Annotated in this window: 114 protein-coding genes, 2 other RNA genes and 1 riboswitch (1 of these 117 cut by a window edge); of the genes, 36 read left to right on the top strand and 80 right to left on the bottom strand. The window is 37.3% G+C overall.

The genetic code is table 11. The features are described 5' to 3' along the window. Positions 1-93: 93 nt before the first annotated feature. The 3 genes from KO505_RS13020 to KO505_RS13030 form a co-directional block, all read right to left on the bottom strand. On the bottom strand, positions 94-1,254 hold the full coding sequence (locus KO505_RS13020; protein ID WP_216055876.1) for a succinylglutamate desuccinylase/aspartoacylase family protein: 1,161 nt from the start codon (positions 1,252-1,254) through the stop codon (positions 94-96). 22 nt (positions 1,255-1,276) lie between these two features. Then, on the bottom strand, positions 1,277-2,650 hold the full coding sequence (lysC, locus tag KO505_RS13025; RefSeq protein WP_216055877.1) for a lysine-sensitive aspartokinase 3: 1,374 nt from the start codon (positions 2,648-2,650) through the stop codon (positions 1,277-1,279). Between the two features lie 106 nt (positions 2,651-2,756). Further along, positions 2,757-2,966: riboswitch (Lysine riboswitch) on the bottom strand. A gap of 214 nt (positions 2,967-3,180) precedes the next feature. Next, entirely contained in the window at positions 3,181-3,432 is a 252-nt protein-coding gene (locus tag KO505_RS13030) for a DUF2194 domain-containing protein (protein WP_216055878.1), read from the bottom strand. 251 nt (positions 3,433-3,683) lie between these two features. Here KO505_RS13030 and KO505_RS13035 point away from each other — a divergent pair, with 251 nt between their 5' ends. Both KO505_RS13035 and KO505_RS13040 read left to right on the top strand, forming a co-directional pair. Next, entirely contained in the window at positions 3,684-5,213 is a 1,530-nt protein-coding gene (locus KO505_RS13035; RefSeq protein WP_216055879.1) for a bifunctional UDP-sugar hydrolase/5'-nucleotidase, read from the top strand. A gap of 8 nt (positions 5,214-5,221) precedes the next feature. After that, positions 5,222-6,874 (top strand): GGDEF domain-containing protein, encoded by a 1,653-nt coding sequence (locus tag KO505_RS13040; protein ID WP_216055880.1) that lies wholly within the window; start codon positions 5,222-5,224, stop codon positions 6,872-6,874. A gap of 59 nt (positions 6,875-6,933) precedes the next feature. Here KO505_RS13040 and KO505_RS13045 read toward each other — a convergent pair whose 3' ends face one another. The 10 genes from KO505_RS13045 to KO505_RS13090 all read right to left on the bottom strand — a co-directional run bounded on the left by KO505_RS13045 (position 6,934) and on the right by KO505_RS13090 (position 15,747). Then, entirely contained in the window at positions 6,934-8,160 is a 1,227-nt protein-coding gene (locus tag KO505_RS13045; RefSeq protein ID WP_216055881.1) for a cyclopropane-fatty-acyl-phospholipid synthase family protein, read from the bottom strand. A 20-nt stretch (positions 8,161-8,180) separates the two neighbouring features. Beyond that, a complete protein-coding gene (locus KO505_RS13050; protein ID WP_216055882.1) occupies positions 8,181-8,966 on the bottom strand; it encodes a DUF1365 domain-containing protein in 786 nt (261 codons plus the stop codon). A gap of 10 nt (positions 8,967-8,976) precedes the next feature. Beyond that, positions 8,977-10,239 (bottom strand): NAD(P)/FAD-dependent oxidoreductase, encoded by a 1,263-nt coding sequence (locus KO505_RS13055; RefSeq protein WP_216055883.1) that lies wholly within the window; start codon positions 10,237-10,239, stop codon positions 8,977-8,979. After that, entirely contained in the window at positions 10,236-10,979 is a 744-nt protein-coding gene (locus tag KO505_RS13060) for an SDR family NAD(P)-dependent oxidoreductase (protein ID WP_216055884.1), read from the bottom strand. The genes KO505_RS13055 and KO505_RS13060 overlap by 4 nt, the downstream gene beginning before the upstream one ends. Next, positions 10,972-11,451, bottom strand: a complete 480-nt coding sequence (locus tag KO505_RS13065) for a nuclear transport factor 2 family protein (RefSeq protein WP_216055885.1) — start codon at positions 11,449-11,451, stop codon at positions 10,972-10,974. Before KO505_RS13065 ends, KO505_RS13060 begins: the two co-directional genes overlap by 8 nt. Positions 11,452-11,491: 40 nt before the next feature. Beyond that, entirely contained in the window at positions 11,492-12,928 is a 1,437-nt protein-coding gene (locus tag KO505_RS13070) for an FAD-binding domain-containing protein (RefSeq protein WP_216055886.1), read from the bottom strand. An 88-nt stretch (positions 12,929-13,016) separates the two neighbouring features. After that, positions 13,017-13,979 (bottom strand): DUF523 and DUF1722 domain-containing protein, encoded by a 963-nt coding sequence (locus KO505_RS13075; RefSeq protein ID WP_216055887.1) that lies wholly within the window; start codon positions 13,977-13,979, stop codon positions 13,017-13,019. 8 nt (positions 13,980-13,987) lie between these two features. After that, positions 13,988-14,647 (bottom strand): ChrR family anti-sigma-E factor, encoded by a 660-nt coding sequence (locus KO505_RS13080; protein WP_216055888.1) that lies wholly within the window; start codon positions 14,645-14,647, stop codon positions 13,988-13,990. After that, positions 14,644-15,267 carry a sigma-70 family RNA polymerase sigma factor gene (locus KO505_RS13085; RefSeq protein WP_252731785.1) on the bottom strand — a complete coding sequence of 208 codons (624 nt, stop codon included), beginning with the start codon at positions 15,265-15,267 and terminating at the stop codon, positions 14,644-14,646. The genes KO505_RS13080 and KO505_RS13085 overlap by 4 nt, the downstream gene beginning before the upstream one ends. Positions 15,268-15,474: 207 nt before the next feature. Then, entirely contained in the window at positions 15,475-15,747 is a 273-nt protein-coding gene (locus KO505_RS13090) for an HU family DNA-binding protein (RefSeq protein WP_216055889.1), read from the bottom strand. Between the two features lie 355 nt (positions 15,748-16,102). Here KO505_RS13090 and ssrA point away from each other — a divergent pair. From ssrA to KO505_RS13105, 3 genes are all read left to right on the top strand, one after another. After that, positions 16,103-16,471: a transfer-messenger RNA gene (gene ssrA, locus KO505_RS13095) on the top strand. A 607-nt stretch (positions 16,472-17,078) separates the two neighbouring features. Beyond that, a complete protein-coding gene (locus tag KO505_RS13100; protein WP_216055890.1) occupies positions 17,079-17,348 on the top strand; it encodes a hypothetical protein in 270 nt (89 codons plus the stop codon). A gap of 10 nt (positions 17,349-17,358) precedes the next feature. After that, the gene (locus KO505_RS13105; protein WP_216055891.1) at positions 17,359-17,739 is read left to right on the top strand and encodes a hypothetical protein; all 381 of its coding nucleotides are present in this window, start codon (positions 17,359-17,361) and stop codon (positions 17,737-17,739) included. A 426-nt stretch (positions 17,740-18,165) separates the two neighbouring features. Here the strand turns inward: KO505_RS13105 and KO505_RS17585 are convergent, their stop codons facing one another. Beyond that, the gene (locus KO505_RS17585) at positions 18,166-18,321 is read right to left on the bottom strand and encodes a DUF4113 domain-containing protein (RefSeq protein ID WP_216055892.1); all 156 of its coding nucleotides are present in this window, start codon (positions 18,319-18,321) and stop codon (positions 18,166-18,168) included. A gap of 264 nt (positions 18,322-18,585) precedes the next feature. Between KO505_RS17585 and KO505_RS13115 the strand changes: the two genes are divergently transcribed. Continuing rightward, positions 18,586-19,044 (top strand): hypothetical protein, encoded by a 459-nt coding sequence (locus tag KO505_RS13115; protein ID WP_216055893.1) that lies wholly within the window; start codon positions 18,586-18,588, stop codon positions 19,042-19,044. A gap of 123 nt (positions 19,045-19,167) precedes the next feature. On the opposite strand, the gene KO505_RS13120 is transcribed toward KO505_RS13115, so the two are convergent. The 4 genes from KO505_RS13120 to KO505_RS13135 all read right to left on the bottom strand — a co-directional run bounded on the left by KO505_RS13120 (position 19,168) and on the right by KO505_RS13135 (position 25,777). Next, a complete protein-coding gene (locus tag KO505_RS13120) occupies positions 19,168-22,380 on the bottom strand; it encodes a chondroitinase-B domain-containing protein (protein ID WP_216055894.1) in 3,213 nt (1,070 codons plus the stop codon). 372 nt (positions 22,381-22,752) lie between these two features. Beyond that, positions 22,753-23,832: an NADP-dependent oxidoreductase gene (locus tag KO505_RS13125; protein ID WP_216055895.1), complete on the bottom strand. Its 1,080-nt coding sequence runs from the start codon at positions 23,830-23,832 to the stop codon at positions 22,753-22,755. A gap of 13 nt (positions 23,833-23,845) precedes the next feature. Then, a complete protein-coding gene (locus tag KO505_RS13130; protein WP_216055896.1) occupies positions 23,846-25,003 on the bottom strand; it encodes an iron-containing alcohol dehydrogenase in 1,158 nt (385 codons plus the stop codon). Between the two features lie 87 nt (positions 25,004-25,090). Then, the gene (locus KO505_RS13135) at positions 25,091-25,777 is read right to left on the bottom strand and encodes a type 1 glutamine amidotransferase domain-containing protein (protein ID WP_216056009.1); all 687 of its coding nucleotides are present in this window, start codon (positions 25,775-25,777) and stop codon (positions 25,091-25,093) included. Between the two features lie 174 nt (positions 25,778-25,951). On the opposite strand from KO505_RS13135, the gene KO505_RS13140 reads away from it, so the two are divergent. Together KO505_RS13140 and KO505_RS13145 are read left to right on the top strand one after the other, a co-directional pair. After that, positions 25,952-26,857: a LysR family transcriptional regulator gene (locus KO505_RS13140; protein ID WP_216055897.1), complete on the top strand. Its 906-nt coding sequence runs from the start codon at positions 25,952-25,954 to the stop codon at positions 26,855-26,857. Between the two features lie 141 nt (positions 26,858-26,998). Continuing rightward, positions 26,999-27,946, top strand: a complete 948-nt coding sequence (locus tag KO505_RS13145) for a tRNA-dihydrouridine synthase (RefSeq protein WP_216055898.1) — start codon at positions 26,999-27,001, stop codon at positions 27,944-27,946. Between the two features lie 14 nt (positions 27,947-27,960). On the opposite strand, the gene KO505_RS13150 is transcribed toward KO505_RS13145, so the two are convergent. From KO505_RS13150 to KO505_RS13160, 3 genes are all read right to left on the bottom strand, one after another. Further along, positions 27,961-29,007, bottom strand: coding sequence for a rhodanese-like domain-containing protein (locus tag KO505_RS13150; RefSeq protein ID WP_216055899.1), 1,047 nt, complete (start codon positions 29,005-29,007; stop codon positions 27,961-27,963). Between the two features lie 128 nt (positions 29,008-29,135). Further along, positions 29,136-32,243 carry an efflux RND transporter permease subunit gene (locus tag KO505_RS13155; RefSeq protein ID WP_216056010.1) on the bottom strand — a complete coding sequence of 1,036 codons (3,108 nt, stop codon included), beginning with the start codon at positions 32,241-32,243 and terminating at the stop codon, positions 29,136-29,138. 13 nt (positions 32,244-32,256) lie between these two features. After that, positions 32,257-33,375: an efflux RND transporter periplasmic adaptor subunit gene (locus KO505_RS13160; protein WP_216055900.1), complete on the bottom strand. Its 1,119-nt coding sequence runs from the start codon at positions 33,373-33,375 to the stop codon at positions 32,257-32,259. Positions 33,376-33,501: 126 nt separating this feature from the next. On the opposite strand from KO505_RS13160, the gene KO505_RS13165 reads away from it, so the two are divergent. Further along, entirely contained in the window at positions 33,502-34,383 is an 882-nt protein-coding gene (locus tag KO505_RS13165) for a LysR family transcriptional regulator (RefSeq protein WP_216055901.1), read from the top strand. Between the two features lie 70 nt (positions 34,384-34,453). Here KO505_RS13165 and prpF read toward each other — a convergent pair whose 3' ends face one another. From prpF to KO505_RS13200, 7 genes are all read right to left on the bottom strand, one after another. Continuing rightward, positions 34,454-35,647: a 2-methylaconitate cis-trans isomerase PrpF gene (prpF, locus tag KO505_RS13170; RefSeq protein ID WP_216055902.1), complete on the bottom strand. Its 1,194-nt coding sequence runs from the start codon at positions 35,645-35,647 to the stop codon at positions 34,454-34,456. 105 nt (positions 35,648-35,752) lie between these two features. Next, complete coding sequence (acnD, locus tag KO505_RS13175) at positions 35,753-38,374, bottom strand: Fe/S-dependent 2-methylisocitrate dehydratase AcnD (protein WP_216055903.1); 2,622 nt, start codon at positions 38,372-38,374, stop codon at positions 35,753-35,755. 101 nt (positions 38,375-38,475) lie between these two features. After that, on the bottom strand, positions 38,476-39,600 hold the full coding sequence (gene prpC / locus KO505_RS13180; RefSeq protein ID WP_216055904.1) for a 2-methylcitrate synthase: 1,125 nt from the start codon (positions 39,598-39,600) through the stop codon (positions 38,476-38,478). 114 nt (positions 39,601-39,714) lie between these two features. After that, a complete protein-coding gene (prpB, locus tag KO505_RS13185) occupies positions 39,715-40,593 on the bottom strand; it encodes a methylisocitrate lyase (protein WP_216055905.1) in 879 nt (292 codons plus the stop codon). Positions 40,594-40,623: 30 nt separating this feature from the next. Continuing rightward, a complete protein-coding gene (locus KO505_RS13190; protein WP_216055906.1) occupies positions 40,624-41,283 on the bottom strand; it encodes a GntR family transcriptional regulator in 660 nt (219 codons plus the stop codon). Between the two features lie 526 nt (positions 41,284-41,809). Next, positions 41,810-44,062, bottom strand: coding sequence for a TonB-dependent receptor (locus tag KO505_RS13195; protein WP_216055907.1), 2,253 nt, complete (start codon positions 44,060-44,062; stop codon positions 41,810-41,812). A gap of 233 nt (positions 44,063-44,295) precedes the next feature. Beyond that, positions 44,296-45,042: a hypothetical protein gene (locus KO505_RS13200; RefSeq protein ID WP_216055908.1), complete on the bottom strand. Its 747-nt coding sequence runs from the start codon at positions 45,040-45,042 to the stop codon at positions 44,296-44,298. A 178-nt stretch (positions 45,043-45,220) separates the two neighbouring features. Here KO505_RS13200 and trxB point away from each other — a divergent pair, with 178 nt between their 5' ends. The 4 genes from trxB to infA all read left to right on the top strand — a co-directional run bounded on the left by trxB (position 45,221) and on the right by infA (position 48,070). Beyond that, a complete protein-coding gene (gene trxB, locus KO505_RS13205; RefSeq protein WP_216055909.1) occupies positions 45,221-46,171 on the top strand; it encodes a thioredoxin-disulfide reductase in 951 nt (316 codons plus the stop codon). Between the two features lie 47 nt (positions 46,172-46,218). Further along, positions 46,219-46,968 carry a leucyl/phenylalanyl-tRNA--protein transferase gene (aat, locus tag KO505_RS13210; protein ID WP_216055910.1) on the top strand — a complete coding sequence of 250 codons (750 nt, stop codon included), beginning with the start codon at positions 46,219-46,221 and terminating at the stop codon, positions 46,966-46,968. Continuing rightward, the gene (locus KO505_RS13215; RefSeq protein ID WP_216055911.1) at positions 46,955-47,653 is read left to right on the top strand and encodes an arginyltransferase; all 699 of its coding nucleotides are present in this window, start codon (positions 46,955-46,957) and stop codon (positions 47,651-47,653) included. The genes aat and KO505_RS13215 overlap by 14 nt, the downstream gene beginning before the upstream one ends. A 198-nt stretch (positions 47,654-47,851) precedes the next feature. Then, complete coding sequence (infA, locus tag KO505_RS13220; protein ID WP_105053115.1) at positions 47,852-48,070, top strand: translation initiation factor IF-1; 219 nt, start codon at positions 47,852-47,854, stop codon at positions 48,068-48,070. Positions 48,071-48,195: 125 nt separating this feature from the next. Here infA and clpA read toward each other — a convergent pair whose 3' ends face one another. Next, positions 48,196-50,451, bottom strand: a complete 2,256-nt coding sequence (gene clpA / locus KO505_RS13225; RefSeq protein WP_216055912.1) for an ATP-dependent Clp protease ATP-binding subunit ClpA — start codon at positions 50,449-50,451, stop codon at positions 48,196-48,198. A gap of 51 nt (positions 50,452-50,502) precedes the next feature. After that, the gene (gene clpS, locus KO505_RS13230) at positions 50,503-50,823 is read right to left on the bottom strand and encodes an ATP-dependent Clp protease adapter ClpS (RefSeq protein WP_216055913.1); all 321 of its coding nucleotides are present in this window, start codon (positions 50,821-50,823) and stop codon (positions 50,503-50,505) included. A 193-nt stretch (positions 50,824-51,016) separates the two neighbouring features. On the opposite strand from clpS, the gene cspD reads away from it, so the two are divergent. Then, positions 51,017-51,226 (top strand): cold shock domain-containing protein CspD, encoded by a 210-nt coding sequence (gene cspD, locus KO505_RS13235; protein WP_216055914.1) that lies wholly within the window; start codon positions 51,017-51,019, stop codon positions 51,224-51,226. Positions 51,227-51,285: 59 nt separating this feature from the next. On the opposite strand, the gene KO505_RS13240 is transcribed toward cspD, so the two are convergent. Further along, a complete protein-coding gene (locus KO505_RS13240; RefSeq protein ID WP_216055915.1) occupies positions 51,286-51,588 on the bottom strand; it encodes a PilZ domain-containing protein in 303 nt (100 codons plus the stop codon). Positions 51,589-51,604: 16 nt separating this feature from the next. Continuing rightward, positions 51,605-51,979, bottom strand: coding sequence for a response regulator (locus KO505_RS13245; RefSeq protein ID WP_315945838.1), 375 nt, complete (start codon positions 51,977-51,979; stop codon positions 51,605-51,607). Positions 51,980-52,208: 229 nt separating this feature from the next. Between KO505_RS13245 and KO505_RS13250 the strand changes: the two genes are divergently transcribed. After that, positions 52,209-52,979: a TIGR04219 family outer membrane beta-barrel protein gene (locus tag KO505_RS13250; protein WP_216055916.1), complete on the top strand. Its 771-nt coding sequence runs from the start codon at positions 52,209-52,211 to the stop codon at positions 52,977-52,979. Between the two features lie 109 nt (positions 52,980-53,088). Here the strand turns inward: KO505_RS13250 and pepP are convergent, their stop codons facing one another. Then, positions 53,089-54,417, bottom strand: a complete 1,329-nt coding sequence (gene pepP / locus KO505_RS13255; RefSeq protein ID WP_216055917.1) for a Xaa-Pro aminopeptidase — start codon at positions 54,415-54,417, stop codon at positions 53,089-53,091. Positions 54,418-54,434: 17 nt separating this feature from the next. Beyond that, the gene (locus KO505_RS13260) at positions 54,435-54,989 is read right to left on the bottom strand and encodes a UPF0149 family protein (RefSeq protein ID WP_216055918.1); all 555 of its coding nucleotides are present in this window, start codon (positions 54,987-54,989) and stop codon (positions 54,435-54,437) included. A 323-nt stretch (positions 54,990-55,312) separates the two neighbouring features. Here KO505_RS13260 and ssrS point away from each other — a divergent pair. Beyond that, a non-coding RNA gene (gene ssrS / locus KO505_RS13265) (6S RNA) lies at positions 55,313-55,507 on the top strand. Between the two features lie 141 nt (positions 55,508-55,648). Here the strand turns inward: ssrS and KO505_RS13270 are convergent. The 9 genes from KO505_RS13270 to lrp form a co-directional block, all read right to left on the bottom strand. Beyond that, complete coding sequence (locus KO505_RS13270; RefSeq protein ID WP_216055919.1) at positions 55,649-57,529, bottom strand: methyl-accepting chemotaxis protein; 1,881 nt, start codon at positions 57,527-57,529, stop codon at positions 55,649-55,651. 105 nt (positions 57,530-57,634) lie between these two features. Continuing rightward, positions 57,635-57,928: a DUF3301 domain-containing protein gene (locus KO505_RS13275; protein ID WP_216055920.1), complete on the bottom strand. Its 294-nt coding sequence runs from the start codon at positions 57,926-57,928 to the stop codon at positions 57,635-57,637. Beyond that, complete coding sequence (locus KO505_RS13280; RefSeq protein WP_216055921.1) at positions 57,921-58,181, bottom strand: hypothetical protein; 261 nt, start codon at positions 58,179-58,181, stop codon at positions 57,921-57,923. Before KO505_RS13280 ends, KO505_RS13275 begins: the two co-directional genes overlap by 8 nt. 13 nt (positions 58,182-58,194) lie before the next feature. After that, a complete protein-coding gene (gene serS, locus KO505_RS13285; RefSeq protein WP_216055922.1) occupies positions 58,195-59,508 on the bottom strand; it encodes a serine--tRNA ligase in 1,314 nt (437 codons plus the stop codon). A 56-nt stretch (positions 59,509-59,564) separates the two neighbouring features. Continuing rightward, positions 59,565-59,945 carry a fluoride efflux transporter CrcB gene (crcB, locus tag KO505_RS13290; RefSeq protein WP_216055923.1) on the bottom strand — a complete coding sequence of 127 codons (381 nt, stop codon included), beginning with the start codon at positions 59,943-59,945 and terminating at the stop codon, positions 59,565-59,567. 26 nt (positions 59,946-59,971) lie between these two features. After that, entirely contained in the window at positions 59,972-61,231 is a 1,260-nt protein-coding gene (locus KO505_RS13295; RefSeq protein ID WP_216056012.1) for a replication-associated recombination protein A, read from the bottom strand. A gap of 74 nt (positions 61,232-61,305) precedes the next feature. Continuing rightward, positions 61,306-61,938 carry an outer membrane lipoprotein chaperone LolA gene (lolA, locus tag KO505_RS13300; RefSeq protein ID WP_216055924.1) on the bottom strand — a complete coding sequence of 211 codons (633 nt, stop codon included), beginning with the start codon at positions 61,936-61,938 and terminating at the stop codon, positions 61,306-61,308. Positions 61,939-61,941: 3 nt separating this feature from the next. After that, a complete protein-coding gene (locus KO505_RS13305; RefSeq protein ID WP_216056013.1) occupies positions 61,942-64,581 on the bottom strand; it encodes a DNA translocase FtsK in 2,640 nt (879 codons plus the stop codon). 167 nt (positions 64,582-64,748) lie between these two features. Beyond that, complete coding sequence (lrp, locus tag KO505_RS13310; protein ID WP_216055925.1) at positions 64,749-65,219, bottom strand: leucine-responsive transcriptional regulator Lrp; 471 nt, start codon at positions 65,217-65,219, stop codon at positions 64,749-64,751. A 158-nt stretch (positions 65,220-65,377) separates the two neighbouring features. On the opposite strand from lrp, the gene ald reads away from it, so the two are divergent. Beyond that, on the top strand, positions 65,378-66,508 hold the full coding sequence (gene ald, locus KO505_RS13315; RefSeq protein WP_216055926.1) for an alanine dehydrogenase: 1,131 nt from the start codon (positions 65,378-65,380) through the stop codon (positions 66,506-66,508). A gap of 109 nt (positions 66,509-66,617) precedes the next feature. On the opposite strand, the gene KO505_RS13320 is transcribed toward ald, so the two are convergent. The 9 genes from KO505_RS13320 to KO505_RS13360 all read right to left on the bottom strand — a co-directional run bounded on the left by KO505_RS13320 (position 66,618) and on the right by KO505_RS13360 (position 73,698). Next, positions 66,618-66,851 carry a DUF6500 family protein gene (locus KO505_RS13320; RefSeq protein ID WP_371820000.1) on the bottom strand — a complete coding sequence of 78 codons (234 nt, stop codon included), beginning with the start codon at positions 66,849-66,851 and terminating at the stop codon, positions 66,618-66,620. A gap of 107 nt (positions 66,852-66,958) precedes the next feature. Then, positions 66,959-67,291: a DUF6172 family protein gene (locus KO505_RS13325; protein WP_216055927.1), complete on the bottom strand. Its 333-nt coding sequence runs from the start codon at positions 67,289-67,291 to the stop codon at positions 66,959-66,961. Between the two features lie 172 nt (positions 67,292-67,463). Continuing rightward, entirely contained in the window at positions 67,464-68,303 is an 840-nt protein-coding gene (locus KO505_RS13330; protein ID WP_216056015.1) for an isopenicillin N synthase family oxygenase, read from the bottom strand. 118 nt (positions 68,304-68,421) lie between these two features. Beyond that, positions 68,422-68,871, bottom strand: coding sequence for a GNAT family N-acetyltransferase (locus KO505_RS13335; RefSeq protein WP_371820001.1), 450 nt, complete (start codon positions 68,869-68,871; stop codon positions 68,422-68,424). 33 nt (positions 68,872-68,904) lie between these two features. After that, positions 68,905-69,792 carry a DMT family transporter gene (locus tag KO505_RS13340; protein ID WP_216055928.1) on the bottom strand — a complete coding sequence of 296 codons (888 nt, stop codon included), beginning with the start codon at positions 69,790-69,792 and terminating at the stop codon, positions 68,905-68,907. 224 nt (positions 69,793-70,016) lie between these two features. Further along, on the bottom strand, positions 70,017-70,886 hold the full coding sequence (gene yghU / locus KO505_RS13345; protein ID WP_216055929.1) for a glutathione-dependent disulfide-bond oxidoreductase: 870 nt from the start codon (positions 70,884-70,886) through the stop codon (positions 70,017-70,019). A gap of 268 nt (positions 70,887-71,154) precedes the next feature. After that, positions 71,155-71,337, bottom strand: a complete 183-nt coding sequence (locus tag KO505_RS13350) for a hypothetical protein (RefSeq protein WP_216055930.1) — start codon at positions 71,335-71,337, stop codon at positions 71,155-71,157. A 278-nt stretch (positions 71,338-71,615) separates the two neighbouring features. Continuing rightward, positions 71,616-72,215, bottom strand: coding sequence for a PepSY domain-containing protein (locus KO505_RS13355; protein ID WP_216055931.1), 600 nt, complete (start codon positions 72,213-72,215; stop codon positions 71,616-71,618). Positions 72,216-72,261: 46 nt separating this feature from the next. Then, the gene (locus KO505_RS13360) at positions 72,262-73,698 is read right to left on the bottom strand and encodes a serine hydrolase (protein WP_216055932.1); all 1,437 of its coding nucleotides are present in this window, start codon (positions 73,696-73,698) and stop codon (positions 72,262-72,264) included. 259 nt (positions 73,699-73,957) lie between these two features. On the opposite strand from KO505_RS13360, the gene KO505_RS13365 reads away from it, so the two are divergent. Beyond that, the gene (locus KO505_RS13365; RefSeq protein ID WP_216055933.1) at positions 73,958-74,425 is read left to right on the top strand and encodes a hypothetical protein; all 468 of its coding nucleotides are present in this window, start codon (positions 73,958-73,960) and stop codon (positions 74,423-74,425) included. On the opposite strand, the gene KO505_RS13370 is transcribed toward KO505_RS13365, so the two are convergent. From KO505_RS13370 to KO505_RS13390, 5 genes are all read right to left on the bottom strand, one after another. Further along, a complete protein-coding gene (locus tag KO505_RS13370) occupies positions 74,418-74,813 on the bottom strand; it encodes a hypothetical protein (RefSeq protein ID WP_216055934.1) in 396 nt (131 codons plus the stop codon). The two genes, KO505_RS13365 and KO505_RS13370, sit on opposite strands and share 8 nt — an antisense overlap. A 101-nt stretch (positions 74,814-74,914) precedes the next feature. Beyond that, positions 74,915-75,076 (bottom strand): hypothetical protein, encoded by a 162-nt coding sequence (locus KO505_RS13375; RefSeq protein ID WP_216055935.1) that lies wholly within the window; start codon positions 75,074-75,076, stop codon positions 74,915-74,917. A gap of 92 nt (positions 75,077-75,168) precedes the next feature. Beyond that, on the bottom strand, positions 75,169-75,510 hold the full coding sequence (locus KO505_RS13380; RefSeq protein ID WP_216055936.1) for a YceK/YidQ family lipoprotein: 342 nt from the start codon (positions 75,508-75,510) through the stop codon (positions 75,169-75,171). A 37-nt stretch (positions 75,511-75,547) separates the two neighbouring features. Next, positions 75,548-75,877 carry a hypothetical protein gene (locus tag KO505_RS13385; RefSeq protein WP_216055937.1) on the bottom strand — a complete coding sequence of 110 codons (330 nt, stop codon included), beginning with the start codon at positions 75,875-75,877 and terminating at the stop codon, positions 75,548-75,550. A gap of 44 nt (positions 75,878-75,921) precedes the next feature. Continuing rightward, positions 75,922-76,062, bottom strand: a complete 141-nt coding sequence (locus KO505_RS13390) for a hypothetical protein (protein WP_216055938.1) — start codon at positions 76,060-76,062, stop codon at positions 75,922-75,924. 222 nt (positions 76,063-76,284) lie between these two features. Between KO505_RS13390 and nirK the strand changes: the two genes are divergently transcribed. From nirK to KO505_RS13405, 3 genes are read left to right on the top strand one after another with little or no spacing between them, the layout of a single operon-like run. After that, positions 76,285-77,685 (top strand): copper-containing nitrite reductase, encoded by a 1,401-nt coding sequence (gene nirK, locus KO505_RS13395; RefSeq protein ID WP_216055939.1) that lies wholly within the window; start codon positions 76,285-76,287, stop codon positions 77,683-77,685. Between the two features lie 13 nt (positions 77,686-77,698). Beyond that, positions 77,699-78,520, top strand: coding sequence for a formylglycine-generating enzyme family protein (locus KO505_RS13400; RefSeq protein WP_252731787.1), 822 nt, complete (start codon positions 77,699-77,701; stop codon positions 78,518-78,520). Further along, positions 78,507-79,079 carry an SCO family protein gene (locus tag KO505_RS13405; protein WP_216055940.1) on the top strand — a complete coding sequence of 191 codons (573 nt, stop codon included), beginning with the start codon at positions 78,507-78,509 and terminating at the stop codon, positions 79,077-79,079. Before KO505_RS13400 ends, KO505_RS13405 begins: the two co-directional genes overlap by 14 nt. Positions 79,080-79,174: 95 nt before the next feature. On the opposite strand, the gene KO505_RS13410 is transcribed toward KO505_RS13405, so the two are convergent. Both KO505_RS13410 and KO505_RS13415 read right to left on the bottom strand, forming a co-directional pair. Continuing rightward, the gene (locus tag KO505_RS13410; protein WP_216055941.1) at positions 79,175-79,570 is read right to left on the bottom strand and encodes a universal stress protein; all 396 of its coding nucleotides are present in this window, start codon (positions 79,568-79,570) and stop codon (positions 79,175-79,177) included. Between the two features lie 186 nt (positions 79,571-79,756). Further along, positions 79,757-80,383, bottom strand: coding sequence for a sulfotransferase family protein (locus tag KO505_RS13415; protein WP_252731788.1), 627 nt, complete (start codon positions 80,381-80,383; stop codon positions 79,757-79,759). A gap of 195 nt (positions 80,384-80,578) precedes the next feature. Here KO505_RS13415 and KO505_RS13420 point away from each other — a divergent pair, with 195 nt between their 5' ends. Continuing rightward, complete coding sequence (locus tag KO505_RS13420; RefSeq protein ID WP_216055942.1) at positions 80,579-80,794, top strand: hypothetical protein; 216 nt, start codon at positions 80,579-80,581, stop codon at positions 80,792-80,794. Between the two features lie 54 nt (positions 80,795-80,848). Here the strand turns inward: KO505_RS13420 and KO505_RS13425 are convergent, their stop codons facing one another. The 6 genes from KO505_RS13425 to KO505_RS13450 form a co-directional block, all read right to left on the bottom strand. Next, a complete protein-coding gene (locus KO505_RS13425; RefSeq protein ID WP_216055943.1) occupies positions 80,849-82,399 on the bottom strand; it encodes a carbon-nitrogen hydrolase family protein in 1,551 nt (516 codons plus the stop codon). 66 nt (positions 82,400-82,465) lie between these two features. Beyond that, positions 82,466-82,864, bottom strand: a complete 399-nt coding sequence (locus KO505_RS13430; RefSeq protein ID WP_216055944.1) for a hypothetical protein — start codon at positions 82,862-82,864, stop codon at positions 82,466-82,468. A gap of 262 nt (positions 82,865-83,126) precedes the next feature. Next, positions 83,127-83,615, bottom strand: a complete 489-nt coding sequence (locus KO505_RS13435) for a helix-turn-helix domain-containing protein (protein ID WP_216055945.1) — start codon at positions 83,613-83,615, stop codon at positions 83,127-83,129. Positions 83,616-83,938: 323 nt separating this feature from the next. Then, a complete protein-coding gene (locus KO505_RS13440) occupies positions 83,939-84,970 on the bottom strand; it encodes a transposase (RefSeq protein ID WP_216055946.1) in 1,032 nt (343 codons plus the stop codon). Positions 84,971-85,185: 215 nt separating this feature from the next. Beyond that, positions 85,186-85,464 (bottom strand): hypothetical protein, encoded by a 279-nt coding sequence (locus KO505_RS13445; RefSeq protein WP_216055947.1) that lies wholly within the window; start codon positions 85,462-85,464, stop codon positions 85,186-85,188. A 67-nt stretch (positions 85,465-85,531) separates the two neighbouring features. Beyond that, positions 85,532-86,716: an acetyl-CoA C-acyltransferase gene (locus KO505_RS13450; RefSeq protein ID WP_216055948.1), complete on the bottom strand. Its 1,185-nt coding sequence runs from the start codon at positions 86,714-86,716 to the stop codon at positions 85,532-85,534. A 487-nt stretch (positions 86,717-87,203) separates the two neighbouring features. Here KO505_RS13450 and KO505_RS13455 point away from each other — a divergent pair, with 487 nt between their 5' ends. The 7 genes from KO505_RS13455 to KO505_RS13485 all read left to right on the top strand — a co-directional run bounded on the left by KO505_RS13455 (position 87,204) and on the right by KO505_RS13485 (position 94,956). Continuing rightward, positions 87,204-87,590, top strand: a complete 387-nt coding sequence (locus KO505_RS13455) for a MerR family DNA-binding transcriptional regulator (RefSeq protein WP_252731806.1) — start codon at positions 87,204-87,206, stop codon at positions 87,588-87,590. Positions 87,591-87,675: 85 nt separating this feature from the next. Further along, on the top strand, positions 87,676-88,845 hold the full coding sequence (locus KO505_RS13460) for an isovaleryl-CoA dehydrogenase (protein WP_216055949.1): 1,170 nt from the start codon (positions 87,676-87,678) through the stop codon (positions 88,843-88,845). Positions 88,846-88,936: 91 nt separating this feature from the next. Then, positions 88,937-90,544: a carboxyl transferase domain-containing protein gene (locus KO505_RS13465; RefSeq protein WP_216055950.1), complete on the top strand. Its 1,608-nt coding sequence runs from the start codon at positions 88,937-88,939 to the stop codon at positions 90,542-90,544. A gap of 9 nt (positions 90,545-90,553) precedes the next feature. Further along, on the top strand, positions 90,554-91,399 hold the full coding sequence (locus KO505_RS13470; protein ID WP_216055951.1) for an enoyl-CoA hydratase/isomerase family protein: 846 nt from the start codon (positions 90,554-90,556) through the stop codon (positions 91,397-91,399). Position 91,400: 1 nt separating this feature from the next. Further along, a complete protein-coding gene (locus KO505_RS13475; protein ID WP_216055952.1) occupies positions 91,401-93,449 on the top strand; it encodes an acetyl/propionyl/methylcrotonyl-CoA carboxylase subunit alpha in 2,049 nt (682 codons plus the stop codon). Positions 93,450-93,524: 75 nt separating this feature from the next. Beyond that, entirely contained in the window at positions 93,525-94,421 is an 897-nt protein-coding gene (locus tag KO505_RS13480) for a hydroxymethylglutaryl-CoA lyase (RefSeq protein WP_216056020.1), read from the top strand. Between the two features lie 31 nt (positions 94,422-94,452). Further along, the gene (locus KO505_RS13485; RefSeq protein WP_216055953.1) at positions 94,453-94,956 is read left to right on the top strand and encodes a GNAT family N-acetyltransferase; all 504 of its coding nucleotides are present in this window, start codon (positions 94,453-94,455) and stop codon (positions 94,954-94,956) included. 84 nt (positions 94,957-95,040) lie between these two features. On the opposite strand, the gene KO505_RS13490 is transcribed toward KO505_RS13485, so the two are convergent. The 10 genes from KO505_RS13490 to hemA form a co-directional block, all read right to left on the bottom strand. After that, positions 95,041-96,159 (bottom strand): beta-ketoacyl-ACP synthase III, encoded by a 1,119-nt coding sequence (locus tag KO505_RS13490; RefSeq protein WP_216055954.1) that lies wholly within the window; start codon positions 96,157-96,159, stop codon positions 95,041-95,043. A 116-nt stretch (positions 96,160-96,275) separates the two neighbouring features. Beyond that, positions 96,276-97,391 carry an RDD family protein gene (locus tag KO505_RS13495; protein ID WP_216055955.1) on the bottom strand — a complete coding sequence of 372 codons (1,116 nt, stop codon included), beginning with the start codon at positions 97,389-97,391 and terminating at the stop codon, positions 96,276-96,278. Between the two features lie 33 nt (positions 97,392-97,424). Continuing rightward, positions 97,425-98,282 carry a 3-deoxy-8-phosphooctulonate synthase gene (gene kdsA, locus KO505_RS13500; protein WP_216055956.1) on the bottom strand — a complete coding sequence of 286 codons (858 nt, stop codon included), beginning with the start codon at positions 98,280-98,282 and terminating at the stop codon, positions 97,425-97,427. A gap of 44 nt (positions 98,283-98,326) precedes the next feature. Continuing rightward, on the bottom strand, positions 98,327-99,568 hold the full coding sequence (locus tag KO505_RS13505; RefSeq protein WP_216055957.1) for a DUF819 domain-containing protein: 1,242 nt from the start codon (positions 99,566-99,568) through the stop codon (positions 98,327-98,329). A 44-nt stretch (positions 99,569-99,612) separates the two neighbouring features. Continuing rightward, a complete protein-coding gene (locus KO505_RS13510; RefSeq protein ID WP_216055958.1) occupies positions 99,613-100,416 on the bottom strand; it encodes a tetratricopeptide repeat protein in 804 nt (267 codons plus the stop codon). 90 nt (positions 100,417-100,506) lie between these two features. Continuing rightward, complete coding sequence (locus KO505_RS13515; RefSeq protein ID WP_216055959.1) at positions 100,507-100,863, bottom strand: SirB2 family protein; 357 nt, start codon at positions 100,861-100,863, stop codon at positions 100,507-100,509. 96 nt (positions 100,864-100,959) lie between these two features. After that, positions 100,960-102,513: a DUF3369 domain-containing protein gene (locus KO505_RS13520; RefSeq protein ID WP_216055960.1), complete on the bottom strand. Its 1,554-nt coding sequence runs from the start codon at positions 102,511-102,513 to the stop codon at positions 100,960-100,962. A gap of 86 nt (positions 102,514-102,599) precedes the next feature. After that, a complete protein-coding gene (prmC, locus tag KO505_RS13525; protein ID WP_216055961.1) occupies positions 102,600-103,451 on the bottom strand; it encodes a peptide chain release factor N(5)-glutamine methyltransferase in 852 nt (283 codons plus the stop codon). Between the two features lie 106 nt (positions 103,452-103,557). Next, complete coding sequence (gene prfA, locus KO505_RS13530; protein WP_216055962.1) at positions 103,558-104,643, bottom strand: peptide chain release factor 1; 1,086 nt, start codon at positions 104,641-104,643, stop codon at positions 103,558-103,560. Further along, complete coding sequence (hemA, locus tag KO505_RS13535; RefSeq protein WP_216055963.1) at positions 104,640-105,890, bottom strand: glutamyl-tRNA reductase; 1,251 nt, start codon at positions 105,888-105,890, stop codon at positions 104,640-104,642. Before hemA ends, prfA begins: the two co-directional genes overlap by 4 nt. A gap of 168 nt (positions 105,891-106,058) precedes the next feature. Here hemA and lolB point away from each other — a divergent pair, with 168 nt between their 5' ends. The 3 genes from lolB to KO505_RS13550 are packed head-to-tail and all read left to right on the top strand — an operon-like array spanning position 106,059 to position 108,545. Beyond that, positions 106,059-106,658, top strand: a complete 600-nt coding sequence (gene lolB, locus KO505_RS13540; RefSeq protein WP_216055964.1) for a lipoprotein insertase outer membrane protein LolB — start codon at positions 106,059-106,061, stop codon at positions 106,656-106,658. Continuing rightward, entirely contained in the window at positions 106,659-107,528 is an 870-nt protein-coding gene (ispE, locus tag KO505_RS13545; protein WP_371820002.1) for a 4-(cytidine 5'-diphospho)-2-C-methyl-D-erythritol kinase, read from the top strand. Positions 107,529-107,588: 60 nt separating this feature from the next. Next, a complete protein-coding gene (locus KO505_RS13550; RefSeq protein WP_216055965.1) occupies positions 107,589-108,545 on the top strand; it encodes a ribose-phosphate pyrophosphokinase in 957 nt (318 codons plus the stop codon). 172 nt (positions 108,546-108,717) lie between these two features. Here the strand turns inward: KO505_RS13550 and cysB are convergent, their stop codons facing one another. Continuing rightward, positions 108,718-109,692 carry an HTH-type transcriptional regulator CysB gene (gene cysB / locus KO505_RS13555; RefSeq protein WP_216055967.1) on the bottom strand — a complete coding sequence of 325 codons (975 nt, stop codon included), beginning with the start codon at positions 109,690-109,692 and terminating at the stop codon, positions 108,718-108,720. Between the two features lie 171 nt (positions 109,693-109,863). Here cysB and KO505_RS13560 point away from each other — a divergent pair, with 171 nt between their 5' ends. The 3 genes from KO505_RS13560 to KO505_RS13570 all read left to right on the top strand — a co-directional run bounded on the left by KO505_RS13560 (position 109,864) and on the right by KO505_RS13570 (position 111,919). Further along, positions 109,864-110,550, top strand: coding sequence for a sensor histidine kinase KdpD (locus tag KO505_RS13560; RefSeq protein ID WP_216055968.1), 687 nt, complete (start codon positions 109,864-109,866; stop codon positions 110,548-110,550). Between the two features lie 101 nt (positions 110,551-110,651). Then, positions 110,652-111,401 (top strand): hypothetical protein, encoded by a 750-nt coding sequence (locus KO505_RS13565; RefSeq protein ID WP_216055969.1) that lies wholly within the window; start codon positions 110,652-110,654, stop codon positions 111,399-111,401. A 71-nt stretch (positions 111,402-111,472) separates the two neighbouring features. Continuing rightward, the gene (locus KO505_RS13570; RefSeq protein WP_216055970.1) at positions 111,473-111,919 is read left to right on the top strand and encodes a GNAT family N-acetyltransferase; all 447 of its coding nucleotides are present in this window, start codon (positions 111,473-111,475) and stop codon (positions 111,917-111,919) included. 192 nt (positions 111,920-112,111) lie between these two features. Here the strand turns inward: KO505_RS13570 and KO505_RS13575 are convergent, their stop codons facing one another. The 4 genes from KO505_RS13575 to KO505_RS13590 form a co-directional block, all read right to left on the bottom strand. Next, a complete protein-coding gene (locus KO505_RS13575) occupies positions 112,112-112,495 on the bottom strand; it encodes a rhodanese-like domain-containing protein (protein ID WP_252731789.1) in 384 nt (127 codons plus the stop codon). A 56-nt stretch (positions 112,496-112,551) separates the two neighbouring features. Next, positions 112,552-113,304 (bottom strand): sulfite exporter TauE/SafE family protein, encoded by a 753-nt coding sequence (locus tag KO505_RS13580; RefSeq protein WP_216055971.1) that lies wholly within the window; start codon positions 113,302-113,304, stop codon positions 112,552-112,554. A gap of 98 nt (positions 113,305-113,402) precedes the next feature. Then, complete coding sequence (locus tag KO505_RS13585; protein WP_216055972.1) at positions 113,403-113,663, bottom strand: DUF5062 family protein; 261 nt, start codon at positions 113,661-113,663, stop codon at positions 113,403-113,405. A 104-nt stretch (positions 113,664-113,767) separates the two neighbouring features. Beyond that, positions 113,768-114,520, bottom strand: coding sequence for a class I SAM-dependent methyltransferase (locus KO505_RS13590; protein WP_216055973.1), 753 nt, complete (start codon positions 114,518-114,520; stop codon positions 113,768-113,770). Positions 114,521-114,596: 76 nt separating this feature from the next. Between KO505_RS13590 and gloB the strand changes: the two genes are divergently transcribed. After that, on the top strand, positions 114,597-115,343 hold the 5' portion of the coding sequence (gene gloB, locus KO505_RS13595; RefSeq protein ID WP_216055974.1) for a hydroxyacylglutathione hydrolase. 27 nt of this gene lie beyond the right edge of the window; the window shows 747 of its 774 coding nt (coding positions 1-747); its start codon is at positions 114,597-114,599; the stop codon falls past the right edge of the window.

The raw sequence follows: 115,343 nt of genomic DNA on the forward strand, positions 1-115,343 counted from the left end.
TTAATGACCTTTTTTATTTTGCAGTTAAAGACTATCTACTCGAAACACGTTTCTCGTTTTTACGTTTCTATTAACCAAATAACCAATTAACCGCTATCCATGCACTGCTATTTTAAATAACTGAGTGCCTACCTGCACAGCAGCGGAGGGATAATGTAATATAACCGTTCCCGAATCTGGCGCTTTTACGTCAACAATAGCGTGCTTAGTATCAAATTCTAACGAGTTTAATACTCTTGCTATCACCTGGCCTTTGGCTACTTTGTCACCCGCTTTTACTAAATATTCCACCATACCGGCATGTTTGGAAAACAAAGTTTTATAGTTCTTTAACAAGGTTGTTGTGATATCTACAGGTTCAACGCCAACAAAACCTTCAACTAAATGATGTTGTTGTAAATAATTTAATATGCCTGCGCTGTCACTTAACGCTTGGGTTAAACAGATATTTTCCTGCGATCCTAGTTCAATGGTAAAAGCACTGACTTTGTATTTAAGCTCAATATCTCTGTCCGCTAATAACTCAGTTAAATGTACCCAAGGGGTAAAACTCGCTTCGTCTAATGCGCCTGCAAATTTAGGTGGGATAGAGATTATGTTTTCAATGTTAAACGCAGTGGCTTGTTCTGCCAAAAACTCTGGACTGTAAATATGCCTTGTTGATGATGGACCTGTATGTAGGTCCAAAACAATATCCGCATCCACTGCGATTTCTTGTAATGTTGTATTTAAAAACTGAGCTGTATTAACCCCCCAATCTTTATCTAATTTTGAACCTAATTTTTGTTTTAAAAATGTCTTAAACGAACGAACTAATTTTGTTTCTGAGCCGCTTTTGATTAAATCAATTTGCGCTTGCTCTAGGGATCCCACAAAACTAACAACGTCTTTTTCATCGTAATGATAAAAACGATTCCAGTTATTGCCTGTTGTTGCGTCATATCTACCTTGTAGATATTCACCCGCACGCTGCGTTCGGCCAAATGGATTACAATTTGGCACAAGTGTGAATTCAGCAAATAAGGTTAGTTTTTTAAGTTGTTCTATTAAACGAAAGATCACCGCACTACCCTGCATTTCTGCAGCGTGTACGGCGCTCTGTATATAGACTTTAGGTATAGGCTTGTTACCAGATTCCGCCGCCTTTGCTTTATTAACAATGCTTTTATCAAAAATGCGGTAAACCGGTATGCCTATTTCTTGTCCGGCAATATCTTGATTTAATGTGACTAAATCTTTCTCTACGACAACCATTATATATCCTTATTCAGCTCAATTAAGCTGGAAATAAATAGTCGTGTATTTGACGAACAATATCCTTGGCATTTTCTTGTTTCACCAAGAAACAAACATTATGTTCACTAGCACCATGACAAATAAGACGTAGTTTATCTTCCCCAATAGATGAGAAAATTCGACCTGCGCCCCCTTTGTTATCATCATGTTCAACGTGATTACCAATCACGGCGACTAACGCCAGATCAGACTCAACGTTTACATCACAAAATGAACTTAAATCATTAACACAAGCGTCCAATAATGCGGCAACAGGTGTATTAGGTGGGTTATCAATTGTTAACGCTACTGATATTTCTGAGGTAGTGATCAAATCAACCGACAATTTATGTTTTGCTAAAATCGCAAATACACGCGCTAAAAAACCCGTAGCGTGTAACATTTCAGGGCTTTTAACAGTTAATAAGGTTTGTTCGTTTCTAAGGGCTACCGCTCTATATGCTGGACGATAATCAACATCTTTGGAAATCCAAGTGCCGCCCGCATCCGGTTCTAAACTAGAACCAACAAATACTTTTACGCCACTTCTAATCGCTGGAATAAGCGTTGCTGGGTGCAAAATTTTAGCGCCAAAGGTTGCCATTTCAGCAGCTTCATCAAAACTAATTTCACTGATTGGACGTGCCTTATCTGTGATCCTAGGATCCGTTGTATAAATGCCGGTAACGTCAGTCCAAATTTGCAATGCAAACGCATCCACAGCTTCAGCAAATAAAGCCGCGCTGTAATCTGAGCCACCACGACCTAAAGTTGTGGTATTTCCAAAGTTATCTTGACCAATAAAGCCTTGAGTTATAACAACTTTAGTATCTAATAAAGGTTTCAATATTTGTTCGGCTTGTTTTTTTGTTGCCTCTAATTGCGGCTCAGCTTTAGCAAATGACGAGTCTGTTTTTAATACCTGACGTCCATCAAATGCCGTCGCAAGTGATTCACCAGAAACTTGGTTAATTACTTCTGCAAACAGTACGCTAGACATACGCTCACCAAAAGACAATAACTCATCTTTAAGTTTGGTTGAGGTAACAAGTAATGGGTGTAATGCTATTTCTGCTAACTGCTCAAGTAGTTGACTGATCACCGCTTCCACTTTAATAGGACGGCCTAAATCATTTAAAATGGCATTTTCAATATTTCGTATTTGTTGTAAAACACTTTCTTTTTCATTACTGCTTAATACTTCATTACCAAGTTTAACTAATAAATTAGTGACACCTGCTGAGGCTGAGACAACAACTAAACGAATATCGGGATTATTAATGATGATTTTTGCGCATCGGCTCATTGCTGCAAAGTTAGCAACGCTAGTACCGCCAAATTTGGCAACGATGGTAGAATTATTTGATTGAGACATTTAAGTCTTTCCTTAATATATTTTTAGTAACTATTAAGGGGAACGCGGCATACATAGGACTGACTTATTACTCTATCTATGGAGATAAATTAAAAGAAAACTTTTACATGCCAGAAGCTCTCCACCTTAATAACATGCACCTAATATGGTGCGGGCTATTAAATCTTAGGTGACAACTGCAGGGATTCAGCCCAAGCAGCCGGAACGTCTAATACTCAAAATTAGAAATTCCTCGGCGTTAGTTCCCATCATTAATCGTCATTGAAATTTGAGTTTCTCGGATTAACTACCTGACTAACGCTCCTCTTCCGGTACAGACCAATAAAGGCCTGTGGTTATACGTTTCGTATATAAAACAATATAACTAGGTAACAACTTAACAAAATTGCTACGGGCGCTATTAAACAAGAAATTAGAGTAAAAAGTCAATAAATCATTTCATACAGAGTAAAAAAATTAACTTATTGTATTTTTATGTTATAAAACCGATAGATATATTGGTAAATGATTATAGATATTTGAGCTAATCATTACTTAACCAGTACCTTTCCGCCTATAATTTTAATGGCAGGTACACCACGGATCATAGTTTCTCGGCCAAACTGACTTTCACAACTAGGACATATTCCTAATTGTTCAGTAAAGTTTTTGGTTATGCGCTCAATAAAACATTTAACTAAAGAGCCGGTGCCACCTTTTTTATACTGCAACAATTTAAACCGGCACTTATTACAGTACACAGTGACAGATTTATTGGGCGCTTTCGATTTAGGTTTGGCCATAATTCAAACTATTTATCATAAAAAAATAATTGTAAAAACAAAGAATAAATTCACATCACTTTATATTTAAAATAGTTGCAAATACAGCTTCAATATCTATTATTAAATAGATATTGAATTAAATGACAAAACTCAATATTACTCCCTGTATTTATTATTAAATTTTCTTTTTATGGTGTATGAATAACTTAATGCTTTGTTAAAGCAATGGAATTCAACAAGCCGGTTGTTTTAAAGGTGAATATCTCCCTATGTTATTTATACGCAGAAACTTTTTTCTTTATTTACTGTTTGCGCTTTGTATATTTCAAATTAATGCCAAAGCCCCAGAAAATAGTAGGAATGCGGGTGAAATTAACATTTTATTCGCCAGTGACATGAATGAAATCAGTTCTGTTAAAAAAGGAGGATATGCCTCTGTTGCTTATATGTTAAAACAACAACGTGAAAAAACGACCCCGTTATTTTTCTTTTTTGGTGGAGGAAGTATTGGTCCTAGTTTGTTGTCTTCATTTGACAGAGGTTCACACATCATTGATTTACTCAACGCCATTGAGCCGGACGTGATGTCAATTTCGAAAAGAGATTTTAGCTTTTTTGAAGATGAGTTATCGCTCAGATCATACGAAGCCGCATTTCCATTTATTGCCACAAATATAATAGAATCAGAAACTAAACAACCATTAGACGGCCTGTTTAAATCTGTGGTTACCCAACAAGGTAACTATACGATTGGTGTTTTAAGTACCCTATCTGATAACGCCATAACAGAATATAATTTAAAACGTATAACCATTACAGACAAACAAAAAGCAATTATTACAGAAGCAAAAAAGTTAAGAGATAAAAATGTCGACTTAATCGTTTTAATTAATTCAAGCCGCAATAATGATGTGTTCCCGTTATTAATGGATAACACGGTGGATTTTATTTTTCAAAAAGACAGTCTAGCCTTAACAAGTAATCGTATTATCCCCCAACACCCTCGTCATATCTTTATTCGAGAAGAAGATCAATTTGCCCTAATTAATATCTCTGGCATCGACAAAAAAAACCAAGACTTAATCAAAGTTGATACTCAGTTTTATTCATATACAGATTTAGATAAAGAATCGAATATGCAAAAGTTAGTTGAACGCTACCAAGAACGTTTATCTACTTTATTAGACGAAGTTATTGGAATTACTAGAACGCCAATCAATACACAAAGAACCTTAGTGAGAAGTAAAGAAAATAACTTTGCTAACTTTGTCGCTGATGCATTAAAAGAGTATACCGAAGCGGATATCGGGATTGTCAATGGTGGCTCTATTAGAGGTGAAAACGTTTATGTTAAAAATCAAAATATCACGCGGCGTCACATTATTTCAGAGTTACCTTACCGCAATCGGATTTTAGTTTTGCAGATCAGTGGTATTCAAATACGTGAAGCAATAGAAAATGGCTTAACAGGCATAGACAAAGCACTTGGTAAATTCTTGCAAGTATCCGGCCTACAAGTCACTTACGACCGTCAATTACCAATCAATGAAAGAGTGATATCAATTAAACATAATGGCGAAAAGTTAGTGAACAATAAAATATACAAAGTGGCTATGTCTGACTATTTAGCCAGTGGTGGTGATGATTTCACTATGTGGCAAGGTGCACAAAACTTTGTGTATAGAAATCCAAATGACATGTTAATTTCTGATATTGTTATTAATTACATCCGCAAAAAAGGCAAAATAGCGCCTAAGACTGAAAACCGCCTAATTGACTTAACAGAACCGAAATATTAAGTGAGATTATGAATCAAATCAGCAACAGAAACTCACTGGCTTTTTTAGTCTCCACGGCTTTTATTATCATTATAGTAATAACGGCCTTTAGCTCAATATTGGGTTATGAAAGATTAAATAACTTTAATAACATTTTAACCGACATCACCAGTAATTCATTACCGCAAGCGGCTCAAGCTGGTGAACTAAATAGTGCTCTTAAAGAAATTTTATACTTAACTGAAAGACTTACTATTGCCAATAATCTTGCCTCACGTCGCATCACAATAGAGAAGTTACAAAAACAAGAAGCCCATTTGATTACCTTAATTGATAAATTTGAAGGTGCCGTCCATTTAAACAACCAACTTAAAACCGTTAGAATGGAGTTAGCCGAGTTAGACAAGCTAGTATTAAATCGTCTGCATAACTCGCAAAAAATCCATGATTTAAATGACACTATCTACAACCTAAATGACCAGATAGTGACGAATTTAAATCAACAAAAAACCTCCAAAGATATCGAAAAAAGCTTAATGCTGTTGATTCAAAGTACAACGTTAAGACATAAGGCAGAAAGTAGCGACAGGTTACAAACCGTAAGACAAATAGCAAAAGAAGTGAATAATAAACTTAACAACATTTTACTGAATACAGAGGTGCTTGAGCCTCAAATAGGCAAAGTCACTATTGGTCAAATAAACACATTAAAAACTTTATTATTTGACGATCCAGGTTGGTATAACTTAAAAATAGAACAACTACAAATTGCAGGGAGAGTAAGAGGTAGAGGTAACTTTTTACATAACCTAATCGTTGATATCAATACGTTATCAGAAGCTAAATTTTATGACATAAACAAAAATATCATTGAAAAAGCTCAAAATGCCGCTAATCAAGTGTCTCAACAAGTGATTTGGGTTATTGGTTTGAGTATTACACTGTTAATTTTAATGTCCGCCACTATCTATGTTATCAAAGTTAAAATTGTTGCTCGGATATTAAACTTGAACAACAGTGTAATAAAACGCATTCAATCGCAAGAAGCGCACATCAATACTTCAGGGAAAGACGAAATAAGCCATTTAGCACAGTCGTTTGTTTATTTTTCTGAAAAAGTTGAAGAACAAAAGCAGCAATTACAAACCTTATCCTTAACCGATGTATTAACCAACTTACCGAACAGAAGAGCGTTAGACGAACGGTTAGAACACGATGTGCATACCGCCAAAAGAAGCCAAACGTCACTTTCTGTCATCATATTAGATATTGACTATTTTAAACTTTATAACGATTTTTATGGCCATATAGCGGGCGATGAATGTTTACAAAATGTAGCTGGCGCACTTAAAAACATCCAACAACGTGATAGTGATTTTATTGCTAGGTATGGGGGTGAAGAATTTGTAATGTTGCTGCCTCAAACCGATAAAGAAGGTGCGATTAAAGTAGCCAAAAGAGTCAAAGAGTTATTAGATATTTTGAACATTCCTCATCAGAAAAGTCTGGTTGCCGATCATGTTACGGTTAGCTTAGGCATAGCCACATTCTCAAATAAAGATATTTCTACTGTTTACAAGATACTCAACAGAGCAGATGAAGCCTTATATAAAGCGAAAGATAGTGGTAGAAACACCTACGTTCACACCGATGATATAACAAATATTGACGTGAATATTTAGACATGTCCCTAAGATATCACCGGATACCTTAGGGTGTGTATAGTGTTATAAAGGGTTAATTATTTTCTAGCAACTAAATGAACCGCACTGGTGGAACGCTCTAAAAATGCCCCTTCACAATAACCTAAATAATATAACCATAATCGTTTAAACTTTTCGTCATATCCTAAGGTTTGTAATTCATTCCACGAACTTAAAAAACTATCTCGCCAATGCGCTAATGTCTTCGCATAATCAAGGCCAATATCATCAATAGACTCAATCACCATATTGCTATGCTTAGTCATATGTTCACTTAAGGTATTAATTGAAGGTAAAAAACCGCCAGGAAATATATAGCGCTGGATAAAATCCACATTATTTTTGTAATAATCAAAACGTTGATCTGAAATGGTAATGGATTGGATCAGTAACTTGCCGCCCTTTTTCAATCTGTCATTGCATATCTGGAAGAAGCTAGGCAGATACTCATAACCAACCGCTTCAATCATTTCAACAGAAACAACTTTGTCATATTCACCTTCCAGTTCACGATAGTCCTTTTTCAGTAACGTTATTTGATCTGTTAAGCCTAAAGACTCAATACGTGCTTTAGCATATTTGTGTTGCTCTTCTGATATGGTGGTGGTGGTTACATGACAACCATAATTCTGGGCCGCAAATATAGCCAATCCACCCCACCCTGAACCAATTTCTAATAAAGTATCAGATTCATTCAAATCTAAACGTTGGCATATAGTGTGTAGTTTATGGATTTGAGCATCAGACAAACTTGCACCTTGATCTGGATAAATAGCTGATGAATACATCATTTCAGGATCTAAAAAACGGGTGTATAACTCATTACCTAAATCATAATGAGCCAAAATATTTTTCTTGGACCCAGACTGGTTGTTACGATTTAACTTATGAATGATAGAATTTTTGAATTTAGACAGCCAAGATTTTTTGCTTTCAATTTGATCGGTCTGTTCTTGTGCTTTGGCAAATATTCGTATTAGGTTGGTAAGGTCAGGTGTACTCCATTTACCTTCAATAAATGCCTCTGCAGCACCAATACTGCCACCTTTAATGAAATCTCGGAAAACACTTATATCATGAACATACATTTTAGCTTTAGGGCCTGTACCTTCATGAATTTGAGGGAAGAAGCTATGCTGGCCTGACTCAATTACTTCAATTTGCCCGTAGTCTATTTTGTCAAAAACAGATAAAACCATTTTTCGACATTTTTGGTCAAACCAAGTCATTAGTTTTTTATTCTTAACCGTTACAACTTGTTCCATAGGATATTCCTTACTTCCAACTAATTTTTATTATTCTGATAACTTACAAAAGGGACTCGTTTTACAAACAGTTTTAATGCTTGCCAATAGATTAAAACAACAATTTTTAACGTCATTACTGGAAAAGCTAATAATACTTTTAGTAACTCAGTTTTCGTCATTTTCTTCTTTTTCAATGACAAGGTTGCATCAAAAATTTTGCTGCTCGTATCGTCTTTTTTATCATCACTCGTTTTATGATTTTCTATATGAACCAGCAAACCATCACTGTTTGAATTTGGCGCTTTCACTTTCCAAATATAATTCATATCTAGATCCATAAATGGCGATACATGAAATACTTTTTCTGTTATCTGCTTTTTATTTAACCCGCTATCTAAGTTAACCAGGTAGTAATGGCGTTGATTCCAAGGTGTGTTACTTACCTCAGCTAACATATATTTAATGTCGCCATTAGCGTGATAACAAAAGTAAAAATTGGCCGGACTAAAATACAATCCTAAACAACGTACCTGCGTTAACATCACTACCTTTTCAATTGGCTCATGGCCATTAAGTAATTTAACTTTATCAGTAATACGTTGTTTTAATGGAATAAGATCAGTTTTATTTGTATTTTTTAAGTAATCTTTTTGATTAAACCTTAATGGGTAATACCAACGTGTACCCAAAACACCGGCGTTAAAGTCAGGTTTAGACACTTCATCTACATCTAACGCCATCATATACAATGAATAACCAAACCGATTTATCGCTGGTTGGTAACGTTGATGTCTAATTTGACCTACATAAATACAACTTTGCATAATTTAATGGCTATTTTTCATTTAAATAACAATCAAACCGAGCCGCAACTTCAACGGCACTGCGAACGCCATCTTCGTGGAAACCGTTATACCAATATGCTCCGGCAAAATGGGTATGTTGCTGGCCACAAATCTTATTTCTTTGTTGCTGTGCCTTTATTGAAGCAATGGTGAATACAGGATGTTGGTAAGTAAACTCTCTTAATACTTTGGTAGGATCTATGTCATATTTTTGATTAAGCGTGACGCAAAAAGTATGTTCGGTATCTAGCCCTTGTAAAATGTTCATGTTGTAAGTCACACTCGCCGGTTTCATTCGGTTATCCGTAAGTTGATAATTCCAACTCGCCCATGCCATTTTACGTTTTGGTAAAAGATTAATGTCAGTATGTAATATTACTGAATTATCACTGTAAGTCATGGCCGATAATATGTCCGTTTCATCTTTATTCGCATCACCGAGTAAATACAGAGCTTGATCAGAATGACAGGCAATAACAACGTCATCAAACGTCTGAATGGTATTATCCAAGAAATGAAGTTGCACAACACCGCTGTCACGTGTGATGGATTCAATCTCAGCATTGACCACTATGTTGTCTTTAAAAGGTTCGCACAATGGCGCTAAATAGCTTCGAGAACCGTTAGGTATAACAAACCACTGAGGTCGGTCAGCAATATTTAATAAGCCATGATTATTAAAAAACTGAACAAAAAACCTAAATTGAAAACGTGACATTTGTTCCAATGAACTTGACCAAATTGCTGCGCCCATAGGTAAAATATAATGTTCTGAAAAGTAACCACTAAAATTATTGTCTTGTAAAAACTCACCTAGAGTGTATTCCTCAACAAAACTTTGGTGTTTATATATTGATTTACATAACTTGTTAAAACGTAATATTTCTTTAATTAATAACCAAAATCTAGGGTTAAATATATTTCGACGTTGTGCAAACAAGGTGTTTAGATTATGACCATTATATTCAAGTTTGGTTTGACAATTATGGACTGAAAAACTCATTTCAGTTTCTTGCTTTTTTATGCCTATCTCATCCAATAAAGCCAAAAAGTTAGGATACGTTCTGTCATTAAAAACGATAAATCCAGTATCAATAGCAAACGGTTCACCTGCGACTTCAACATCTACGGTTGCAGTATGCCCACCAATTTGTGGTGCTTTTTCAAATACGGTGACTTTATGTTTTTTTGATAACAAATACGCAGCAGTTAAACCGGATACCCCAGAACCTATAATGGCAATATTCTTCATTTTATTGTTTCTCTCGAATTAGTGTCTTTCAAAATAATGTGTTGCCAAACTTTTCTAGGTAAAAGCGACATGAGTTTTAATGTCAAAGTTAAGCGTTTTGGGAAATGCAGATAAGCCTTGCGAGCTTTAATGCCATTAAATATTCTGGCAGCCGCATCGTCCGAATCGATGATAAATGGCATATTGAAATGGTTAACCGCCGTTAATGGAGTACGGACAAAACCTGGATGCACTAAAGTCACGTCTATTTGATGATCAACTAGATCCAATCTAAGACTATTGGCTAAATAATCCATCCCTGCTTTAGAGGCTCCATAAGCCTCAGCTTGAGGAAATGGTACTATGGTGGCACTTGAGCTTATAAATACGACTTGCCCGCCCTTTTTAACTTTAGGTAAAAAGTGCTTAATTAACTTCCCTAAGGAGACTAAGTTGGTATTGATAATGTCTTCAAAAAGGTCTGAATCAAACGCCATTGGATTGGTGATGTAACGACAGTCACCCGCGTTTAAGATCAGTATATCTAAATCGTCGACCTGCGCGGCTGCCAATTCGATATCATTTTCATTGTTAACGTCAAACGCTAATCCTAATTGAGTAATACTTTGTAACTGGGATAACTTTTCTTGATTTCGCCCGCATGCGGTAACACGGTAGTTCTCATTTGCGTAATGATTAACTAAAGCTTCACCAATTCCAGAGGTCGCTCCGGTGATTAATACATTAAGAGAATTATGCATTAGCCGCTCGATTTTTTATCCATGTGATTAGACGTCCAATGACCGGCAGCCTTTGGTATAACATCTCACCAAGGTCTATATAATCTCTGTGATAAATAACCTTGTTATCAAATGACTTTAATTGTGAGCTGCCCGACACCGTGATTTTTTTACCACTATTTAAGTGTTTGTGTTGGTAAACCATTTGCCAGTAAATAGCAGCTTCGGTCTGTTTTTCAATGACATGATTAATACGAAACTGACACGAGCTAACATTTTGATATAAACCTTCAAAATATTTACTTAACTCTGAAAATCCATGTAATTCATGCATAGGATCTTTAAAGTTAATGTTTTTGTGGTAAATCGTACTAAGTAAATGCAGGTTATTAGTAGACAATTGTTGGTAAACATCAACAAAGTTAGCCAACCACTCAGAATGTATATTTAGAGACGGTTCACTGTCAAAACCTGTTTTAATATCGTTAGTCATACTTTAACCACCTCTTTTCCAATTTATTCAGCAACATTAATTATTTATAAAAAGTTAATGCTGCTTCCCTAGCCTCTTTATGATCAACGATTGCTGGCCAATACACATCTAAATTATGTTTGTTTATATAATTATGCGGAAAGTGAATTTCTTTCACCGGGACTTCGCTTAACTCTGGTAAATATTTACGTATGAACTCGCCATTTGGATCAAATCGTTTGCTTTGTAATATTGGATTAAAGATCCTGAAATAAGGTTGAGCATCACAACCTGTGCTGGCAGCCCACTGCCAGCCACCATTGTTGGCAGCTAAATCCCCGTCTATTAAGTGTTGCATAAAGTATTTTTCGCCTTCACGCCAATCAATTAATAAATGTTTGGTTAAAAAGCTAGCTACCACCATACGTAAACGATTATGCATCCAGCCAGTTTGATTTAATTGCCTCATTGCCGCATCGACAAGAGGATAGCCCGTTTTACCTTCGCACCATGCAATAAATAACGTCTGTTTAAATGGCCATTTTGTGGTTTGATACTTCTCACTAAAACATTGATGTTTACATAACCTTGGATTATGAAAAATCAAATGCCGATAGAAATCGCGCCAAATGAGCTCGTTGACCCAAGTAAACAATGGCAAGTCTGGAGACATTAAAATATCTGGATGTTTGTTCAATATTAATCGTAATAAATATCTTGGGCTGATAGCGCCAATCGCTAAATATGGAGATAAACCGGATGTTGCTTTGATAGCAGGAAAGTCACGTTCTTCGCCATAATAAGATAATTTGTCATGAATAAAATCAGGCACAACTTGCTGTTCCACTATATTTACCAAGGGCCAAGCCGCTGATTCGGACTTAATATTAGACTCTAAGTTAGCTTCTATAGCGGGGGATTGTTTTTCCACATCTGAGGTGATTAATTTATGAAAATAATCAAAACCATAATCTCGGATATATTTTAGCCAAGCCCGTTTAAATGGCGTGAATACCTTAAACATCTCTCCATTTTGAGTAAGAATTTTACCTTTAGGAACAATAACGTCAGACTCGAACAAGGTTAAATTGATCCCCAACTCAACACATTGTTGATCCCTAGCCTGTTCATTAACTTCTAGCTCTTGGTTAGCAACAACTTCATTAATACCATTTTCTGTGACTAAATTAGTTAAATAAGCTATTTGCTGCTCAAAATCATCAACTTCAACCACCTGTAAATCGATATTGAGCTGTCTAAGTTGGTGAGACAACAAATTAACATGTCGTTTTATTAAATCTATTTTTATGGCGGACCAATCATGTTTTTGCCATTGTTTCTCGGAGATAAAAAAAATGGCTTTTGCCATTTCGCCATCTACTTTGGCGTAATTCGGCACAATTGGCGCTGAGGTCGCTTGATTAGCTGGACTATTAATAAAATACTGTAACGCTGGATTGTCATGCGTTCTTAAATCATTTCTAAACCACAAAATCACAAAAACACCTCTTGCAGCTATATTAATAGCTGCTTAGTTAAATATAAGAAGATTAAATATAAAAATATCAGACAGTTAGTCGATAAAACTAATAGCCGTATCTCAGCTTTAAATCAGCAGGATAAGGGTCTAAATAGGTTTGTTCAGCGAGGTACTCATTAGGATGTTCCAATAAGTAATGTTTGATTAACGCCAATGGAACCATTAATGGCATCACTCCTTGACGATATTCGTCAATTACATTAGTAAGTTCTTTACGTTGATCGTCATTTATATGTTTAGAAAAATACCCTTGTATGTGTTGCAACGTATTTGTGTGAGACTTACGGGTGGCTTTAATTTTTAACGCGTCCATTAAACCACTAATATATTCAGCTGCGATGACTTCAACATCTAACTCAGACTCAGCCAACAAGCGCCCTAATTTTTTATATTCCACTATGTTATGACTCATCAAAGCGTATTTGTGTTGGCTATGAAATGTCATTAATTTATGTTTGGTTACGCCACTGGCTACTAAGTTTTGCCAGCGTTTGTAGGTATAAATACGCGCCACAAAGTTTTCACGAATAATTGGATCGTTTAATCGACCATTTTCTTCACAAGGTAATAATGGATTGGCTTTCATTATCTCGTTTGAGAAGATGCCTATTCCATCCGACTTTAACGAATTACCTTCTGGTGAGTATATTTTTACTCTTTCCATGCCACAGGTTGGGCTGTTTGCACAAAATACATATCCCACCATGTCGTCGGTTAATTTAGCTACTTTTTTACCGTACTCTTTAAGTGGTTCAGTCACATCACCAGTGCCATCAGGACGGGAAACGATGATCATATCATCTTGTTTAATTTGCCTAATAGTTGGACGTGGGATTGGCATACCAATCGCTACTTCAGGACAAAACATCTTATATGTAACGTACTTGCCAAGTTCGTGATTACAAAAGTTAGATGGTTTATTGCTGGCGTCATATCTCACTTTCTCACCGGTTAAACATGCACTGATGCCTACATTTAACTCATCTTTACTAAATACTGATTTATTCATACCAACTCCTAATAAATGAATGAGCCAATTGGGTTTAATAATTTATTAATGCCTTGAGTGAAATGTAACGAGTCACTCACCACGGTGTAACATAAACAGCCTTGTTCAGACACAGGTTGATGTTGATGATTGCCATCTAAAACGATAAAGTCACCAGGAACATATTCGCCCATATCATCTTTAAAGTTACCTTCTAATAATAAGGTAATTTCATATCCGTTGTGGGTGTGTTCAGGAATACCACCGCCCGCTTCAATACGTAATAAGCTTGAATGTATATGACCTTCATCAAGTAAAATCCGAGAGCGACTCAACTTACCTATTTGAGCAGGTTTACCAAGCTCCATGTGTTTCATCACATTGGGTAATTTATAGGTAACGCCCCTGAACGTAACCGCTACTGGTTTATTATCTGGGATCACCTCAGGCTCAGGTTGTGTTTGAGTAATATCATTAATCAAAGCGTCAACATCAAAACCAAACTCAGCATCATCAACGTTGGTTTGAGAAAAACTTAACTTAGCTTCATGTTTGGTTAATTCAGCTATTTGTTCACTGCATTGTTTGCACATATCAGAATGTATTTTTATACCTGCAGAAATAGAAGCCGGTAACTCACCATTTACGTGTTGTATTAATAAATTTAGTTTAGGGTGGTGGTTAATCATTCTTTTTCTCCCAAATGTTCTTTCAGCTTACTTAACGCCAACCTCAACCTGGACTTTACCGTTCCTAGAGGTAAATCAAGGTGTTGTGCCAACTGCTCTTGAGACATTTCCATAAAATAATAAGCTTGAATTACTTCTTGCTGGTTTTTAGGTAATTTATCAATTACCGCTAGAATATTTTTCTGTTCTATATGGTCTGAGAAAGGTTCGTCTTCTATGGCTTGATCTTCTATCATAGGCCATATGTCTTCACTCAAATTATCTTCTTTATTGGATTGCAACTTACGCAGAATATCAAAGGTGACATTACGCATAATGGTAAACACCCAAGTAGTAGGTGCACCTTTTGTTGAATTAAATAAATGTGCTTTTTTCCACACATTGGTCATGGTTTCTTGCACAACTTCATTTGCCAAAGACTTGTCAAAAAGCTTCGACTGAGAAATATGCAAAATTTTAGGCGCGAAGAAATGAAATAACTGGGTAAATGCGGCTTTATCCCGAGAGGTTGCTACTGCGTCTAACCACAAGCAAATGTCCGTATGCTGAGTATCACTAGCCATAGAATTTATAACACTACCTGTAAATTTATTGGTTACATTTGATTGTACAACTTGCATATGACCTGTCCATTCTTTAACACATACAAATACATACGTTAATGAAAAAAAATAAGATCACATTTATTTTAAAATAGTTTAAACAATGCTGAAATGTTGATGAGGGGTATATTTAAGCTTAGTTGAAGAAAGTTAAGAAGTAATTATTAAGCCCAAATAAAAAACGCACCTAAAAAGGTGCGTTTATAATTCTTAAAGATAATCGGCTTAGTTACAAGCTTCTTTTAATCCTTTGCCTGCTTTAAATGCAGGAACTTTTGCCGCGGCGATTTGAATTGCAGCACCAGTCTGAGGGTTACGACCAGTACGAGCAGCTCGGTCATTCACTTTGAATGTACCAAAACCTACTAAAGAAACGTCACTACCGTCAGCTAATTCAGCTGTGATTGCTGCTGTTGTTGCGTTTAACGCTTTTTCAGCATCAGCTTTTGAAATGTCGGCACCTAACGAGATAGCTGCAATTAATTCACTTTTATTCATTTTTATTATTCCATTTATTTGAATTTGGAAAACGAAATGTAAACGCTTACCAAACAATAAGCAATACCCAAACGCCCATATATCCTAACTATTATCGATTTTTAGCCGAATTTATTGAATTTGGGTAAAATTCACCTGAAATTAAGATATCCAAACAAAACCTTAATCTCAAACAACCAAACAGATTCTAAACATATTTTGACAACAATCTAAACTTAAATTTTATTATACGCATGTTTTTTCAGCAGTCAGCCCGCTATATACTTCCCATCAGCGTTAAATGAGTTTATTATCTAACTGTTACATCTACGGACAATGTTCCGTTGAATAAAGGATTCTGCTAGAAAATATTTTCGGGGCTGATCTAGGATTCGACAGGATTGATGATACCGGATGGAGCACGTCGAGGGACGGTTTGCCTCGTAAAAAGCCGTAAAAAAATAGTCGCAAACGACGAAAACTACGCACTAGCAGCTTAATACCCTGCCAAGAGCTCTCTTGCCCTAGCTTCTGCTCGTAAGACGGGGAACAACAAGAGATCAAAACCCAAACGAACTAGTGGCGCGGCTCCCGCCTGAGAGGCAACCCACGAAATTTAATTCAGGATAGTCGATAAGTGGCGTGTCTGTTCGCAGCTTATTGGTGAATGTAAAAACTGACTAAACGTGTAGCGCCAAAGGATAAGCTTTTCTGGACGGGGGTTCGACTCCCCCCAGCTCCACCACATTAGGCTTTCAAAGCTAGATAAAACAAGTCAGCACCCTTATCTATGAGTAGATAAATTAAGGGTTCTGGCTTTTTTTATGCCCAATAACTTCCAACGAATACCAATAAGAACCAACAGGTTTTGTATCACCGTTTGTATCCTCTTCTGTTAACTCACGAAACGCGTATACACAAAACACGTCTGACCTATTTTTTATAAGGGTTGTAGAGCTTCGCTTTGTAATACGTGGCTATTCGGTTAGATGTAGTCTTAGAATGTATGTAGCGGTTGTAACTCATTTATGACCCAAAACGTGTTGTCGTAATTACTCTAAAGGTAGCTATGAGCGAAAAGCAGACAATGACCATTAAGACTTTAACGGCAGCAGGCAGTATTACTCTAGGTTTTCTGGCCATTTGCAGATATGGCTGAACAAAATCGTCAGGAGTACCTTCGTTTAAAAGAACGCTCGGGGTTAAATCTGAAATGTTGTTTTGTTGATGGAGGTCTTGCCAAACCCTATAAGAAAACCCTCCATCCCCTGAAGGTATGTAAGAATAACTCCCTTGTCTGTATCCATCAGGATAAGTATGATATGTACAAACTTTTATAGTTGGGCTAAATAATGAAATGTATAAATTGTAATTATCAATTGGGTTTATCTCCTTACTTTTCTAACAAAGACGATATGTGTTGCCCTGATTGTAAAAGCGCATATAAGTTAATATTCTCTTGGAAGAGACAATTAGTCGTTGCTTTAGTTTATTTAATAGTTTGGTTTTTATTTTTAAAAGATTTGACCGCGGCAATTGAATTAAATCCGTTAACGGTAGCTGCAGTTGCTGCTGGATTACTGTTCCCATTATCTTCTAAAATGACTATAAGTAAAGAATAGGAGTAAATGTATGACTCCCCGTTTTGATGAATATAATCTAGAAGAGTTACGTGAATCCTATGCCTCGTTGGATAAGGAAAGGTGGCCTGAACGTGAGGAAGTACTACGAAAGTTAATAAAAAAAAATGAATTAGAAGAAACACAAGTAAAGGAAAAACACTCTCACATAAAAAAATCGGACCTAAAGCCAGATTGGTTTGTCACTCTAATGTTAGGGATTTACCTTGCTATGAGTTTTTGGAATGGTGAAGCTGGTTATACTCGAGGAAGTCGAAAGGTAAATTATACGTTCGAAGACCAACCATTAGGATTTATTTTTTTAGTTTTAATCTTTTTAGCGTTATTGATATTCCAGATCAAATTACATTTTAAAAGTAAAAAGCCTAGGTAGGCTTTATGACCTTTGCTTTATAGACTTACTCATCCCTGAAAAACCGTTATCTCACACCATAGCGTATCTTACAGACAAATAGTGAGATAACTTATGAACGCTTTAACTTTAACCAAAACAACTAAACTATGTTCTTACACGCGCTATTCGGGTTCAGCGCAAATACGTTTAATTTAGAATTAGCTAATAACGTCTAAATATCACCAAGCGCGCCATCGTCCTAACTTATAAATGTCCAATAATGAGTTAGGAAATAGAATAAAACGGAACTGACTGAGCCAGTGGAAGTTGAACCCGGCAGTTAACTACTTACTTTAAAAGACTTTTTATTTTATCAAAGAAGCTTTGGTTACATACAGTGATACAGCTGGTGGTTATTCAGTCGGTTTTCATTTATTTAATTCAACATTACTAATAAATGAAAACCTAGCTTAACACCTTATTAAAGAATAATTTCCATCGTGTTGTGTATCTAGGGTTTAGGAACTCACACTTCTTTGTCCAATTTGTACTTTGTTGTTCACCCGCTAATTGTATTGTGCTTCGACCAAATAAGTTGTTAATGCTGTCCATATTTATCATAAGCTACTTATTAACTGCACTTTGTAAAAATAAGTCAGCTTGCATGTATTGTTCTGAAACTAAATCGATACACCGCTTAATTATAATGATTAGCTCACTTTATTAACCCTTAATATAAGAAGTTATCTTTCACCCTTTCCGTTTTATTAATTATCTATTTGCCAAAACTCAATATACTGAAATACCTTTAAAAAGACAGTTGACTGAATTTATATACAGTACTAGTATACAGTTAATCGTACAGTTGTTTTTTAGGGGGGTAATATGCGAAGAAATACAATTATGACATCTGTTATTTTTGCCGAAATATTTACTGCTATTTTACTTGGTGGCGTGCCTGCGTTAATAATTTTATATGTTACTGGGATACCATCTTTATTCTCTTTTCTTGAAAACATTATGCCGATACCTGAAGTGTTATATTACTTTTTAGGGCTCGCTGTGCTGCAGTTCCTTGTACGTTGTGCTAAACATTATTGGTTTAAACCAACTGACCAGATTGAAAATATTGTAACCACATTAGACTATTTATTATTTAAAGTTGGTGCTGCGCTAAAAGGAGTATATAGGACATTTTTTGGTGCTATGTTAGTAATTTTACCGCCTATCATTTTTGTGGATTTTTCTTTCAATTTATTGCTTGTAGGCTTTTTTGTTTTATTCTTCGCTTTAATGGCGTTAATTCAATGTTCTATTTACTCCACTTCTTTTGCAAAAAGATGACGCCAAATATTCAAAGTATTAATGACTCTCCTAATTCTTAAACTACTGCATTTATTGTCATAAACAAAAATGCCGCTCACATAGGTGGCGGCATTTTTAATTATCAGTTGTTAGTTTTTATACTTAATCATCTTCAGCAGCTAAAGACTCGGCCTCTGACAACGGGTGTGAGACTAACCTTATACTATCAAAAAAGGCTTTTGTACCTTGTTCTGGCGCGCCTTGATAACTCAAATCAAATTCATCAACTCGAATTTCTGAACCATCCGTTGATTTAAATTGAGCGAAAACAGTCAAGGTGGTGTTTGCACCTGAATTAAAGGTTAACGTATCTTGATAGAAACTATCGTCTCCTTTAGTGTTTCCTGCTGATTTAAGCGTTGAATAAACTGAGTTTTTACTAGCAAGTACGTTTGCTTCCACGGTTACATCGGTATCGGTTGCAACTCCGAATAGAATTGAGGAAGCATTACCATCACTCTTGTATAAATTATATATTGATAACTTGTATTCCGAATTAGGCTGTACGGAAACCGTCTGTGCGATATAAGGGTTATGAGGTGTTCCAGAGTCGTCACTATTATATTTAAACTTAATAGAGCCATCATTTCCGCCTGAGGAGTTACTCGAATCTTGAACTTGTCCGATACCAGTACCTTCAACCACTATCCAGTTTTCTTGCCCATCATCAAAGTCTGGGTTTAAGATAGTTGCGTTATTCGTCACTAAATCATCGACCGTTGCACGGAGCACAGCCGATGTGCCCTCTCCTGAATTAAAACTAACCGTGCTTAAGCCATAATTATTGGACGTTCTTTCTGCTGCATAATGTTCACCATTAACCGTAATGGTCAGTTTAGCGGCGCCTTTCATAAATGCGGATAAGGTATAGTTGGTGTGTGCATTGAGCGTGATCACTTGCGTTACCATAGCCTCGTTACTATCTAACATTAAACTATGCCCCCGTGAAAATACATCATCACCTGTTATGATGGTCGCTCCGGTGCTCCCTTCATTAGTCCATTCGGCTAAATCACCACTATCAAAGTCATGATTAGCGATAGATACTTTTTCAACATAAATCTTGCCTGGTGTTGGACGATAGTTTATGGGACCTACATCATCAGATGTTAGTGGAGCAAGCGTTACAGTATCACTTGAGATGTCATCTGCACCAGAGGTGGTTGCTGCTGAACGTATTTGTCCATCCATATCTATGGTTGGCAAAGTAAAAGCGCCTACATCGGTTGTTGAGTTTGCCGTTAAGTCTGGGCTGTTGGTACTAGGACGATATAAACCATCCGTGCCTATCCCTAACATTACATCAACAAATGTGAATCCAGTTGTGCTTCCTTCCGTTACATCATCGTTGTCTGAAAACGCCTGACCAAATATGTAATTACCAGCAAAGGTGGAGTTGGACGGCATATCTTCACCATTAGTGCGGATAACGGGGCCAATGGCATCTGCAATAATGTTATTTAAAAAGTAAATATTCTTTGGCGCTTCATCATTTTTACCGCCATATACATTTAAACTATTTACACTGTCGACTATGGTGTTATTAGCGACAAATACATTACTTACATTTTGATAACCATTTTCAGTATCGCCTGCATTATTACCTGAAGTTAAAACGATTCCTCCGTTCCAATTAGAGCTTGAATAACGTGCCCCTTGAACATAATTGTTTGTCACAATATGACCATCATCAACTAAGCGAATACCACCAGAAAATGGATTATCGTCACCAAAAACAAAGTTATTGCTGATGATAGCGTTAGCACCATGACGTGTAACTATCGAACCATTACTATTACGTACTGTGTTATGACGAATAATATTATTAGCCGACTTATTAGAAATAACTTCTGCCTCACCTTGAATACGCTCAAAGTAGTTATTTTCCAAGGTAGAATAGGATGGCGCGGAATGAGTTGTACTTAATCCCAAACGAACCCCTTCATATTCATTATCACTACTCCCTGCGTAAGCACGACCAAAAGCCGGTGGGCGATTCCCCAAATAATTATGATCTATTTGTGCCCTATCTTCGGCAAAACCTGAAGACTTGAATGTATCTTCATCTATCCATCGCGGTAATACCAACAGTGCCCCTGCTGATTCTTTTCCTGAGAACCAATTATGATCAATACGGTTGTATTGACCATAATATTCAATCCATTTTGAGCTGTCATATTCTCCGCCATCCATATCAATGATTGATACTTCCGTTACGCGACAATAACGACACTCAGTTTCTTTTTCCAACTTGATAATAGAACTACCCGATTCACCGTCTCTAAATACAAAACCTTGCAAGACAATGTGTTCTCCGCCCATACGAACGGATATTTCACCACCTTTAATAATCGCTTCACCTGAATGAGCTGCAGCAATTATAACGGGTTTATCCGCCGTGCCTATAGCTTCAATACGTAGCTCTAAATCACCGGTGTAAATCCCATCTGACAAACATAAAGTATCCCCTGCAACTAATTCTTCCGCGGCATCTTCCAAGCTTGAAATAGAACTTACTGTGCTAGTGCAATTAATGACTGGTACTGCATTGGTATAGCCATCGATATGATTCCCACCTTCTTCTGCACTAAAGCCATTTGAGCTACTGGTTGTTGTACCGGAAATGATGATCACCAGCTCTGTAGTTGTTCCATCTTGTGAAATGATTGTGATGGTATCTGTTAAATTAGAACCTATGTCTAAACTCAACACAGCGTCATTACTACTGTCTACTGTGTATGTCCACTCTCCGCGATTGTTGATATCGAACTTACCGTAGCTTGTTGACACATTTTCTTGTGACTGAATTGTGCTTTCACCTTCGTCAAGATCCGTAACCGTAATCTTGCCCATTAATTTATTTGTTGAGTCGTTATATACATTGGCTTTGAGGTCGCCAGAGAATGTTGCGGGTTGATTAACTTGGGGAGCAGAACCTGTAATAGTAATGACAATGTTGCTTTGAGTGCCATCGATTGAGGTTATCGTTATTGTGTCGGTTAATTGTTCCCCTGAATTTAAAGCAACTACGGCACTATTAGATGCATCTAATTCATAGGTCCATGCACCATCTTCCGTGATAGAGAATGTACCGTAAGTCGTGATTGTATTTGTTTGACTGACAATTCCATCTTCTCCTTCATCGGCATCACTGACCACTAAATGGTGATTGTTGGTCACCGTTTCAAGATTGTTTACAGCGGTATTCACTCCTGAAAAAACGGCAGGTGAATTTTCCTTTTCTGTTTTTATATCGTCACTACTGCAAGCACTAATTGCCAGAGTTAAGGCTAGTGTCATTAAATTTTTGTTCATTCTGCTGTGTCCTGTCGAATTGAGTTTTACTTTAAGTACCACCTAAGTCTCTGAGCGTTATATTTATTATTTACAGAATAGGGTTTCAGGCACTCAAGTTACCTGCATAACTTATATACAAAACTACGCAATTGGTAATCTACTTGTTATTACCAATACTTTCAACGAAGATACAATCAAATACCAAAAAGTAAATCATGGTATTACAAAATGGATAACCAATAATAAGTTGTGATTTAGAAAGAATAAATTGGGCTTTATAACAAACCGACAATAATTGCCGACACTCAACCTTCTTTTTTAATAAAAAAGGCACTCAATGAGTGCCTTTTGTGATGATTTAACATCTAGTTAAAACTTAGATATATTAACCTAGTCAGTTAAATTGGCTTCACCAACCTGAACCACTAATTTACCAAAGTTTTCACCTTTTAATAAACCAATGAAAGCTTCAGGTGAATTACCAAGTCCTTGAACTAAATGCTCTTTGTATTTAATTTGACCTGTTTGTAACCAGTTTGACATCGCGTCACTGAATTCACTGTAACGATGGCCATAATCATCAAAAACAATAAAGCCCTGCATTTTAATTCGTTTTACTAACAAACGTCCCATTAACGCGCCCATTCTATCTGGACCATCAGGCAATGATGTTGCATTATATTGTGAGATCAACCCACACAATGGCACTCTTGCTTTAGTGTTTAATAGTGGTAAAACCGCATCAAATACCGCACCACCAACGTTTTCGAAGTACACGTCAATGCCATTTGGGCAAGCTTGTTTTAATGCATCGTTTAAGTCGGCTGATTTATGGTCAATACATGCATCAAAACCCAGCTCTTTAACAGCGTAATCACATTTCTCAGCACCACCAGCAATGCCAACGACATGACAACCGTTTAATTTAGCAATCTGCCCAACTAAACTTCCCACCGCACCAGTTGCGGCAGCAACGACCACCGTTTCACCTTTTTGGGGCTGGCCAATGTCCATTAGTCCCATGTAAGCCGTTAAACCTGGCATACCTAAAATGCCTAACGCATAAGATTTTTGTGCGAGCTGCTCCGGAAGTTTTAATAAATCAACTCCGTCAGACACACAATAATCTTGCCAACCGCCAAATGCGACAACCCAATCACCTTGTTTGAAGTTATCGTTTAAAGTTTGCTCTACTCGACAAACCGATCCACCCACCATCACGCCATTAATCGCTACTGGGTCAGCATAAGACTCAGCATCGCTCATACGACCACGCATATATGGGTCTAATGACAAATAAACGGTTCTTAATAAAACTTGTCCTTCACTAATAGTAGGAATAACACTTTCTACTAATTTAAAATCAGATGGTTTTGGCTCACCATTAGGACGTGCTGCCAAAGTGATCTGTCTATTGATTAAACGGCTTTGTGTGTTTGTTTCTGATTTATTCATAACTGAAGTACTCATAAACTATCAACTCCTACAACGCTAGGTGATAAATTTCACGGCTAACATCTAATGTCACTTTTTGGTGTTCACCAAGCTGTGTCATTCCATGTGCTTCTAAACGATTAACTAAAGTATCAACTTTGGAAGCATCTACATCAACGTCAGATAAACGAGTTGGCACTTTCATCGCAACAAAAAATGCTTCTGTTTTAGCAATCGCTTGTTCAATTTTTTGTTCGTCTGATCCTGTCGTAATATTCCATACACGTTCAGCGTATTGAACTAACTTAGCGTGTTTATCAGCTTTACATACTTTCATCACAGCTGGTAGTACGATAGATAAGGTACGAGCGTGATCGATATTAAACTCTGCTGTCAATTCATGACCTAACATATGTGTCGTCCAATCTTGTGGTACACCCGTGCCAATAAGACCATTTAACGCCATAGTTGCGGCCCACATAATGTTAGCTCGAACTTCCAAATCTTTATTGAACTCAGGTTGTAATACTTTTTCACCTTCTTCAATCAAAGTAAGTAATAAACCTTCTGCAAAACGGTCTTGTACTTTGGCATTTACTGGATACGTTAAGTATTGTTCAATCGTATGTACAAACGCATCTACCACACCATTACTTACTTGGCGTTCAGATAAGGATAAAGTCACTTTAGGATCAAGTACCGCAAACTTAGGTCGAACAAATGGGTGCATAAACGCTAGTTTATTTCCGTCTTTAGTCACAACCGAACCAATATTAGATTCCGACCCCGTTGCTGGTAATGTTAGAACAACACCGATTGGTAGCGCTTTGTTAATTGGTGCTTGTTTCGACAGTATGTCCCAAGGTTCATCACCTTCAAAGAACGCTGCAGCGGCGATAAACTTCACACCATCTACGACAGAACCACCACCTACCGCTAAAATGTAATCAATGTCATTTTCTTTAATGATAGGTAATGCTTTTATTAACGTATCGTAATTTGGGTTAGGCTCTATACCTGAAAACTCAACAAAGGTATGATCTTTTAACGCTTCAACCACTTGATCATAAACACCATTACTTTTAATTGAACCACCACCATAAACAAATAAGACTTTAGCGTGCGCTGGTATTTCTTTACTGATGGCTGCAATTTTGTCTTCGCCAAAATGAATCTTGGTTGTATTTTTAAAACTAAAATTAAACATGTATTATCTTCCATTAAGGTGTGTATACACACCTTAGTTTTATTAAACTTGATTATTTAAATCGTTAGAACTCTATAACTTACTTAGTTACTCTGCTAACAAAGCAAGTAATTTTTGTGCTGCAAGTTCAGAGCTGGCAGGGTTTTGACCTGTAATTGCTAATCCATCTTGGATAACAAATGGGTGCCAGTCTGCTCCGCTTTGGTATAAAGCGTTACGTTTGACAATTTCATCTTCTAACATAAATGGTACAACTTCACGTAATTGCACTGCGTCTTCTTCACTATTACTGAAACCAGTAATCTCTTTGTTTTTAATGAACAATTCGCCGTTAGTATCTTTTACATTTAGTAATGCAGCCGTTGCATGACACACCGCCGAAACGGGTTTAAGTTGCGCGATAAAGTTTTGCAATAAGTTAATTGAATCTGCATTGTCGGTTAAGTCCCATAAAGGGCCGTGACCACCTGGGTAAAATACAGCATCAAAATCGTCTGCGTTTACTGCCGATAAAGTTTCTGTATTAGCAATTAACTGCTGCACTTCATTGTCAGCATCAAAACGTTTTGTTGCTGCCGTCTGAAAATCTTCTAATTCACTTTTAGGATCAACTGGAGGCTGTCCACCTAAAGGAGAAGCTAATGTAATTTGAGCGCCAGCATCCTTAAATATATAATATGGGGCAGCAAACTCTTCTACCCAAAAGCCAGTCTTTTCGCCTGTATCGCCTAAATCTGCATGTGATGTAAGAACCATTAATATTTTAAACGTCATCATTTTCTCTCTTTTAACTTAATTAATAAATGTTATTAATCTTAATTTGATGAGATAAGTATATAGACCAAACAAAAACTAACAATGCACAGTAATTTGATATCATTGTCAAAATTTTTGATACAATAAAAATAACAGATAATGGTTTTAATAAAACTAACGGTGTGATCAATTATGGATGTCTCTTTTGAACAGTTAAAAAGTATGGTGGTATTTGCTCAAGTGGTTGAGCAAGGCAGCTTGTCTGGTGCAGCAAAACACATAAACTTAAGTCGTGCCGTCGTCAGTTATCATATTAAAAAGTTAGAAACTCAGCTTGGTGTAACGTTATTAAACCGCTCTACTCGCACTATAGGCTTAACAGAAGCAGGTAGTGAGTATTATGAACGCTGCCGTATTATTGCCGAGCAAGCATTTGCAGCAAACCAGCAAATAGAAAACATCAAAAATGAACCTGAGGGGTTAATTAAAATAACCTGCCCAGTTAATGTGGGTTTACAAACGATTATACCCGCGTTAAATCAATTTAGAGGCTTATACCCCAAGATAGATTTAGACGTAATGTTAACCGACGAAGTTGTAAACATTATGCAGCAAGGGATTGATATTGCTATCCGTGGCGCACCTCTAGCCGACAGTGGGTTACAAGCGGTTAAATTGTCGGTGTTACCTATGTGTTTATGTGGTTCGCCGGAGTATTTTAACCAGCGAGGGCGGCCAAAAAAACCATCTGATTTAACCCAACATGACTGGATCATATACAAACTCACCTCAGGTAATATTGAATTAAAAAAAGGTGCTCGTTCTTACAGTGTGGCAACTAAAGGCAGTATAAGTACTAATAATGCCGCTGCCAGAACCGCATTTATTGAAGGTGGACATGGTATAGGACGAGTGCCAATTTACGATGCATGGCCAAAAATTAAAGCCGGTACGTTAGAACAAGTGATGAGTGATTACGAACTCAGTGATATCAATATTTTTGGTGTATTTTTACCCGGCGCGGCTAACACCAAAAAAGTAAGGTTGTTATTAGACTTTTTAAAAGACTATTTTGCTAAACAACAGGTGAAAGTATAACCCTTAAAAATAGGTTGATCCGGATCTGAATTAACCTTGATTTTAAATTATGAATAGAATGTTAAACCTGTATAATCCGCGCCTAATTTTAAAGCTCCTCTAGCATCATGGCACGAGGCAAAAACGAATGAGTACGTTTATATGAAAATTGTCCTTGCGCCAATGGAAGGAGTTATCGATCATTTAATGCGACATATGCTGACCACTATGGGTGGCATCGATTTATGCATGACAGAGTTTGTACGAATTGTTGATCAAAAGTTGCCTGACCGTGTTTATTATCGCCTCTGCCCAGAACTATTAAACTCAGATGGCTGTAAAACCCCTTCTGGTGTGCCTGTACGTATCCAATTACTTGGCCAAGATCCAAACTGGCTGGCAGAAAATGCCGTGGTAGCTACATCACTTGGTAGTCCTGGGATAGATTTAAACTTTGGTTGCCCAGCAAAGCTGGTTAATAAAAACAAAGGCGGCGCTATTTTATTAAAAGAGCCAGAGACTTTATTTAAAATACTTAAAGCAGTACGAGCTGCAGTACCTAGTCACCTCCCTGTTACGGCAAAAATGCGTTTGGGTTATGAGGATAAATCTCTAGCTATTGAAAATGCACAAGCTTTATCTGAAGGCGGTGCCAGTGAAATTGCTATTCATGCTCGTACTAAGTCAGACGGTTACAAACCACCTGCTTATTGGGATTGGATCAAACAAATTAAGCAGCACGTTGATACCCCGCTTATTGCCAATGGTGAAATTTGGAATCCAGATGATGCGGCCAATTGCCAAGCTCAATCTCAATGTGAAAATATTATGTTAGGTCGTGGGGCTTTGGCGGTTCCAAACTTAGCGGCATGGATCAAAGGTTTGTCTAGCAAACTCACGTGGCAAGAGTTACTTACGTTAATATTGGAATACTCAAAATATGAAATTGAGGGTGACAAAGGTTTGTATTATTCAAACCGAGTTAAACAGTGGTTTGTCTATATAAAACAACAATACCCTGAAGCTGAGCCGTTTTTCCGTGAAATAAGAGTGATCAAAAAAGCCGCTGACATGTATGACGCTATTAATCGACAACGGCTGGCTTGTTAAGGTAAATACAAGAGCTAAAAACTATAAGGTAAACTTTGATCCTGCCACGCCAACATACCACCTTTAATATTGGCGACATCTGTAAGCCCTGATTTCTTTAATATATCAACCGCTAGTGCTGAACGTCTACCAGAGCGACAGAAGGTCACTATTGGTTTATCAGTGGGAATAGTAGATAACTTTGTACTCACCTCTCCTAAAGGAATAGTAATCGCACCATTAATTTTAGTTTGAGCTACTTCTTCATTTTCACGAACATCAAGTATGGTAACTTTATCTAAATTAGTGGCCACCCAATAAGGTGATACTTGATATATACCACCATAACTTAATTCCATAGGGGCCCACGTTGGTTCTTGTGGCAATTTGTCTGGCTTACCACTGACTAAATTACCAGGTAAGGCAATATCAATATATTTAGGGTGCGGTAATGTCATGTTATCCATATAACCAATAAAGTCTTGTTTACTGGCGTTACCACCTAACCTTGCATTAAACAATTTTTCTTCGGCAACTGAAGTTGAACATCGACCGGAGTAATCGTGCCCAGGGTACAGTGAAAAGTCATTGGTTAAAGAAAATATTTGTTGATGGATAGAATCGAATAATTGACTGGCACTGCCTTGTTGGAAATCGCAACGTCCACAACCACGAATTAACAAAGCATCACCGGTAAACGCCATTTTTTGTGCATGGCAAACGTAAGTTAAACAACCGTCCGTATGACCAGGCGTTGCTCTAACTTGTAGCTCATATTGACCAAATTTAATAATGTCGCCATGTTCCAAAGCCACATCTGTGTATTCAGCGTTAATAACTTTAGCACTGGCTATCAAACTATTTATTTTATGTTTTAACAACCAACTTCCGGTTACATGATCGGCATGGCAATGAGTATCTAGTGAGTGAGTTAAGTTAAGACCTAGCTCTGTTATTAATGCAATGTCGCGATTGGACTGCTCAAACACAGGATCGATTATCACCGCATCTTTGCTAACTTCATCCGCCAATAAATAAGTAAACGTTGAAGACTTTGCATCAAATAATTGTCTAAAGATCATATTTTCACCAAAACGGTTAGTAAGTTATTGTTATTATAAACATCTTAGTTTAGTTTTTACTAATATAAAAAAGGCCAAGTAATAAACTTGGCCTTTAATTTACATTTACGCGTTAATAATTACATCTGTTAATTATGTGTTGTGGTTTTCACATTAATGTCTTTTTCTTTGATTAACAAAGAATACATAACCGGCACGACAATTAACGTTAATACAGTGGCAAAACTTAATCCAAACATAATGACCACTGCCATACTCTTAAAAAAGTCATCGGTTAATAAAGGCAACATACCAAGCACTGTGGTTATTGCTGCCATAGACACAGGCCTTACACGACTCACAGAAGCATGAACGATGGCATCATACAGTTCTCTGCCCTCTTCTTTTTCAAGGGTGATCTGTTCAACCAAAACGATACCATTTTTTATTAACATACCTGACAAACTCAATAACCCTAACAAACTCATAAAACCAAATGGTATTCCGGTTGTTAAAAATCCAATTGTTACACCAATGATGGCCAACGGTACGGTGGTCCATATTACAGTTGCAATTTTAAAGGAATTAAATAATAAAATAGTAATAATAAACATCATGCCATAACCTAAAGGTAACGACCCAAAGATAGGTTTTTGTGCTTTTGCACTTGCCTCAAACTCGCCGCCCCAACTGATATTGTATCCAGCGGGTAGTTCAATTTTTTCAATTTGAGGTTTAACACGAGCGAATAATTGCGCTGCGGTTTCGTTTGACAAAATATCATGATCTGCCATTACTGTGATGGTGCGTTTTCTGTCACGACGCATGATCACAGGGTTTTCAAATTCCAGTTTAAACTCAGTAACAACTTGAGTGATCGGGATATATTGTTTTAACACCGGACTGTAAATTTGCATGTCTTCTAAGGTATTAATGGTTTGTCTTTCGTTGTCTGGCAATCGAATTAAGATAGGCAAACGTTCTGTACCATCGCGATATACGCCTACCGCTTTACCTCGGTAATTGGTTAATAGAAGATTATCGACATCTGACTTAGATATACCCACTTCTCTCCCTACTTTAGCATTAAATATAGGACGAATAACTTTTGTCATATTTTTCCAATCATCGGTGATATTCATCGCGCCTTTGTCTGCACTTAAAATACGTTTGGTTTTATCCGACAATTGTCTTAATACCACAGGATCAGAGCCTGAGATTCTGGCTTCTATTTTGGCACCAGATGCAGGTCCAATATTGACTCGGGTAATTTTACTTTCAACACTAGGATAATTATTTTTTAGATGTTCCCTTAAGTCGACAATAACAGGGGTTATGTTTTCTTTATCTTCAACTCGAATGATCAGTTGACCGTAATTACTGTAATTCATTTCCATTTTATAGGTCAGCATAAAACGAGTTGCACCACGGCCAATCGTCGACGAGACAAATTGCACTTTATTTAGTTGGCTTGCGTATCGCTCTAACTCAGCCCCCGTTTCTGACGTTGCTCGTATATCAGAGCCAGACGGCAATCTATATTCCAAATAAAACATAGGTAAATTTGATGATGGGAAAAAGGCTTGTTTTACAAACTTAAACCCATAACCCGCACTGATGAATAACACAAACATAAGCAACATAGTCGTTTTTGGTATTTTTAAGGTGAACTCCAATATTCGTTTATAAGCTAGGTAGATCCCTGCCTTATATGGGTCTTCGTTACTTTGTTCCTGTTCATCTTTAGCTTGTGCTTTAGCCGATAAATTGCCTTTCGCATCTACAAACAATAAGTTTGCAAAAAATGGCGTAATGGTAATTGCCGTTACCCAGCTTAATAACAAAGATATTAATAAGACATAAAATAAAGATGATGCAAATTCACCCGTTGCATCTGGTGATAACCCAATCGGTGCAAATGCGATAATGGCGATAAACGTAGCCGCTAAAAGTGGCCACTTAGTTTGTTTTACAATTAACGAGGCCGCTTCAACTTTTGATAAACGTTTTTGCATGCCGATTAAAATACCTTCAACCACCACGATGGCATTGTCAACCAGCATCCCCAGTGCAATTATCAAAGCGCCTAGAGAAACACGATGTAACTGCCAACCATACATATTCATAAAGATGAAGGTACCCATAACCGTAATTAATAAGATACCACCGATTAATAAACCGGTTTTAAAGCCCATAAACAATAATAAAATGATGATAACGATGACCACTGCCAACACTAAACTGTCGATAAAGCCTTTAACCGAAACGGCAACTTCTTGTGGTTGGTTATAAACCGTACTTAACTCCATACCATATGGACGGTATTGTTCTAATTCGGCAAGTTTTGTTTCTATGGTTTTTCCTACGTCGACAACGTTTGCTCCTGAGGCGAATGATAAACCAACATATATAGCTTGTTGACCGTTATGCCTAACAATATGTGATGGTACCTCAACAAAGTCCCGGTAGACTTTGGCTATATCAGATAACTTAATGCGTTTGTTTTGACCTGATGGACTGACAATTAAGTCACCTAACTCTTGCACCGAGGTGAATTCACCGGTTGGGTGGAAACGTATATTTTCGTTACCAACTCTGACAGAACCAGCGTTAGACACTACATTTTGTTGGGCTAAAACTTGATAAAGATAATCAGTAGATAACCCTAACGAGATCATTTTGTTATTTGAGATCTCAATAATGACTTGCTCTTGTTGTTTCCCTTCAACCGTTACTTTACCAATGCCATCTAACAGCACTAACTCACGGCGAATAAAATCAACATAATCGTTGATCTCATCATAGGCAAAACCTTTACCTGTAACAGCAAACAACACACCAAACACATCTCCAAAGTCATCTTTGATGATAGGGGTAGAAGTACCTGCAGGTAAATTAGGGCTAAAGTCATTAACTTTACGTCTAAGTTCATCCCAAATTTGGCGTAACTCTTGTTTACGATAGGTCGATTTCATTTCAACAATGATCTGGGAGATACCGTTTGACGTGATGGACTTAATATTGTCGACGTAAGCCAACTTTTGGATTTCATTTTCTAATGGATAAGTAACTTCTTCTTCTACTTGTTCTGGTGATGCGCCAGGGTATTGGGTAATAATTATGGCTTGTTTTAATACAAACTCCGGGTCTTCTAACTGACCTAAATTGGTATATGAAATTGCCCCACCAACTAAAAGTAAAACGGATAACAACCAAGATGTGGTTTTCTGGCGAATAAAGTATTTTGCGATGTCCATACCTTTAGCCATATTACAGCCCTCTCTCTCTTGACCACGGTTTCACTTGTTGGCCATTTGAGATTAAGTGACTGCCTGTGGCAACGACTAAATCACCAATATTTAACTCATCCACAACGGTAGGTTTAATCGTCGCGCTATCGTTGTTAATTTTTATTACTTCTACTTCGGTTAATACTGTTTTGTTAGCTGCATTTAACTTATAAATAAACGTTTTGTTTTGGCCTGCAAATTCGTTTGGTAAAAAAATCGACTCCACTGGTACTGAAAAGTACGCATTTTTAACTTCTAATACTTGATCCATTTCAACTATAAGATCACCCGTCATTCCAGCTAAAACATTAATGTCTTCTGGGCTGTCCATAGCAAATACAACTTTATATGACTTTGTTGCAGGGTTTGGTGTGATGTCATGTTCTTTTAATTTCACTTTAAATTTACGATCCGGGTTCACATCTAAAATGAAAGTGGGTTGGTATTCATTGCTTTCAGCACTTTTTGGTAATTTAGCCATTACGTTTTCAGACACTTGAATTGCAATGTCTACTTGTTTACGGCCTTGAAGTTCCATAATTGGCTGTTTTGCTTGTACAAATTCATATTGCTCTATGTTTAATTGAGCGACAATACCGTCAAATGGTGCAACCACAGATGTATATTTAAGGTTGGTTTGAGCAACATTTAGTTGGGCTTCTGCAATATCGAGTTGGGCTTTGGCTTCATCAAAGGCAGAACTTGATATCAACTGCTCTTTAAATAGTTTTTTAGAACGAGAGAATTGGCTCTTAGACAATTCATATTTAGCCTGCGCTTGTTTTAGTTGTAACGAAAAATCTCTATCATCGAGCGTTGCAAGCAACTGCCCTTTTATAACGTGCTCACCAGCAACGACTAATAATTTCTCAATTTCGCCATTTACTCTAAAAGTAAGATGCGCAATTTGCGTTGGCTCAACGGTTGCCGGAAAGGTTTTGATATTATTGCCATTTGTTGATACCACTTCCGCAACTTTAACGGGACGGATCAACTCTTTAACGGGTTCTAGGTTTGTTGATGACTCAGAACAGGCAAACAACAAACTCACACTTGCCAGTGTTAAGGTGTTAACAATAATATTTTTAAATACAGACATAATATTTTTCCATCGCAATTTAGTGTGCACATACTAGTTAAGTTATGCTTTCATTAATACTTATATTAAATTAACATCTACATAAAATTTACTTATATAGATTGTATTTACTAATTAAGATTAAACATGAATTTTGAACAACTTAGAACCCTACAAGCTGTTGTTACCTCAGGATCGATCAATGAAGCAGCAACCTTATTATATAAAACCCAACCTGCGGTAAGCATGGCCATAAAAAGATTGGAATCTGATGTGGGTTTTAATATTTTTGACCGCAGCGGTTATCGACTCGAATTAACAGCAAAAGGCAAAATTTATTATCAAAAGAGTAAACAGATATTAGCTCAAGTCAGCCAACTTAACAGTTTAAGTGAAAGCTATACTCGCGGTGAAGAACATGAAGTAAAAATAGCGTTTGAAAGTACCGCTAATATTAATGAAATTATAAAAAAAATAGTTCCTATTCAACGCAAGTTTCCAAACACCGAATTGCATCTACAAGGTGCACAGATGTTAAATGCTTTAAAATTACTTGCCGAACAACAAGTTGAATTAGCCATCACGCCTTGGAATATCACTTTTGAGAGTGCTGGTGATTTTGAATCTAAAAGCTTAGGCCCATTAAATTTTCAATTATGTATTCACAAAAATTTATTAAAGCCTTTTAATATTTCAAAACCAGAACAGATCACAGCAAAAATTTTAAGACAAATACCGCAACTAACCCCTATCAAATTAGCTTTTGATATGGATAAAACTAGCCTAGCTAAACAATTAAGCAATAGTATTGTGAAAATTGACGATGTGTCATGTTTCATTGCCTCGTTAAATGGACAACTAGGCTGGGGACCAATTACGGATTTTTCGTGGACAAGTGAAATGGAAGAAAATTTAATACGTTTTAAATTACCTGAAATGAACTCAGAAATTAATGCTGAAATACGCATTGTTAAAAATAGAACTAAAATTTTAGGCCCTACAGCCCAAGCAATTTGGGATGTAATGTAATTTATAACATGGGTATTTAAACAAAGAGTGAAACACAGTGATCACTCTTTGTTTGCATTTAGTTTAACGATTAAAACGAATCGCTTGGGATCCTTACCCAACCTTCCATCAATACTCGAGCGCTGCGGCTCATTGATACTTTATTTACAGTCCATTCCCCATTAACTTGTTCTGTCTGAGCACCAACCTTTAATGTGCCTGACGGGTGTCCAAAAGTAACTGAGGTATTTGCCCCTGAGGCGATAACTTGAGATACCAAAGTACCAGGGATAGCGGCAGCAGTACCTATTGCTACGGCTGCAGTCCCCATCATGGCGTGATGTAATTTCCCCATAGATAAGGCTCTTACATTTAACTCAATATCTGTGCTTTCTATACTTTTGCCGCTTGAAGCAACATAAGCTTTGTTGCCAGTAACAAAAGCCAATTTTGGCGTGTGCTGTCTTGCAACCGCTTGTTCAGCATTGTCGATTAAGCCCATTTTTATTGCACCATAAGCTCGTATGGTTTCAAAACGTTCTAATGCTTTTTCATCACGATTAATCGCATCTTGTAATTCAGTGCCGGTATAACCTAAATCTTGAGCATTTAAAAATATCGTTGGTATGCCTGCATTAATCATTGTCACTGAAAAACTTGCTGCAGCAAACTCACCAACAGCAGGTACGTTCAAAACATCAGTGATATTCCCTGTCGGAAACATTGCTTCTGATGCATCAACAGGCGAGACAAAATCAACTTGCACTTCAGCAGCAGGAAAAGTCACACCATCTAATTCAAATTCACCGGTTTCTTGTACTTCACCGTTAGTAATTGGAACATGTGCAATAATGGTTTTTTTTATATTTTGTTGCCAAATTCTTACTACGGCATGACCGTTATGGGGAATTCTGTCGGCAGCAACTAAACCGTTTGATATCGCAAACGATCCAACGGCCGCCGTTAAATTTCCACAATTACCGCTCCAATCGACAAACGCTTTATCAATGGCGACTTGTCCAAATAAATAGTCAACATCGTGATCAGCTTGGCTACTTTTAGATAAAATGACGGTTTTGCTGGTACTCGACGTTGCGCCTCCCATTCCATCGGTTTGTTTACCATATGGATCTGGACTGCCAATTACACGAAGTAACATGTTATCTCTAGCTTCACCTGCAACCTGACACCTTTCTGGTAAGTCGGTTAAACTAAAAAACACCCCTTTACTGGTGCCGCCACGCATATAAGTGGCAGGGATTTTTATTTGAGGTAACTGACTCATAATTAAGCTCTACTTTGACTAATAGTTAAATACGAAAAGCAGCAAGTTAACATTTAACTTGCTGCTGTTAACAGCTATGTATTTATAGCTGCCTTCACTGCACTTTTAATGACTGTTAGATTGTAAAAAATCTTGTGCAAATTTTTGTAATACACCGCCAGCATTGTAAACCGATACTTCCTCAGCAGTATCTAAACGACACTTAACCGGAATTGTGACTATCTCACCAGAGCGGCGTGTCATAACAACAGACATGATAGCGCCTGAATCGATTTCACCTTCAACATCGTAAGTTTCCGTCCCGTCAATGTTGTAGGTTTTACGCGTTTCGCCATTTATAAATTCGAGAGGTAAAACGCCCATTCCAACTAAGTTAGTACGGTGGATACGTTCAAAACCTTCAGCAACAATGACTTCAACGCCGGCTAAACGAACACCTTTTGCCGCCCAATCTCGTGAAGAACCTTGCCCATAATCAGCGCCAGCAACGATGATTAACGGCTGTTTACGCTGCATGTAAGTCTCTATGGCTTCCCACATACGACTTTCTTTACCTTCAGGCTCAATACGTGCCAACGAACCTTGTTTTACTTCACCTTGTTGATCTAATACCATTTCATTAAATAGTTTAGGATTGGCAAACGTAGCTCGCTGTGCAGTTAAATGATCACCTCGGTGAGTGGCATAAGAGTTAAAGTCTTCTTCCGGTAAGCCCATTTTATCTAAATAAGCACCGGCGGCGCTGTTTAACTGAATGGCATTAGATGGAGACAAATGATCTGTTGTGATGTTGTCCCCTAATACCGCAAGTGGCACCATACCTTTCATTGTGCGTTCACCCGCTAACGCTCCTTCCCAATAAGGAGGACGACGAATATAGGTACTTTGTGGACGCCAGTCATACAAAGGACTTTCCGCAGGCTCAAATGCCCCTAAGTCAAACATTGGAGTGTAAATTTGTTTAAATTGTTCCGGTTTAACACACGAGTTTACAATACGATCAATTTCTTCATCACTTGGCCAAATGTCTTTTAAACGTATGTCATTACCTTGTTGATCTTGACCTAAAACATCTTGTTCAATATCAAAACGGATAGTCCCTGCAATTGCATATGCAACAACTAGAGGCGGTGACGCTAAAAAGGCTTGTTTTGCATGAGGGTGAATACGACCATCAAAGTTACGGTTACCGGATAAAACCGCAGTTGTATATAAATCTCGTTCCGTGATTTCTTGTTGAATTTTTGGATCTAATGCCCCACTCATCCCGTTACACGTTGTACATGCATAACCAACAATACCAAAACCTAACTTTTCCATTTCAGGCAATAGTCCAGATTCTTCCAAGTATAATTTGGCCACTTTGGAGCCAGGAGCAAACGATGATTTAACCCATGGTTTACGTAACAAACCAAGCTCATTTGCCCTTTTAGCAATTAAACCCGCAGCGACAACGTTACGAGGATTGGAAGTATTAGTACAACTTGTGATTGCCGCAATAATAACCGCACCATCTGGCATTTCACCGTCTTTTTCTTGTTGTTGGCAATTGCTTAATTCTTTGGCAATACCTGCTGAGGTTAAATCTGCAGTCGCTAATCTACGATGTGGATTCGAAGGTCCCGCCATATTTCTGCATACGGAAGACAAATCAAACTCAAGTACTCGTTCATATTCAACATCAACTAAGTCATCTGCCCACAAACCTGTGTGTTTGGCATAGGTTTCTACTAATTCGACTTGTTCTGGTTCACGACCTGTGAGCTTAAGATAATCAATGGTTTGTTGATCAATATAAAACATACCTGCTGAAGCACCGTATTCCGGTGTCATATTTGAGATAGTTGCACGATCGCCTATGGTTAATTCTTTTGTGCCTTCACCAAAAAACTCTAGATAACTGGAAACGACTTTTGCGTTTCTCAAAAATTCTGTTATCGCTAATACAATATCAGTGGCGGTAATACCAGGTTGACGTTTGCCGGTTAGTTTTACCCCAATGATATCCGGCAAGCGCATCATAGATGGTCGACCTAACATTACAGTTTCAGCTTCTAAACCACCTACTCCAATGGCAATAACACCTAATGCATCAACATGTGGTGTATGACTGTCGGTGCCTACACAGGTATCAGGATAAGCAACACCATCACGTGCTTGTATAACCGGTGACATTTTTTCTAAATTTATTTGGTGCATAATGCCGTTACCTGCAGGGATAACGTCTACATTTTTAAACGCGGTTTTTGTCCATTCAATAAAATGAAATCTGTCTTCATTACGTCTATCTTCAATTGCTCTATTTTTATCAAACGCATCAGAATCCGAACCGCCATGTTCTACAGCCAAGGAATGATCAACAATTAATTGAGTGGGTACAACCGGATTCACTTTAGCAGGATCTCCACCTTGCTCTGCAATCGCGTCACGCAATCCCGCTAAATCCACTAATGCTGTCTGGCCTAAAATATCGTGACAAACCACACGAGCTGGATACCAAGGAAAATCTAAATCTTGTTTGCGGTCGATTAACTGTCTTAGCGCATCCGTTAAATCATTTGGATTACAACGACGGACTAATTGTTCAGCTAAAACGCGTGAGGTATAAGGTAATTTTGCATAAGCCCCAGGAGTAATATCTTCAACGGCTTCTTTAGTATCAAAAAAATCTATCGTTGAGTTACCTATTTTATAACCAGGTAAAGGTTTTCGGTATTGATAATTCATAACGTAATCCACTTGTATTTTTTGGCGAGAATATAAACAGTTAAATAGTGACCTACAGTCAAGTTGGCTTTTGACTGCAGGTCATATACTACAATTAACCTTTAGCGTTGAGAGATTGGCGTTACTTTTCTTGGCTCAGACCCTATATAATCTGCACTTGGGCGAATAATTCTATTATTTGCACGTTGTTCCATTATGTGTGCTGCCCAACCGGTGAGTCGTGAGCAAACAAATATCGGTGTAAATAGTTTTGTTGGAATTCCCATGTAGTTATAAGTAGATGCATGGAAGAAATCGGCATTACAAAATAGCTTTTTGGTATCCCACATAAACTCTTCACAAGCCACTGATATATCATAAAGTGAAGTGTCACCATTTTCATATGCTAACTTTTCTGACCACTTTTTAATGATCACATTACGTGGATCAGATTCACTATAAATAGCGTGACCAAATCCCATGATTTTTTCTTTACGTTCTAACATACCAGCCATTTGTACTTTAGCATCTGCTGGTGATTTGAACTTAAGTATCATATCCATTGCAGCTTCGTTAGCTCCACCATGAAGTGGACCACGTAAAGATCCAATAGCTCCAGTTACACAAGAATACATATCAGATAGTGTTGATGCACACACTCGTGCTGTAAATGTCGATGCATTAAACTCATGTTCTGCATATAAAATAAGTGAAACATCCATAACCTTGCGATGTTGATCTGACGGTGTTGTGCCATTTAATAATTTGAGGAAATGACCCGCTAATAAATCTTCGTCAGTGGTGCAGTCAATTTCAACACCATCATGGCTGTATCTGTACCAGTAACACATGATTGCAGGAAAAGCGGCAAGAAGTCGGTTTGCTGCTTTATTTTGTTGTTCAAAACTAGTTTCAGGTTCTAAATTACCTAAAAAAGAACAACCTGTACGCATCACATCCATAGGATGAGCCGAGGCTGGAATCAGTTTTAGCACACTTTTAAGTGCCTCAGGTAAATCACGCATGCCGTTAAGCTCTGTTTTATACGCACTCAGTTGTGCTTGATTTGGCAAATCACCGTTAAATAATAGATAAGCCACCTCTTCAAAAATCGCGTTGTCTGCTAGATCTGATACATCATATCCACAATAAGTTAAACCTGAACCCGACTTTCCTACTGTACACAATTTAGTTTCGCCTGCACTTTGACCGCGTAAACCTGCACCTGTTAACTTTTTCTCAGCCATTGTCATCCCCTCAATACGTTTGATTTGATGTTCATTAACCATAACCTTTAGTTAAGAACACCTTTTATTTTATATTTATATTTCTTTCGTCATATTTTTGATTTGGTGGATAATTTATTTGTTTTTGCCTTGAGCAAATAAACTATCTAATTTTTGTTCATAGTCGTGGTAACCAAGGTAATCATACAAATCCATACGCGTTTGCATTGTATCCACAACCTCTTTTTGGTCGCCTTTTTCTAAGATAGACGTATATACCATCTCTGCTGCTTTATTCATTGCTCTAAAGGCACTTAATGGGTACAAGACCATAGCAGCACCCCATTCACCCAATTGTTTTTTATTCCATAATTCGGTTTGCCCAAACTCTGTAATATTGGCAAGGATAGGAACGTCTAATGCTTCTGAAAATGCACGATAATGCTCTTCAGTTTGCACTGCTTCAGCAAAAATACCGTCAGCACCAGCAGCGATATAGGCTTTTGATCTTTCAATAGCGGCTTCTAATCCTTCTTGAGCAAACGAATCGGTGCGCGCCATAATAAAAAAGTCTGGGTCTGTTCGCGCATCTACTGCTGCTTTAATGCGGTCGACCATCTCTTCTACTGATACAATTTCTTTATTTGGACGATGTCCACAACGTTTTTGTGCAACCTGATCTTCCATGTGAACCGCCGCGGCACCGGCTTTTTCCATATCTCTTATCGTTTTAGCGATATTGAATGCACCGCCCCAACCAGTGTCTATGTCTACCAGTAAGGGTAAATCACAAGCTGACGTAATGCGCTGAACGTCAACAATAACGTCATTTAATGATGTCATGCCTAAATCGGGTAAACCGTAGGATGCATTGGCAACCCCCCCTCCAGATAAATAAATTGCTTGGTGACCAATTTGTTTTGCCATCATTGCTGAGTAAGCGTTAATAGTTCCAACGATTTGAAGTGGATGATTGTCAGCTAATGCTTGACGGAATTTTTTTCCTGCGCTCATAATTTCACTCTCTTAAATAGTAACTGGGGTTTACACCAATTTATTTGCAATATTATTTTTTGAATACATGATATGACGACGCATTAACATCTCAGCTAACTCCTCGTCTCTATTTTGAATGGCACTGACGATATGTTTGTGTTCATCAAATGCGGTTGTGATCCTCGGACCTGACATACCTAATTGAACTCGATACATCCGAACTAAATGATAAATACCATCAACTAATAAGGAGATAAGTTGTTTGTTTTTACAACCGAGAATGATTCGATAATGAAAATCTACGTCACCGGCCTCTTGGTAATAAGAACCTTCTTGCTCAACTTTGTTGGCATGACTTTCTAACAGTTGATTTAATTCTTCAATCTCGTTAGATGTCATGTTCTTGGCCGCTAATCTTGCAGCCATGCCTTCTAATGATTCACGAATTTGATAAAGTTCTACTAAACCATTTGGAGACAAAGAGACAACTCTTGCCCCAACATTGGCTTTACGTTCAACTAAATGACAAGACTCTAATCGATTGATGGCTTCTCTGATCACCGCACGGCTTACGGTATACTTTGTCGACAATTCAGCTTCACTAAGTTTACTACCAGCGGCTATTTCACCTTCAACAATTGCATACCTTAACTTAATGAAGGTTTTATCTGACGATGTAATGGCTTGTTCTAGTTGAGAGTTAAACATAAACGTTATTATTAGCTACTTTTTACCAAGTTGTCGACAATCTAGTCTTAAATAACTATTTCGTCAAGTAATCCAGCCAACTTTGTCGACACATTTGCAAAATATACCTATAATAGGTATTTTAAAGCGTAAATCGGCCTTCTGTTCATAACCTGTGAGTAACCCTGTTAATGGTGTGCATCGTTCTGTGGGTTAAAATGTATAATTACATAAACTATTGATTTAAAAGAGATTAATATTCAATTAAAGTGCTTTTTTTTTTATCTTTTTTGTTCTAAACTAATTCCATCGTCAACATTAAGTAAGTAGATGTTGCCCTAGTGAGAAATATCATTTCATCACTAGCACAGTTAGCGCACGGCTCATAAAACGAGCCATTCTCTGGCCCAGGCTAAATTGTTCTGGGCTTTTTTTTGCCTAAAATTCAAGCATGTTAATTTTATATAAATGTAAATAAGTGTTGTTTATAAAATCAAGACAAAAAAAACCCGTTATATTTAACGGGTTTTTTGCTCAATATTCGTATCTAAAAAAATGACTTTTTAAATTCAATACCCCAGACAGCTGGTTCATTAACCACGCCGGTATTATTGTTAAAATCTATACCTGCTTTTAAATTGTCTTCATCGGTAATATTACGTCCGAATAACGCCACTTCTAAATCAAGATCATAATTGAAGTAACCTACTCTTAAGCCAAGTTCAAACTGTCCGTCTGTAACATACTCTTCTGTTTGATATATGTATAAACTTGTTTCACCTTGGTAAGCATAATCAGAATAAACAAAGACTTCACCGCTATCTCCCATAGGGAAAGCGTAGCGACCTGTTAAGGTTAGAATCGTTTCTGGTGCATTAGGGAATGGATTTCCGTCTACGTAAGCTGCACTGCCATCAGAACTTAATGGATCGGTTGGAGTACACTGACCTGAACCGCAAACACCAATTAATAAACTTTCGTCTTGTAATTCTGTTTTGTTATATGAAAAACCTGCCGTAATTAGTAAGTTTTCATTTACTCTGAATTCAGAATCTAGCTCAAAACCGGTTCCAACACCTTTACCTGCATTAGTTAAACCTATGCTATTTCCATTACCACCTACAGCAGTTAATTGAATATCGTCAACTGTATAATGGAATACTGCCCCGTTTAAACGAATTGTATTGTTAAATAAATCAGATTTAAAACCAGCTTCGTAAGACATTATTGTTTCGGCTTCTGCAACAGAAGGCATTCCTTCAAAAGCAATATCACGCCCTTGAATTGATTGCGCTCTAAAACCATTAGAAATACGAGTATATACACTCATATCATTATCAATTTTGTAGTTGGCCATTGCTTCCCAACTAACTTTAGCTTCACCAACGTTTACAGGGGCATACTCTTGAATTGTTGCCGCACCAATAACTAACGCAAAGCCATCTTTGTTTTGATCACCCACTGACAATGATTTGTCATCATCTGTGTAACGTAAACCACCAATAACGGATAATTGATCATTAACTTGGTATGTTGTTTGGCCAAATAAAGCCCAAGTTGTGTTTTCATGGAATACTTCAGTCGCACCAAAAAATCCATCGATACTGACAACACTAAATGAAGAGTCATAATAAAAACCACCGGCTTGCCAGCTTAATTGGCTATTACCATTACTTGAGAAGCGAACTTCTTGGGTAAATTGTTCTAAATCATTTAATTGATCTTCTGTCACGGCTGAGAATGGAATAAAACCAGGTTCCGATGAACCATCTGCGTTATTCACACCACCATCTATATCGCCTTTACCACGTCCTTCCGCAGTTTCCATCGCGGTAATAGAAGTAACGGTTATGTTACCTAGGTCATAATTTACGTTTACGCTCCAACCATCTGCATCATAAACTTGTGGATTATTATCACCATCATCATACTTAACAGAATCACGGTCATAATTTTCATTGAGTTTGTTACTGCCGGTCGTTAAAACGTTAGCGCGGAAAACCGAAGAAGTCCCATCTAGAGAACGAGAGTGGAAGTTAAATAAAACATCTAATTGCTCAGTTGGGTTATAGGCTAATTGTATACGGTAAGCTGAGTCTTTATGACCACCAAACGCATTCTCTTCATTTGTATGAGCGTTATCAATCCAATCATCTTTTGATTGCTCTAACACTGAAATTCTTGCTGACAATGTATCCGTTAAACCACCACCAACTGCACCAACAAAGTTAGTTAACCCATAGGTTCCAACCCCACCTTTAACATAGGCTTCAAAATCATCTGTTGGTTTACGGCTCGTAAATTTAACAATGCCTGCAGTTGTATTACGCCCAAACAAGGTGCCTTGCGGGCCACGGATCACTTCAACTTGATCAACGTCAAAAAGTGGAAAACTTTTTAACACAACATTTTCCATTACTACGTCATCCATAATAATAGAAACCGGTTGTGAGGCTGCTAAATCGAAGTCTGTATTACCTAAACCACGCATATAAAATCGAGGGGCAACACGTCCATTCGACGATTCTGCATAAAGACCAGGTACTCGTGTAGCTAAAGATAAAATGTCATCACCAGATGAAAACATGTTTTCAAATTTTTCACCGGATAATGTGGCAATGGAAACAGGTACATCTTGAATAGATTGTGAACGTTTTAATGCAGTTACTGTGATCTTCTCTAATTTAGAATCATCTTTTTTGTCTGCTTGTTCGGCAGCAAATGAGGACATTGAAGTTAATAGAGCTGCTTGAATACTAAGAGCAATTGCCGCTTTTTTCATGGTTTTCGTGGTTTTCATGTATTTTCCAGTGGTAAATTGTTGTCTTTAATTGGTGTTGTAGCTTTGTTTTGTTGCTTGGTTTTGATTGTTAAATTAATAGGTCATTTAACTTTGTTAATATTAACTCATACGACCAGATATATGTAATTTATTTATAAAAGATAAGATAAAAACATATCATATCAAATATAGAGCTTAAGGCAGATTGTACCTCACCTGAATATATAAATACTGGACTTTAATAGTGAATTTCAACCCAAATAAGGCTTATGATCAATAATGTTGAATTTAGTTTTTAGTTGTAAAATATACGTTTTGTTCTTCGCTATAAACTCATTGAACTGTAAAATTACATCTTTATGTTTAATAGTAGATAGGTGGTAATCATACACTTCATACTTAAAGCCCTTGTTGATAATCAATTCACCTTCCCGACCTAATTTAGCTAAATAATGATTAACCACACTCATTTCTAAATCGATACCATCGAGTTGCCCTTCTAATACTTGTCTGACTAATACCATGGTGGATGGATGTTCAAATAAGTTAATTTGTTTATCTATGATCTTTTCAATCCAAATTGATGGATAAAACCCCAAAATAGTCCCTAAGACTTTAAAGTTATCTTCAGTCAAGTCGGAGTCAGATTTAGTTAACGTCCCGGCAACTAATTCAAGTGTTGAATCACTAAATATTAAATTCTTGTGTGCATTTTTATCAGCGAACCAACGTGGGTTATCCGGATATTTAAAATCGATTTCATTTTCTTCAAGCCATTTTTCGAAACGTTTGATGGGTAATGGTACATATCTAAATGTATGCCCATATTGTTTCCCGAATTCATTAAATAATTCTGTTGTGTAGGTTGGAGTTGTTTGGTTGAAATCAAACAGAGGGTAATAAGGGATGTCTTCAACCCCAATAACAAATTCTTTACTAATGGCATGGCCGTTAATAATTAACAAAAATAAACAAAGCAATCTGGTCACTTTCGCCATTTACCTACTTCTTTAAAGTTAGAATTAGATGTTACGCATATTGAGTAATATCTTAAATTATATCCTATTTCGTATTTATACTACTTTTTTTAAAATTTAACTTGTTTGGAACTTGCAACTCGTTATGATCCCCCCAATAAATAACAGTAATTGTTTTAAAGGCGTATTGGAGTCGTTAATGAGTGAAGTTCAGCATCATAGTTTGATTATTTTAGGTTCAGGTCCTGCAGGTTATACTGCTGCGGTTTATGCAGCACGAGCAAATTTAAATCCTGTTTTGATTACAGGTATGCAGCAAGGTGGTCAATTAACTACGACAACTGAAGTTGAAAACTGGCCAGGTGATGCAAACGATCTAACCGGTCCTATATTGATGGAGCGCATGAAAGAACATGCAGAAAAATTTGAAACTCAAATTATCTTTGATCACATCAATTCTGTGGATTTCAGCAAAAAACCATACTCATTAAAAGGTGACTCTGTAAGTTACACTTGTGATGCATTAATTATTTGTACTGGTGCTTCAGCACAATATCTTGGTCTAGAGTCTGAACAAGCGTTCATGGGTAAAGGCGTATCAGCTTGTGCTACTTGTGACGGTTTCTTCTATCGTAATCAAAAGGTAGCCGTAGTAGGCGGTGGTAATACTGCAGTTGAAGAAGCACTTTATTTATCCAACATCGCTTCTGAAGTTCATCTTGTGCATAGACGTGACACATTTAAAGCTGAAAAAATCTTAATTAAGCGTCTTATGGATAAAGTGGCTAAAGGCAACATTGTTTTACATTTAAACAAAACCTTAGATGAAGTCCTAGGTGATGATATGGGTGTAACAGGCGTACGCCTTAACGACACACAATCTGACGCTCAGGAAGAGTTTGATGTTATGGGATTGTTTATCGCTATTGGACATAAACCTAATACCGCAATGTTCGATGGTCAATTAGACATGAACAATGGTTATATAAAAATTCATAGCGGCCTTGATGGCAATGCGACAGCGACGAATGTAGAAGGTATATTTGCGGCGGGTGACGTTTGTGACCATATTTACCGTCAAGCTATTACGTCTGCAGGTACTGGCTGCATGGCTGCGTTAGACGCTGAACGTTACTTAGACGCTCTATAAGTGTTAATTGAGGAGGGTTCTCCCTCCTCTTTTAATCTTTAATTAAATTGAATAACACACTTCATTATTTATCAGACGACCTTAATTGGTTTCCTTCACCGTCTCACGCTCTAGATGAACCAGCCGGTTTATTAGCTATAGGTGGCGATTTAAATCCACAACGTGTTTTTAATGGTTATCAACAAGGAATATTTCCTTGGTACTCTTCGGATGAGCCTATTATGTGGTGGAGTCCAGATCCGAGAGCTGTAATAAATATTTCTGATATTAGAGTAAACAAATCTCTGAGGAAATTTTTAAACAAGTGTAATTATAGCGTCAGTATAAACACACAGTTTGATCAAGTAATATCACATTGCGCTAAACCCAGACCAAACTCTGAAGGTACGTGGATCATTTCAGAAATGAAGACGTGTTACCAACAATTACATAAATCAGGCCATGCTCATTCCATTGAAGTATGGGAAATAGACAATAATGGCAAAAAGCTTGTTGGTGGACTTTACGGTGTTTTAGTTGGTAATTGTTTTTGTGGCGAGTCGATGTTTTCATTAAAACCAAACGCATCAAAATTAGCATTAATATGTTTAGCTAATTTATTAAAAGATTTTGAAGGTGCATTTATCGATTGCCAATTACCTAACCCTTATCTTATGAGCATGGGCGCGAGTCTAATATCAAGAGACCTCTATTTAGAACGATTGACGGATAGTCGAAAACAAAGGTTACCAATATCTGTTTTTTCTTCTAAGTTTATACAATGGCAAACATTTATTAGTTTATATGACTACCGTTAAATTTGGATTATCGACAACGTTTGATTGCGGTTACTTACCAGATCAAAAAGAGCAACTACTCGTTTATATTGATGAACAACCTTTGACGCCTATTATATATTCAGCCCTACAAAATCAGGGGTTTAGACGTTCAGAAGATCATGTATATAAACCTCATTGTTCTAATTGTAATGCCTGCCAATCTATTCGTTTGCCCGTGTATAAATTTAACCTTAAAAACAGTCAAAAGCGCATACTCAAGAAAGCCGATAAATTCAAAGTAAATTTAGCCAATAAAGTATCGGAGCAATATTACCCATTATTCGAAAAATACATTAATACTAAACACGTAGATGGGGTCATGTACCCGGCTAATGAAACCCAATTAGAAAGTTTTACCAAATGTGATTGGATGGATAAGGTATATATTGAGCTATATGATAACGAGCTCCTCATTGCTGTCGCAATTTGTGATGTTACACCAGATAGTTTATCTGCCGTTTACACGTTTTATGACCCTGAATATCTAAAATACTCTTTAGGGACTTTAATGATCTTGCAGCAAATTAATATCACCAAGCAATTAGATAAAAATTGGTTATATTTAGGTTATTACATTAAAGAGTGTGAAAAAATGAATTATAAAACTCGATTTACGCCTTATCAAATACGCACCCAAGATGGTTGGTTCGAATTTATCGAATAACACTAGGTTTATGGACATCGAGTACGTTTTAACGCAAAAAAATATAAGTTTTTATTCCTTTATAACTCCCTGATCTTTCAACTTACCAAGTTAAATACTATTTATTTCCAGTATTGCCTTTACTTTTAGAGCAAATTTGGGCAAAATCTGCGCTTATTTTTTTACGCTTACAAAACAGTCCCAGAGGTTATACGCTTAATGGCGAAAGAAGACGTTATTGAAATGCAAGGTACAATTTTAGACACTTTGCCAAATACTATGTTCCGTGTTGAATTAGAAAATGGTCACGTTGTGACTGCTCATATCTCCGGTAAAATGCGTAAACATTACATCCGTATTTTAACAGGTGACAAAGTAACAGTGGAAATGACTCCTTACGATCTTTCGAAAGGTCGCATTACGTTCCGTGCTAGATAGTTCGATTCGTAAATAAGTATAAAAAAAACCGAGATAATTCTCGGTTTTTTTATATCTACATTTTAATGGTTAAATTAAGCGAGCTCCATCTCGATTAATTTAACGTATTATTTTTTATCTAATAATTACGCTGTTTCGACTACTTTAGTTTCGTAAGTAAAACTCAGTTCGTCTTTTTTAACACCGACTTTCACTAAACCACCAGAAACTAATTTCCCAAATAGAACTTCATTAGCTAAAGGTTTACGTAATTTATCTTGGATTAATCGAGCCATCGGTCTCGCTCCCATCGTTTTATCGTAGCCCTTCTCACCTAACCATTTCATTGCTGGTTCTGAAATTTCCAATTCAACTTGTTTTTTATCAAGCTGTGCTTGTAACTCAACGATAAACTTATCGACTACTTGTAAAATAGTTTCTTCATTTAAGTGGTTAAACCATACGATATTATCTAAACGGTTTCTAAACTCTGGACTAAAGGTACGTTTGATTTCTTCCATAGCATCAGAACTGTGATCTTGATGGGAAAAGCCGATTGATTTTTTCGACACTTCCATCACACCAGCATTTGTTGTCATAACAAAAATAACATTTCTAAAATCAGCTTTACGGCCATTGTTATCCGTTAATGTCCCATGATCCATCACTTGCAATAAAATATTAAACACATCTGGATGCGCTTTTTCAATTTCATCTAACAACACCACACTATGTGGATGTTTCATTACCGCATCTGTTAATTGACCACCCTGTTCAAAGCCAACATAACCTGGAGGTGAACCAATTAAACGACTTACGGCATGACGTTCCATATACTCCGACATATCAAATCTTAATAATTCAATACCTAAGACTTTTGACAACTGTTTTGTTACTTCTGTTTTACCAACACCAGTAGGACCGGCAAACAAGAAACTACCAATAGGTTTATCTTCACTACCAAGGCCTGAACGTGATAAACGAATGGCTGCCGTTAAGGCATCAATAGCTTCTTCTTGACCAAATACGGCTAATTTCAAGTTACGATCAACATTACGTAACACATCTTTGTCTGATTGCGATATTGATGTTTCAGGTATACGTGCAATTTTAGCGACTATCTGCTCGATAATGCTCACGTTAATTTGTTTTTTACGTTTGGATTTCGGTAACACTTTTTGATGCGCACCGGCTTCATCAATGATATCAATCGCCTTATCAGGTAAATGACGTTCATTAATATAACGGTCAGATAATTCAGCTGCAGCTCTTAACGCCGAGTTGGTATATTTAACACCATGATGTTGCTCGTAACGTTCCTTTAACCCAATTAATATCTTAGTGGTATCTTCCACACTTGGTTCTTCAACATCAATCTTCTGAAAACGTCTAACTAACGCTTTGTCTTTTTCGAAGATATTCCTGAACTCACCGTATGTGGTTGATCCCATGCAACGTAATTTGCCCGTTGCTAATAAAGGTTTAAGTAAATTAGAAGCATCCATTACGCCACCAGAAGCAGCTCCAGCACCGATAATTGTGTGAATTTCATCAATAAATAATATCGCGTGTTCTTGTGCTTGTAGTTGTTTTAACAAGGCTTTTAACCGCTTTTCAAAATCACCACGATATTTAGTACCGGCTAATAAGCTACCCATATCTAATGAATAAACAGTAGCATTTTCTATTACTTCCGGAACGGTTTTATTAACGATTTTAAACGCTAAACCTTCAGCAATTGCTGTTTTACCTACCCCTGCTTCGCCAATTAATAAAGGGTTATTCTTTTTACGACGGCAAAGTACTTGAATACAACGCTCTATCTCATGCTCTCGTCCGATAATAGGATCAATGCCTCCTTGTGTAGCCAATTCGTTTAAATTGATACACAAGCTATCTAGCGTGTTCTCCGCGTCTGCTGAACCATCTTCAGATTCAACATTTTCGCCATCATTACCATCTTCGTTTTGATCAACACCATGCGAAATATAATTAACTAAATCTAAACGTGTAATATCGAAACTTTTTAATACATAAACTGCGTGTGACTCTTGTTCTGAATAAATTGCGACTAATACATTCGCTCCAGTTACTTCTTGTTTACCTGAAGATTGAACATGAAATACAGCGCGTTGTAATACACGTTGAAACCCAAGTGTTGGCTGAGTGTCTTTTTCTTCTTCAGGGTCTTCTGGTAAATACGGTGTGGTTTGAGCTATAAATTCAGCTAGTTCAGCCCTAATTTTATCTAAATTAGCTGAGCATGCTAACAATGCATCTTTGGCGTCGGAATTGTCTAATAGAGCCATTAATAAATGTTCAAGAGTCATGAACTCGTGACGGTGTAACTTTGCATAACGAAATGCTTCATTCAAAGTAACTTCTAATTCTTTGTTTAACATAGACACCCTCTTATATGGTCAAACGAATACTAAATATAAATATAAATTTAGTTATTCTTGTTCCATTGTGCATAACAATGGATGTTGATTGGCGCGAGAAAATTGATTTACTTGTGCTACTTTTGTCTCTGCAATCTCTGCAGTATATGTGCCGACTACGGCTTTTCCATCTTTGTGTACTTTAAACATTATATGATTTGCACTTTCCAACGTTTTAGAAAAAAACTTAACTAACACCGTTACTACAAAGTCCATGGGGGTGTAGTCATCATTATTCAAGATAACTTTATACATTGGCGGCTTTTTCAACTTACTTTTCGCAGCTTCTTTTAATAAGCCTGTACCGTGTTCACTATCTGTTATTTTTGGCATATATTCACAAATATTTCTGCATTAATGTTAAGAAGTTACTTCCTTTATATAAATATATTAGTCAATTCACAAAACATAGTTGTTAAAACTTGACTATTTGCTTAAATTATCTACAGTATTTTATTGATCGCTTTAAATTTATACAAAAACTTACAACAACAATCGTTCAAAATTTAACATAGGAAGTAGAAGTATGGCTCTCGGAAAAGTTAAGTGGTTTAATAACGCTAAAGGTTTTGGTTTTATTAAAGAAGAAGGTAAAGAAGAAGATATTTTCGCTCATTTCTCAACTATCACTATGGATGGTTACAAAACTCTAAAAGCTGGGCAAGACGTAGAATTTGATCTTACTGAAGGGCCAAAAGGCTTACATGCTATAAATATAAAACTTGGCGAAAAGTAAACATATTTTGAACAAACAGCACCCTTGTACATTGGGTGCTTTTTTATGCCTGTATAATGTTACAGATGCTCTATTATTTCTATGCCTAATAAGTAAGAGCCACCCTCTTCTTCTTGTGAACACCTAACCACTGTTGCATTTGCTTTTAATGCTGGCAGTTCAGGACTTGCACCTTCTAATCGGCAAATAACATTTGTCCCAACTTCAATAGGTTCGTCGGACTCTACCGCCATGCCTGTTGCACTTAAGTCTCTACAAACTGCGTCTAATTTTCGTCCGGCATCGGCATCTGAAATATCAATTTCAATATTTGTATTAACCATCATCCTGAAAAAATTGCGGTTGTCACTGTACTTAATCATACCGTCGCCTTTTTAATTATAATTCTGATAAATGTTCTATTTTTGTCATTAATTCAGTCATTTCAAAAGGCTTAGTTATATATGCATCACAACCAGCCATGAACCCTTCATTTACTTCTTCTTCGTTATCCAAACCTGTTAACAAAATTATCGGGATCTCTTTTGTTTCAGGCGTATTCTTTAATAACCTACACGTATCATAGCCGTCTAATCCTGGCATACAAATATCCAGTAGTATAACTTGTGGGGATTGTTCAATTGACAAAGATAATCCCTGCTGACCTGAAGATGCATAACTTAAGTTGTATTTACTCCCTAAAGCTATGTCTAACATTTCAAAATTAAAAATTTCATCATCTACTAATAACACGCGAATATTTTTCAATTTAATTCCCTAACTCCATGTAATTGAATTTATCACTTTCAGTTCAATAAGAATACTTAACAACTAATATACAAATTTTCAATATCATTGCTATATTTAGTAAAAAATAAATTGAAAACTTTCTGACATTAATAACATAAAAAAGCTAAAAAACTGTTAAAATGTTTGACATTACAGTGATTTAAGATTGAAATTAGAAATAACAACTTTAATAGTTATCAAGGGAATTATAAAAATGAAAAAAACGGCTACTGCAATTGCACTCGTATTAGCATCAACTAATGTAGCAGCGCTGCCTTTGGTTGATTTTTGGGCTGGCGGTTATTCTTGGAATACTGCTTATAAAGGAGATATCTCTGCAACTGCATCGGGTGAACCATTCGACCTATCTTTGGAGAACACATTACAATTAGAAGATTCTGATAATAATGTTATCTGGGCTGCATTCGAGCATCCAATTCCAGTTGTGCCAAATATCCAAATTAGACAAACTACATTAGAAACCACAGGTATGGGTTCTATTGATAAGTCCTTTGAATTTGGTGGAGAAACATACAGTGGCAACGTAACATTAGATTCTAATGTTAATTTAAATCACACTGATTTAACGCTTTATTGGGGACTACCATTACCAGTTATTACTGTTGATTTTGGTTTAAACATTCGCCAATTTGACGGTGAACTAGCAATTAACACTGGTATAGCAAAATTAGACGCGCCTATTCCAATGGCTTTTGCTCGTGTTGGCGGTTATCTTCCATTTACAGGTTTATCTGTGATGGCAGAAGCAAACTATATTGGTTACGGTGAAACTAACCACATGGATTACCAAGTAGTTGCACGTTATACAATCCCTATGATCCCAGTTTTAGATATTAATGTTGAAGCAGGTTACCGTGCTTTCCAACTAAACATTGACCCTACTGATTTCGGTGGCGACAGTGATGACTTAACTGCAGATATCGATATGTCTGGTATATTCTTAGGTATTTCTTTACACCTGTAAATATTTACTAAAATAAAAAAAAGGAGCAGGTTAATACCTACTCCTTTTTTTATGCTTGATTAACTCTGAATCACAACGTATTTTATAAAAATACTCAATGTGTATTAATTCACGCCATTAAGGACTCTATTTCTTCTACCGTTTTAGGAACGGAATCTGTTAAGTTTGTAAAACCATCTTCGGTAATAACGATATTATCTTCAATCCTAACACCAATGCCATGCCACTTAGAATCGCAATTTGAGTCCGCGTCGATATATATCCCTGGTTCGACGGTAAATACCATTCCTGCTTCAAGTGGTCTTGCATCACCCTCAATATTGTAGTTGCCCACATCGTGTACATCTAAACCCAACCAATGACTTAATCCATGCATATAATAAGCTCTATGCGCATTTTGGGTTAAAAGTGTATTAATATCTCCGGTTAAAATACCTAGTTCTAGTAAGCCACTTGTAATGACCTTTACCGATATCGATGTTAACTCGCTTAAAGTAACACCTGGCTTAATTGCACTAAACACGGCTTGCTGAGCATTTAATACTAATTGATAAATGACTTTTTGTTCTGGACTAAACTTACCGTTCACAGGAAACGTTCTTGTAATGTCAGCAGCATAACCTTCAAGCTCACAACCGGCATCAATCAAAACCATATTTGTAGGCTTAATCTGATCTTGGTTTTCCGTGTAATGTAATATACACGCGTTATCACCACCACCAACTATAGTGCCGTAAGCGGGAAAACGAGCATTGTTCATCGCAAAATGATGATGTATTTCAGCTTCTAATTGATATTCAAAAACAGGTTTGTTTAATTTAACTTGTGTGGCAGAAAAACGCATTGCACGGCAATGAGCTGCGGCTGAAATTTCACCAGCACATTTCATAACGTTTATTTCATTAGCCGATTTATATAAACGCATTTCGTGAATAAGAGGACGAACATCAATTTGTTTATCTGGTGCCGTTAACCCCATTCGAGCTGATGCTCTTAATTGCGCTAACAAACTAAACACTTGTTTATCCGTTGATTCGTCATCGCCTTGTGACCAATATAAAACGTCTTTATTGTTTAAGCTGGTTTTTAATACACTTTCTAATTCATCTAATGAAGCCGTGTAATCAAATTGATATTGTTGTTTTGCTTGATCTTTGCCAATCCGCCTTCCTTGCCATATTTCTGCGGTTTTATCTTTGACCCGACAAATTAAACTTGTTTTTGTAACGCCCCCTACTTTTTCTAAAATTAACCAAGCATCGGGTTCAGGAAAACCAGTTAAATAATGAAAGTCGCTATTTTGACGAAATGCATACTCAGTATCTCTACTTCGAGTCACTTCTTTAGCAGCACTCATTACAACTAAGCTATTGTCTGCTAATTTTGCTAACAATTGCTCTCGTCTTAACTTAAATTCATTAATAGGAATTGAAGGCATATTTTACAACTTATTGATTAATGTAGTGTATTTGTAACAGGTTTGGCCTGATTAACCGCTTTACCAAATTCCTGATGGCATAATACGGTAGAAATACGCACAAATTCGATGACTTCATAAAAGTCAGCTTGGCTTTCATTGTCTTCGTCTAATTGAGTATCCATGCGAGTAATATTGGTAAAGTCCTCAATGATTTCACGTGCTTCATTTGAAGACATGGTTAGATCTCGTTTATTAAAGCCAAAACCAACTAAAAAGTATTGCACCCAATTTAACAACTCTTCGGCTTGATCTGATAACGATTCATCATCATCTGGAAGGTATAATTCAAATGACATATCTTCAGATTCAAGTTGACTAAATACTTGTTCTACAATCGTTTCAGCCGCTTTTTTTAATGAACCTTTTACGGTTAATCCATTGTTAAATAACTCTGACATATGATCTAGATAATCGGTGGATTCTCTAAACATGCCGCCAGCAATTAATCCGGTTAATAAACCGTGAAGTTCACTGGCTGTAGCGGTAAAGTCATGTTCATTTAAAACAGAAACTAACTGGTCATGATTCATTTGGAAACCTTTCAAAAATACTTATTTCTTAACAAACCATAAATCCAGTAAGAAATAGACAAAATTAATATAACGATATGCTGTTAGCTTATCACTGTTTTAAGCGCTGTGGGTAGTGTTACCAATGGATTAACCATAGAGTTAAGGTAACTCTGATTGATAACTAAGCAGTTTGATAAATATTTATTCATTCATCCAAAAAGTTTACTTTTGCACTTGAGCTAAATTCTAATCCTGTTATATTCCGCGACGAAATAGAATAACGATTATGTGTGCATTAATATTATTAGTGTATTACATTTTGTTGGACTACTTTTTAATATGGTTACCTGGGGTGTTTGACAGAAAATTGTATCCCTGAGCCGATAATACTTTTACAGGAAAGTATTTTATTTGCTATTGCGCAAGCTCGACTCACTTCGGTGGGCAATCGAGAAGCCTACGGCAAAAATATATTTTCCGCCCTGAACACGTCGGTTGTTCATGGGTTAGGTTTTCATCGGCACCTTGGGTTCCACCATATTACTAATTATTTTTAAGCTCGCCTTAGTGTTATTTATACACAGCTAAATTCAATATATTGATAACGATTTCATTTCAGTATTAATCGTAATTAATCAGTTTATTTACACCACGATGAACCTGTAGAAACCGATTACTTAAAGAATAAACTTAGACACTAATTGTTCTAGTTCTTTTGAGTTTGCTTCTAACTCCAAACACAGTTCAGCGGCTTCTTCCATTTTTTGTTTATTTTCACTGGCCGTGTCTGAAATAAGCACCACATTTTCATTAATCTCACCGGTTGCTAAGGTTTGCTCTTTTGTTGATGAGGCGACTTGATTATTCATTTCTGTTAACTGCACAATCTCTTCAGCAACCAATCTAAAAGTTTCACCTGTAGTGACTAACCTAACTGCCGCATTTTGGGTTCCTTCACTGCCAATTTTAATTGCAGCAACCGCATCAGACGCTTTATTTTGCAATTTAGCTATCATGGTATTAATTTCTTCCGTTGACTCCGCTGTGCGTTTCGCTAGCGTTCTTACTTCATCTGCTACTACAGCGAAGCCTCGCCCTTGCTCTCCGGCTCTTGCCGCTTCGATAGCTGCATTCAGAGCTAATAAGTTGGTTTGCTCCGATATGCCTTTAATAACATCTAACACATGAGTAATTGATTGTATTTCATCTGATAACTCATTCACTGAGTCAACCGAATGATTCATTGATATTTCTAATTTATTCATTTGTTCAATGGTTAATTGCACAAACTCACTACCCGAGTTAGTTTTTTCTTCTGTTTCGTGGGCAACGCCAGACGCCAACTCAGCATTTTCAGATATTTGTCTGACGGTAGATTCCATTTCATTAACCGCTGCGGCAACGGTTTGTGTACTATGAGATTGGTCATCGGCTAATTGCCTTGAATCACTGACCTTATGAGCAACATTATCTGCTATTAACTTTACTTGCTCACTCGCTGAAGAGACACGTTTGAACATACTGTGTAACTGGTCTAAGAAAATATTAATTTGAGCCGCGAGTTCACCAACTTCATTTTGATCTGTCACTTGTATTCTGGCAGTAAGATCACCGTCTTTTTCAGTCAAATTGACTACTGAACTGTGTATCGAACGGATTGGTCTAAATATTTGTTTTGCTAATAAGTTTACCAGCACAAAACCGATGCCAGCTATGATCACTCCAAAGATAATATTTTGGAAAATAGCAGATTCAATCGCTCCAAATAATTCTTGTTTTGGTATTTCAGCCACTAAATTCCAATCTAGTGAATTTAATTTAATGCTAGATCGGATATAGTTTTCATTCTCAATCTCTACCGTATTAAGACCTTTCGATCTTGTTGCTGCTAAATCAATTTTATTGCCGATTAAGGTTTGATCTGGATGCAAAACGATCGTGCCTTGCTCATCAACTAAATAAACAATACCTGTTTTGGCTATACGATAACTTTTGATTAATTGGGTCATAGCATCAAGCGAACGACCTACTCCACCAATGGCGACAACACGGTTATTCACCGAGATAGCATAATTGATAAATACAGCCGCTTGCCCTAAGTTTTTATCTATATCAACACTTAAATCGAACTGCTTATTTGAGTTTAAAAAATCATAGAACCAAGGATCTTCGCTGCGGCTAACTTTTCGAACAATCCCCTCATTGGTGTAATAATTAGAAGATTCACTCGACACGATAAAGGCAGTGATAGCTTCATTATTCGATTTATTATTTAAAAGGTATTGGGTAAATTCTTGAAGTTTACTTTCAGGTTCACCAGCGGCTATCCAATTAATCACCATCGAATTGGTTGCAATTGCTTTAGCGGCTTCAATAGGGCTAGAGAGTTCTAACTCAATTGCATTTCTGACTTCAGATAATGCGGTGGGTAATTCCGAGTTTTCTAATTTTGAGGTTAAAAATGATGTAATTGAGGATGAGAATAAATATGTTGAAATGATTAGTGGTAACAATATCGCAGTCACTAAACTTAAATACACTTTCTGCTGCAACTTCATTTTAAATACCTATCAAATTTCTTTCTTTATATATCGGCACTGTATAAAAAAAGTTCACCTTTAATTGAAATATGATAGTTAAAAAATGAAATTATACTAAATAAGTTAACTCCAATGGTGTATATGCTCAACTTTGCCATTATGCAGGATAATTTCGCCCTTTTTTGCACTAATACCATCCGCACTGTAATTTAAAATAAAACTAACTTTTAAAATTAGCTTTTTTTCGTATCCTAATTTCCAGCTTTGCATTGGTACCGATAACAATTGCAGGTGATAACGTTGGCAGTAATTTTTTGCTGATGACTCTGCAATTTCAGCTAATTTTCTAAACTGCAAAAACATAGCGATAATGCCTATAAAAAACATCATCAGCCATACGGTGGTTAAATCAAACATGGATCAGTTCCACTTCTTTATCATTATTGTCATGTTGATGACTCGGAGATATTACCTGCTGATAGCTAGTAACTTTATCTAATGAATTTGCATCATAACCTTGGCTAAGTCTCAGAAAAGCCTGATAACCTAGCCAAATGACAACCAAGAAACACGACGCGATAGAAAAAGCATAAAGGTATTTTAACAACCTTATCCTAGGTTTAACCTTTTTCGACTTTGCCTGTCCATCATCAATCGCTTTTGTAACCAAGTTATCGCTCCAATTAACCTATCTGAGTTAATCCATTCATATAAGGAACTAGAGCATCAGGTACCGTAATAGTGCCATCTTCATTTTGGTAATTCTCTAAAATAGCAACCAATGTTCTGCCTACTGCTAAACCAGAGCCATTTAATGTATGTAATAACTCTGGCTTTTTAGCGCCCTTAGCTCTAAAACGGCCTTGCATACGGCGAGCTTGGAAATCGCCCATGTTGCTACATGAAGAGATTTCACGATAGGTGTTTTGTGCTGGTAACCATACTTCAAGATCGTACGTTTTGGTTGCTGAAAAGCCCATATCACCTGTACATAAGATTACTTTTCTATATGGCAGGTCGAGTTTTTGTAAGATTGTTTCGGCGTGATTTGTTAGCTGTTCCAACGCTTCATTTGAATCTTCAGGTTTAACCATTTGCACTAATTCAACTTTATCAAACTGATGCTGACGAATTAACCCTTTGGTATCACGACCATAAGAGCCCGCTTCTGAACGGAAACATGGTGTATGTGCGGTTAATTTAACGGGTAACTCAGCTTCATCATAAATGACATCACGAGCAAAGTTGGTTAATGGTACTTCTGCTGTTGGTATCAACGACAACTTACGGCTGTCTTGTTCACCTTCTTTATCCGTTTGACCAGAGATAGGTTTAGTGTGAAATAAGTCTTCTTCAAACTTAGGTAATTGCCCCGTACCTTGTAAGCTTTCTGGATTCACTAAATATGGCACGTAGGTTTCTGTATATCCGTGTTGCTCTGTGTGTAAATCAAGCATAAATTGTGACAATGCACGGTTTAATCTCGCCATTTGACCACGCATAACCACAAAACGAGCGCCACTTAATTTAGCCCCCATTTCAAAATCTAAACCTTTGCTAAGTGCTTCACCTAATTCAACATGATCTTTAACAGCAAAGTTAAATTGTTTAGGTGTGCCCCACTTTAACACTTCAACATTATCATCTTCATTTTTACCCACTGGCACTTCAGCTTGAGGCAAATTAGGCACTTGTAAAATGATGGTATCAATTTCAGATAAAAGCTCAGATAACTCTGCTTTAGCGGCATCTAGTTTGTCACCCAAATCAGCAACAGTGGCTAATAAAGGTTGAATATCTTCACCTTTGGCTTTGGCTTGACCAATAGATTTTGATTTAGTATTACGTTCGTTTTGTAATTCTTGTGTTGCACTTTGTAAGTCTTTACGGCGAGTCTCTAACTCGTTAAGTTTTGCAACATCCAATTCAAAGCCTCGGGTAGCCAAACGACTTGCAGCTTCATTTATGTCGTTACGAAAGAACTTTGGATCTAACATTTTTAATAACCCTTTAACTAAATTTTTATAATAAACTCGACAAACTCAAGTTCAGATTAACTGTGTTTTAACATATACAGTTGCATTCCCAACCAGGCGGCAAAAATACAAACCACTACATTCAAAAATATATTCAATACGGCCTTAAACCATTCACCATGTTGTAATAACAACAAAGTGTCTAAAGAAAACGTAGAAAAGGTGGTAAACGCACCTAACAAACCAATTCCAAATAGTGAGCGCCAAGGCAAGTCGGACATCATACCATGTTCAATTACGCTAAATAAGATCCCCATGAAAAATGAACCTATTACGTTAACCAGTAGAGTTGCATAGGGGAAACCTTTGCCTAACAGACTGATCATTAACAAAGTAACGCCATAACGCATACTTGCGCCTAACGCCCCGCCCAAAGCAACAAATAGGAGATTATTCATGTTTTTCATCCACTACTTTGAATAATTTAAGCATTGGCATCCAAGTCTTTTAAATAACGTAATTTTTCTGCAATTTTTTTCTCTAAGCCTCTATCCACAGGTTGATAGTACTCAGTACCTGCCATTTCTTCTGGCAAGTAATTTTCGCCAGCAGCATAGGCATTAGGTTCATTGTGGGCATAGCGGTATTCAGCACCTCGCCCCATTGATTTCATTAATTCAGTTGGCGCATTAGTTAAATGCATAGGAACATCATAACTCGGTAAACTAGCTGCATCACGCTTTGCTTGGTTGAATGCCATATAGACGGCATTACTCTTAGGCGCAGCCGCTAAATACAGAGTTGCTTGGGCAATCGCTCGCTCGCCTTCTGATGGGCCAACTCGATGAAATATATCCCATGCATTTAATGCAACTTCCATCGCTCTTGGATCGGCATTGCCGATGTCTTCTGTTGCTATGGCTAATAAACGACGAGCAACATATAAAGGGTCGCCTCCGCCAGCTAAAATACGACAATACCAATATAAAGCGGCGTCGGGGGCGGAACCTCGAACCGACTTATGAAAAGCAGAAATAAGATCATAAAAATGATCGCCACCTTTATCAAAGGTCGCCATCTGATTGCCTGTGGCTTGTTCAATGATATCATTGGTAATGACATTATCTTCTGCGACTAAATCACCACACAGCTCTAAATAATTTAATAATTTACGTCCATCACCACCGGCTAAACCGATAAGTAAGCTCCGATTTTTATCCGATAAGTTAAGCTTTAAACTTCCAAGGCCTAACTCAGTATCGGATAAGGCTCTTTGAACTAATGCGATCAGATCATCTTCATCTATGGCTTTTAATATATAAACTCGAGCACGAGACAATATAGCGTTATTTAATTCAAATGAAGGATTTTCAGTTGTCGCCCCAATGAAACTAACCGTACCGTCTTCGATAAACGGCAAAAAAGCATCTTGTTGACCTTTATTAAAACGATGTACTTCATCGACAAATAATACGGTTTTTTTACCGGTTTGTTGTAGACGTTCTTTGGCTCGTTCAACGGTTGCTCTAATTTCTTTGACACCGGCACTGATAGCAGAAAGTTTTTCTACTTCTGCATCGCAATATTGTGCAATAAGCTCAGCCAATGTTGTTTTTCCAGTACCAGGAGGTCCCCATAAGATCATTGAATGACAGCGTTTGCCTTCAATCATTTTACGGATGGCTTTACCTTCGCCAACCAAATGTTTTTGTCCAACATATTGGTCTAAGGTCAACGGGCGCATTCGAGCGGCTAACGGTTTAGTATCAGCCGGTGAAAAATCAAAACCTATATTAGTATGGTGAGACAAAATGAGTCCTATTTACCCGGCTTAGTCTTTACTGGACGTTGATCATCGATTTCGATATCAGCAGGTATATCAAAGTTAAAATTAACATTTAATTTCTTTTTAAACGCTTGTTTCTTTAACTCATATGAACTGGTCTGTTGGGTTCGATCGGTAATAACTATTTCTTTTAATAAGAAGTCATCAAAATAAATCGCCAATTGGCTAACTTGTGAATTATTTTCATTTTTAGGTTTAACTAAAAAACCTGACTCCAATTTAGTAATAGTAAATTTATTCCACACTTCATCTTGTTGCGAAACTAGCAATGCAAAAGGCGTAGTGGCCACTGCATCTTTTGCATCAAATATAGACACTTGTTCTAAAAAAGGATTAAACCACCACAAGGTGTCACCATTAGACATCAACAACTCTTGTTCAGGTGCGACAATTTCCCAAATAAATTGACCTGGTTGTTTAAACACTAACTGACCAGAAGCACTGTGTAGGACGTTATTATCGGTATCTTTAACTTGTTGATTAAACTCAGCGGTAAAACCATCGTAATCTACAAGTAACTTTCTAAGCTCAGTTTCTACCGGCTCGGCAATAAGTGTAAAACTGCTGATTAAAGCAAATAGTGTCACTAACTTAGATATTTTCATGGATTAAAATTCTTCTTCATTGTTTTTAACTGGTGGCGGCGCTAATACTTCTCGCCCCCCATTATTTGCAGCTCGACTTACAATACCCATTGTTTCCATTTGCTCTACGATACGTGCAGAACGGTTATAGCCAATGCGTAACTTACGTTGAATACTTGATATTGATACTTTGCGCGTTTCAGTTACAAAGGCAACGGCTTCATCAAATACTGGATCAATCTCTTCGCCATCGGCCATTTCTGCAGCTTCACCAGGTAACATATTTTCATCTGTCATCTCACCTTGAAGAATTTCAGGTACATAATTTGGTTTGGCTTTCGACTTCCAATCTTTTACCACGGCATGTACTTCATGATCATCAACAAATGCACCATGAACACGGGTTGGTACACCAGAACCTGGAGGCAAATACAACATATCCCCCATCCCTAATAAGTTTTCAGCACCTTGCTGATCTAAGATAGTTCGAGAGTCAATTTTTGAGGACACTTGGAATGCCATTCTTGTTGGAATGTTTGCTTTGATAAGACCTGTAATTACATCAACCGATGGACGCTGTGTTGCTAAAACTAAATGGATACCTGCCGCACGCGCTTTTTGCGCGATACGTGCAATCAACTCTTCCACTTTTTTACCTACGATCATCATCATGTCAGCAAATTCGTCAATAACCACGACAATAGCAGGTAGCTTTTCAAGTGCAGGTTGACGGTCAGACATTTGCTCTGACTTAACCCAAAGAGGATCTAAAATAGGCGCTCCATCTTCAATGGCTTGTGCCACTTTTGCGTTATAACCTTTCAAGTTACGCACACCTAATGCAGACATCAGTTTGTAACGACGCTCCATCTCACCTACACACCAACGTAATGCGTTAGCGGCTTCTTTCATGTCTGTTACTACTTCAGATAATAAATGTGGAATACCTTCATATACTGATAATTCCAACATCTTAGGATCTATCATAATCAAACGCACATCTTCAGGTGTTGATTTATATAACAAACTCAAAATCATGGTGTTAACACCAACAGACTTACCAGAACCTGTTGTCCCCGCCACAAGTAAATGTGGCATTTTTGCTAAATCTACAGTGACCGCTTTACCCGCGATATCTTTACCTAACACCATAGTTAATGGTGAGGATGAATTTTGGAAACCGGCGCTGTTCATTACTTCTGATAAACGCACTATTTGTCGATGTTTGTTTGGAAGTTCTAGACCGATAAACGACTTGCCCGGGATAACTTCTACCACTCGAACACTTAATGCCGATAAAGAGCGAGCTAAATCTTTAGATAGTGTGGTGATTTTACTTACTTTAATACCAGGGGCTAAATCTAATTCAAAGCGGGTAATAACTGGACCTGGGAATACACCTACCACTTTAGCTTGAATATTAAAGTCTAATAGTTTCGCCTCAACCAAACGAGATACAGCGTCCAATTCTTCTTGCGAAACTGGATTTTCAACTTTATCCGGTCTATCTAAAAGATCTAGAGAAGGTAATGTGATTGGTTTCACTTCTTTAACTAATGGGGGTAAGTTTTCTACTACATTGGTATCACGCTGAGGTGCACGTTGATGTGCAGCTTGCATTCCGTCTAACGCGCCTTTGATGTCATCATCGTGTAACTCATCATCCACCCCTGAATAAGTAGGCTGTTGATCGTATTCATCAAATGAAATCGGCATATCATCATCAAGGGAGATTTGATTTGCTGCTTTTACGATATTTGAGCCTTTAGTCACTGGCTCAATTTGCGCGTCAACCATTCCGGCCGCTTGAGAATCGACTAAGTCAATTTTACTATCATCGATTAACTCAGGCGCTGTTGATCCTATGTTACTGCTTTGTTCTTTGATTTCCGCCGCACCAAAAAACTGGTTTAATAAAGATTGTGAGTTATTGCCTTCTAATTTATCTGGTATTGATATCGCGGGCATCTCGTCTGCAGGTTCAACTGCAGCAGTATTTAATTCAAGCGCAACTTCACTTTCAGCCACCTTATTAGCAGCCACATCACTGCCCTTCTGCTTATTGTCTTTCGCATTTTGAATGGCATTCCGTAATTTTGCATAGATAAGACTGCACATAGCTATTGTATATTTACCTAACCCATCGACGACACGGATCCAAGAGACACCAGTCATTAATGTGATCCCGATAAGCACAAAAACTAATAACACTAAGGTCGAACCAGAAAAGCCAATTACAGGTAATAATAAATACGCGATAACGTCACCAATGATGCCACCAGAGGAAAAATAATAAATATCGTCGAAGTTAATGCTACTTAGTGCGGAGCTACCAATAATGAATAAAAAGATACCAATTAACCTTAACCCTAAAGCTAAATAGTCTATCTCTATCAAATTATGGAACTTGCGGAATAATAACCATCCTACTAAGGACACGGCCACAGGGACAAAAAAGGCTAACCAGCCAAAGGTAAACAATAATATATCTGACAACCAGGCACCAAATGCACCTCCGCCATTTTTTATCAATTCGTAATTGCCGGTTTTACTCCAGCTAGGATCAGCGGGATCAAAGGTAAATAAAGTAATTAAAATATATATCGCGATAAGCCCAGCTATAAATAAGCCTGCTTCTAACAATCGCTGAAATCCATTTAACATATTCGGTTGGCTGTCTGTCAAAATATACTCCGCACTCAATTTTTGTTTTTATATGAAATATTCATTTTGAGGCTGCAAAACTTTACCAAATTTAATAACAAGAATCATTGCGTTTGTGCTCTTTTGCTTAATTAATTGGTTATTATCTAATTGAATTTGTTCAACGTTTAAATATTAATCGGTATTGCCGTATTAGACTTGACCTCTTCCATCACAACATAGGTTCTACTTGCACTAACTGAAGGTAATCTTAATAAGGTATCCCCGAGTAATTTTCGATAGGACGCCATGTTTTTAACTCGGGTTTTTAATAAATAATCAAAACTACCAGAAACTAAATGGCATTCTAATATTTCACTAAACGAACTCACGGATTTAGAAAACTCTGAGAACACATCTTGTGCGGTTTTTTCTAGCGTAATTTCTACAAAGACTAATAACGACGCCCCCACTTGTTCGGCATTAACAATTGCTTTATAGCCTTCAATAACACCTTGATTTTCAAGACGTTTCACCCTTTCTAAACAAGGGGTTGGGCTTAAACCAACTAACTTGGATAATTCGACATTAGAAATTCGGCCATTTTTTTGTAACTCGACTAAAATGTTTTTATCAATTCGATCTAGAGTTTTATTCATATATAGACTCAATTTTTTATATATAACAGAATAATATCCTGTATATAACGAAAATACAGTATTTAATATTGATTACTTACTACTATACTCGCCGAAAATAAAATACACATTACATAATGTTTGTCACTCGCAAATAATACAAAGAAGGTAGGTTTAAAATGATCGTTGGTGTACCTAAAGAAATTAAAAACCATGAATATCGTGTAGGTCTTACTCCTGCGGCAGCAAAAGAATTTGTTGCTCATGGCCATCAAGTTATTGTTGAAACCAATGCAGGTACTGCTATTGGCTTTACTGACGAGCAATATGTAGAAGCAGGAGCAAGTATTATTGCAACCCCTGCTGAAATATTTGCTACTGCTGACATGATAGTGAAAGTAAAAGAACCACAGCCTAACGAATGTAAAATGTTACGCGAAGGTCAAACACTATACACTTACCTTCATTTAGCCCCTGATGCGACACAAACTGAATTATTAGTTGCTTCTGGCGCGACATGTATCGCTTATGAAACGGTAACGGACCACACTGGTGGATTACCTTTACTTGCACCAATGAGTGAAGTTGCTGGACGTATGTCTATTCAAGCTGGTGCGCATCATTTAGAAAAAGCACAAGGCGGTAGCGGAACATTATTAGGTGGTGTACCTGGTGTAGCACCGGCTAAAGTTCTTGTTTTAGGTGGTGGTGTTGTTGGAACCAACGCAGCAAAAATGGCATTAGGCATGGGTGCAGATGTTACGATTTTAGATCGTTCATTGCCTCGTCTTCGTCAATTAGATGATATCTTCAACGGTACCGTTAAAACAGTATTCTCAACGGTTGACGCGATTGAATATTACACAGCAAAAGCTGATCTTGTGATTGGTGCGGTATTAATTCCTGGTGCTGCAGCACCTAAATTAATTAACAAAACCCACATCGCTTCTATGAAGCCGGGTTCTGTTGTTGTTGACGTTGCAATTGACCAAGGTGGTTGTTTTGAAACAGCTAAAGCAACGACGCATCAAGATCCTACTTATGTAGTTGATGACGTTGTGCATTACTGTGTGGCTAACATGCCAGGTGGTGTTGCTCGTACTTCAACGATGGCATTAAACAATGCAACTTTACCATTTGGTTTAGCCCTTGCTAATAAAGGCCCTAAACGTGCAATGTTAGAAGACAAACATTTGTTAAATGGCCTTAACGTTCATAAAGGTAAAGTAACCTATAAAGCGGTTGTTGATGCATTAGGCGATAAATTAAACTTAGAATACATGGATGCTGCTGAAGCATTAGCACTTTAAGTTTGTTTGATTAAACGAGTGATGTAATTACTCGTTTTAATGATCCCGTAGCACACTTGTTTATAAGCACTGTGCTACGGGATTTTTTTATGTTTGTTAAAGCGTTTAATTACAGATCTTGTTGGATCATTTGTTTAATTTTCACGGCTTTTTCAAAATGGTCTAATTTGTGAGTCATTATCCACCAAGTCGCCACTTCCATTAGTAATTCTGGATCGTCGTTTTTATTGGCAAAAAATGCATAAAATGACAAACCAACATTTGTGCCTTTAGCTGCTATTTTTTTATCACATACATCTATAATTTTTTGCTTCATCGCCACTGGCATCTTAGTCGTTTTCATCATCCGTCCTTGTTTTATTCTAATATTGTTTATATAAATTTAAGACATAAAAAAAAACAGGCATTTAACCTGTTTTTTTTAACGTTTTATCAAATTTTTCTGAAAGACTACTCTTCGATGAACTCAGGTTCAAAGTCATCTTCATCAAATTCACTTTCTTGTATTACGCGAATACCCGGCTTAGCTAAGATCTCAATATAAAAAGCGGTGGCACCACCTTCAACGGCAGTATCAATTGATTTATTGATCTCACTTAATTTAATGACTTCAGCCGTATCTTGAGTTAATCCAAATTTAACATCAAAATCCCAAAAATCGGCACCTTTAGGAATCTGTTTGTTGCGCTCTCTTCTTAGATATTTTTTAACATCATGTTTAACTGAGTCAACCATACGTGCTGGTTTAATTTTTTCGTGTGTAATTTCAAATGTTTTTCTCATGATATTCCTAAAAAGCTAACGGTCAGAATAATAACTGACTAATTGGCGTGCATGATACGCGAATTAATTGTAAAAGGCATGACTTTCCATACCTTAACTAATACTAATCTTGATAAAAGATTGGTATGACCTCAAATACGACAAAAAGGCTAAATACCGTTTTTTTATGTTGTTATTTAACACCTAACTCGCGTAAACGTTCTTGCAAATAACTGTCTGCGGTATAACGTTCCGATAATACCACCTCGGCTTTTGGGTGCAAAAATAATGGTAATGAAATACGAGACTTAGTTTTATCTTGGCCTTCTGGATTGATCACTCTATGGATAGTAGAAGGATAATAACCACCAGATGCTTCTTGCAACATGTCACCAATATTGACAATTAAACATCCAAAGTCACCCGGTACATCATACCAAGTCCCATCTTTTAACTGCACTTGTAAGCCACTTGCATTGGCTGCAGGTAAAATAGTTAATAAGTTAATATCACCATGTGCTGCAGCTCTTATCGCGCCAGGTTCTTCATCACCTGTAATTGGTGGGTAATGTAAAATACGTAATAACGTACGTTGGCTTTGTGCAATCATCTCAGATAACGCTATCGAGAATTTTTCTGATACATCTGCTGGCGAGTGTTTTTCGACCCAATCTAATAAGGTGGCAGCCAGTGAATTTGCTTGTTCGTAATAATCAGATAATTGTTGCTTTAATTCTGCAGGAACTTGACCCCAAGGGTAATAATGAAAGTATTCTTTAATGTCTTTTAAATTATTGCCTTTTGCCGTTTCAGAAACAGTAGTTGGAAAAAAACCATCTTGGGTTTCTACATTAAATTTATAATCAAATTTTTCGTCAGAGGCAAAGAAACCAGCCCAATTTTCATAAATAGATTCAAGTAATTCTTTTTGAATAGGATGATTTTTTAATACGCCAAACCCAGTGTTATGTAATGACGTAACAAACTCTTGAGCTGCGTTTTCAGCAGTATAATCAACAACAGATAACATAATATATTCCCAACTAAATTAACCTGCGAATTATAGAGGTTAATAAGTAAAAAGTAACACTAATATTGAGAAAGCTGACATTTAAACGGGTTTCAACTGTAAACTATTATGAATCGATAAATTAATTTAGTTTATAAATGTTGGGGTTCCACTTTTCCATTAAACTTGTCGGGTTAGCGGATTTTGTAAAACCGAATTGTTGATATAGTTGATGTGCATCTTTTGTCGCCAACATAAAACGTCTTAACCCTTGTAACTCCGGATGTTGAATAACAGCTTCCATCATACGTTTACTTAATCCTTTCCCTCTGTGTTCTGCTAAAACAAACACATCGGCTAAATAGGCAAAGGTAGCTTTATCTGTAATAACTCGAGCAAATGCAACCTGGTGTTGATGATCTCCATCTTTGGTATCGGTCATAAATATGCCAAAACAAAGTGAATGCTCAATCGCTAATTTTAAAGTATCAAATGGGATATTATCGGCCCAATAAGACTGGCTAATAAAAGAATGGATTAATTTTATATCCATATTTTCACTACCCGTTTTTAAAACGTATTTATTTTCCACCTAGTTTCCTTATCAACATACCCAATATTGTACTTACGCTTTAGCCCTGAACCATTTCACTTTATGGCCAAATTGGAACAAACCTAATCCCAATACCACAAATCCTCCACCGACTATCAATAGCCAAGACAAATGTTCGTCATTTAATAAGATGCCAAGTCCTGTTGAAATAACTGGGGTGATCATGACCACTAATGCCACTGTACTGGCTGGCAATTTTTGCAGAATAAAAAAATAGGCTAAAAATCCAATTAAGGAAGCAAAAACCCCTAAATACAGAACCGCAGCTATCGCTCTTGGTTGCCAATCTTGGTAATTTACTTGCCCGTCTGCAACCAACCAAAATACGAGAAAAAACGGTAAACTCACAATTAACGAACCCATGGTTGTTGATAACGGATGAATTTCAATGTCCACACTTTTAACCAAAACACTACTTAAACTAAATAACAATACCGCAATAAAGACATAACCAAGACCAAGTAAACTGGTTGCGCCAAAAGTTACATTTTCACTACAAACAATAGCTAAGCCGGATAGACTAATTAATAAGGCCACTTTTTTCAGTAAAGAGAATTTTTGTTCAAATAGTATTTTTTGCGCCAATAAACCGGACAAAATAGGTGCAATACCAAAGGTCAACGACATCAAGCCTGAAGATATATGCCGTGCCGCTAAATAACAAAACAACATGCCAATAGCGACGGATAAACTGGAATACAAATAAATACGAACGGCTTTTAGGGTCCACTGTAACTTAACTTTTAATGCCACCATCAACACTGAGCCAACACAAATTGCAACGGTCATACGCATTAATAATGAAAAAGTTGGGCTAATAGATTCACTACTCCAAACTATACCAAGTGGCGTAGTGGACCAGATAATGACAACAAGAAGAAAGGCAGCAGAGACAGGCATTTAGGTTCGATAATTTGATCATGAAAAACAAATTTTATCACGTTTGTATTAATTTAAAATGTCATTAAATCGCGCCCGTTATATTGATAAACACTAGCTTATTTATCTGCAATGTAATCGATACATCGTTATTGTTTTTTATTTAACAGAAAAACCAACAAAAACAGGGAATACCTAAGTATCCCCTGTTGTTCACTGCAGCTAACTTTTGTAAAGTGTAGCGGTTAGTTTTGTTCTATTTTATCTTGTGTTTTAAGATCAAAATCAGACGCATCATGACGTTCATGTAATTGCTGGTCTAATTCTCCCCAACTACGATTGACTTTGATTCCACGTTTAACCGCTTCTCTTTGACTGATTTGATCGGCCCAACGCACTAAGTTTGTATAAGACTTAACATCTAAAAATTCAGCCGCTTCATAAAGTCCGCCCTGCACCAATACGCCATACCAAGGCCAAATAGCCATGTCTGCAATAGTATAATCGTCACCGCACATAAACTGATTGTCCGCTAAATGTTTATCTAACACATCAAGTTGTCGCTTTACTTCCATGGTGAATCTTTCAATTGGGTATTCAAACTTTTCGGGGGCATAAGCGTAAAAATGGCCAAAACCACCACCTAAAAATGGGCCACTTCCAACCTGCCAAAATAACCAAGACAAACATTGCGCTTTTGCTGCCGGCTCTTTTGGTAAAAATACATCAAACTTTTCCGCTAAGTGAAGCAAAATAGCACCAGACTCGAATATTGGCGTATTATCACCGGTACTGTTATCCACTAATGCAGGTATTTTTGAATTGGGATTGATGGCAACAAAATCAGAGCCAAATTGATCCCCTTCCATTATATTGATCAAATAAGCGTCGTACTCAGCTTCTTTTATCCCTAATGCCAGTAACTCCTCTAACATTACCGTTACTTTCACACCATTTGGCGTAGCAAGTGAATACAATTGAAATGGATGTTTACCCTTACTTAATGCTTTATCGTGCGTTGCTCCGGATATAGGTCGATTTATATTGGCAAATTTACCGCCACTTTCACTGTTCCACTGCCATACTTTTGCTGGTGTATAGGTTTTATCTGACATACTTTGGATCCTAAATAACTGTTTTTGTGTTTCTCTATTGATGAGGATGATTGCAGTGAACTCAAGGGACAACAAGGAAAGTAAATCGCATTAGTTATACGAAATATATTTAATGAAATGAATGATTGCTTGAAATTATTTAACCCAAACCACGTTCGCCAAATGTATATTTTACATTAACATTAGAAACGGTGAGTCATGGTTTGACCTTATTTAGATTCCAAGCGCATTTCTGACGCAGCAGACTTAACCCAATAAGATTGTTTCTTCAGTTGTATCCTAGAACATAACCTGAATGAGCACCATCTGTGTCTACTTTTTCATATAACTTATTTTGTTCAGTATCTAAGGTTTGACTGGTGTTTCGATTCGATTTAAAACCATCACCTGGATAAGATTGATGTGAGTTATTGCTTGAATTTTTATATGAAGAATTACTTGGTTTATTCATAACGGTCACCTTTTATATCATTTTTATTAATCTCAATCGTGCTACCACGCACCAAACTGATGCAATTACCCTACCACGACTGGTTAAAAATAATACAACACACTGAACATTGTTTAATTAACAAACGTAAACAGTATGTTACAAATACTGATGACCGAGGATAAGAATGTTAATTATACAAATACGTTGGCTAAACGATAATAACCAAAAAATTGGATCAAAAAAGGCGGTAATAAACCGCTTTTATAAACATTATGTTTGCCTTCAAATTCAATAGATCATTTTCTATTAGCCAGATAAATCCTTACCCCTAACAAGGTGATCATCATCAACAATAAGAGACCAACAATTCCCATCACTTGATTAAAGCCTTTAAACGGTGACCACTGTAGATAGTGGATTTGGTATAACAAATTAATTAACTTAGTGTCTTTTCCGGTTTGACTTAACCTCAGGTATTGCCAATTTAATCGGATCTCAACCCCAGTGCTCGTTGTAGCATGCGCTTGATTGATATCAACAAGGCCACCGTATCTTTCTACATTGCTGGCGATAGCATCGTCTAACAGTAACTTAAATTGTTCTGATGTTGGCGGTGTTTTCTCAGTCATGGTAATCGGATCTAAATGTTGAGTTTCCCCATCAACCTTGACCAATAAATGGTGACCCAATATAGTTCTAACCAACTTAGCTTCTTGCCAATTTTCACTAGGGGTGATGGTTACGTTTTGTGCAAGTGGATATGTTTTTAATGAAAGTTGTTCGTAAGCACCTTGATAACCAGGCTTTATAAAAAATACGACACCGGTGAATATCCAACCAAGCATAGGCAATACTAGGATTAACCCTATAATTCTGTGTAACTTCCTGCTCTTCATCTATGAAAACCTTATTTATTGTTTCATTTAAATACTGGGAATCAATCTAGTCTTTACTGATATTTTTTGTCTTCATTTTAGTTAAAAGTTGATTGATCTCTCTTCGAACTGGAGCAACCACATCTGACTGATTCGCCAAAATAACGACAATAAAACCTGAATCTAAATGGATATCTAATCTTGCATCAACGCCTAAATATGCACCGCCATGGCCAACGACTCTATCATCTAACGTACCGCTAACAGAAAAACCATACCCATACCAAAAAGCAGAATTATACTGTGTCTTTGCACTATAAGCTTGTTCGGTCAACGTTTTCCCTAACAATTGGTAATTGGTTAGTGCAAGAGCAAATTTATGTAGATCACTAACGGTAGAAAAACCGCCTCCAGCAGGACTACCTTTTACCGCTCTGGTATAGGTACTATTAACCCAACCCTCACTGTGCGACCGTTTTAAATAGCCAATCGCTAAATTAGGCGTTACGCTATCTAGTTCAAAACTGCCTGATTTTGACATGCCAGCTTGATCATAAATATTCTGTTGAATGTAATCGTAATATGACAGCCCACTTACCTTTTCGACGATTAACCCCAACATCAACATGCCAGAATTACTATATCGATTTCGAGTTCCCGGCGAAAATAATAATGGTGCACCGGACACCAAAGGTTTGTAGGCATCTAAATCACGATAAATCTCTTTATTGCTGGCGTTAAAATCACTATTAAAAAAGTTACCTAGGCCAGATGTATGGGTTAATAGTTGTCTGACCGTGATCAATTCCACCTCACCTTCGGGTAACCAACTTTTATCTACAAATTGAACAAGTTTATCGTCAAAGTTAAGTTCACCTTTTTCTATCAGCTGCAGTGCCGATATCGCTGTGAACATTTTATTCATCGAACCTATTGAGAAACGAGTATCAACTTGATTTTTTTGTTTCCACTCTCTATTAGCAAAGCCAACGGAAGTTTTAAGTAAAACATCTTTCCCGTTAGCGACTAATATGGAACCAGAAAAAGCATCTTTGTCATTTAGCTTTTTAATAAATTTAAATAACTGTTGTTTTAGCTCAGAAAGTGTAATTTGTGGTGATAAATTTTCATTATTATCAGGGTCTTGTAAGCTAAAATAGTTGATTTTTTGGGGCAATGTTTCAGTTAGATTTATGGTTAACAGATAAGTTTGCCCATTATTTTCGGACACCACTACGGTTTGTTGATTATTTTCGTTGTTAGGCAAACGTTCAATTAATGTAAGTTTCCCATAGGTACTTTGACTATTTAAAAACACGCCCACATGTGCATCTATTCCATAACGTTCGACCCTTTCTTCAGACATATTGTTTTCAAGGTAATCAATCACAGCAACGCGATTTCCGGTGTTGAACATAGTTATAAATGTATCTGACACGACTGTTTGCGCTTTAACCACCAATGTACAACTTGTGATCAACACAAAAAGTAAACGTTTTAACATAGTTATCTCAAAATTATTGATGTGCAAATACCTAATATTAATCATTTTTGTCTAACATCTGTTTTCAACAATCTACGACCGTGTTTTAGTGCAGGTAAAATTAATATTAAATATTTTATAAGAGGAACAACAAGTTATCAGTTGTTACAATAAGAAACAATGGAATTAAAAAAGGAAAAGTCTTGCAATGGTAAGGCTTAAACTATGTTTTAATAATGCATACAGGTACAATACATCAAACCAATAAATAGGAACGAACTTGAGTTTTTCTTTTGAAACGACCTTCCAACTAAATAAAGCTTTTTATCACGAATGTTTTGAACAATCTGCAAATAAAACAACCGGCGTAAAAGCGTATACTAAAGCCTTAGTATTGTTGATCTTAGGGTTTGCCACTTCCGCTATCGGCCAGTTAGGTCACCTTTCTATGTTTATTATTGTTCTCTCGATTGTTGAAGCCATGAGTGTGTATTGGCAACAAACTTGGTGGGTATGGCGTCAACTGATCGCAAAAGAGTCAAACTCAGAAGTAAGTTTAACTATAGATGATGAAGGGATTAAAACGAACACCCCTTACCATCAATTAACATTAACTTGGTCTATCATTCATCAAATAACCTTGACGGAAAAAGGCTGTATTTTTCATTACGATAAAGGACGATACTATTTAAGTTTTTCTCACCTTAATGATGAAGCCGTTAATTTTGTAAAAGCCCATATCAACTAGATGAATTATAAACACCAACACTTTGTAGCCAATTAAATGCTTCTTGCAAGTCATCACAAAAGCGGCTTTCTACATTTGTTAATACCTCATGACTTGCTTCTAAAAACATTCTTTGAATTGATAAGCTACAAATTACAGCTTCATATTTTTGGTTATTCTGGTTCGCCCATTCATTTAACTCATCTATCTTTTCCCACATATCAGGTGTAGATAATTCCCATTGAGATAGGTCGACAAGGCAAGCCCAAGGTTTATCTTTTATCGTTTTAACCAGTTCTTTATATTCTTTACACATACGTACCACGGTTTCCGTATTCCAAGCATCAAAACACTTAACCACCAATGTTTGATCAATAACTTCCATTTGAAACGAACCATGTTCTATCATAAAAAATTACCATTAAATGACCGTAACTTATTAAATAAGTTAGCTTATTACGATTTTAAATCAACTAACGCTGTGCTTAAAAAGTAAATATTTAACGAACCTCACACTAAAATGTTTATTGTCGCAGCCCATTTGTCACACAGGCAAGTTAATTCATCAATTAGCTTGTCTGGGTTTTGTTCATTTACTGTTAACACTAAACTTTGACCATTAGCGATAATATCTTGGTATTCATACAATGAATATAAACAAGAAAAAAACACACTTCGGTCCTCTTCGCATTTAAAAATTGGGTTGGAGATCTTGATTAACATGTAATGATCCCTTATTGCCTGTTCAGCCACAAAGTGAATTTTTAATGATTAGTTACGTTTGAGCTTTGACAAATTGTATCGCTCGATATGCTGCCTTTCGTTATTTGCAAGTAAGCGGTATAAGGTAAAATTAGCGTATCTGCCGGTAGGCTGAAAAATATATCCCAGAACATGATGGCACTTCCTTGACCTCCATCCCCTTTCAAGATCATACAAAAGTCCAATGCCACACCAGAGTATACTCTTGGGATAGAACACTCATTACGACAAACGTCTTGTTTTAGCTCTTCTGGCGCAGTCCGGTCAGATGACACTGTATATATGGTACTGCACCCTTGTAGAGTCATCGTTAAACAAGCTAATAAAACCAATGTAAATTTCAAATTACTGTCCTTCAAGATATAAATAATGAACTGGCATCTAGTTTTTATTCCAGCTTAAGCCAATGGATAATTGATTTACTTGATGTAACTCTGACTCAGTCAAAACGCCATAAAACCTCGGGTAAGGCTCACCAACATTAGAGACACATGTTTTTAGTGCATTATCTGAGTCTAAACACGCTTGGTACGTGCCGCCTTTCCAATAATCAAAGTCATGTTTTTGGCAGCAAGAAAGCCACAAATTTTTCTGTTTAAATGTCCCGTCTGGAAATGCACTACATCCATCGCTGGTAAATGGTTTTAACGTATCTGCGGATATTGAAAAAGGCAAAATTGTGAGTAAAATTAGGTAAATCGATATTTTCATAAATTCAACATGCCCCCTTGTTTTCATTGCAGGATATTGATTTATTAATCGGTTGTATCACCATCAGTTTCAGATGCATCTGTTGATTCTGGACTTTTTAATTTTTGTAACCGTTTCTCTTCTTTCTTTTTCTTTTTTGCTATTTCTTTCTGGCGCTTTTCAAAAGCATAATTTGGTTTAGCCACGGGTTTTATCCTTTACATAACTTCAATTTTCATACTATAGAGTACGGTATTTTCTAATCAAATGCGCACTTGACTCGATCAAATTTCAAACCACTCTCATTGTGGTGTATTTATCAGCAATTTTATAAACATTCACTTACTTGATCCACATCAACACATAAGTGGGGGAATACTCAATACTTAACCTAAGTTGTTTTCTAAAAATTACAAAAGGTTAACGCCATGAAAGTTATACCGATTACACGCTTCATATGTTTATTTGCTCTAATTGGGTTTTTATCCAACAGTACACAAGCAAGTGAATTAAAGACTGAAAAAGCAATATTAACGGCTCCACCTATGGTGCCACCAGCAATTAACCGAGATCACAGTGCAAAGGTTGTGATTAAATTGGAAACCAAAGAACAAATTGGTTCTATTGCCGATGGCGTAGACTATGTATTTTGGTCGTTTGGTGAAACTGTACCTGGTAGTTTCATTCGTGTACGGGAAGGTGACGAAATTGAATTTCATTTATCAAACCACCCTAGTTCGAAAATGCCACACAATATCGATTTACATGCAGTTACGGGACCTGGCGGCGGCGCTGAATCGTCATTTACTGCGCCTGGGCATACTTCAACATTTAGTTTTAAAGCACTTAATCCTGGTTTATATATTTATCATTGTGCTACGGCACCTGTCGGTATGCATATCGCCAATGGCATGTACGGCCTTATTCTAGTTGAGCCTGAAGGTGGCCTTAAGCCCGTTGATCGTGAGTATTATGTAGTGCAAGGAGACTTTTACACTAAAGGCGAATTTGGAGAAGCCGGCCTACAACCTTTTGATATGGCAAAAGCCATAGATGAGGATGCTGATTATGTTGTCTTTAATGGGTCAGTTGGTAGTACTACAAATGAAAACGCATTAACCGCAAAAGTTGGCGAAACTGTACGTTTATATGTCGGTAATGGTGGTCCTAACTTAGTTTCTTCTTTCCATGTCATCGGTGAGATATTTGACACTGTTTATGTAGAAGGTGGTGATTTAAAAAATCACAATGTACAAACCACATTAATTCCAGCGGGCGGAGCTGCAATTGTTGAATTTAAAGTAGATGTGCCAGGGACTTTTATTTTGGTGGATCATTCTATATTCAGAGCCTTTAACAAAGGGGCGTTAGCTATGTTAAAAGTTGAGGGCGAAGAACAGGAAAAAATCTTCTCTGGCAAACAGGCTGATAATGTTTATTTACCTGAAGGCTCTGCAATTCAATCGTTAGATAATACCCATACTGCAGTTACCGCTAAAACAAAAGACGAGCAAGTTCGTTTTGGTCAGCGAGTTTATGAATCTAATTGCATGGCATGTCATCAAGCCAATGGACAAGGTATCCCGTCTGCATTTCCTCCACTTGCCAAATCTGATTATTTAAATGCAAATCCACTTTTAGGTGTTGATGCCATTATCAAAGGTTTATCTGGACCAATAAAAGTCAATAATGTGACTTATAATAGTGTTATGCCGGCCATGGGATTAAATGATCAAGACATTGCTAACGTCATAACGTTTGTTCTTAATAATTGGGGTAATGAAGGCGGACAAGTGTCTACAGAACAAGTAGCTGCAAGGCGTAAATAAGGTGATAATTTCCTTGCTGCTCATATCTTTAGTTTTTGTAGATACTCCTGATATTAATACTAAACTTACGAGTAAGGGTAATAATCAAGGCGCTACAACATCTGTAAGTATGAGCGCTTTACCTAGCGGTAACTATCGCCCGCTATATATGAGTAAAGACAGTCCACAAACGAATGTGAACGCTTTTAATATAGATGTTACGCCTGTAACCAATCAACAATACTTGGCGTTTGTTGTTACCAATCCTCGTTGGCAACCAAAATCTGTACCGCAAATATTCGCGGAACCACAATATTTACAACATTGGCAAAATAACGAGGGGGAAATAACGCCCCCAGAAAGTCAACTGAACAGCCCAGTAATCAATGTATCTTGGTTTGCAGCACAAGCTTATTGCCAGTCAATTGATAAGAGACTGCCAACCGTTGCAGAGTGGGAACGTGTTGCCAGTGCTAGTGAAACTCAAGCCGATGGCAGCAAAGATAAAAGTTATCACGCTCGTATTTTACAATGGTATAGCCGTCCTAGTGTTAAACAATTACCAGAGGTAGGTATAACCCCTGCTAATTTTTGGGGAGTACAAGATTTACATGGTTTGATATGGGAGTGGACGGAAGATTTTAACTCTGGATTAGTCACAGGAGAGTCTCGAGGTGATAGCAACATAGACCAAAAACTATTTTGTGCAGCAGGAGCACAAGGCGCTGCAGCCCCTAGCGATTATGCTGCATTCATGCGCTTTGGTTTCCGTTCGAGTTTACAAGCCAAATTTACGTTACCTAACTTAGGATTTCGATGTGCAACCTCAAAGGAACAAACTCATGATAAAATTTAAGCCATCTATAATACTAACTATTGTTGGGCTGATAACAGTATTGATAAGCTCACAGGTTCATTCAGACACTGTGCCTCAAGACTCGATTTATCAACTTGATAGTACTTGGGTAGACCAAGACGGAAACAAACGATTACTGAAAAGTTTCAGTGGTAAAAAACAGCTAATCAGTCTTATTTATACTCATTGTTTACATACCTGCCCCACCATAGTTTCAACTATGCAAGCGATAGAGAGTAAACTTAGTAAACAAGACGCTAAAAATACAAGCTTCATTTTGGTCTCTTTAACACCCGATACAGACACACCTGAAGTATTAAAAGAATTTGCTCAAAGTAGAAAGTTAAGTTCAAACAACTGGAGTTTATTAACTGGCACACCTGAAGATGTACGTAGTTTAGCTATGGTATTAAATGTTAAATTCCAAAGCGTAGACGACAACGAAGTTAATCACTCCAACTTAATCACAGCACTTGATCAACAAGGTAGAATTAAGTTCCAAGAGTTAGGCGTACTTTACAATGCCAATAAAGCGGTAGAAAAACTGTCTGAATTTTAAAATTGGTATGACTATTCGCTTTGTACGGATAACCAATAAAAAAGCGAAACTATTTAACAGTTTCGCTTTTTTTAATGGTCTAGTTAGTGACAAGACTACACTTTAATTAACGTAACATCGCATTTAGCATAGTTAGCCACACCATTGGCCGTAGAGCCAATAAGGGCTTGAATCCCTTTTTTAGAATGCGTGCCAAGGATAATTAAATCCGCATTTTTCTTTTCAGCCAACAAACAAATTTGTTCATAAGCTTTACCAAATTTCACCGAGACATTCTTCAATGGAATATCCAACGCAGCCGCTTTTGATTCTATTGAAGGTAAAGCGTTTTCTTTTAATTCTTTTTGGTAATCTTTAGGAAGCAAAGAATATGAAATGATATGAGTAACGAGCAATTTAGCGTTACAAACTTGTGCAAATTCCTTCGCTTTGGCAAGTACACTTGCGCCCTCTTCACTGTCTTCTATTGCACAAAGAATGGTTTTATACATAGGGATTCCTTAGATTTATTAGTATGTCTAACGTATTTTATAGGTATAAACTACCACTGGTGTAGGCCATTAACAATCGCTTTCAGTTTGTAACTTCCGTTGCTGCAATTTCTATTGACGTACATCAATATAATCAAAAAAAGTAACCTAAAGCGCGCAAAGCTGATGTCGGTAATTTTAATACGTTTATTGCAAAACGTAATCAAAGTATTTCCTGTGTTCTACCCCTGCTAAATTGGAATTTATTTTGTTTGGGTGTTTGTATTCACGCCAACTCGCGACATTACGGCCTACATTTAATTTTGGAAATTCAGCGCCATCTTTTGGCGTTAACCCCAAAAACTGACTGATTTTTAATAAGCTATCTTGCTCACTTACATCAACAGACATAAAGTCGTCACGGTTTTTAAAATAGGACCGTACTTCTTGTTCATGACGTTTATAACATTCAACTAATTCACTTTCACTTAAAGGTAAGTTAGCTGAAAAAGTATGATGGAAACTACGTTTCAAAATAGGATGAAATACACCGGTTTTACTATCCAAGCGGGGAGCCATTTTACCCAGTAACATAGTAATGGACGGCAACCATTTATCTAATTCTCTGGTTAAATAAATAAACTTGGAATTGGGAAATAATTGATCTAAATGTTTGTAGTCACTAAAACAAGGTGCATCCGAAATAGCGTCCGCCATTTCAAACGCCTTTTTGGTAAATGCGGTATGCGCCACCGACAGCCCCATCTCTAATAACGCAACACTGATGCTGGTGGTGCCTGTCCTAGGTAAGCCAATTATAAATATCTTAGACATCGGATATCACTCACATTTAAAAGGCCGACAGTATACTTGAACTGAAAAACAGATGGTGAAATAAATCGTCAACAAAACAACTAATTACTGATCAATTGATAAAATGAATAATCTATTAAGATTGACTTGACTAACGAGAAAATTTATCCAAACTGCACGGGTTCAAATCAGCCTAAACGTTATAAAAAGAGTGTTATGAAAACAGAAGTGAGTTACCGTTTCTCTTCAGCCCAAGTTGCGAATCGTTTTTTACATGAATTAAAAAATTGGCATGTCGCGCAAGTATCAACTCGTTTGTTCAAAGGCGATGATAGCGTCAATGTATCTTATGAATATGATCAACGTGGATTTGATAATACTCTGTCAGAACTTGATAATTTGGCGGAACAATACGGTGGTAAAGAAGTTTAGCGGTAATAGATTTACCGCTAAATCAGTTCGAATACGCTCTTAATAAAGGTGCGTTTATTCATCCCCTAACCAAGTTATTTTGTATAAATCACGACGCCTGTCTAAGTAGTTTTTCACCGAGCCTTCATTTTTTAATTGATCCAATTTAGTTAAGTCAAGGTCAACAATTAATGTCATTTCGGTATTTGGGGTTGTTTCAGCCATAATCGCATCATGCGGGAATGAAAAGTCAGACGGTGAAAATACAACAGATTGAGCGTATTGAATATCTGCCCCATCGACTTTTGGTAAGTTACCAACACTGCCTGCAGTGATCACATAACATTCATTTTCAATTGCTCTAGCGTGAGCACAGTGACGTACCCTTAAGTATGCATTTTTAGTGTCCGTCCAAAATGGCACAAATAACATTTGCATGCCCTTCTCAGACTGTAACCTAGCCAGTTCAGGAAACTCAACGTCATAACAAATAAGAATACCAATTCGGCCAAAGTCAGTATCAAACACATTAAGTCCATTACCGCCTTTCATGATCCACGCCCTTTTCTCATAAGGGGTTGGGTGTAATTTATATTGTGACTCTAACGTTCCGTCACGGCGGCATAAATAAGCCACATTATATAAATCACCGTCTTCCATTACAGGCATAGAACCCGCAATAATATTTATATTGTAACTGACCGCCAATTTGGAAATAGCATCTAAAATTTCGCCTGAATATTCAGCCAGTGCCTTAATAGAGTCAAATGAGTTTTCATGTTCATCAATCCCCATTAATGGCGCATTAAAAAACTCTGGCAACAAAGCAAGATCACACTGATAGTCTGATAACGCATCAACAAAAAACTCTACTTGCTGGATTAACTCTTCAACTGAATTTAAAGAACGCATTTGCCATTGCACACAACCAATTCGCGCCGAGGTTTTTGTCGCTCCTATAAGCGGCGTTTTCTGATCGTCATAATAAAGATTGGTCCATTCAAGTAAGGTGGCATACCCTTTTGATTCTTTATCTTCTGGTAAATAGGCGGTTAATACCCGTTTTACCTCAAAATCATTGGATAGCTGGAAAGTTAAAATTGGATCATATATCTCACGTTTTTTTACTTGTTCTATGTATTTTTGTGGTGAAAGTTCATGCGCATAATTTTTATAATTAGGAATACGTCCACCAGCAATGATCGACTTAAGGTTTAAGCTTTGGCATAACTCTTTACGAGCTTCATATAAACGTCTGCCAAGACGCATACTGCGATAATCAAGCGAAACACAAACCTCAATTCCGTAGAGCACATCACCAAGCGGATCATGCGTTGTCAGGTATGCATCACCGGTAATTTGATCATAGGTGTGATGGTCGCCAAACTTGTCATAATCCACTATCAATGAAAATGCAGCAGCGACAATTTTGCCGTGATCTTCAATGCAAATTTGCCCTTCTGGGAAAACAGCTAATTGAGCTTTAAATTGTTTTTCCGGCCAAGCGCCGCCTAAGTTTGGATATACCTCATCCATCATCACTTTTAAGTCGGCGTAATCTTCTTTTACTAAATGACGTAGCGCTAATTTATGTTCGGATTCATCGGTATAAATATTTTCACTCATTACTGTTTTTACTCATAATTTCTGGGGGTAAATTGGGTTCAACGTATTCAGCTCAACTTTACCTATTCAATTTGATATAGGCTTATTGTCGTTGTCGATTTTATTTGCCATTAAGATGGCTATAAAAACGGCCACCAATTGAATTAAAAGCGCAGGGATGATAAAAAATAAATCAACTCGGATGTTGGTGTTTGATGGCAATGATAGTTCAGTCAATAACCATAAACCGCCAAATACCAAGAGTGATTTATATAAGTACTTTTCTAATTTCAGTTTAAATTCTGGCGATTGCCAAATACTGAATACAAGAGTAGCTATTGATAATACAGGTAAGAATAAAAGACTAAAAAATGAAACTAAATATAGAGTACGCCAAGGTTGAGTATCCAAATCTGTGGGTATTCCGATAACAGCATTACAACCACTTAATAAACCTAAACATATAATTACGAGTAATAATTTCATCTTGTATTCCTTTTCTAGATAAACCATAAGCTAGATTAAAACAATGTTCATAATTTAACTTTAATAGAAACTAAAGCAACATTTTTTGTTTTCGTATCAATCCAGTTTTACTCTGAAAGTTTAGTAAATAAGCCTATTTGAACCTTTATGTATTTTCTGATGTTATTTTTATCAGACGATCAAGTTTGAGATATTTTGCTTAATCTCAGTGATAACAGAAAAAAGTATTAATGTTTAAAAGAGCCACCCACTTTAAATCTTTCTAGCTTTCCTTTTTATAGTTATCCATGGCCTGCTTAATTTTTTTCATTTCCCATTTCTCACCAAAAGGTTGGAATACTATATAACCATGCACTCCAATGATTAAGCCAAAAGATATTGCGCAAGAAACAAGCGCGCCCAAATTTTCGCCTTGGTTATAATTAGGCAGTAAGAAAAGAACAAAAATCCCCAATAAAAATAATGCTAACATGTAAAATTCCTTTTTTGCTTTCACTTCAGCTTGCACCTTTTCTAAGTCAAACTCAGGTTCTAAATATCCTTGTTTATCAACGTGTTCATTTTGGTTACGGATCCCATTTTTTATCTCATTTATATCAACTTCAAAAACCGATGCTAAAGACTTCAACGTTTCAAGGCCAACGCTTTCACCTTTTTCTGCACGTTGGATTGTACGAATATTCAACCCGCTCAGTTGAGCTAGTTGCTCCTGAGACCAATTATGTTTTTGTCGTAGGGATTTAAGAAACATGAACACTACTCTCGTTTACTTTCATTGTGCGGTAAATATAATCCAATCTTACTTTGTTGGTAACGACAAAGACATGACAAAAGTACGACAGTGTTAACTTTTTAAAAGTGCCACCCACTTTAAATACAACCAACTGGCTTATAAGCTGGAAAGTCATGGTTATATTTCTGCTAATAATAAATTTACTATTTTAAGTTTGATTAGGTGTTTAAATTTAGAAATTGAGGTGATTATTTATATTTTAGGTAAACCTTAGATGTACGGTTTTCTCAGAGTGTTCTGATTTAGTTTTTTGTTATTTCAATATATTTAACTGTTCGCTTTTAACCCAGCAGCCTTTTGCAACTTGATAAGTTTGGTCGTCGTTTTAATTGTTGGTTCTCACTGAAGCTTTGCAATACATGCTCATGACCCACCGCACCATGAAAAATTTTGGTGAATTGTTTTGTAATTGTAAGCCAGTTGTCTTCGCTGATGTTTAATCTTGTCAGTATATTAGGAAGGTGTTGACTTATATGTCCTGCTTTATCTTCTCTTATACATTTGCCAGTTATGTCTACTAATTCAATATACTCTTTGAGTTCAAATGGAATGCCGTTTGGCATGTCTTTTCTTGGATTTCCTACAAACAGCATTAGTGTGCTTGGTTGTTTGTTTTGAATGTTATGTTGAGTTGATTTTGTTTGACCAATAGCATGATGAATACGGTGTTTTATACTGGTGAAATCTGAGGTTTCTGGTGTTGTTGCCATTTTAGCTCTTACTGGATTTAAATCTACATAAGTCATGCAAGATACTAATGCAGCTTCATCTAACAGTGCTTGGCATTTAAAACGTCCTTCCCAAAAACGGCCTGTACAGCTATCTTCTTTATTGGCTTGTCTCGCGATGCCTTCATTTAATACGCGCATAAACCAACTTATATCCATTAGTCTTTGTTTATAAACTTGGGCGGTTTGCTCTATGGTGAGTTGCTCTGACTCAGTTAAAGGGTCATTGGTTGAGTCTTGTGTGTTATTGATTTTAGATAAATATTTTTGTGTGAGTAACGTGCCTTTAAATACTTTATGCCAACGGATTAATACCTCTGTTGTATTCCAGTTAAGCGCTTTCTGTTCATTAACGTGTAATACAAGATGAGTGTGGTTACTCATTACAGCATAAGCACATACTTCAATTGCAAAAACTTGTGGTAGAAATAACAGCTTATCTTCAACCCATTGCCTTCTGTGCTCATAAGATTGGTGCGTTTGTTTATCTTCACCACATAAAAAGGCTCGGCGGACACAACGTGAGATACAGTGATAATAAAGAGTATCAACCAAACTGATTTGGCTTTTTCGTGGTCTAGGCATAAGTAAACTTAAATGTATCAATATGGGTACAACTGAGTTTAGTTCACATTAAATAACTGTCAAATTTAGGTGGGTGGCTCTTTTTAAAAGAGCCACCCACTTTAAATCTTTCTAGCTTTTTAAAAAAGCTTAAAATTGTCAGAATTACATCAAAAGTAAAAAAGACCAACTATGTTGGTCTTCCGTAAATCAATGAATTTCATTAACAATCAACTTCAATCATGCTTGCTAAAATATCCATAAATCTTAAGAACTAATATTGTAATTATTGAAGAAACTAAAAACTGACCAATCAATAACAGCGCTAATTTAACAGCAAAATCGAGTTCCTCTGTAAACAACTGTAAAAATAGATGTCCCGGTAATAACGCAATACCATACCCAGGCATAGTCTCATTAAATAAATTCCAATTTATTAGAAAGACAAATGCACCTAAAATGGCAAATATAGCACCTACTTTAAATGCAATTTGTCTTATTTGAACTTTATTCATTATTACCAATATAACTTAACACCATTTTCAACAGCTCTTTATAGACGTCAGTTTATAAACAAAAAAACTAAACTAGTTCTACAGCAATAGCCGTTGCTTCCCCGCCACCAATACACAAAGACGCTAAACCTTTGCTTAAACCACGGTTTTTAAGTGCATGTAACAAAGTAACTATTATACGCGCACCCGATGCACCTAAAGGATGTCCTAAAGCACACGCGCCGCCATTTACGTTTACTTTATCCGTTGGTAAATTCATATCTTTCATTGCTGCCATCGTTACCATAGCGAATGCTTCGTTTATTTCGTACAAGTCTACGTCATCTACCGACCACCCTGCTTTAGCTAATGTTGTTTCCATTGCGCCAATTGGGGCTACTGTGAATTTTTCTGGTTCAATTGAGTTTGTGCTGTAACTTACAATTTTAGCCATTGGCGTTAAACCACGTTTAGTCGCTTCTGACAGTTTCATTAATACCAATGCCGCAGCACCGTCACTGATTGAAGAAGAGTTTGCTGCGGTAATCGTACCGTCTTTGGCAAAAGCTGGACGTAAACTTGGGATCTTATCTATTTTAGCGTTACCCGGTTGTTCATCTACCGATACCACATAATCACCTTTACGTGATGATACCGTTACCGCTGAAACTTCATTATCAAAACGACCGCTAGCAATGGCTTCTTGTGCACGAGTTAACGAACGGATTGCGTAGTTATCTAATTGTTCACGTGTGAACTTAAATTCATCTGACGTATCTTGAGCAAAACAGCCCATCGCCTTACCTTGATACGCATCTTCTAGACCATCTAAAAACATATGATCCATGGCTTTGCCATGACCCATACGCATTCCGCCACGGGCATTTGGTAATAGATAAGGTGCGTTTGACATGCTTTCAAATCCACCAACAACCGCCACATTTATAGAACCTGCGCTTAATGAATCCGCAGCCATCATGGCCGCTTTCATGCCTGAACCACATACTTTATTTATGGTCGTTGCACCTGCAGCTAAACGCACTCCAGCTTTAATTGCCGCTTGACGAGCTGGCGCTTGCCCTAAACCAGCAGGTAATACACATCCCATAATAACTTCGTCGATATCGTTGCCTGTAATACCTGCTTTTTCAATTGCTGCAGCAATCGCTGTAGCACCAAGCTCCGGAGCCGCTAACGATGAAAGACTGCCTTGAAAACCACCTAATGGGGTACGTTGAGCCGATACTATAACTATAGGATCTTGATTAGACATGTTTAAAACCTCTGTTGAATACGTGAATGTTTATTATTGTGATAAGTATTAAGCTGTGAGCTGATTTAAGCTTAAACCTCATATTACTGTATATATACAACTTACTCGATACTACGAAAGTAGCCCTAGCTCGCGACACGAAACTCGTAGATCGTAACTCATAGCTCGAAATTCGTAGCTCGTAGCTTATGCCCATTGTCACCTGCCCTGCAACTTTATAAAACTATTGCACACAACTGAATGACAAAGCGCAAATGGATTTGTGTCTTGTTTTTTTTACAATCTCGTCTTATTTAAAATGTTCAAACTCTAAATAAAGACAAATACTAAGTTTACGTTAACGTAAACTTACCCTATTATAATTCCAACAATAGTAAACACAATAGTGCGTCTATTTGTGTATACGACTATCACTGTAAATTTCATGTCCTGTATGACAGCTGACGTGTTGTTGGTACAGATAAAAGTAGATTTAGGAATGAAACAAATGGCTACCGACCAACCTATACAATTTAGTATTGGTGAACTCGCCAAAGAGTTTGACATTACCACCCGCAGTATTCGGTTTTATGAAGACCAAGGCTTATTAGCACCACAGCGTAAAGGTCAGACCCGAATATATTCGCAAAAAGACAAAGTCAGACTAAAACTTGTATTGCGCGGTAAACGATTGGGCTTTTCGTTAGCAGAAACTAAAACCATTTTTGACCTGTACGACACCGAAAAATCTGAACAACGTCAACTTGAAACTATGTTGCAACTGATTGCCACCAAGAAAGAAATATTGGCGCAACAGTTACTCGACATTACCTCGGTAATGGACGATTTGGAACAATTGGAACAAAACTGTAACGAAACACTAAAACAGCTTTAAACACATAATTTATATAAACGAATAAGAACTCATTCTGGTGAATGCCACTGGAACACACTAATTAATAAAAATAAGAGACCTACTTATGATCAGCTCATTCTCATCAATCAACTTTAACCTTGGCGAAACCGTAGACATGATACGCGACCAAGTAAATGCTTTTGCCCGCGACGAAATCGCACCAAGAGCGGCACAAATAGACATAGATAACGAATTCCCAATGGACTTATGGCGTAAATTTGGCGACATGGGTTTATTAGGCATGACGGTTGATGAACAATATGGCGGTTCTGGTTTAGGTTATTTGGAACACGTGGTCACTATGCAAGAGATCAGCCGTGCATCTGCTTCGGTTGGTTTAAGCTACGGTGCCATGTCTAATCTTTGTTTAAATCAATTAAACAAAAACGGTACTCACGAACAAAAAGCCAAATACTTACCAAAACTTTGTACTGGTGAGCACATTGGTGCATTAGCAATGTCTGAACCAAACGCCGGCTCTGACGTCGTCAGCATGAAATTAAAAGCCGAGAAAAAAGGCGATAAATACATCTTAAACGGCAACAAAATGTGGATCACTAATGGTCCAGATGCCAACGTATATATCATCTATGCAAAAACAGATACGTCTGCCGGTTCAAAAGGCATAACGGCATTTATCGTTGAACGTGACTACCCTGGTTTTTCTCGTCATCAAAAGCTAGATAAGTTAGGTATGCGTGGTTCTAATACATGTGAATTAGTATTCCAAGATTGTGAAGTCCCTGCTGAAAACATTTTAGGTGAAGAAGGCAAAGGCGTACGCGTATTAATGTCAGGTCTTGATTACGAACGTTTAGTGTTATCTGGTGGTCCACTTGGGATCATGGATGCTTGCATGGATTTAGTGGTTCCTTATATCCACGACCGTAAACAGTTTGGTCAATCTATTGGTGAATTCCAATTAGTTCAAGGCAAAGTAGCTGACATGTATACCCAAATGAATGCGGCTAAATCTTATGTCTATTTGGTTGCGCAAGCTTGTGACCGAGGCGAAACCACCCGTAAAGACGCTGCAGGTGTTATTTTATATTCTGCTGAACTGGCCACAAAAATGGCACTAGATGCGATTCAGTTATTAGGCGGCAATGGTTACATTAATGAGTTCCCTGCAGGTCGTTTATTACGTGATGCTAAGTTATATGAAATTGGTGCAGGTACTTCTGAAATTCGTCGTATGTTGATTGGTCGTGAATTATTTAACGAATCAAAATAAATAAAAACAATATACGTTTATTTTAATGACTACTTTGAAGCACAAGCTTGTTTAGCCTGTGCTTCAAAATTAAGAGTTAAGAAGAGAGACCATGGCAAAGATAATAAGTAAGTTAAATCCACGCAGTGCTGACTTCATTGAAAATGCACAACATATGCAAATACAGGTTGATGACTTAAAAGCTAAGTTAGAAAAAATTAAACTTGGCGGCGGTGAACGTAGCCGTGAACGTCATTTATCTAGAGGTAAATTATTACCAAGAGATCGTGTTGATCAATTACTAGATAACGGCTCTCCGTTTTTGGAGCTGTCACAACTAGCCGCGTATGAAGTTTATAAAGACGACGTCCCTGCCGCCGGCATTATCACAGGCATTGGCCGTGTTGGTGGCCAAGAGTGTGTGATCGTCGCTAACGATGCCACTGTAAAAGGCGGTACTTATTATCCGTTAACGGTTAAAAAACACTTAAGAGCACAAACCATTGCCCTTGAGAATAACTTGCCATGTATCTACTTGGTTGACTCTGGTGGTGCAAACTTGCCAAATCAAGATGATGTATTTCCAGACAAGGAACACTTTGGTCGTATCTTCTTTAACCAAGCTACTATGTCAGCACAAAACATTCCGCAAATCGCGGTAGTTATGGGCTCTTGTACGGCAGGAGGAGCTTATGTTCCTGCCATGGCCGATGAATCTATTATTGTTAAAGAACAAGGTACTATTTTCTTAGCGGGTCCTCCTTTAGTGAAAGCGGCGACTGGTGAAGTGGTCACAGCGGAAGAACTTGGTGGTGCCGACGTACATTGTCGTACTTCTGGGGTATCTGATCATTTAGCTCAGAACGACAACCATGCACTCGAAATTGCAAGAAGTGCCGTTGGTAACTTAAACCGCACTAAAGACGTTCAACTAAAAATAAAAGAAGTGAACGCACCTGATTATTCTGGTGATGAGCTTTACGGTGTTATTCCAAAAGATCCTCGCAAACCTTTTGATATTAAAGAAGTCATTGCCCGTATTGTAGACGGCAGTGAGTTTGATGAATTTAAAGCCTTATACGGTTCTACGTTAGTCTGTGGTTTTGCTCATATCTATGGTTACCCAGTTGGTATTGTTGCCAATAACGGCATTTTATTTGGCGAGTCTGCTGAAAAAGGCGCGCACTTTGTAGAGCTTTGTGCGCAACGTAAAATACCTTTGGTGTTTTTGCAAAACATCACAGGCTTTATGGTTGGTAAACAATATGAAGCTGGCGGTATTGCCAAACATGGTGCCAAAATGGTTACCGCGGTCGCTTGTGCCAAAGTGCCTAAGTTCACCATTTTAGTGGGTGGCAGTTATGGTGCGGGCAATTATGGCATGTGTGGCCGTGCCTTTGATCCAAGATTTTTGTTTATGTGGCCAAACGCCCGTATCTCAGTAATGGGAGGCGAACAAGCCGCTGGTGTATTAGCGCAAGTAACTCGCGATCAAAAAGAAAAACGTGGTGAGTCCTGGTCTGAACAAGATGAAGCTGAGTTTAAGCAACCTATCATTGATACGTACGAACACCAAGGTCATCCCTATTATGCCTCTGCCCGCTTATGGGACGACGGTATCATTGACCCTGCAGATACCAGACAAGTGCTTGGTTTAGCCATTTCTGCATCATTAAACAAAACCATTGAGGATACCAAGTTTGGTATCTTTAGAATGTAGGGAAAGGCAATGACTAAAGAATTAAAGACTCAAGAAAATGGTCAAACCTTAGGACAGCCTAAAGTCTTGTGTACCGTCGATGCATTAGGGGTTGCAACAGTCACTCTTAATAACCCCGATAAACACAATGCGTTTGATGACGAAGTGATTACTTTATTGACCACATTGTTTGCCAATATAGCCAGTAACCCTGACATTAAAGTGATGGTATTAAACTCTACAGGAAAGAGTTTTTGTGCTGGGGCTGACTTAGGCTGGATGAAACGCATGGCCGATTATTCGTATGAAGAAAACCTTGCAGATTCAAATGCCCTCGCCCAGTTATTTAAAGTATTAAATTTTATGCCACAAGCCACGATAGCCCAGGTTCAAGGTGCTGCATTTGGTGGTGCCGTGGGACTAGTTAGCTGTTGTGACATAGTCGTTGCATCAGACAAGGCGAGTTTCTGTTTAAGTGAAGTAAAGCTTGGTTTAATCCCCGCGACTATCAGCCCGTATGTGATCAATGTTATTGGTCTAAAAGCAGCAAGGCGTTATTTTTTAACGGCTGAGCGTTTTTTTGCCGACCAAGCCAAACTCATCGGTTTAGTGGATGAAGTAGTTGCCGTTACTGAATTAGAAAATGCTACACAGACCTTTGTTAATACTTTATTAGCCAATGGACCTTTAGCAGTTAAAGCCGCTAAACAGCTTGCACTCGATGTTGCACATCAGCCAATTGAGGACACACTTATTGCCAATACCTCTGAACGTATTGCTGCGATACGCGTATCTGATGAAGGCCAAGAAGGCTTAACCTCATTTTTTGAAAAACGTCCTGCTAATTGGCAGTCATCTGACGTGAAGGATAACTAATATGTTTACTAAAATACTCATTGCTAACCGTGGAGAAATTGCTTGTCGTGTAATTAAGACAGCTCGTGCCATGGGGATATTAACGGTTGCGGTTTATTCAGACGCTGATAAAAATGCCATGCATGTGCAAATGGCGGATGAAGCCGTTTATTTAGGTGGTTCGCCTTCTCGTGAAAGTTACTTATTATCACAAAAAGTCATAGATGCAGCCCTTTTAACCGGTGCGCAAGCAATACATCCGGGTTACGGATTTTTATCTGAAAACTCTGACTTCTGTCGTTTATGTGAGCAAAATAACATTGTCTTTATTGGTCCACCAATTGGTGCGATTGAAGCTATGGGATCTAAATCTGCCGCTAAAAGTATTATGGAAAAAGCTAATGTGCCGTTAGTACCTGGTTATCATGGTGACGATCAATCTATGGATGTGATCAAACAAGCTGCGGACGATATGGGCTATCCAGTATTACTTAAAGCCACTGCCGGTGGCGGTGGTAAAGGCATGCGTCAGGTTTGGAGTGAAAAAGAATTTAAGTCTGAGTTTGAAGCGGTAAAACGTGAAGCATTATCATCATTTGGTGATGATCGTATGTTGGTTGAGAAGTATTTAACTCAACCTCGTCACGTAGAAATCCAAGTGTTTTGTGATAATCATGGCAATGCGGTTTATCTATTTGAACGAGATTGTTCAGTTCAGCGTAGACATCAAAAAGTAATTGAAGAAGCGCCAGCGTTTAACATGTCTCCAGAACTACGTGCAAAAATGGGTGAGTCTGCAATTAAGTCTGCTCAAGCTATTGGTTATCAAGGTGCAGGCACGGTTGAGTTTTTATTGGATATTGATGGCTCTTTCTATTTCATGGAAATGAATACTCGATTGCAAGTAGAACACCCAGTTACAGAAATGATCACAGGACAAGACTTAGTAGAATGGCAATTACGTGTTGCCGCTAACGAGACCTTACCTAAAACACAACAAGAGTTAACAATTAACGGTCATGCATTTGAAGCACGTATATACGCTGAAGATCCAGATAATGACTTTTTACCAGCGACTGGCCATTTACAGTTTTTACAAACGCCTATTGAAAGCCAACACGTTCGTGTCGATACTGGTGTACGTCAAGGCGATGATGTCAGTGTGTTTTACGATCCTATGATTGCCAAACTAATTGTATGGGATGAAAGCCGCGAAAAAGCGTTACAACGTTTAACCAAAGCGTTAAAAGAATATCGTATACAAGGTGTGACAACGAACATCGACTTTTTACATAACGTGGCCAGTTGTGACGCTTTTGTGACAGAACAAATTGATACTGGGTTTATTGAAAAAAATCATGATCAAATCTTTTCAGAAAACAATGCCAACAACCAAAACATAACCCATCAATTACCTATGGCGGCACTGGCATTAGTTTTACAACAATCTAATAAAGCGAATAGCCATGCCACAACTAGCACTGACGTTCATTCGCCTTGGCATACCAATAATGCATGGCGCTTAAACCAAGCTAATTTACATCCTATAACTTTGTCTCACAATGAAGTGGAATTTAACGTAAATGTTGAACAACACCCTAGCGAAACTAATGTTAACGGAAACATCCGTTATACCATTACGGTTACTTCACAGGACAAGGACAACCTTGTATATCAATGTGAAGGAGAATTAGCTGGCAATAGATTTAATTGTTTTATCGATGGCGTTCGTCGCAGCATAACAGTAGTTTTTGCTGATCTTGATGTGTGTTTATATACCGCAGAAGGCGTATATAAGGTTACTCAAGTATTAGCAGATATGGGTGATGCAAGTGACGATACCAGCGCAGGAGGTTTAACTGCGCCAATGAACGGCACTATGGTAAGTGTATTAGTGAGTGCTGGAGATAATGTCGAGAAAGACCAAGCACTGATGATCATGGAAGCCATGAAAATGGAACATGTCATTAAAGCGCCAAGTGACGGCATGGTTACCTCCTTGTTTTATCAAGCTGGCGACATGGTTGATGGTGGTTCCGAACTTCTGAGCTTTGAAGCTACTGACGTTTGAATCCTGTAACAATTAACCGTGACAATATTATAGAGAGTTAATATGACAATTATAATGGATAACAATTTATCTAATATGGCCATGCCAAAGCAGGTCAAGATAGTTGAAGTTGGCCCAAGAGACGGATTACAAAACGAAGTGCCTGTCACATTGGAAGATAAAGTCGATTTGATCAATAGTTTGTCAAAAACAGGGTTAACCGTGATTGAGTCCGGTTCGTTTGTGTCGCCTAAATGGGTGCCACAAATGGCGGGCTCTGCTGAAATATATGGTTTAATCGATCAAGTTGATGGCATTAATTACCCTGCCTTGACGCCAAACTTAAAAGGGTATGAACTAGCCAAACAAGCAGGCGTTAAAGAAGTGGCTATATTTGGTGCGGCAAGCGAGTCTTTTAGTCAGAAAAATATTAACTGCTCAATTGCTGAAAGCTTGCAACGCTTTGAACCTATTATGCAACAAGCTAAGTTAGATGGTATAAAAGTCCGAGGATATGTGTCATGTGTTTTAGGTTGCCCGTACGAAGGTGACATAGACATAGCTAAAGTAGCAGAAGTAGCTAAAACCCTGTATGACATGGGTTGTTACGAAATCTCTTTAGGTGACACCATAGGTGTTGGCACTCCAATTAAAGCACAGGCTATGTTGGCAGAAGTGGCTAAGTTAGTTCCAATTGAGCACTTAGCGGTTCACTTTCATGATACCTATGGTCAGGCCTTAGCAAATATATATGCGTGTTTAGCATTAGGTGTGAGTGTGATCGATTCTGCGGTTGCTGGATTAGGCGGTTGCCCTTACGCGAAAGGCGCATCTGGCAATGTAGCGACGGAAGATGTAGTTTATATGTTAAATGGTTTAAACATTAAACATGGCGTTGATTTAACAGCATTAGCACAAGCAGGCGAAACCATTTGCAAAGCGTTGGGTAAAAAAACGAACTCTAAAGTGGCTAATGCTCTGCTTTCTAATTAACTGTTAGCTCTTAACCAAAGTAGGATATTTTATGTTGTTACTCGGTGAGCGTATTACCGTTAGGGATATGCAAGAAAGTGACGCTGACTTTATGCTGGCGTTACTTAACAGCCCCGGTTTTATCGATAATATTGGCGATAGAAACATCAGAACCAAACAACAAGTCATAGATAAAATTCACCAAGTTTATACCTTAGAATATCCGGTTTATGGTTTGTTTACCGTCGTTAATAATCAAACCAATGAGCCATTAGGTACAGTCAGTTATTTAAAACGTGATCACTTATCACACGACGACATAGGATATGCGTTTTTACCACAACATTTTGGTCAAGGTTATGCCTTTGAGGCCAGTAAACTACTGTTGGATCATGTCATTAACCAAGGAAAAACCTGTGTAGTGGCAGTTGTTAATCCAACCAATATTGCATCAATCAAACTATTAGAAAAGCTTGGTTTTATTTATGCTGGGAAAACGACAATGCCTGGTGAAACAAGTCTGATATCAAAATATTCGTTTAACATTAGCGACTAATAAACGTATAAAAACACTGACCCTAAGATCAAAAAAGCCGAGTTGTTTTTCAACACTCGGCTTTAATTATTACGCTTGTTATATTTAAAGCTTTTCTAAACTAATACAACCCACTGAGTATCCAGCACCAAAGCTACATAAAATACCTTTATCTCCAGGTTTAAAGTCATCTTGATACTTGTGGAATGCAACAACAGAACCAGCTGATGCCGTATTCGCGTATTCATCAAGTATTAGCGGTGCATCGAGAAACTCAGGTTCACGACCTAATAATTTTTTTGCCGCAAACAAATTCATATTAATATTGGCTTGATGTAACCACATTCGTTTAACATCAGTAACCTGCCAATTGTTGTCAGCAATATGACTTGAGATTGTATTGGTTGCTAATGGCAACAATTCTTTAAAAACTTTACGCCCTTCTTGGAAGAAAAATGAATTATCTTCTGCAAGTTCATCGTAACAGTGATCGACATAGCTGTGATTACAGCGAATATTATTTGAGAATTGTGTGATTTGACTCGTGTTTACAATTTTAAATTGATTTGCTGAAGTTGCGGTTTCTTGCTTTTCAATGATAAGCGCAGTGGCTACATCACCAAAGATAAAATGACTATCACGGTTAGTGTAATCTAACTGAGGCGTAGTGAACTCTGGATTAACCACTAATACCGTATTAGCATTGCCAGTTTGAATTGCATTATAAGCATTGATGATGGCAAAAGTAGCGGTAGAACAGGCTACATTCATATCGAAACCAAAACCGCTCGCACCTAATATTTGTTGTACTTCTACGGCCATAGACGGATAAGAACGCTGCATATTAGAGCTGCCAAGAATGATCATGTCGATATCTGAGGCTTGTTTGCCTGAATTGGCGATAGCTTGTTTGGCTGCTTCAACTGCCATTAATACCATTTCTGGTGGCTGTTCAGGATCATTTTTTACCATGCTTGGGTGCATGACATTAAGGTCAGTTATGCCCTCTTTATGCATAACATAACGAGATTTTATACCTGACGCTTTTTCAATAAATTCTACGCTTGAACTTTTCTTTTCTGCTAATGTGCCAGCCGCAATTTCAGCTTGGTGTTCGCTATTATATTTTTCTGCATAAGCATTTAATACATCGACAAGCTCTTTATTTGAGACTTTATGAGGAGGGGTAAATAAACCTGAACCGGAAATAACAACTGAAGTCATGATGAAATCCAAAAATTAAACAGCTTAACATTATGCAATTGCGCCAAAAAAGTGCAAGTTTTAACTACCAATTTAGTGCATTTATAATACTAATTAGGTTAATTGGATTAACTTAGTTACAAATCACCTTTAATTACCACGGTTGCGGATATTTTATCTTGAATAGCCTGACGGTTTGAATCCCAATAAATTTGGAAAAATCCTAATAAACCTGTTGCAAAACCAGCACCATAACCACCATAACGACCAAATGAATCCCATGCTGACATATAAGTACCATCAAGTTGTATCACTCTTATTCCCATCAAACGTTTACCAGGAGTTTGTCCACGCCACCAAGCAGGAAAAGCCGTAAAATATAACGCCGCCCAACCAAAACCTAAGCCTAAATCAGAAATAATCCCTTTACCAAACTCAACCAAACTATACACAGGCGCTTCCTGTTTTGGCTGTATTTGTTCATCTGAGCTTTGTTCATCTGAGCTTTGCTGTTCATTGTTCTCTTCAACTACAACAGGTGCTTGAACGACCTCATTTTCCAAAGTGGCTTGGTCTGACGGTTCAGTTTGATCTAGTTTTGTAGGATTTTTTAATGCCGCATACTTTTGTACTGACGCTTGATAATAAGTAAAAAGTTGATCAACGTATTCTAAACGCGCTTGTTCTGTCTCTATGGGTAACGATTTTGAATTATCTTCTATGAATTCATACACTTCATCACTAGACATATTAAGCTCTGCAACGGCATCTAAAGTGTCTTCAATTAACGGATGGTAACAAGCTAAATCACAATCGGGTTGTTCTAATTTAGTAGTTAATTCAAAAAGTAATGCAGCAAACCTTATTGAATTAGCAAAAGAAGGGGCTTGTGTGATCTCTAGGTCATTTTCGGGGATAACAATATCGTTATTAAAACTTTGATTAATAAATGCGATAACACTAATAAAAACAGCAAACGCACCAATTAAACGTAATAAATAACGGGCAAAGCGCCAACGCTTTTGTTCACTTTTTTTACCAAATTTAAAAATAGATAAACCGGCAACTAGCCCCCAAAATACAGCGCCAACATGAGTAAGCATAAGCACTGCCAAGGCATCAATTGACATTGCAAGGCCACGCTGTAATGGCGAGGCTAAACCTTTACCTAATAAGGCGTCATCTACACCAAAGGCAATATCAGTAATGATGTTTTTATCATCGGCTATTATTTCTTTTGGTGTAGATTCCATGTTATTTCCAACGTTAATTTTTGATAGTCATGTTTAGTTAGCTGATGTATCTAATGGCGGAAACGACTTAACTAAATCATCAATGTGTTTCATTTGAGTTAAGAACCCTTCTAGCTTTTCTAACGGTAATGCACAAGGACCATCACACTTAGCTTCATTTGGATTTGGATGAGCCTCAATAAATAGACCAGCCAAACCTAATGCCATGCCAGCTCTAGATAATTCAGCAACTTGAGCTCGGCGACCATCGGCAGAGTCTGTACGACCGCCTGGACGTTGTAACGCATGGGTCGAGTCAAACATAACTGGAGCCATTTTTTTCATGTCATCCATACCTAACATATCAACCACTAAGTTGTTATAACCAAACTGTGAACCACGTTCACATAAGATCACTTGGTCGTTACCGGCTTCCATGAACTTATTAATAATATGACGCATTTCATGTGGTGCTAAAAACTGAGGTTTTTTCACGTTTATAATTGCATTGGTTTTTGCCATCGCCACCACTAAATCGGTTTGGCGTGCTAAAAAGGCAGGTAACTGAATAATATCAACAACCTCTGCGACAGGCGCCGCTTGAAAACCTTCATGCACGTCTGTAATGATTGGCAAATCAAATTGAGATTTAATCTCTTCAAAGATCTTTAAGCCCTCTTCCATACCTGGACCACGGTAAGATGATACAGATGAGCGATTGGCTTTATCAAATGAAGCTTTAAAAACATATGGGATGCCTAACTTAGTAGTGACTTCTTTATAATGTTCCGCAATCTTCATTGCCATGTCACGAGACTCAAGTACATTCATACCGCCAAATAATACAAATGGTTTATCATTTGCTAACTCAATATTTGCGCCGATTTGAATGTTTTGTTTGTTGTTTGTCATTTTCTTTCCACTAATTTAAACGTCTAACTATTTAAGCCAGACAATTAAGATCCAATTACTTGTAACACTTGTCCGCAGAACCAAGCTGCATAGGTACCAATTGCATATCCCATAACTGCTAACAATACACCAACTGGTGCTAATGCAGGATGGAATGCCGATGCAACCACAGGGGCAGAAGCGGCACCACCGACGTTAGCTTGACTGCCAACCGCCATGTAGAACAATGGAGCCTTAATTAATTTAGCCACACTTAACATTAATATTGCATGAACTAACATCCAAATAGTGCCTAATATAAAGAATTTAGGGGACTCAAATATTTGAGTTACATCCATATGCAACCCTACGGTTGCAATTAAGATATATAAAAATGCACTACCAAATTTAGAGGCTCCAACCGCCTCAACCTTGCGTAACTTGGTAAATGATAATGCAATACCAATGGCGCTAGAAATCACTATCATCCAAAAGAATTGACTATGAAAACTATATTTATCGAAAGTTGGGTGATTCTCAATCATATAAGGTGTGATTAGATCTGAGCAAAAATGTGCAAAACCAGTTACGCCAAAACCAATGGCACAAATAAATATAATATCTTCTAGTTTTGGAATGCGGGCGTGTTTTCTTTCAAACTCTTCAACGTTAGCTCTTAATTCATTTAAAGCTGTGGTATCAGCACCCGTACGCGCATCAATTCTTTTTGCATTACTTGCAAGTAACAGTAATACCGCCATCCAAATATTAGCGACAATGACGTCCACCGTTATCATAGATGAAAATATGTTATTACCTACTTCATAAATTTCTTTCATTGCAGTTTGGTTGGCACTGCCACCAATCCAACTACCAGCAACGGTTGTCATACCTCGCCAAACGGCTTCAGGACCTGCACCATTAAGCATTTCTGGTGAGAAACTAGACATAATCAATAACGCTAATGGGCCACCAATAATAATACCTAAAGTACCGGTAAAGAATAAAATTAACGCCTTTGGCCCTAACTTTAATATCGCGGGTAAATCAACACTGATGGTTAACAAAACTATACAAGCTGGTAATAAATAGCGAGATGCAACAAAATACACTTGAGAGGTATCGCTATCGACAACATTAAAGGTATTAAGAAGTGATGGTAGGAAGTAACACATTAATACTGCTGGTACTATTTTATAGAACTTTTGCCATCCGCTATTAGCACTATTACTTGTATAAAATACAAACCCTAATATAACAGCAAGCAAGCCTAGAACTGTGGCGTCATTTGAAATCAATGGCGTCATAAATCCCTCTTTTTTATAATTATTGTTTATGAATAAGCGAACGCTTAATGAATTGTTTCCACTATATGACTTTGTTCTTCTAACTGCAATCTTATGAACATGGCCATAGGATCATTTGGGCAGGCTTTGATGAAATAATCAAAATCGTCTTTTGCCCACTTCCCGCAATCTAGTTGGTTTAATACTAAACCTCTATCTCTGCGTTCGTATGGGTCTTCAGGCAATAAATCCATGAGTGTTTCAACACAAGTTAACGCGTCTTCAAACATACCTTCATCTAACAAGGCTAATTTTTGATCGGTAATTAACGTTTTAACTAACTCTTCGTGTGGGATCTCTTTTGCGTAAGCGGCAATATCGCTGACTAAACTGCTTTTCACATCGTCATTTGAGATCAAATATTCAGTTGCACCTGATAAGGCATCCAAAATAATAAGTTCTGAACTACTAAGTCTAACAACTAACGCCATGCCTTCTTCTAATTCGGCAATAAGCGCATTGAAACCTAATTCACGTAATAAGTATCTAAATAACACAGCAAGTGTCATTTCGTTACCCGTACGGTGCATGATGCAAAATGATAGGTTGGCTAAGCTCGACTCAGGTAACTCTTGTAAACCTGGGCCGGTAACTGCTAATTCGTCAATTAAACAATCGACAGCTTGATACAGTTGTTCTTGCACAGGTTGATTTTTGTCTACAGACGCAGACAAATGCGCAACCAATTCGGCTAAATGTATATCAATATCATCAATAGCAAATTCATCTTGCCAGTTTTGCTCTAACTGAATGACTTCTCTTAGCAAATCATCGGGTTTATCAGACTCGTACAGCCAATTTGCGGACATAATAACTTCTTATATAAATTAATAACGGTGAGGTTTATCCCCAAGAGCACTTAAATGGGGGTAAATTCTAAAAATTCAATAACCGTTTTGTTAAAACTGACCTTTTGTCACTGCATAAAATGCAGCAAATATAAGACAAATAGACGAAATACTTAACATCTGTATTGCCTTCGACTTCTGCTCAGCTTTCATCGCAAGTACTGCAAATACAATATAACCCACCACAAAAATTACTTTAACGGTTAACCAGTGATCAACTAATGGGTATTGCGCAATTAAACTGGATAATACGCCGGCTGATATTAATAAAAAGGTATCAATAATATGAGGAATAATTTTAAGGGCTTTATTTAATTCGCGTCCCTTTAATTGATGCTGATAAAAACGATAATAAAACAAAATTATACTAATTAACGCCAACATAATGTGGGTATGTTTTACTGCCATATACATAATAAGGTTCTTCTTTGGTTAATATAAGATGACAACACTAATAACAATTAGTGTTGTTTAATAATGTGAAATGAGTGACAACAAAAGGGGTTAACCTTCTTGGAATTGCTCAATGATTTGTTCAATTTTATCGACCGAATTTAATAAACCTTGAACTAACTTAGGGTCAAATTTCTTACCACTTTCAGATTTAATAAACTCAATAGTTTCGTCTTTGTTCCAAGCTTTTTTATAACAACGATCATGACGTAAAGCATCATAGACGTCAGCCATAGCAACTATCCGACCATATACATGGATATCTTCACCAGATTTACCTTTAGGGTAACCCGTTCCGTCCCAGTTTTCGTGATGATCTTGCGCGATAATCGATCCCGCTTGAATCACGCTGCGGTTAGAGCCTTCTAAAATTTTAGCACCCGTTTCAGAATGGCTTTGCATGATACTCCATTCATCATCAAGCAATTGCCCTGGTTTATGTAAAATATTATCCGGAATACTGATTTTGCCCACATCATGTAAAGGGGCAGCACAACTCACTAATTCAACTTCTTTTTGGTTTAATCCATATGCTTGGGCTAACACGCCGCTGATTAAAGCAACCCGTCTAACATGGTTTCCCGTTTCATTTGAACGATTTTCTAATGCTTCGCTCAGTCTATAAACTAACTCACGTTGTGTATCTTCTAGTTCTAATTGCAATTGCACATTTTCATAAGCAATCTGTACATTTTGGGCAAATAATTCAATCAATGTTCTTTCTGTTTGACTTACCTCTTTTGGTAAACCAGACACATAAAGAATTGAGTTATTAGAAAAGCGGCTGTAACAATAAGCAACTAAATAGTCACCACGATAAACAATAGACTTAGTCGATATCGCTTCTTGAAATGCGGCTTGCAGTTCTTCGTTCACAACATCTTTAACATTCTTACCCAAACTAGATTCGAATTCACCTTGGGCGGCAATAACGGTCAAGCCATCTTTGTTTCTTAAATTTTCACAATTGACCATTAAGGTATCTGTGATATACATGGCTTTTTCGTTACCACAACCAATGACAGACGTAAGTTGTTGCATAACGCCATCAATAAACTGGTCCATTGAATGTATAGAAAAAATATCCGCCGATGCTTCAATAATTTTTGTTAAGCCTTTACGGCTATTGTCTAATGCGACTATGTCTCGGTAAGCTCTAAGGCTAGACATGATCACTGTAAATAACTTTTGAGCGGTCAGTTCTGTCTTAGATTTATAATCATTGATGTCATAATTAAGTATGACTTGCCTTTCCGGCGCTTGACCTGGTTGCCCAGTTCTTAAGATAATTCTGATTTTGTGGTTATTGGCTTCTTCACGAATAAATTGAGCTACTTGCAATCCTGCGTCATCGGTTTCCATGACAACGTCGAGTAAGATAATGGCTGCATCAGGGTTTTCGGTAATGACTTTTTTACCTTCAGCACCTGAGTAAGCACTGATGAATTCCAATTTTCTATCTTGGAAAATAAAATCACTAAGCGCTAATTTAGTTACCGCATGAACTTCCGGTTCGTCATCTACAATAATAACTTTCCAACTACCTATCGAAAAAGTTTCATCTTCTTCGCCAGTATCATTTGCAAACAAAAAATCATCATTCATTATCGTGTGTGCCCTTTCAATCTATTTGCTTACATCGGCGTCTATTGCTCAATTAAGCTCCCTTTTGTTCAAGACTACCCCAATAATTAAAAATATCCAACGGTGATACGCTCATTTGCTGATAAATCTTTAAACGTATCCACATTACTGTATCCATTTTGGCAAAAAATCGCTCTAACCTCTTTGCCTTGTGTGTTTCCATGTTCAATCATAACCAAGCCACCATCATGTAAGTATTGTTTGGCTTGTGACAGTATAATTTTAATATCGGATAAACCGCTATCCCCTGCGGTTAAAGCGGATAATGGTTCAAAGCGAACATCACCTTGTGATAAATGAGGGTCAGCCTCATCGATATATGGTGGATTGGAAACGATTAAATTAAATTTAGTATTAGGGATATTTTCAAACCAATCGCTTTGGATAACTTTACAATTATTTATTTGGTTTAATTTTGCATTTTCTTGCGCCAAAGTAACGGCTTCTGGTACAAAATCCGCAGCTATCCATTCCCACGTTTTAAGCTCAGATGCTAAAGACAATGCAATCGCTCCTGTGCCAGTACCTAAATCTAAACCTAAAAAAGGCTTATCTTTGTGCTCTTGCATTAACAACAGCGCTTGTTCAACAAGCGTTTCTGTATCTGGACGGGGGATTAACGTTGAAGGTGAAACCTTAAGATTTAATGACCAAAACTCGCGGTAGCCAACAATATGCGCAATGGGATGGCCAAGCGCTCGTTTGGCACAAACTTGCTTAAATTCTGCTAATTGAGCTTCATCTAGGGTTTTATCAGGCCAAGTAAATAGATATGTGCGATTACAGTCTAAGACATGGCACATTAGTAACTCAGCATCTAACTTGGCTGTGTCGGATAGTTCATTAAAGGAGCAAGTGGCATCATGTAGCTGCCACTTAATTTGACTTGAGTTATCCATTTCTACCTAATCTATTGCGCCTGAGCATTTTCACCGATAAATAGTTTCATCGTTGTTATCAAACTTGGCCTTAGTTAACGCATTGTCCTAATGACCAAGGTTAATATTAATCTTCTGACATTGAAGCTAATAAGTCAGCTTGATATTCCGTCATTAACGGGTGAAGAACACAGTCTAAATCACCTTCCATGATCTCATTCAACTTATACAAAGTTAAGTTGATCCTATGTTCTGACATTCTTCCTTGTGGGAAGTTATAAGTTCTCACTCGCTCTGAACGATCACCACTGGCCACTAAGTTACGACGCATGCTGGTTTCTTCAGCATTACGTTTTTCATCTTCCGCGGCTTGCATACGAGCGCTTAACACGGACATAGCTTTCGCTTTATTCTTATGCTGTGAACGCTCATCCTGACATTCAACCACAATGCCCGTTGGTAAATGAGTAATACGTACCGCAGAATCCGTTTTATTTACGTGCTGACCACCCGCACCTGATGCACGATAGGTATCTATTTTTAAATCCGCTGGATTGATATCAATTGCTTCAGCTTCTGGAACTTCTGGCATAACAACCACAGTACAAGCCGATGTATGAACTCGGCCTTGAGACTCAGTGTCTGGTACACGTTGAACGCGGTGACCGCCTGACTCAAACTTCATCGTTCCATAAACATCATCACCGGTTATATGGGCAACCATTTCTTTAAAACCACCATGATCACCTTCGTTACAGGTCATGACTTCAATTTTCCATTTCTTGGACTCAGCATATCGGCTGTACATGCGGAATAAGTCACCAGCAAATATGGCAGCTTCATCACCACCGGCACCTGCTCTTATTTCTAAGAAACAGTTGTTACCGTCGTTCGGATCTTTTGGCAACATTAATACTTGTAATTCTTGGTCTAAACGAGCGATAGCCGCTTTTGAAGATTTATATTCTTCTTGGGCCATCTCACGCATCTCTGCGTCGTCTTCATCCATCATTAACTTGGCTTCTTCGAAGTCTTCTTCAGCGCCTTGGTATTGCTTAAACGTAACCGTGATGGCTTCTAAATCGGAGTACTCTTTAGATAATGCACGGAATTTATCTTGGTCTGAAATAATTTGTGGTTCGCTTAATAACGCTTCAACTTCTTCACGGCGTTCAATAAGCGTTTCTAATTTGCTTCTAATTGAGTCTTTCATCGGATCCCTAATACGGCTTTTATTGCGGTTAATTCCTGCATGTTTTGTTTTTCTGCTGCATCTTTTAAGGCAGAAGTTGGCGCATGAATTAATTTATTTGTTAATTTATTTGCTAGCTCTTTTAATATTTGTTCTACGTCGTTACCCGCTTGTAATTGATTTATCGCTCTATCTAGCAGTTCATCTTTTATCGCCAAGCTTTGCTCACGATAATCACGGATCAAATCCACAGACTCCAAAGAGTTTAGCCAATCATCAAATATATTGGCTTTCTGTTGTATTATTTCTTCGGCATCAACGGCGGCTTCGGTTCTTGCTTGCATGTTTTTAGCGACAATTTCTTGTAAATCGTCAACGGTATATAAATAAGCATCGTCGAGCTCAGCAACTTGAGACTCAATGTCTCTTGGTACGGCCAAATCAACTAAAAACATAGGTCTGTGTTTTCGTCGTTTTAATACATTCTCAACCATACCTTTACCAATGATAGGCAAAGTACTGGCAGTTGAACTTATCACAACATCGGCTTCTAACATTTGAGCCGGAATTTGCCCTATGGTGCAAGTTTTAGCGGAAAACTGTTCAGCCACTAATTTAGCATTGCTCAAGGTTCTATTTGCGACAACTATGTCTTTAGCACCTTGCTCAAAAATGTGTTTCGCCACCAATTCGATGGTTTCGCCCGCACCGACTAATAACACTTTTTTATTATCAAAACTGCCAAATACTTGTTTGGCTAAAGTCACCGCTGCAAATGCAACCGAAACGGCATTCACCGCAATGTCTGTTTCAGTTCTGACTTTTTTAGCGACTGAAAATACTTGTTGGAACATACGTTCAAAATAAGTCTTAACGGTACCCACTGATTTAGCTTGTTGATAGGCCTGTTTAACTTGACCTAATATTTGAGGCTCACCCAACACCATTGAGTCCAGTCCACTTGCCACACGCATTAAATGTGTTGTAGCTGAAACGTCCCTTTGAATGTATAAGTGTTGATCAAGCTCTTGTTCGGGTACTAAATGAAAGTCAGCTAACCAAGATGTTAAGATTTGAGAATTGGTTGCATCGCCAAAACAGTAGATTTCAGTACGGTTGCATGTTGATAAAATCACGGCCTCATCACATAAACCATCGGCGATAACCGACTGCAATGCTTCAGATAATCGTTCTGGTGTAAACGCTAGGCGCTCACGTAACTCTACTGACGCTGTTTTGTGATTTATACCTAATGCAAGAACCGTCATAAAATGGCTGAATTTAAACCCCTTTGGAGAAAGGCGGCAATTCTACGAAAAAGCAGAGGTTTTTAAAAGCCTTAACATGGTTTATCACAATAGAAATTATTAACTAAGAATTGATTTTCATTTTTTATCTGGGAAAATGGCCCTACTAAACTTGCAAGATTGGATTATATGAAACCTTTTCAAACCATTTTTTTACGCGTCTCAATCTTGTTGCTTGCCTTATTTCTAAGTGCATGTAGCACATTAAATCAGTTTCAAACCGCACCAAAAGAATTGCCGCTTGATATCAAAAAACTAGATTTTTGGACTGTCAGAGGTAAAGTCTTAATAAAAACCGAGACCGAAAACCTATCCGGATATTTTTATTGGCAAAAACAACAAGACTCGGTTCAATTTTCGTTAAACACTTTTATTGGCACTAATATTCTTACCTTAACCACAAAAAACAACCTATCAACCTTAGAAGTGGACGGTAAGGTTTATAAAGATAGAAGCGCAAGTCGTTTGATACGGCGCACCACTGGAATCCAATTACCGCTAGAAAAGTTAGAACTATGGATACGGGGTCAATTAGCAGGTAAAGAAAAAAGCATTATTAAAAATGGCAATCAAATAAAACAATTTGACTATACCGGCACAAAACAAAAGTGGCAGGTTAAGTATTCAAAATACCAACAACAGAAAATATATACCTTGCCAATGTTAATAAATTTAACCACCAAAGGGACTAAATTAAAATTATCCGTTTCTAATTGGGAGTTTAATTAAGTGCCAATTAACACACTAAAACTTACTTCCCCTGCAAAACTTAACCTTTTTTTGCATATCAATGGCCAGCTAGAAAACGGTTATCATGAATTACAGTCTTTATTTCATTTCCTAGACAAAGGCGATGAATTAACGTTTGAGCGCACCAACGACGGTATTGTCACTTTGGAATGTAATTTATCTGAGTTGGTGACTGAGCAGAACTTAATAATCAAAGCGGCAAATGCACTTAAGGCGAGAGTACCTCAAGCACAAGATGGCGTTAAAATTAATTTACAAAAAGTATTACCAATGGGCGGCGGTGTTGGTGGTGGGTCATCAAATGCGGCTACTACATTATTGGCATTAAACGAATTATGGTCATTAAATTTAGCGCACTCTGAATTAGAAGTGATTGGAAAATCCCTTGGCGCTGATGTGCCTATTTTCGTACGAGGCCGATCATCAATTGCAGAAGGTATTGGGGAAAAATTAACTGACTACCCTATTGATGAAAAATGGTATTTAGTACTCACCCCACAGGTTCATGTAAATACAGCGCTTTTATTTAGCAGTACTGAATTACCAAGAAATACTAAAAAAATAGACTTATGTAACATTAATTACACAGGTTTAACGCCTGAACATAAAAATGACTTTGAAACTTTAGTCTATAAAAACTATCCAGACGTTGCCAAAGCGATAGACTGGTTGTTAGAATACGCGCCAGCCAGATTAACTGGAACTGGTGCTTGTGTATTTTCAGTTTTTGAAAGTAAACAAGAAGCTGAATCAATTTTTAATAGATTGCCTGCGGATCTGTCTGGTTTTATTGCACAAGGTTGTAATATTTCTGTCACACATCAACAACTACGTGAGCAATTAAGCTAGAAATAAAGCCATACTTATACTTTATTTCTTAAACACTTAACGAAGCTATAGGATAACTCTGTGCCTGATATAAAGCTCTTCGCTGGAAACGCTACCCCAGAACTTGCTGAAATCGTCTGCAATCGTCTTGATTTAAAACTTGGAAATGCAACTGTTGGCCGTTTTAGCGACGGTGAAATAAGTGTACAAGTTCATGACAATGTTCGTGGTTCTGACGTATTTATTATTCAATCTACTTGTGCTCCATGTAATGACAATCTAATGGAATTGATTGTTATGGTTGACGCATTACGTAGAGCATCCGCTGGTAGAATCACAGCGGTTATTCCTTACTTTGGTTACGCTAGACAAGATCGTCGTGTACGTTCTGCTCGTGTTCCTATTACTGCAAAGGTTGTTGCAGACTTTTTATCAAGTGTTGGTGTTGACCGTGTGTTGACAGTTGATTTACATGCAGAGCAAATTCAAGGTTTCTTTGATGTTCCTGTAGATAATGTATTCGGCAGCCCAATTCTAGTCGAAGACATGCGAAGCCAAGGTTTTGATGTTGCAGATGATGTTGTTGTTGTTTCACCAGACATTGGTGGTGTAGTTAGAGCAAGAGCAATTGCAAAACTACTTGATGATAAAGACTTAGCTATTATCGACAAACGTCGCCCACAAGCTAACGTAGCGCAAGTTATGCACATCATTGGTGATATTGAAGGTCGTGATTGTATTATTGTTGACGATATGATCGATACTGGCGGTACTTTATGTAAAGCCGCTGAAGCACTTAAACAACATGGTGCTAAACGTGTATTTGCTTATGCAACACATCCAATATTCTCTGGTAATGCGGTTGAGAATCTTAAAAACTCAGTAATTGATGAAGTCATCGTTACCGACTCAATTCCATTAAAAGCAGAAATTGCTGCATTACCTAATGTGCGTCAATTAACTTTAGGTAACATGTTAGCTGAAGCAATTCGTCGTCTAAGTAACGAAGAGTCAATCTCAGCGATGTTTGATCACTAAACAAAGTAATCTTTGTCGCAGTGTAAAAAATCCGTCTTATCATAGACGGATTTTTTTATACCTATTTTTCATGTTTCATAACACAGTTTGGTGGTCGGCTCTGGGTTGGAGCATAAAAAAACCTCAGTATTTACTGAGGTTTAATGAATCTTTTCATTTTACAATCAACCGGTTATTTAACTGGCAATTCAATAGATTCAAACATTCTGTCCACTTCTTCTTGATTGCGTAACAAACATGCACGTTCCACCACATCTCGAGTAAGGTGCGGAGCAAAACGTTCAATAAAGTCATACATATAAGTACGTAAGAAGTTACCTTTTCTGAACCCAATTTTAGTCGTGGATTTTTGGAAAATATGGCTGGCATCAATCGCAACTAAATCAGAATCTAAGTCATCCATTGCCATGGTCGCAACCACGCCAACACCAACCCCCATTCTTACGTATGTTTTAATAACGTCTGCGTCCGTTGCCGTAAAGACTATTTTAGGTTCTAACCCTTTATCATTAAAGGCGCGGTCAAGTTCAGAACGGCCTGTAAATCCAAACACATACGTGACTAAAGGAAACTGAGCTATATCTTCAATCGTTAATGCACCACTGCGTTTTGCAAGTGGATGATCTTTTTTGACCACTACCGAACGATTCCAATGATAACAAGGCAACATCACTAATTCGTTGTATAAATGCAGCGCTTCAGTAGCAATGGCAAAATCAGCTTCACCACGGGCAGCCGCATCACTAATTTGTGATGGCGTACCTTGATGCATATGCAAAGACACTTTAGGAAAACGTTCCATAAATCCTTTGATCACGCCTGGTAATGCATATCTTGCTTGGGTATGGGTTGTGGCAACATTTAATTTACCTTGGTCAGGTAAGGTATGTTCCTTCGCAACAGATTTTATTCCATCAACCTTACTTAGGATATCGTGCGCAATGGCAATTATTTCTTTGCCAGCCGGAGTAACATGCGTTAAATGTTTTCCGCTACGACCAAAAATTTGAATGCCTAGTTCATCTTCTAACATTCTAACTTGTTTACTAATTCCAGGCTGTGACGTATATAAATTTTCGGCGGTCGCTGATACATTTAAATTGTTATTTTCCACCTCAACAATATAACGTAATTGTTGTAACTTCATTAATCTGTTCCGAGCAGTTTTTGTTATACTAAAAATATATACATTTCGGCACATTTATTCCATAAAATTTTTAAATAGTTTCATATTTATTCAAAAAATGCATAAATAGTGTTTAATAAAGCAGTTTTCTATAACATTACTACCTCTTTCTATATAAACGGAGACATAAAAATGGAACGTCCTGTTATTGATTTTTCTACTGTACTTGCTTCATCTGCTCACGATATGAAAAATGGGCTTTGTTTATTAATCCAATTAATAGAACAACTCAGTAGCAAAATGCGCTTAAACAACATGGATGAAGCGGAAGAATTAGCTCAAATTCATTATGAAGCTTCTCGGTTAAATACCAATTTATTGCAGATGTTAGCCATGTACCGTGCTGAGAAAAACGTATTGCCGTTAAATGTAGATGATTATTACTTAGACGAAACCCTTGATGACCTTGTCGCGAATAACAGTCTTTATATAGAAAACAAAAAGTTATCTATTAATTTTGACGTAGAAGATGAATTATCTTGGTACTTTGACCAAGACTTAGTTTCTAACCTGTTAAACGATATCTTCGTTAATGCCATGCGTTATTGTAAATCGTCAATTTTAATTAGTGCAAAAACAGTCAATGACCAATTACATGTTTCCATCGCCGACGACGGTAACGGTTACCCAGAACATATGTTGCAATCGTCCATAACCACACCACAAGATATTGAATTAAATATTAGTCGAACAGGTTTAGGATTATATTTTGCACAGTTAATTGCCGCTACACACGAACAAGATGGCACTTGTGGTTACATTAAGTTAGAAAATGGCGGTCCGCTAAATGGCAGTGTATTTACTTTAGTACTACCCTAATCCATTTATTTTGTTTACTATTATTAATAGTTACTGAATTTATTTGATTTATAGGTACCGTCTTTAATCAAATAGTTATTTGTATTTATTTGGAGTTATCAATGGCGATAATCATCGCATTAATTATCGGTCTTGTGATCATTGCCGTAATAGCAAACCTGTTACAGCAACATAAAGAAAAACAAGATGCCGATAGACGTCAAGAAATGACCAAATACAAAACCATTATTGAAGAAACTGAATTAATGATCGCCAATGATTCTAGTGTCCCAATCACCCGTAATGGTTTTATTATTTTATATCGTAGAGTTTTAAATTCATTGAAAAAAATGAATGAGTTAACCCCTGGCAATAAAGATATACATGCCCGCATAAAAGACTGTACTGGAAAAATCGAAGCCGGTGAATTTCACACTATTGAAGCCGAGTCGATGCACTTACCAGAAAATGAAAAAGCATTAATAGCGTTAATTCAGGGAATTAAAAAGTACCGTATCATTTTGCGTTCAGAACATAGTAAAGGCACATTATCTGCCGCAATCTTCTTAGAAGAAGATAAAAAGATTGAACATTTACAGTTAAGAATTAATGTTGAGTCACAAATGCGCAGAGGGAATACCGCGAGATCAAATGGTATGACAGGCTCAGCAAGACAGTATTATGAAAAAGCGTTAGCAACACTCGACGCGCAAACCTACACAAGTGAATATATTGTGGCCGCTAGAGAAAAAACCGCGCAAATCCTTACTGAGATTGCTTCTGAGCTAAGTGCATCGAAGGCTGAAAAAGCAACAAAAACAGAAAGTGAAGATAATTTAGATGCCCTGTTTGCGCCGAAGAAAAAATGGTAATGGTCAGTTAATAACATAAAGCAGGCAAGCCCTGCTTTTTTTATGCAAGTTAATAACGTAATTAAAGAGTTATGGCACAATTGCAAATTGAACAATGGCGACAACCGCAACAAAAGTTGATCAATCAGTTTTATAAAACACATCAACAAAATGTAAGCTGCCATCGGGCGGATGATATTTATTTTATGCGCGATACTGAGTCTGAAAACGACACTATTGTAGCCGTGACCTTTATAAGAAAATTAACCACGTCTTCTGAACACTTACATCTATTACGCAGCCTTTTTGTTAGCCCAACATTCCGTAACAAAGGTCTCGCTAAACAACTGATACAATATATTTTACAAGACCAACACGTCCCTTTAACGGTTATCTGTGAGCCCAAATTAACCGCGCTATATCTGAGTGTTGGTTTTACCCTAAGTGATGCATCCGATTGTTCAGATTCAGACTATCTCACTAAATTTATAAAACAAAATTACCACATACTAAAATACAACCACGGTTCTAATACATGAACTTACGTCGTTTAATCTAAAGGTTTATTCGATTTGTATGATGTATCAATTCTATCTGATAACAATGAGAGAGAAAGTGCTGAGTGACCTTATTAGAAATAAACAACAATCGTGGAAGATTTAACAAGGAAAATTAAAAAATAAAGCCGCGTTAACGGCCTTATTTATTCTTTATAAAATGCTTATTGAGTTTTAAAGAGTATGAAAACCTTTATTCGTCCACTCCATCATGCCTCCATTTACCGAAAACACGCTGTTAAATCCCATAGACTGTAACGACGCGGCAGCTAATGCTGAACGAGCACCAGAACGGCAAATTAAATAAATATCAAACTTATTCATTTCATCTAATGGTGATTCTGCATCTTTAAATTCTGGATGCATCTGTAATTTCATTTCTAACACCCCACGAGGAAAGTTTACCGCACCAGCGATATGGCTTTCTTTAAACTCTTCAGGCTCTCTCACATCGATTAATACGATGTCATTAGCTAAATGTGTGGCTAAATCATCAACGGTGACTTCTGTGATTTGGCTTTTCACGTTTTGCACTATTTCTGCGGCGGATTTAATCATTTGTACCTCTAAATTCAATATTTATTAGAAAACATACACGTTAATTTAAACGAGTATTATGTAAAAATCTTATCAATTAATATAAAACTGGCAATTAATATTAAAAAACAGCCAAACAATTTGGTTAATAATTTTTGATTAATAAATTGTTGTAACCAAAGGCCTATATACGAACCCACAATACCAATCACTCCAATAACAATTAACATGGACCATTGTATTTGGCTAAAGAGTTCCATTGAATGTTCGTGATAAGAGATCAATCCCATAGTGGATTGTAAAAAGATGATAACAACACTGGTTGAGACGGCTTTGTTGATCGATAGGTTAGACAATAAAACAAGCGCTGGAACAATAAGAAAGCCACCGCCCACGCCAATAAAACCAGTAACTAAGCCAACCAAAAGACCAATAACAATCAATATTAAATTATGAACCGGTACCCCTTGTTTATTAACATCCATCGTCAGCATTTTCACTGCAGCTACAAACATTAACGTAACAAATACAATAATTTGAATTTCAGATTCAACACTCGACCCCCAATAAGCACCAGCATAACTTCCAACTAGGCCGGGGAAAGCAAAATAGAATAAATGGCTCTTACTTACCCCACTTTTGAACCATTGCGGGATAGCAGTAAAAAAAGAAATGATAGCCACTACGAATAATGAACCAATGACGGCGGACTTCTCGTCATAACCGAGTAAGTAAATTAGTGTCGGTAAGGTTAAGATAGCACCACCAGAGCCAAATACTCCTAAAGATAAGCCTATGACAATGGCGCTAATTACGGTCAGTTCAAACAAATTATTCTCAATAAGAGTTAACAAACTTGGTGCTTATTATATTAGCGTTTACTTATGTACTTGTCATCGCTTGTTTTGAAATAACTTGATAAAACTTTTTACTGCAGTAATTCATGCCCTTCTGGCAATTGCCTTGCTATCCAAAGTGCTAACTTGTGTTTCATGTTGGGTTGATCTTCTTTATCCAAGGCAAGGGGTTGAATGAGCTTGTCATTCACTAATAAACGATAAAGACTTTCTATTTTCTGTTTAGCCGAATTGGTTGCTGCAAACCCTTTATAACCTCGGTTCATAGCATACTTTTCGCCGACAATAATGGCTTTCTTTAATAACGCCGCTTCGTTTTTTATTTTTTTCATCGTTTACCTAACTCTATGATCGTCCTTTATAATTTACCTATCATTACACAGTTAATGCGTTGAGTATTTACTTATATAGACATTATCAAAGGCAAGTCGTTAAATTATTTTTTTACTTTAGCCGATGAATTAGAAGATGCCCTTGAAACCACAGGTTGGAATGTCGTGTTAAATCGAACTTTTGAACGTATTGGTGTTAACGGCCACTCACGCTTTTTTGCGGTAATAATACAAACACTGCCTACCTTGGGAAGGTATTTTCTAATCAGTTTTTGTAACCAATTTTCAGTGTCCTTTTTACTCAGAAAAGTAGAATAACAGCAATATTCTTGCTCTATGATTTCAAAACCTAATAACACCAGCCAATCTTTAATTCGCGGAATAGAAAACAATCTGGCATTCCACAACGGTGATTGTGTTTTAAAAGGCCATAACTTATTAACAATAAAGAGTGAAAAAGGATTAAATACCGACATGACCAAGTTGCCGTTTGGCATTAAAACTCTGTGTATTTCTCTTAATACTTGATGCGGATCACTGGCGAATTCAAGTTCATGATTCATCAGCACAACATCAACAGAATTGGAAAGAAAAGGTAATTGGTCAAACTCAGCAAATACCCCTAACAAATGAGGTTTAACGAATGATGGGGCAAGATTAATTTGATGTTTGATTAAACACGACTTGGTATCTAAAGCATTGGTTAAATGACCAAGTTTTACTAAATGGTGTCCAAAACTTAATTTTAGTCTACGTCTTATTATGTCATTCTGAATATGCTTTAATTCTTTACCAGTGGGAATTTGCTCCCACTGAGATAGTGATTCAGTCCAAGTATAAGTTAATGCAGGTTTCATTAAACACTCTCACTATAAACAACTAAAAAATTACTAATCAAACACTAACACTAATTCACAATAGTATAGGCTTTTTATGTACCAAGTTATCGCCATTCCAGCATTTTCTGACAATTACCTTTGGGCGATTGTGAATCAAGAAGGATATTGTGCCATTGTTGATCCGGGCGATGCCAGCCCCGTTATTGATTTTTTACAAACACATAATTACACCTTAACTGATATCTTACTCACTCATCATCATCCCGATCATATAGGTGGCGTTGATACCTTATTAAAAACCTATAACAATATTAACGTTTACGGGCCAAGCACAGAACGGTTCCCTATGGTCAATAAACCATGCAAAGACAATGACCAAATTACTCTACCCCAATTAAATATTGCCTTAACCGTCATGGAAGTGCCGGGTCATACCATCGATCACATTTGTTACTTTGATCAACTGAGTCTATTTGTTGGCGACACGCTTTTTTCCGCTGGTTGTGGCCGTTTATTCGAAGGTAGCCCTGAACAAATGCACCAATCATTAACCCGTATATCGGCTTTGGATAAACACACCATTGTGTATTGTGCACATGAATACACCCTAGCCAATCTAAAATTTGCCTTAACAGTTAATGCAGAAAACCAAGACTTAATTGCCTATAACAATAGCGCGACACAATTACGATCGGAAAATATCGCCACTATTCCAACGGTATTATCAACTCAATTAGACATAAATCCATTTTTAAGAAGCTTTGATCCTGCGATAAAACAAGCCGTTATCAAACACTTTAACCTAAAGGACTCGATAACTGACGTTGAGTGTTTTACCTAT

This window comes from Psychrosphaera sp. F3M07, assembly GCF_018860345.1.
Lineage (GTDB): Bacteria > Pseudomonadota > Gammaproteobacteria > Enterobacterales > Alteromonadaceae > Psychrosphaera > Psychrosphaera aquimarina.

Bases quoted from the DNA above. Each gene is read 5' to 3' on its own strand.
- KO505_RS13135 (WP_216056009.1), bottom strand. From the start codon at position 25,777: ATGACGTTTAAAATATTAATGGTTCTTACATCACATGCAGATTTAGGC.
- KO505_RS13150 (WP_216055899.1), bottom strand. From the start codon at position 29,007: ATGATCTTTAGACAATTATTTGATGCAAAGTCTTCAACGTTTACTTAT.
- KO505_RS13515 (WP_216055959.1), bottom strand. From the start codon at position 100,863: ATGGCAGTAAAACATACCCACATTATGTTGGCGTTAATTAGTATAATT.
- cspD (WP_216055914.1), top strand. From the start codon at position 51,017: ATGGCTCTCGGAAAAGTTAAGTGGTTTAATAACGCTAAAGGTTTTGGT.
- KO505_RS13340 (WP_216055928.1), bottom strand. From the start codon at position 69,792: ATGCCTGTCTCTGCTGCCTTTCTTCTTGTTGTCATTATCTGGTCCACT.
- KO505_RS13320 (WP_371820000.1), bottom strand. From the start codon at position 66,851: ATGAAAACGACTAAGATGCCAGTGGCGATGAAGCAAAAAATTATAGAT.
- yghU (WP_216055929.1), bottom strand. From the start codon at position 70,886: ATGTCAGATAAAACCTATACACCAGCAAAAGTATGGCAGTGGAACAGT.
- KO505_RS13270 (WP_216055919.1), bottom strand. From the start codon at position 57,529: ATGAAGTTGCAGCAGAAAGTGTATTTAAGTTTAGTGACTGCGATATTG.
- KO505_RS13455 (WP_252731806.1), top strand. From the start codon at position 87,204: ATGGCTACCGACCAACCTATACAATTTAGTATTGGTGAACTCGCCAAA.
- kdsA (WP_216055956.1), bottom strand. From the start codon at position 98,282: ATGACAAACAACAAACAAAACATTCAAATCGGCGCAAATATTGAGTTA.
- KO505_RS13065 (WP_216055885.1), bottom strand. From the start codon at position 11,451: ATGACTAACGATATTAAAACAGGTTTTGACAGTGAACCGTCTCTAAAT.
- hemA (WP_216055963.1), bottom strand. From the start codon at position 105,890: ATGACGGTTCTTGCATTAGGTATAAATCACAAAACAGCGTCAGTAGAG.
- KO505_RS13440 (WP_216055946.1), bottom strand. From the start codon at position 84,970: ATGCCTAGACCACGAAAAAGCCAAATCAGTTTGGTTGATACTCTTTAT.
- KO505_RS17585 (WP_216055892.1), bottom strand. From the start codon at position 18,321: ATGATAAATATGGACAGCATTAACAACTTATTTGGTCGAAGCACAATA.
- KO505_RS13090 (WP_216055889.1), bottom strand. From the start codon at position 15,747: ATGAATAAAAGTGAATTAATTGCAGCTATCTCGTTAGGTGCCGACATT.
- KO505_RS13060 (WP_216055884.1), bottom strand. From the start codon at position 10,979: ATGCATAATTCTCTTAATGTATTAATCACCGGAGCGACCTCTGGAATT.
- KO505_RS13295 (WP_216056012.1), bottom strand. From the start codon at position 61,231: ATGCGCCCGTTGACCTTAGACCAATATGTTGGACAAAAACATTTGGTT.
- KO505_RS13415 (WP_252731788.1), bottom strand. From the start codon at position 80,383: ATGTCTAAGATATTTATAATTGGCTTACCTAGGACAGGCACCACCAGC.
- clpA (WP_216055912.1), bottom strand. From the start codon at position 50,451: ATGTTAAACAAAGAATTAGAAGTTACTTTGAATGAAGCATTTCGTTAT.
- KO505_RS13200 (WP_216055908.1), bottom strand. From the start codon at position 45,042: ATGGCGAAAGTGACCAGATTGCTTTGTTTATTTTTGTTAATTATTAAC.
- KO505_RS13470 (WP_216055951.1), top strand. From the start codon at position 90,554: ATGACTAAAGAATTAAAGACTCAAGAAAATGGTCAAACCTTAGGACAG.
- KO505_RS13520 (WP_216055960.1), bottom strand. From the start codon at position 102,513: ATGAATGATGATTTTTTGTTTGCAAATGATACTGGCGAAGAAGATGAA.
- KO505_RS13275 (WP_216055920.1), bottom strand. From the start codon at position 57,928: ATGTTTGATTTAACCACCGTATGGCTGATGATGTTTTTTATAGGCATT.
- KO505_RS13045 (WP_216055881.1), bottom strand. From the start codon at position 8,160: ATGGAACAAGTTGTAACGGTTAAGAATAAAAAACTAATGACTTGGTTT.
- KO505_RS13445 (WP_216055947.1), bottom strand. From the start codon at position 85,464: ATGAATAAAGTTCAAATAAGACAAATTGCATTTAAAGTAGGTGCTATA.
- trxB (WP_216055909.1), top strand. From the start codon at position 45,221: ATGAGTGAAGTTCAGCATCATAGTTTGATTATTTTAGGTTCAGGTCCT.
- KO505_RS13040 (WP_216055880.1), top strand. From the start codon at position 5,222: ATGAATCAAATCAGCAACAGAAACTCACTGGCTTTTTTAGTCTCCACG.
- KO505_RS13510 (WP_216055958.1), bottom strand. From the start codon at position 100,416: ATGTCCGCAAATTGGCTGTACGAGTCTGATAAACCCGATGATTTGCTA.
- KO505_RS13050 (WP_216055882.1), bottom strand. From the start codon at position 8,966: ATGCAAAGTTGTATTTATGTAGGTCAAATTAGACATCAACGTTACCAA.
- KO505_RS13350 (WP_216055930.1), bottom strand. From the start codon at position 71,337: ATGAATAAACCAAGTAATTCTTCATATAAAAATTCAAGCAATAACTCA.
- lysC (WP_216055877.1), bottom strand. From the start codon at position 2,650: ATGTCTCAATCAAATAATTCTACCATCGTTGCCAAATTTGGCGGTACT.
- KO505_RS13190 (WP_216055906.1), bottom strand. From the start codon at position 41,283: ATGTTTAACTCTCAACTAGAACAAGCCATTACATCGTCAGATAAAACC.
- KO505_RS13490 (WP_216055954.1), bottom strand. From the start codon at position 96,159: ATGACTTCAGTTGTTATTTCCGGTTCAGGTTTATTTACCCCTCCTCAT.
- KO505_RS13120 (WP_216055894.1), bottom strand. From the start codon at position 22,380: ATGAACAAAAATTTAATGACACTAGCCTTAACTCTGGCAATTAGTGCT.
- ald (WP_216055926.1), top strand. From the start codon at position 65,378: ATGATCGTTGGTGTACCTAAAGAAATTAAAAACCATGAATATCGTGTA.
- KO505_RS13195 (WP_216055907.1), bottom strand. From the start codon at position 44,062: ATGAAAACCACGAAAACCATGAAAAAAGCGGCAATTGCTCTTAGTATT.
- KO505_RS13160 (WP_216055900.1), bottom strand. From the start codon at position 33,375: ATGTCTGTATTTAAAAATATTATTGTTAACACCTTAACACTGGCAAGT.
- KO505_RS13480 (WP_216056020.1), top strand. From the start codon at position 93,525: ATGGCCATGCCAAAGCAGGTCAAGATAGTTGAAGTTGGCCCAAGAGAC.
- KO505_RS13085 (WP_252731785.1), bottom strand. From the start codon at position 15,267: ATGCAAGTTGTACAATCAAATGTAACCAATAAATTTACAGGTAGTGTT.
- KO505_RS13585 (WP_216055972.1), bottom strand. From the start codon at position 113,663: ATGAAAAAAATAAAAAACGAAGCGGCGTTATTAAAGAAAGCCATTATT.
- cysB (WP_216055967.1), bottom strand. From the start codon at position 109,692: ATGAAGTTACAACAATTACGTTATATTGTTGAGGTGGAAAATAACAAT.
- KO505_RS13475 (WP_216055952.1), top strand. From the start codon at position 91,401: ATGTTTACTAAAATACTCATTGCTAACCGTGGAGAAATTGCTTGTCGT.
- pepP (WP_216055917.1), bottom strand. From the start codon at position 54,417: ATGCCTTCAATTCCTATTAATGAATTTAAGTTAAGACGAGAGCAATTG.
- KO505_RS13575 (WP_252731789.1), bottom strand. From the start codon at position 112,495: ATGATTAAATCCGCCGCAGAAATAGTGCAAAACGTGAAAAGCCAAATC.
- KO505_RS13155 (WP_216056010.1), bottom strand. From the start codon at position 32,243: ATGGACATCGCAAAATACTTTATTCGCCAGAAAACCACATCTTGGTTG.
- KO505_RS13250 (WP_216055916.1), top strand. From the start codon at position 52,209: ATGAAAAAAACGGCTACTGCAATTGCACTCGTATTAGCATCAACTAAT.
- prmC (WP_216055961.1), bottom strand. From the start codon at position 103,451: ATGGATAACTCAAGTCAAATTAAGTGGCAGCTACATGATGCCACTTGC.
- KO505_RS13450 (WP_216055948.1), bottom strand. From the start codon at position 86,716: ATGTCTAATCAAGATCCTATAGTTATAGTATCGGCTCAACGTACCCCA.
- KO505_RS13495 (WP_216055955.1), bottom strand. From the start codon at position 97,391: ATGGAATCTACACCAAAAGAAATAATAGCCGATGATAAAAACATCATT.
- KO505_RS13100 (WP_216055890.1), top strand. From the start codon at position 17,079: ATGAAATGTATAAATTGTAATTATCAATTGGGTTTATCTCCTTACTTT.
- KO505_RS13020 (WP_216055876.1), bottom strand. From the start codon at position 1,254: ATGGTTGTCGTAGAGAAAGATTTAGTCACATTAAATCAAGATATTGCC.
- KO505_RS13035 (WP_216055879.1), top strand. From the start codon at position 3,684: ATGTTATTTATACGCAGAAACTTTTTTCTTTATTTACTGTTTGCGCTT.
- KO505_RS13260 (WP_216055918.1), bottom strand. From the start codon at position 54,989: ATGAATCATGACCAGTTAGTTTCTGTTTTAAATGAACATGACTTTACC.
- KO505_RS13305 (WP_216056013.1), bottom strand. From the start codon at position 64,581: ATGTTAAATGGATTTCAGCGATTGTTAGAAGCAGGCTTATTTATAGCT.
- KO505_RS13215 (WP_216055911.1), top strand. From the start codon at position 46,955: ATGACTACCGTTAAATTTGGATTATCGACAACGTTTGATTGCGGTTAC.
- nirK (WP_216055939.1), top strand. From the start codon at position 76,285: ATGAAAGTTATACCGATTACACGCTTCATATGTTTATTTGCTCTAATT.
- KO505_RS13145 (WP_216055898.1), top strand. From the start codon at position 26,999: ATGAAAATTGTCCTTGCGCCAATGGAAGGAGTTATCGATCATTTAATG.
- KO505_RS13560 (WP_216055968.1), top strand. From the start codon at position 109,864: ATGGAACGTCCTGTTATTGATTTTTCTACTGTACTTGCTTCATCTGCT.
- crcB (WP_216055923.1), bottom strand. From the start codon at position 59,945: ATGAATAATCTCCTATTTGTTGCTTTGGGCGGGGCGTTAGGCGCAAGT.
- KO505_RS13410 (WP_216055941.1), bottom strand. From the start codon at position 79,570: ATGTATAAAACCATTCTTTGTGCAATAGAAGACAGTGAAGAGGGCGCA.
- KO505_RS13385 (WP_216055937.1), bottom strand. From the start codon at position 75,877: ATGAAAATATCGATTTACCTAATTTTACTCACAATTTTGCCTTTTTCA.
- KO505_RS13080 (WP_216055888.1), bottom strand. From the start codon at position 14,647: ATGATTAACCACCACCCTAAACTAAATTTATTAATACAACACGTAAAT.
- KO505_RS13055 (WP_216055883.1), bottom strand. From the start codon at position 10,239: ATGAAGAATATTGCCATTATAGGTTCTGGGGTATCCGGTTTAACTGCT.
- clpS (WP_216055913.1), bottom strand. From the start codon at position 50,823: ATGCCAAAAATAACAGATAGTGAACACGGTACAGGCTTATTAAAAGAA.
- KO505_RS13420 (WP_216055942.1), top strand. From the start codon at position 80,579: ATGAAAACAGAAGTGAGTTACCGTTTCTCTTCAGCCCAAGTTGCGAAT.
- KO505_RS13565 (WP_216055969.1), top strand. From the start codon at position 110,652: ATGGCGATAATCATCGCATTAATTATCGGTCTTGTGATCATTGCCGTA.
- KO505_RS13460 (WP_216055949.1), top strand. From the start codon at position 87,676: ATGATCAGCTCATTCTCATCAATCAACTTTAACCTTGGCGAAACCGTA.
- KO505_RS13465 (WP_216055950.1), top strand. From the start codon at position 88,937: ATGGCAAAGATAATAAGTAAGTTAAATCCACGCAGTGCTGACTTCATT.
- KO505_RS13405 (WP_216055940.1), top strand. From the start codon at position 78,507: ATGATAAAATTTAAGCCATCTATAATACTAACTATTGTTGGGCTGATA.
- KO505_RS13325 (WP_216055927.1), bottom strand. From the start codon at position 67,291: ATGAGAAAAACATTTGAAATTACACACGAAAAAATTAAACCAGCACGT.
- KO505_RS13430 (WP_216055944.1), bottom strand. From the start codon at position 82,864: ATGAAATTATTACTCGTAATTATATGTTTAGGTTTATTAAGTGGTTGT.
- KO505_RS13165 (WP_216055901.1), top strand. From the start codon at position 33,502: ATGAATTTTGAACAACTTAGAACCCTACAAGCTGTTGTTACCTCAGGA.
- KO505_RS13570 (WP_216055970.1), top strand. From the start codon at position 111,473: ATGGCACAATTGCAAATTGAACAATGGCGACAACCGCAACAAAAGTTG.
- lrp (WP_216055925.1), bottom strand. From the start codon at position 65,219: ATGAATAAAACTCTAGATCGAATTGATAAAAACATTTTAGTCGAGTTA.
- KO505_RS13130 (WP_216055896.1), bottom strand. From the start codon at position 25,003: ATGTTTAATTTTAGTTTTAAAAATACAACCAAGATTCATTTTGGCGAA.
- KO505_RS13125 (WP_216055895.1), bottom strand. From the start codon at position 23,832: ATGAGTACTTCAGTTATGAATAAATCAGAAACAAACACACAAAGCCGT.
- KO505_RS13355 (WP_216055931.1), bottom strand. From the start codon at position 72,215: ATGAAGAGCAGGAAGTTACACAGAATTATAGGGTTAATCCTAGTATTG.
- lolB (WP_216055964.1), top strand. From the start codon at position 106,059: ATGAAACCTTTTCAAACCATTTTTTTACGCGTCTCAATCTTGTTGCTT.
- KO505_RS13115 (WP_216055893.1), top strand. From the start codon at position 18,586: ATGCGAAGAAATACAATTATGACATCTGTTATTTTTGCCGAAATATTT.
- KO505_RS13240 (WP_216055915.1), bottom strand. From the start codon at position 51,588: ATGATTAAGTACAGTGACAACCGCAATTTTTTCAGGATGATGGTTAAT.
- prpF (WP_216055902.1), bottom strand. From the start codon at position 35,647: ATGAGTCAGTTACCTCAAATAAAAATCCCTGCCACTTATATGCGTGGC.
- infA (WP_105053115.1), top strand. From the start codon at position 47,852: ATGGCGAAAGAAGACGTTATTGAAATGCAAGGTACAATTTTAGACACT.
- acnD (WP_216055903.1), bottom strand. From the start codon at position 38,374: ATGAATTATCAATACCGAAAACCTTTACCTGGTTATAAAATAGGTAAC.
- KO505_RS13590 (WP_216055973.1), bottom strand. From the start codon at position 114,520: ATGAAACCTGCATTAACTTATACTTGGACTGAATCACTATCTCAGTGG.
- prfA (WP_216055962.1), bottom strand. From the start codon at position 104,643: ATGAAAGACTCAATTAGAAGCAAATTAGAAACGCTTATTGAACGCCGT.
- KO505_RS13435 (WP_216055945.1), bottom strand. From the start codon at position 83,615: ATGTTTCTTAAATCCCTACGACAAAAACATAATTGGTCTCAGGAGCAA.
- prpB (WP_216055905.1), bottom strand. From the start codon at position 40,593: ATGAGCGCAGGAAAAAAATTCCGTCAAGCATTAGCTGACAATCATCCA.
- KO505_RS13370 (WP_216055934.1), bottom strand. From the start codon at position 74,813: ATGATAGAACATGGTTCGTTTCAAATGGAAGTTATTGATCAAACATTG.
- KO505_RS13140 (WP_216055897.1), top strand. From the start codon at position 25,952: ATGGATGTCTCTTTTGAACAGTTAAAAAGTATGGTGGTATTTGCTCAA.
- lolA (WP_216055924.1), bottom strand. From the start codon at position 61,938: ATGAAAATATCTAAGTTAGTGACACTATTTGCTTTAATCAGCAGTTTT.
- KO505_RS13505 (WP_216055957.1), bottom strand. From the start codon at position 99,568: ATGACGCCATTGATTTCAAATGACGCCACAGTTCTAGGCTTGCTTGCT.
- KO505_RS13030 (WP_216055878.1), bottom strand. From the start codon at position 3,432: ATGGCCAAACCTAAATCGAAAGCGCCCAATAAATCTGTCACTGTGTAC.
- KO505_RS13105 (WP_216055891.1), top strand. From the start codon at position 17,359: ATGACTCCCCGTTTTGATGAATATAATCTAGAAGAGTTACGTGAATCC.
- serS (WP_216055922.1), bottom strand. From the start codon at position 59,508: ATGTTAGATCCAAAGTTCTTTCGTAACGACATAAATGAAGCTGCAAGT.
- KO505_RS13360 (WP_216055932.1), bottom strand. From the start codon at position 73,698: ATGTTAAAACGTTTACTTTTTGTGTTGATCACAAGTTGTACATTGGTG.
- KO505_RS13075 (WP_216055887.1), bottom strand. From the start codon at position 13,979: ATGAATAAATCAGTATTTAGTAAAGATGAGTTAAATGTAGGCATCAGT.
- prpC (WP_216055904.1), bottom strand. From the start codon at position 39,600: ATGGCTGAGAAAAAGTTAACAGGTGCAGGTTTACGCGGTCAAAGTGCA.
- KO505_RS13485 (WP_216055953.1), top strand. From the start codon at position 94,453: ATGTTGTTACTCGGTGAGCGTATTACCGTTAGGGATATGCAAGAAAGT.
- KO505_RS13425 (WP_216055943.1), bottom strand. From the start codon at position 82,399: ATGAGTGAAAATATTTATACCGATGAATCCGAACATAAATTAGCGCTA.